Raw genomic sequence first — 113,370 nt, 5'->3', positions numbered from 1 at the left:
TCGAGCATGATCGCCTTGGCGATCTCGACCATCTGGCGCTCGCCGATCGACAGCGTCTTGACCTTGCGGCTGATATCGATGTCGATGCCGGCTGATTTCAGCTTGGCGCCAACATCGTCCAGCATCCTGGCACGGGCGATGATGCCGGCGTTGGCGGGGAAGCGGCCGAGGCTGAGGTTTTCGGCAACAGTGAGCTCGGGAACCAGCTGCAGTTCCTGGTGGATGACGATGACGCCATTGTCGAAGGCATCTCGCGTCGTTGCATAGGCTTGCATCTTGCCGTCGATGAGGATCTCGCCGTCATCGGCATGCTGGTCGCCGGACAGGATCTTGATCAGCGTGGATTTGCCGGCGCCGTTCTCGCCCATCAGGCCGTGCACGGCGCCCTTGTCGACGCCGAACGAGACGTCCGACAGCGCCTTGACGCCCGGATAGGTCTTGGTGATTTCCGAGAAGTCGAGAAAGGACATGGGGCGCCTATCCTTTTGCCATGCCAAACAGGCGGCGACTGTGAGCCGCCGCCTGTTTGTACAGGGAGGATTATTCGATGCCGAGACCCTTGCGGACCGTCTGGTAGTCGTCGCGCTTGGCCAGCGCACCGGCGGTCAGGATGAGCTTCTCGGGTTCCTTGTTGTTGGCGACCCAGTCATACATGTTGAGCGCAGTCTCGTAGCCGTGACGCTTCGGCGAGATGATCACCGTGCCGACGAAGCCGGTGGCGGTCGGCTTCTTGAACTCGTTGATCGCCGAATCCGCGCCGCCAATGCCGACGCCGATCACGTTTTCGGCCGGGATGCCGACGCTTTCGGAAGCACGAACGGCTCCGAGCACGGCTTCGTCGTTGAGGCCGAAGGAGACCCACTTCTTGATGTCGGCATGGGCGTTGAGCACCACCGTCGCCGCATTCAGCGCAGCCTCGGTGTCGGTCTTGGCCTGAGGTGCGTCGAAGATGTTCTCGGCCTTGAAGCCGTTGGCCTTGAGCACCGAGATGGCGCCTTCGACCCGGTCGACGGCGGTCGGCAACTGATCATAGGAGACGCGGATGGCGCCAACCTCGTCGGCCTTCCAGCCGCGCGCCTTCATTTCGTCGACGATCGCCTGGCCGACGGCCTCGCCGATCTTGGTCGCCGAAATGCCCATATGCGGCACGTCTTCCAGGGCCTTGCCGTCTGCGCCGACCAGACGGTCGTCAACGGTCATCAGCTTGAGATTGTTGGCGGCGGCCTTGGCGACGATGCCGGGGCCGAGTTTCACATCAGGTGTGCAGACGATGAAGCCTTGCGCGCCCTGCGCGCCGAGATTGTCGATCGCCGACATCAGCTTCTCACCGTCCTCGGCGCCGATCTTGACCAGGGTAAAACCCTTCTCCTTGGCGGCCTGGTCGGCGAACTTCCATTCGTCCTGGAACCACGGCTCCTCGGGCTGTTTGACGATAAAACCTATCTTGGTGTCCTGAGCATATGCAGCGATGGTCGTGACGGACAGCACGGCAAGCGCGCCCGCGACGAGCGCGGTCTTCAGAAGTCGCATGATTACCTCCCAGCGATGGCCGGGCGCTCAGCCCGGATGCAGAGTCTCTAATTCTTTTTATCATACTCGTCAATTGATCTGGTATGATAATTGAGCTACATGCTCTGACCAGGGATCGCTGGCGCAAATCATCCGCATCCGGTAAGGCCGGGGACGCGAGATCAGTGGTTTCGCCGCCTTGGAGGAGGGCTGAGGTGACCGAAACTTCGAAGAAGGCATCAGGCGACACCCGCCGCCCGCGCGTCATGCCCGATGTGACCAAGGCGCTTGCCTCAGACATCTTTTCCGGACGCTATCCCGCCGGCTCGTCTCTGCCGACCGAAAACGAACTCGGCGTCGAATATGGCGTCAGCCGCACCGTCATCCGCGAGGCGCTGAAGGTGCTGGCCGCCAAGGGGCTGGTGCTGTCGCGGCCGCGCATCGGCACGGTTGTATGTGAACAGGACAACTGGAACATCATCGACCCGCAGGTGCTGGCCTGGCACGCGCCGCATGCGCTGGACGACAAATTGTTCGACGCCATCCTCGAAACGCGCCGCGCCATCGAACCTCTGGTAGCTGAACTGGCGGCGACTCGTGCGACGCTGCAGGAGATCGCCGATCTCGAAGCCGCCTGGCGCGGCATGGCCAATGCCGGCGAGGATCTCGCCGCCTTCTCGCGCTCGGACATCACCTTCCACCAGATCGTCTATGCCGCGAGCCACAACCCGATCTTCCGCCAGATCGGCAATCTGATCGACACCGGGCTGAAATTCTCGCTCGAAGCAACGGCGACCATTTCGCTCGCCCGGCGCATGGAAGCGGTGGCGGCGCACCGTGAGGTGGTCGAGGCGCTGCGCATGCGCGATGCCGCGGCGGCGCGTGCGGCGGCAGGCCGGATCCTCGACCTTGCGGCGCGCGACCTGGTCAGCGCCAAGAAACTCAAGAACAACTGAGACCAGCATGAAAATCATCTCGCTCACCACCTACATCGTCCCGCCGCGCTGGCTGTTCCTGAAGATCGAGACTGATGCCGGCGTTACCGGCTGGGGCGAGCCTGTGGTCGAAGGCCGTGCGCTGACGGTCGAGGCAGCGGTCAAGGAACTTGGCGATTATCTGATCGGCAAGGACCCGCGCCTGATCGAGGACCATTGGACGGTGATGCATCGCGGCGGCTTCTACCGCGGCGGGCCGATCCTGATGAGCGCCATTGCCGGCATCGACCAGGCGCTGTGGGACATCAAGGGCAAGGCGCTCGGCGTGCCTGTGCACGAACTGCTCGGCGGCAAGCTGCGCGACAGCATCAAGGTCTATTCCTGGATCGGCGGCGACCGGCCGGCGGAAGTGGCTGATGGCGCCAGGGAAGTGGTGGCGCGCGGTTTTCAGGCGCTGAAGATGAATGGCACCGAGGAACTGCAGATCGTCGACAGCCATGACAGAATAGATGCGGCTGTCGAACGAGTCGCCATGGTGCGCGAGGCCGTTGGGTCCAACATTGGCATCGCCGTCGATTTCCACGGCCGCGTCCACCGGCCGATGGCGCGCATGCTGGTCAAGGAGTTGGAACCCTACCGGCTGATGTTCATCGAGGAGCCGGTGCTGAGCGAAAATCGCGAGGCGCTGAAGGAGATCGCAGCGCTGGGCTCGACGCCGATCGCACTCGGCGAGAGGCTCTACAGCCGCTGGGATTTCAAATCGGTGTTCGAACAAGGCGCCGTCGACATCATCCAACCAGACCTGTCGCATGCCGGCGGCATCACCGAATGCCGCAAGATCGCAGCGATGGCCGAGGCCTATGACATTGCGGTGGCGCCCCACTGCCCGCTCGGCCCGATCGCGCTCGCCGCCTGCCTGCAGCTCGATGCCGTCAGCTACAACTGCTTCATCCAGGAACAGAGCCTCGGCATCCACTACAACGCCGCAAACGATTTGCTCGACTATGCCGCCAACAAGGACGTCTTCCGCTACGAGGATGGCTATGTCGCAATCCCCGATGGTCCCGGCCTCGGCGTCGAAATCGACGAGGACTACGTCAAGGAACGCGCCAAGGAAGGCCACCGCTGGCGCAACCCGGTCTGGCGTCACAAGGACGGCTCCTTCGCCGAGTGGTAGCCCGGCCGACCTTGCGGCCAGGCCTTCAGGACCTCGGGTTCGATTTCGCGGTGGCGCCAGCGTAACGCAGGCCTCTGATGGGCCGCAGCGCCGAGCACCAGCGCATGGGAACCGTCGGCGCCGGCAAGCCGCAACTGCTGACCGCCTGGGTTGCGGCAAGCGATCGAAAGCGGTCGCTATCCTGGGACATGGCTGATGTCCTGTTCTCATCGACCTTTTCTTGGCCCGCCAGCCGCGTCACCTGCCCGCGGCGTGCCGGCCTGCGTTCCTGCCGGAGAAGATGCAGCTGCCGAGAAATGTCCCTTCCAGCGCATTGTAGCCGTGATAGCCGCCGCCACCGCCGCCGGCCACCTCGCCTGCCGCATAGAGCCCGGCAATGGGCGCGCCATTGCCATCGAGAACCTGCGAATTGAGATTGGTGTGCAGGCCGCCAAGCGTTTTGCGCGTCAGGATTTTGAGGCGCACCGCGATCAGCGGCCCGTGCCTGGGATCGAGTATCTTGTGCGGCTTGGTCACCCGGAAGATCTTGTCGCCGATGTAGTTGCGGGCGCCGCGGATGGCTGTGACCTGCGCATCCTTGGTATAGGCATGGTCGACCTCTCGATCGCGCGCCACGATCTGGGCGTTGAGCCCGTCGTAGTCGAGCAGATTGTCGCCTGACAGCGCGTTCATCCCGGCGACCAAGTCGGCCAGGTTGTCGCGGACGACGAAGTCCTCGCCCTTTTCCAGGAACGCTGCCACCGATGGTGGCGCCTTGCCGCCGCGCCGGTTCTTCAGCACGGCCCGCCAATCCTTGGCCGTAAAGTCTAGGTTTTGCTCCGAACCCGACAGCACGAACTCCTTCGAAGCGATCGTCTTGCTCAGCACGAACCAGGAATAATCGTGTCCCGTCGACAGGATACGCTTCAAGGTGCCGAGCGAATCGAAGCTCGGGAAGAACGGCGCCTCCATGCGTTGTCCCAGAGCATCGAACCATAGCGGCGACGGCGCCGACAGGATGCGAATGCCGTGGTTCGGCCAGATCGGATCCCAGTTCTTGATCCCCTCGACATAGTGCCACATGCGGTCGGCGTTGATGACGGCCCCGCCGGCGTCCTGGGTGATCGCCACCATGCGGCCGTCGACATGGTGCGGCACGCCGGCAACCATACGCTTCGGCGCTGGCCCCAGCCGCCCGACCGGCCAAACCTTGCGAACCAACTCATGATTGCCGCCGATGCCGCCCGAGGTGACGATCACGACACCGGCCGAAAGCTCGAAATCGCCGACGGCCGTGCGGCTCGACTGCTTGCCGCGCTCGACATTGGACGCCTCCAGCATTTCACCCATGACGCCGGTGACCGCACCATTGGTTTTGACCAGCCGGTTGACCTGATGGCGGAATTTCAGCGTGATCAGCCCTTTGGCGACGTGCTCGCGCACGCGCCTTTCGAACGGCGCGACCACGCCCGGCCCAGTGCCCCATGTCAGGTGGAAGCGCGGCACTGAATTGCCGTGGCCATTGGCCAGCGCGCCGCCGCGCTCGGCCCAGCCGACCACCGGCCACCAGCGCATGCCCATGGCGTAGAGCCACGGCCGCATCTCGCCGGCGGCGAAATCGACATAGGCTTCCGCCACTTTCCTTGGCCAATGGTCCTCGGGCCGGTCGAACTGGGCAGAGCCCAGCCAATCCTGCCAGGCGAGGTCGCGGCTGTCCTTGATGCGCAGGCGGCGTTGCTCGGGCGTGTTGACCAAAAACAGGCCGCCGAGCGACCAGAATGCCTGGCCGCCGAGAAAACCGCCACCCTCTTGCTCGACGATGATCACGCGCTTGCCGGCATCGCCGAGTTCCGCGGCTGCGGCCAGGCCGGCCAGCCCGCCGCCAACGATGATTGCATCCGCGTCAGCCATTGTCGTAGCTCCTGTGCCGGCTTTTGTTTTTGAGATCGGATGCTCGTTGCTAGCTGCGCAGCGCGTTCCAGATGATGCGCGGCAGCTTCATGAGGCTCGGCCGGTAGTTGAACTCGGTGATCAGGCGGCCGACCATGTGTGCCCTTTTGTGGGTCAGGAACCAGGCCGGCTTCGGCATGATGCGGAACGGCGCTTCGAGCACGCTGCGCTCCGGTCTGTCGAACAAATAGGTGTTGTGGACGACGCCGATGCCGCTCTGCACATCGTCGAGCGTGTGGCCAGGGAAAGCACCCCAGGTCGGGCGCAGCAGCGCGAACAGAACGCCGCTCCAGGAATTGATGCCGATGCCGCCATAGCGCAGTTCGGCAATGATTTCCTCGAAGCGCTGCCGGCCGATCTCGGCGATCGTCCTGGGATGGATGAGGATGTTGGCGGCAAGCGTGCCGTGCAGCTTTTCATTGGCGTAGGCGACAGCGGCGCGCAGATAGGATTCCGCATTGCCCGCCGGCAGCCGCATGACGCTGAGCGCCGGCGCGAACACCTCGGCATTTTCGAGATAGGTATCCGTGCCCGGCCGGAACGGCACCACCACGCAGGCCGGCCCGCCGGGCCGCTCGAATTTCTGTACGCTGTCGGCATGCGCCTCGAAGGCGGCGAGGCGCTCGGTCGCGCCGGGATAATAGGCCGGGCGCGACGGGGCTTTCTGCATCACCTTTTCGAGGGCCGCCAGAAGCGCGTCGGATTTGTCCCAGCCTTCGGGCAACACGAGCATTTGGCAGGCGATACAGTTGAAACCGGAATTGTTGAGCTTCTGTGTGGCGATCAGTTCGGCATGGTAGGCGATGTCGGCATTCGACCATGGGCCGGGCACCACGATGGTCGGCGCCACGCCACCAAGCTCAGAGGTGATACGCCGGCTGTTGCGCGGCGTGCCCGCCGCCTTGTTCTTGCGGCCCTCCTCGCCGGGACCCCAGACGATCGCGTCATGCGAGGCGGCGGCACCGGTGATGTGGATGTCGTCAACGAGATCGTGGTTGCACAGATACGCACCGACATCGGTGCCGCCGCGCACGATGCGCAGCGCGCCGAATTCGATCAGCGGCCGCAGCGCCGGCCGCAGGAAATCAACGAGGTAATCATTGACCGGGTTCATCTTGAGCAGGACGACCTGATGTTCGACGAGCAGCTTGTGCAGGCAGTCGAGCGGCGCGATCGAGGCGACGTTGCCGGCGCCGAGCACGAGGCCGATCTTGCCCTTGCGGCTGGTGCGCGGCGCGTCATAGGCCGAGGCGGTGTTTGCGGCGAGGTTCGCCTTGGTCACGCCGGGCTGCATCCAGATCTCGGCCTTCAGCCCGGTGAACAGCACCTTGTCCCAGAGCGAATTCGGAACCACCGTCACAGCCACCTGTCCGTTGGGCAAGGTGCGAACCGGCAGATTGTCAAGGAACTTCTTGCCCTCCATCAGGCTCAGCGTGTGGATGAACTGGTTGCAGCCATCCATCAGCGCCGCCGGGCCAGCCAGCCATTCCTCACCTTCCAGCGGCGAGCCGGTCGGGATGCCCTTCTTGCGCGTCGCGGTTTTGACCCACGCCTCGGCGACCTCGCGGATGTGATCCTTGACCTGCCGCAGCAAGGCGATCCGCTCGCCATTCGAGGTCTGCGCCCAGTCGTCCTTCCTGGCGTCGAGATCGGTGAGCGCGAGGTCGAGTTCGGCTGCCCATTCAGGCTGCACGGGCTGGGTTTTGACTGCCTTGGCAACCATCCTATCCTCCTCCACTTCGATCTCTTTGTTTGACGCAATTCCTGTGGGAAAACCGCTTCACACTTTTCCTGGAATTGCTCTACGAAAACGGCAGTGCGGCCCATTGCTCGACGAATTTCCCGCCGGAATAGACCTGGATCGAACCGAACTGCTGTAGCACGAATTCGCTCTGCGTCGGACGCAGGAAGGCGTAGTCGTCAGGCCCGACATTGACGTTGTCGGGCAGCGCCATGAATTGCTGATTGGTCGAAAAGCCGAACGTCTTGTCGGTCTTCATCCCCACGGGATGGACGGGCTTCGCCATCCATTTTCCGCCATAGAGAAAACAGCCGCGCCGCGGCAACAGCCCGAGCTTCTGCAGCAGCCAGGAGCGCTGGTCGAGGCCCGGCGCCTGGACATCGACCACTTTCAGGATCGGCGTCGCGATGAATGCGGCAGGCCGCAATTGGCTGAGGCTCGGCACATCGAAATCGGTCGGCAGCATAAAAGCCGATCCGATGGACAATTCATTGGCGCCGACCCAGCTGTCATAGAGCAATGCGGTGCTGCTGCCGCCAAGATTGAGGATCTTGCGCTGGTCGGCGGCAAGGCAAGCGACATACTGGCGAAACAGGCTGATCGCCTTGACGCGCGCCTTGGCCGGTCCTCCCAGTAGTTTGGGGATATGGCCGATATGCGCCTCGTAGGCCATGACGCCTTCGCATTTCAGCCGCGGGTAATTCGCCAACGCGAAAACTGCCCGGGCCAGTGAGTCGGGATCGCTGATACCGCCGCGATGAAGGCCGACATCGACCTCGAAGCAGACGCGCAGCTCGCGGTCGAGCTCGGCGGCAAGCGAGCCATAGGCGGCCAGCCGCTCCTCGGTATCGATCAGCCAGACGATGCGCGACGTAGCTTCGCCGAGCCCGGCGAGAACGCCCTTCGTCAGCGCGTGCCTGGCGCCGGCAACCGGCATCGGCTTGCCCAACAGGAGATCGACTTGGGGAAACACTTTCAGCATCTCGGCGCTGATCGGCAGATGAAAGGTCATCAGCCTGTCGGTCGCAAACGCCGCGCGGATATAGTCGATCAGCGGCAGGCATGGCAGCGACTTGTCGACGAGGCGCAGATCGAGGCCCGTGGCGAACTTCGCCTTGATCGCAGCGATGTTGTGATCGAGCCGGTCGAGATCGAGCACCAGGCAAGGCTGAAAGATCCCGGCTGCCCTGAGCGCGCCCGACATTTCCGCGAAATAGGTGTCGGTCAGGCTCATGCCGCGACGCCGAGCAGCCTGGCAATATAGGGCGACACGAAGCGGTTGTCCGGGTCCATCTCGCGGCGGACCGCCATCGCATCGTTCCAGCGCGGATAGAGCGCGCTCAATTCCCTTGATGTCAGGCTGTGCATCTTGCCCCAATGCGGGCGGCCGCCGCGCTTCCTGAAGATCGGCTCGGCGGCGTTGAAGAACGCCATCGGATCGCGCTCGATGCCGTGATGGATGGCGATGGAACAGGTCGGGCGCTTGTAGAAGGGGCTGAGCCAGACATTGTCGGGCGCGACGACGCGCACCTCCATCGGAAAATAGACCTCTGGAAACCGCGTCTCGAGCAGCGCAATGATTTCGCTGAGTGCGGCCGCCCCTTCCTCGAACGGCAGGTGGTATTCCATTTCGTTGAACTTGACGTTGCGCTCGGAGGTGAAGACCTTCAGCCACTCCTCGATATAATCCTCGGCCGGCACCTTGGCGAAGGCCGAGCCGATGAGACGGCGGCGCAGCCAAGGGAGCCAGCTGAGATAGTCGCGCAGTTTTCTCAGCGTCGTCACCGCATCGTCGTCTTCCGTCGGCGGACGCACAGTCGCCGGCGCCTCGGTGATGTCGCTGGCAATCAGCAGCGCCTGGCCCGAAAACGGCACGTAGTAGAACTCGGCCGAACGATGCGCCGTCATGGTGCTTTCGAATTGCGCAAGCACATCGGCGATCGGCGCCGTCCAGCGGCGGTGCCGCATCCGGTAGCTCGCCACGTTGCGGATCGTCACTTCGGTGACGGCGCCGAAAGCGCCGAGCGAAGCGCCCATGGCTTCGATCATGTCGGGGCTCTTGGCACGGTCGAACTCTTTCAGCGCGCCACGCCCGTCGACGATCTGCATCGCCTCGAGCTGGGTGTGGTACGCGCCAAGTGTGATGCCCGAGCCGTGCGTGGCGGTGCCGAGCGCCCCGCCGAACGCCTGCTTGTCGATGTCGCCCATGTTCGGCAGCGCCTGGCCGACGCCGTGCAACAGCTTTGCCAGCGCGCCGATCTTCGTGCCGGCGCCGACCCGCGCCGTCAGTTTTTCGGGATCGTGCGACCTCAGGCCCTCGAAGCGGTCGAGCGACAGGATGGTGCCGTCATTCTTGACCAGCGGCGTAAAGGAATGGCCCGTGCCGACAAATCGAACTGGTCCCGGCGAGTTGCGAATGGCACCACTCAGCTCATCGAGACTCTGCGGTTCGGCAAAAGCCTGCGGCGTGGCCGTGACATAGCCCGACCAATTGCTCCACTGGCTGATAGCCTCTCCCACGATCCCTCCCTGGGGCGCCGGCTTTGCCGGTCTTTCTCCTAGCGCTAGATAATATGATACATAGTCAGCTTTTCCGGATATGATACATTGTCAGCTTTCTGTCAACCTGGCAATCGGAGGTGTCTTGCGTCCGCCGGCCGCATTATCTACAGCGACGCACGCTGAGCCGGCGTCGGCATTGAACGCAGTTCGTTGCCCCTTCAAGCCAGCCCAAACGTTTCCACGGCCCGCATGATGCCGCGCAATTCGGCCAAGCCCTTCAGGCGGCCGATCAGCGAGTAGCCGGGATTGATCCTTGTCTTGCCGATATCGTCGGCGAGCAGGTGGCCATGGTCCGGCCGCATCGGGATTTGCCAGTCGGCGCGGCCCTCCTTGCGGCGGCGCGCCTCCTCCTGCATCAGCGCCAGGATGACATGCGCCATGTCGGTGCCGCCTTCGAGATGCTCGGCCTCGTAGAACGAGCCGTCATCCTCGATGGTGATGTTGCGCAGATGGGCGAAGTGGATGCGGTCGGCGAATTCCTTGACCATGGCGACGATGTCGTTGTCGGCGCGCGTGCCGTAGGACCCGGTGCAGAACGTCAGCCCATTGGCCTGGCTGTCGACGGCATTGAGAATGAAACGCGCATCCTCGGCGGTCGAAACGACGCGCGGCAGGCCGTAGAGCGAAAACGGCGGATCGTCGGGGTGGATACACATGCGCACCCCCTCCTCTTCCGCCACCGGAATGATCTCGCGCAGGAACCACGCGAGGTTGTCGCGCAACTCCTTCGGCCCGATTCCGTCATAGTCCGCAAGCGCCTCGCGAAAACTGTCGCGGTCATACTTGCGCTCTGTAGCCGGCAGGCCGGCGATCAGATTGCGCTCGATCTGGTCGATCTTCTCGGGCGGCAATTCCTTCAGCCGCGCTTCCGCCTGCGCAATACGCGCCGGCGTGTAGCTGTCAGCTCCGTTCTTGCGCTTCAGCACGAACAGATCGTAGGCGGCGAAATCAACGGCATCAAAACGCAGGGCGTAGCCTGTCGTCGGCAGCCGGTAGGCAAGATCGGTGCGGGTCCAGTCCACCACCGGCATGAAATTGTAGCAGATCGTGGCGATGCCGGCCTTGGCCAGCGCGCGGATCGAATCGCGGTAATAGCCGGCATAGCGCTCGCGTTCCTGCGCGCCGATCTTGATGGAATTGTGGACCGGAATGCTCTCGACGACCGACCAGGTCAGTCCTGCTTCCTGGATAATGCGCTTGCGCTCCAGCACTTCGGCCTCAGGCCACGCCCGGCCGTCATAGATATGGTGGAGCGCCGAGACCACGCCGGTGGCGCCCGCCTGCTTGACATGATCGAGCGTCACCGGATCATCGGGCCCATACCAGCGCCAGCATTGTTCCATTTTCGGCTTTCCTTCTGCGAGAGGTTGGCAACTTATTGTTGGACCCCGATGGGAGTCGATAGAAAATGGAGGAGTTTTTAGAAATGATGGATTTCGACGGCAAGGTCGCCCTGGTGACCGGGACGACCGGAATCGGCCTGGCAACCGCCACACGCCTTGCGGCCGGTGGCGCCGCAATCATCGCCTGCGGCATCGACCGCGCCGCCAACGCGTCATTGAAAGCGCAACTGGAAAGCACTGGAGCAGCAGCGCTGGTCATCGACACCGACGTCGCCGTTTCCGATCAGGTGCGCGACGCGGTCGCGGCTGGCGTCGCGAAGTTCGGCGGCCTGGATGTCATCGTCAATTCAGCCGCCGTCCATCCCTATGGCACGGCGACGACCACCGACTGGGAAACCTGGAACCGAACGATGACGGTCAATGTCGGCTCGATCTACCTGACCGCGCATTTCGGCATTCCGGAAATGATCAAGCGCGGAGGCGGCGCCATCGTCAACGTCGCCTCGGTGCAGGGCTTTGCCTGCCAGCAGAACGTCGCCGCCTATGCCACGACCAAGGGCGCCATCCACACGCTGACGCGCTCGCTGGCGCTCGACTACGCGGCATCAGGCATCCGCGTCAATTCGGTCAGCCCGGGCTCGATCCGCACGCCGATCCTGGAGAAGGCTGCGCGCGGTGACGGCGGCAGCGATGCCGATGTCGAAGAGGCCTACAAGCGGTTCGGCGCGGCGCATCCGCTCGGCCGTATCGGCGAACCGGAGGAAGTGGCGGAACTCATCGCCTTCCTGTGCTCGTCGAAGGCCGGTTTCTGCACCGGCGCGGACTACAGGATCGATGGCGGCCTGACGGCAGGTATTGGCGTGAAGTAGCGCTATGATGGCGTTCTGCGCGCTTGCAGGCAATCGGTGTCCGACCGCGCTACAGCTTCCACATCCGCTTGGCATTGCCCGACAGCAATTTCGTCCTCTCCTCAGGGCTGGCGCCCGCGATCAGCGCGTGTGTCGCCGCCACCCAGGTGGCAAGGCCACCGCCAAGCGTGCACACCGGCCAGTCGCTGCCCCACACGACGCGGTCCCAGCCGAAAATGCCGATCGTGTGCTCGACATAGGGGCGCAAGGTCTCGACGGTCCATGAGCCGGCATCGGCATAGGCGACGACGCCGGAGATCTTGCCGATGACATTGGGACGCCGCGCGATCTCGGTCAAATGCTCGCGCCACGGATGTTCCGCACTGGCCTTGATGTCGGGCACGCCGCAATGGTCGAGCACGAACTGCACATCCGGCGCCAGATCAGCGAGCGCAACCGCCCTTGGAATTTGATGCGGCAGGACGACGAGGTCGAAGGTCAGGCCTGTGCCGGCAAGCCGCTTGATGTTTTCGCGAAACAGCGCGCTGTCCGAAAGCTCGTCCGGCATGACGTGCAGCACGCGGCGGAACCCCTTGACGAAGGGATCGGCCTGCTGGCGCTCGAGATAGGCGGCGAAACCGGCCTCCTCCGGGCGGCAGGAGGCGATCGCCCCGCGCAACAGACTGCCCTTCTCCAGCGACTGCGCCTTCACATGGCTGGTCTCGGCCTGGATGTCGGCTTGATCGACATCGACCTCCATGTGCAACGCGGCCTCGATGCCGGCGCGGCGGGCCTGGATCGCGTATTCCGCATGCGGGAAATCGCGGTTGAGCGCCGGCACGCCGCCAAGCCAGGGATAGCGCAGCGCCGACAGGTCGATCAGGTGTAGATGGGTGTCGATGATCATGGCTGTCCTCCTCGGTGATTTCAGATCATCGCCAAATGCCTAAGCCCAGCGCATGACATACTTTGGCTCAGGCCCGCTTCGGGATCTCTTTGTCCTCGAGCAGCAGCGTCAGCCCCATGGCGACGAAATAGAGCGCCGCCACCCAGATGAACATCACGTTGAAGCCACTGGAGTAGTGGTCGAGCACCACCTCACGGATCGCGTCCGGCAGGCTCGATGCGAGGTGCGGGGTCAATCCATTCAGGCCCTGTGGCAACAATACGGCGGCCTCAGTGGGAAGCTCGGCTGTCTGCCGGTTCAGCGCCCAGATCATCACCGCGCCGTTCAGCGCCAGTCCGAGCGATGCTCCGAGCGTCCGCGCCTGGGTGATCAGCGACGTCACCGCGCCGATATCCTGCAGGGGTGCCGCCGCCTGGATCGCCACAATCAGCACCTGGAACTGAAGACCCATGCTGATCCCGAACACAGCCATCATCGTCGCCAGCACCCAGATCGGCGTGTGCTGGCTGGTGAGGACGAAGCCCAGCATCAGGAGCCCGCCAATGCCCATCGCCACAACCGGCATCCATTTGTAGCGTCCGGTGGCGGCAATCACCCGCCCGGCGACGATCGAGATGACCATCGATGTCAGTGACGCCGGCAGGAACAGGAAGCCGACTTCGGCCGGGCTGAGGCCCGTCAGCGTCTGCATGTAGAGGGCGAAATAGAAGAACATACCCAGCGTCACCGTTCCGGCGACCAGCGACACGCCCGAGACGATGCTGACCGTCGAATTGCCGAACAGCCGCAACGGCACGATCGGCTCTTCGGCCCGGCGCTCCACCATGATGAACAAGGTGATGGCGACTAGTGCCAGCAGCGGCAGCGCGAAGGTGATGAGGTCCGGTCCGCTGGGGTCGAGCACGTGGTAGCCCCAATAAACGATCGCCGTCGTGCCGGCGGCGAGCAGCACGCCGCCGAGATAGTCGATGCGGTGCCGCTTTTCGTTGAACCGGCTGCGCATGGCGAAGGCCAGCACCGCCAGCACGATGATCCCTATCGGCAAATTGACCAGGAACACCCAGCGCCAGCCGAACAGGCTGGTGATGTAGCCGCCGGCCAGTGGGCCGAGCACCGACGACAGCGCGAACACCGCCGAACTGTAACCCTGATATTTGGCGCGGTCGCGCGGCAAAAACAGTTCGCCGATCATGGCGAAGGCCGAAACCATCAGGCCACCCCCGCCGATACCCTGCAGCACGCGCGCGGCGATCAAGCTCTCCATCGACCATGCCATGCCGCAGACCAGCGAGCCCAGCAGGAACAGGCCGATCGCCGTCAGCACGACATTCTTGCGGCCATACATGTCGCCAAGCTTGCCGTAGAATGGCGAGACCGCGGCGGTCGAGAGCAGGTAGGCGGCACCGACCCAGCCGAACAAATGCAGATTGCCGAGTTCGCCGGCAATGGTGGGCAAGGCGGTGACGACGATCTGCATGTCGATGGTTGCCATGAACATGGCGATCAGCGCGCCGATATAGACGATCAAGGTCGTAAGGTCGGGCCTGACTTGGGCCTCCACGGGCGCTGTGTCCGGCAGCGTCTGCTCGACAGTCATCGGTGTCTCCGTAGCTTGGGGCGCGATTTATGTCCCCACAACCAAGAGGTGTCAATCAGATATGTGCGCGTAGCATATAATTGACATCAGCATATATTCTTGCTAACGCGCTATGGGATGAGCAGCAACGCATCCGGCAGTCCGGACCGATTTCCAGCCCTGTTCCAGACGCGCGGCGACCGGGATCTCGCCGATCTGGCGCGCGGCAGCGGCCTGTCCGAACCGGCGGCCGAGGCCGTGGCCGCCATCGATGCGGTAATGAGCAAGGTGCGCCGCTCGATCCAGCGCCGCGACTTCGGCCGCATGATCCTGGCGCGCGTAGACCCTTCGCTGGAAGTGAGCCATCTCGATGCGATCAGCGCCATCGCGAACAATCCGTTTTTCAGCGCTACCCAGCAGGATGAGGTGACGGTTGGCGTCATCGCCGAGCGCCTCGAGATCGATCCGTCGCGCGCCAGCCGCATCGCGGCCGACCTCGTCGAACGCGGCTATGCCTGCCGTGTCGCATCGCAACGCGATGCCCGCCGCATCTGCCTCAAACTCACCGCCAAGGGTGAGCGCCTCGTGGCGGCGGTGCGCCAGACCAAATGGCGGATTTTCGCCAGATCGCTGGCACAGTGGGATGAGCAGGACCTAGTAAGGTTCGCCACCTTGCTGGAACGCTTCGCCGGTTGGGCCATGGACGAAGCCGGGATGAAAAGATCCGCCAAGGCCGTCAAGCAGTTGATGGACGAGATGCTGCCCGAAACGAAATAGGCGGCACGGCGTGGACGCTCACCCATGTGTGCGAGCCGTTCGATAGCCCTTGACGCTCAGGTCGCCTCGGATCGTTATCGGCCGAAGAAACCGGCGTCCTCTTCCGCCAGGTATTTCTTAGCCGCTTTGGCATCGATGTCGAGGCCGAGTCCCGGAGCTTCGAGCAGGTCGACCATACTATCCCTGACGATCTGCCCCTTGGGCAGGCCGATGACGATGTCCTCCCACCACGGGTCGGAGGCGCTGGGATATTCGAAGGCGATGTAGTTGGCCGGCAGCGTGGCGCAGACATTGATCAGCGCGCCGAGGCCGAGCAGACCGTTCGCCGTGCCGTGCGGCGCCATCATGATCGAGTGCATATAGGCGTGCTCGGCCACCCATTTGAGCTCGGCGATGCCGCCGATATCGGCGGGGTCCGGACCGATGACACGGACCGCCTGGGTCTCGATCAGTTCCTTGAAGTTATGCCGCAGGTAGATCTGCTCGCCGGTGTGGATGGGGGTGGACGTCGATGTCGTGAGTTCGCGATAGGCTTGCGGGTTGACCCATGGCACGTAGTCGCCGGTCAGCATGTCCTCCAGCCACATCAGATTGTATTTTTCGACGGCCCGCGCGAAGCGGATGGCGTCGGGCAGGAACCAGCCGGGGCCGCAATCCAGCGCCAGCGAAACCTTGTCGCCGAGCACCTCCTTCATGGCGATGACGCATTCGATCATATGCGCCATGCCGCGCTCGCTGATCTGCCCCTGGTCCATCGCGCCGTGATAGGTCGGCGGCTGGCGCACGCCATAGTGGAAATCGGGAACGCTGGTCTTCATGTTGGAGTGGAAGCTGATGCCTTGCTTGACCATGAAGAAACCTTCCGGCCGCTCCATCATCCATTTGACGTCGGCCGCGTAATCCTCGGGCTTGTCGCCGGAGCGCTTCTTGCGGATGGAACCGTTATAGACCCGCACCTTGTCGCGCACCTTGCCGCCGAGCAGCTTGTAGACCGGAACGCCTGCCGCCTTGCCGGCGATGTCCCAGAGAGCATGCTCGATAGCGCTGACGGCGGCGCCGTAGGGCTTGAACGAGCCGCGCTGGCGGATTTTCAACATCACGCGTTCGACATCGGTCGGGTCCTCGCCGATCAGCGCGTCGCGGAAATGCAGCACCCAGGGTTTCAGATAAGGCTTGGTGTACTCGACCTCGCCGAGGCCATGGAGGCCTTCGTCGGTGACGATGCGCACGATGGGGTGCCTGCCGATGACGGCGCACCTGAGATCGGTGATCTTCATGATGTCCTCTATTTCACCGACGAGAAGGCGGTTGGCGCGAGAAACTGGCTGGAAATATTGGCCAGGATCGGGCCATCGCGCTCAGACTCGTCGCGGGCCTCGAGCCATGCCCGATCGGTGGTGAAGGCCTTCCATTTCACTTCGCGCTCGGCAAGGGATTCCCAGGCGATGAAATAGGTCAGTCGATTGCTGCTTTCGCCGACCACCGTGGTGAAGAACCCGGCTTGGCGGATGCCGTGCTTGTCCCACAGCGCCAAGGTATGGTCGTTGAAACGCTTGAGCAGCGCCGGCAGCTGGCCCGGCACGCAGTCGTAAATGCGAAGTTCGTAGATCATGGTTGATCCTTCTGTTTACTTCTCCCTTCGGGGAGAGGTGTAGCGTCAGCTCCAGGTGCGGTCCCAGGAGTATTCGTCGTCCCAGTGATCGGTCGGCCGCCAGATGCCGGTGACGCCGGGCTGCAGGTGCTGGCTGATCACTTCGTCGACGATGTCGTCGATGCCCAGACCGGGCTTGTCGGGTACGGTGATGAAGCCGTCCTTGACCAGCGGCTTGGGCAGGCCGGTGACGATATCGTCCCACCAGTCGACTTCGACGCTGTGATATTCGAGCGCCATGAAGTTTTCCGTCGCCACCGCGACATGCGCGGCGGCCATTGCCGCGATCGGGCTTTCCGCCATGTGAATGGCCATGGCAACGCCATGCTCCTGCGCCGCGTCGCCGATCTTCTTGGTCTCGAGAATGCCGCCGGTGGTCAGCAGATCCGGATGGATGACCGAGATGCCGGCGTTGAGCAGCGGCTCGAAGCCTTCCTTGAGGTAGATGTCCTCACCCGTGCAGATCGGCACCGACGTCGCCTGCTGCAACTGCCGATACTGCTCGGTGTATTGCCAGGGGATCACGTCTTCGAGCCAGGCCGGTGCGTATTTCTCGATCCGCCGGGCGAGACGGATGCCGTCCTGCAGCGAGATGTGGCCGACATGGTCGATGGCGAGCGGAACCTCGTAGCCGATCACCTCGCGGACCTCGTGGATATATTGGTCGAGCAGGTCGATGCCCTTTTCGGTGAAGTGGAGGCCGGTGAAGGGATGCGGCACGTTTTGCGCGTCATAGGCGGCATAATTACGCGCCCGGCGCTCGTCCAGCGTGCGTGCCGGACCGCGCGCGGCATGGCTGCGGAAACCGTCGAGCACGCCGGCCGGCGCCACCACTGCGCCCGATATGTGCGAAATCTGCGCCAGGCCGAGATCCATCTTGAGGAAGGTGAAACCGAGATCCATCCGCGCCTTGAGCCGCTTTCCGGTCTCGGTGCCGATGGGCTTGTCCGCGTCGGTGTCGCAATAGACACGCACCTTGTCGCGAAACCGTCCTCCCAGCATCTGGTAGATCGGCACGCCGTACGCCTTGCCGGCGAGGTCCCAAAGCGCGATCTCGATCGCCGAGACACCGCCACCTTGCCGCCCATGGCCGCCAAATTGTTTGATGCGGCGGAACAGCCGGTCGACGTCGCAGGGGTTCTCGCCCAGCAGCCGGCTCTTCAGCATCAGCGCATAGGTCGCGCTGGCGCCGTCGCGCACTTCGCCGAGACCAACAATGCCCTGGTTGGTGTAGATCTTGACCAGCGCGGAGGTGAACGGCGCGCCGACGATCTCGGCGACGCGCAGGTCGGTGATGCGCAGGTCGCTCGGCCTGGAGTTCGTATTTACCCGATTGAGCGCCTCGCCGGCGCTACCCGTCTTTGCCATGGCTTATCCTCGTTCTGATTGGTGGCGCCCCGCACCCCCGGCCTGCATAAGCGTTGCTAGCCAAGCTCTATCTCGTGGGCCTGCAGGTAGTCTCGGTTCATCTCGACACCGAGACCCGGCTTCGACGCCAGCTTGAGGCTGCCGTTCGAGACATCGAGTGGCTCGTCGATGAGGTGATTATATTTGTCCAGGTTCCACTCCGACGTTTCGAGCTTGTAGAAGTTGGGAACCGTCATCATCACCTGCGCTCCCGCAACCACATTGATCGGTCCCGCGGCGTCATGGGGCGAGACCGGGATGTAGTAGGCTTCGCACAGGGCGGAAATCTTCTTCAGTTCGGTAATGCCGCCGGTCCAGGTAACGTCCGGCATGATGTAGTCCGCAAGCCTGTTCTCGAGCACCGGCACGAAATCCCACTTGGTGTGGCCGCGCTCGCCCCACGAGATGGCGGCACTGACCTTCTCACGCACTTGCTTGAGAGCATTGAGGCTTTCTGGCGGGCATGGCTCCTCGAACCAGTCGATCTGGCCGGCTTCCTCGAGGCTCCGGCAGAGGCGAATGGCGGTGGGCACATCGAAGCGGCCATGCGCATCGATCAGAATGTCGACATCGGGCCCCGCCGTTTCGCGGATCAGGGCCGTGAGTTCGGCGGCCTCGCGCTCGTCCTTGCGGGTCATGCTGCCATCGAGGTAGCCGTCCCGCTGTTCGCGCGCCAAGCCATCGGCTGTGCGACCCTGATGGGGGAAAGGATCGAACTTCAGCCCGGTGTGTCCGGATTCGACGATGTCTCGAATTTCGCGAACCACAGCCTCCTTGCTGGTAAACTTGGCCTGGTTGGGGTGGGTATAGAGCGCGATTTCGTCGCGCACCGGTCCGCCCAGCAGCTCGTAGATCGGCTTGCCGAGAACTTTGCCGCGAATGTCCCAGAGCGCTATGTCGATAGCGCTCACGCATTCGACCGCGGCGCCGCGGCTGCCCATATAGGTGAAGCTGCGGAAAATCTTGTGCCAGAGATGCTCGATACGCGCCGGATCCTCGCCTGTCACGGCGACACCGATCTGCCGCAAGATCGTGCACAGGGCACGGTTGGCGAGCCTTGTGGTGGTGGTGATTTCCCCCCAGCCGCTCACCCCTTCGTCGGTCGTCACCTCGACGAACAGGAACTCTCCCCAATAGGAAGCATCGGACTTGATCAGCCACGGCCGAACGCTCGTGATTTTCATCTCTCAACTACCTCTGTCTGATGGCCGGACCAATGATTTTCTGGGCTGGAAATTCTATCCGGCCCGAGCGGCGTTGCGCGCACGCATCTGTTCGAGAACGTGCCGGCCGGAACCCTCGACATGGCGGGCAATGAGTTCGGCCGCCTCGTCGGCATTTCCGGCTTTGATATGCGCGATGAGCTCGCGGTGTTCACGCATGATGGCGGCCCGCCGCGCGAGCGTGAAATTGAAACGCCGGCTCACGGCTCGCAGCACTTCGCGATGCTTCCACCAAAGCTCGGCGGCATGGCGGTTGTAGTGGCGCTGGTACATTACAGTGTGGAAGGCGGTATCCAGTTCACTGTGCCGCAATGTGTCGGTGAAGTTGTTCTCTTCGATCAGAGCCTGGATGCGTTCGAGTTCGGCGATGTCCTCGCCGGTCGCCATGTTCACGAACCATCGCGTCAGGGCCGGCTCGATCAGGACTCCGATCTCGTAGATATCCCGGACAAAATCCTGGTCTATGGGCCGGACGCGCGCGCCACGGTTGGCGACAAAGGTGACGAAGCCCTCCCCTCGCAACAGCTGCAGCGCCTCGCGTACGGGGTTGGTCGAGGTGCCGTGACGCCGGGCGAGATCGGTGACCACAAGCCGTTCGTTGGCGGCGAGCCGTCCCTCGATGATGTCTTCCCGGATCAGCTCATAAAGCGAGGCGCCCTCGCTGGACGCCCCGATGGGATAAATCCCCACGGGTGGCTCTGCTTTGAAATCACTTGTTTCGGCCAAAGCCGCCCCCCCCGATTAGTACATCACATGCTCGATATCATACACGGGTTTTGCAAACAATGTACGATCGGGTGCGTTGACAGGCAATCCACGATCTGAAAACGTACCAGATGATCGAAGGGATACATTGAGCTGAGGACGCATCCCGCACGGTCGAACGAGCCCCTTGGCGCACGGCGGCATGGGAGAATCTGGGAGGATACTATGACGAGGATTACACTCGGCGGTGCCGTCCTGCGCGGCACTGTAGCCACTGCTTTGATGGCGTCGCTGATGTCGGGATCGGCATTGGGTTCGCCGCCGGTCGATTTGAGTAAGTGGTCGCCGGAATATGTGCGCTCCATCGCCGGAACACAGGATTTCGACACGGCCGCCGATTGCGGTAAGGTCACTCCGCTCGACTACAAGGGGCGACTGACGTTCTGGTATCAGGGTGTGTTCGAGGGCGACCCCGATCTCCTGCGCCAGTACTACAAGGATTTCTTCGAGACCTTCCGCAAGACCTATCCGAACATCCAGCTCGAGGATCAGGCCCTCACCTACAACGACCTTCTCGACAAGTTCCGCACGGCGCTGCTCGGCAATGCCGCGCCGATGGCGGTCCGCCTGCAAATCCTGGGCGGAACCGAGTTCGCCTCGAAGGGTTATCTGCAGCCGCTCAAGCCGGAAGATGTGGGCTATCCCACGGAGGATTTCTGGCCCGGCGCCATGAAGGCGGTAACCTGGGATGGCGTGACCTACGGCATTCCCACCAACAATGAGACGATGGCGTTCATCTGGAACGCCGACATCTTCAAACGCGCGGGCCTCGATCCGGACAAGGCTCCGGCTACCTGGGACGACGTCGTCAAATATTCCAAGCAGATCCATGACAAGCTCGGCATAGCCGGCTACGGCCTCGTGGCGCGCAAGAACGCCGGCAACACGCCGTACCGCTTCATGCCGCAACTATGGGCCTATGGCGGCGGTGTCTTCGACGAAGCCTCCGCGAACCCGACCTATAAGGAGGTCGAGCTCAATAGCCCGCAGAGCAAGGCGGCGTTGCAAGCCTCCTACGACATGTATGTTCGCGACAAGTCGGTTCCGGTCTCGGCGCTCACCAACCAGCAGGCCGATAACCAGCCCCTGTTCGTCGCCGGCCAACTCGGCATGATGGTCTCGCACCCGTCCGACTATAACGTCATGCTCGACCTGCAGAAGAAGGCAACGGGCGCCGACAAGGATAAGGCGCAGACCGTCATCGACAACATGCGCTATGGCCTGATTCCGACCGGCCCCGACGGCAAGCGCGCCGTCGTGTTTGGCGGCTCGAACATTCACATCCTGAAGCCCGAATATGTCGAGGGCGGCAAGGTGGACGAGCCGGCTGCAAAGGCCATCATCTGCATGTGGACGAGCCCTGAATGGTCGCTGAAGATGGCGTATGCCGGCTCGAACCCGGGCAACCTCAACGGCTTCAAGACCAAATGGATGAAGGAACGTCTGGACAACATCAAGTTCCTCGATGTCACGACCTCGATGTTGCCATACGGCATTCCGTTCCCGGCGCTGCCGCAATCCCCCGAGATCATGAATATCATCGTCCCGGACATGCTGCAGAACGCCCTGACCGGAGCGATGACTGTCGACCAGGCAGCGGATGACGCGGCCGAGAAGGTGAAGAACCTGATGGACGGACTCTAGTCCGGGCCTGACCTGCGATCCGACCGGCTGTGCTGATAGTGCGTGCAGCCGGTTTGCTCCGAAGAACAAGGGCACGCCATCGTGACGATCGTGACCGGCAAGGCCGAGGCTCGCCAAAGATTGCAACCCGGTAGCTCCGGCGTGCTGCGGAATATCTGGGAGCACCGCGCCGACTACGCATACGTGCTTCCAGCGATCGCCGTGATGCTCATCGTCATCGCCTATCCGATCTACTACACGGTCGAGCTGTCGTTCTTTAAGACGCCGCCTGGCCTGCAGCTCCGCGACAAGACCTTCATCGGATTGGACAACTACACGGCCATCCTCACCAGTCAGGTGTTCTGGAAAGTCACCTTGAACACCCTGATCTGGACGATCGCATCTACCTTCGTTGCCTTTGCCTTGGGATTTGCCGCCGCGCTGGCCCTCCACCGCGAGTTTATCGGCCGGGGTGTCCTGCGCGCTATCCTGATCATTCCTTGGGTCATCAGCGCGGTTGCCGCCTCCTATATCTGGAAGTGGATCTACCATTCGGACTTCGGCATCATCGGCGCGGTGCTGGTCGGCCTCGGATTGGCTGACCGGCCGCCGAACTTCATCGACAACGTCAGCACGGTGCTGCCCTCCTTGATCGTCGTCAATATCTGGCGCGAGTTTCCGTTTGCCATGATCATTATGATGGCCGGTTTGCAGACGGTCCCCGACCAGTTGTTGCGCGCCGCGGAAGTCGACGGGGCCAATGCATGGCAGCGTTTCTGGCACGTCACCTTCCCGCATCTGCGCAACGTCTCGACGGTGACGATCCTGCTGCTCGCAGTGGCCAATTTCAATTCCTTCATCATCCCGTGGATCATGACCGGTGGCGGGCCGTCGAACGCTTCGCACATCTGGATCACCCACATTTATGAGCTCGCCTTCGGCCGGCAGCGATGGGGCGTCGCATCGGCCTATTCGGTACTCCTGTTCCTCATGCTGATGGTGCTGGGCTACTTCTACGTCCGCGCGCTGGCCGGCAACGAGCGCAAAGAGGGGAGCGCATGAGCACGATCGTCGAGAAAGTCCCTCGACGTCCGGCCCGGCGCCGCATGCGCATCGACGGATGGCGTTGGGCCGGGCGCATCTTCCTCGTGTTCATGCTGCTTTACACCGCGTTGCCGATGATCTGGATGCTGATCACCTCGATCAAGTCCGGCTTCGCGGCGATGCAGTTCCCACCGCAATGGTGGCCGGAAGAGCCTACCCTGGCCAGCTACCAAAAGCTGCTCGATCCGCAAAACAGCGTCGGCCAGGACTTCCTGCGTTTTTTCTGGAACAGCCTCTACGTGTCGACCGTCACCACAATCCTTTCGGTGATCGTGGCCGTTCCTGCGGCCTACGCCTTTTCGCGCTTTCGTTTCCCCGGTCGAAACTTCCTGTTCTTCACCGTGCTTTTGCGCAACATGTTCCCGGCGGTGATCTTTCTCGTGCCGCTCTTCATCCTGATGCGCGCGATCGGGCTGGTGAACACGCATGGCTCGCTCATTCTCACCTATCTCACCTTCGGCCTGCCGCTGGCGATCTGGCTGCTCAAGGGCTTTTACGACAACATTCCGGTGCAGCTCGAGCAGGCGGCGCGGATCGATGGGGCGACCCGGTTCCAGGCCTTCATCCTGATCGTGATGCCTCTCTCGACGCCCGGAATCATCGCCACCGCGATCTATTCCTTCATTGGCGCCTGGAACGAGTACATCTATGCCTACACCTTCCTTTCCAAGAACGAGCAGTTGACCCTGCCGGTCGGCATACAGCGTTTCTTCTCGGAGAATACGACGGACTTTCCGGGCCTGATGGCGGCCAGCTTCATGATGAGCGTGCCCGTCGTGGTGCTGTTCCTCCTCCTGCAACGATACTTCGTACGCGCCCTTACAGAAGGCGCGGTCAAACACTAGAGCCGGATGATTTCAGGTCTGTTCGACCTGAAATCTGAATCCGCCTCTAAATCAAAGAGATAGAGCATGATGTCGTCCGAAAACCGCTTCACACTTTTCGGCATCATGCCGTAGGGAGTTGCCGATGGCCCACGTGGTCCTGAGAGATCTCGTCAAGACCTATGGCGGCTTCAAAGCTGTCAACGACGTTTCGCTGACGGTCAATGACGGCGAGTTCGTTGCGCTCGTCGGCCCTTCGGGCTGCGGCAAGACAACCACGCTCAATCTTGTCGCGGGATTGATCCCGGTCACATCGGGTGACATCGTCATCGGCGACCGCGTGGTCAACGACCTCGACCCCAAGGACCGGGACATCGCGATGGTGTTCCAGAACTACGCGCTCTACCCGCAGAAATCGGTCTACAAGAACCTGGCGTTCCCGCTGCAGATGCGCAAGCTGCCCAGGGACGAGATCGACAGGAAGGTCAAGGAAGCGGCGCGCGTGCTCGACATGACGCACCTGCTCGAGCGCAAGCCGCGCGAACTTTCAGGCGGGCAGCAGCAACGTGTCGCCTTGGGGCGCGCCCTCGTCCGCGACCCTGCCGTTTTCCTCATGGACGAGCCGCTCTCCAACCTCGACGCCAAACTGCGCGTCCAGATGCGCTCGGAGATCAAGCGCTTCCACCAGGACCTCAAGGCGACCATCATCTATGTCACGCACGACCAGCTCGAAGCCGTGACCATGGCCGACAAGATGGCGGTGATGAACGGCGGCTACCTGTTGCAATACGATTCTCCGGCGCAGGTCTTTGCCCATCCGGTGAACATGTTCGTCGCCAGCTTCATCGGCAGCCCGGCGATGAGCCTTGTTCCACTGGAGGCATCGACAGCAAACGGCAACACTGCGTTGACCGGCGCGGAGGGCTGGAGCCTTGAACTCTCGCCCCTCAACGCCCGGAAGGTTGCGGGGGCAACGTCGAGGAAAGTCGTGCTCGGCGCACGTCACTCGACCATCAGGCTCCACAAGAGCGCGGCGCCAGGCAGCGTCCCGGCCAAGGCCTATACAGTGGAGCCGACCGGAGACGTCACCTTCGTGCAGGCGTTGCTGTCAGGCGCCATCGTCAACATCAGCGTGTCCCCCAACATCTCCGTCGCACCTGACGAGCAGATCTGGCTCGAGTTCGACCAGGAGCGGCTGCATCTGTTCGATGGCGAAACTGAACTGGCCCTCAAGGCCGGCTGAGACAAGACGGGGTTCATTGGGAACGTTGGGGATGACTGAAAAGCTTAAGATCACCGCGATCAAACCCTATCCTGTATGGGTTGGAACGCGTAATCAGATGCTCGTCAAGATCGAGACCGACCAAGGCGTCTTCGGCTGGGGCGAGAGCGGCTTGAGCGGGCGCGAAAAGGCCGTTGCCGGCGCGGTCGAGCATTATCGCGAGTTTCTCATCGGCCGCGACCCGATGCAGATCGGGCGGATCTGGCAGGAGGCATATCGCAGCCAGTACTTCGAAGGCGGGCGCGTTCTGCAGGCGGCGATTTCCGCCATCGACGTCGCCCTGCACGACATCAAGGGCAAGGCGCTGGGGGTGCCTGTCTACGAACTGCTGGGCGGCAAGCAGCGCGACCGCATCCCCACCTTCGCCTCGACCGGAGACGAGACCGAGGGCGACGTCGCCATCGAACGAGCCCGGGAGCTGCGCGCACGGGGGTGGCAGGCGATCCGCTTCTTCCCCGTAGGGCAAAGCAGCAGGGACATCTTCGAACCCCGAGAGTCGATCGGCGCTACCGCGAGCATGCTGAACAAGGCGCGCGAGGCGCTGGGCGACGACGTCGTCCTCGGCATCGACTATCATCATCGGCTGTCGGTGGCAGAGGCGGCGAGCTTCTGCAACAAGCTCGGCCGCGGCGTGCTTGATTTTCTCGAGGAGCCGATCCGCGACGAGACACCTGAAGCCTACGAATCCCTGCGCAGGATGACCGACATTCCCTTTGCCATCGGCGAGGAATTTGCCAGCAAGTGGCAGTTCCTGCCCTACATCGAGCGCGGCATCCATCAGTTCAACCGTCTCGATGTCTGCAATGTCGGCGGGCTCACCGAGGCGATGAAAGTCGCCGGCTGGAGCGAGGCGCACTATGTCGACCTGATGCCGCACAATCCGCTTGGTCCGGTGTGCACGGCCGCGACCCTGCATCTCGCCGCCGCCGTACCCAACTTCGCGTGGCTCGAGACCAGGGAACCCGAGACGAAGCTGGGCTTCGACAATTCCGACTTCTTCCCCGTGCAGCCACGGCTCGACGGTCCCGACTATCCGGTCAGCGACCTGCCGGGCCTCGGCGTCGAGGTCAACGAAGCGGCGGTCCAGGCGGAGGCTTTCCGTTTCTGGGAAGCGCCTCACCTCAGGCGCCGGGACGGGTCTGTTACGAACTGGTAGTTCCATCTCAACCGGAGTCCACGATGACGCATATCCCTGACATCACGCGACCGCCCAAAGACCTCATTGACGCCCTGAGGGAAATCGGCGCCGCGACGGTCGCCGGCACGCTTGGCCATATGGGTTTCCGCAATCCTCACATGGTCGGTCCGGTGGCGCAGAACCATGGGAAGTCGATCGTCGGGCCGGCGCTGACGCTGCAGTTCCTGCCGCAGCGGCCGGACCTCTTCAGCGAGGGAGAATACGCCGACCCGGAAACGCAACTGCACCGGCACGTGCTCTATCACGCGCAGGAAGGCGATGTGGTCGTCGTCGACGCGCGCGGTGACATGAGCTCGGGCGTCTTCGGCGATATGATGTCGACCTATTTCAAGGGCAGAGGCGGCGCGGGCATCGTAATCGACGGCTGCATGCGCGACCGGCCCAATGTCGAGAAGCTCGATCTGCCCCTATGGCTGCGCGGCTGGACGCCCAACTACCATGTGCAAACCAGCATCTATCCGAACGCCGTCAACGTTCCGATCGCCTGCGGCGGTGTCACGGTGATCCCCGGCGACATCATAGTGGCGGACGACGACGGGGCGGTTGTGCTTCCCGTCGCAATGGCCGCAAAGGTGATCGAGGAATCCCAGAAGCATCACGATTGGGAAGAGTTCTCGCGAGAGAAGCTGATGCAGGGCGCACCGCTGCAGCGCTACTATCCGCTGCATGACGATGCCCGCGGCGAATATGAGGAGTGGCGCAAAGCCAGTCGTCCGGCGGATTGACGCAGGCATTCAAGACGATCCATATGTGCGGTGAAATTCGATGTGCCCCCCGGCAGACTACTGGGGGGCCGTCTCAGCCGGGACCGCGCCGCCGACGAACGTCCCGATCAAGAAAGGCGCTTTCGTCTGGCGAGGCGGCGGCTCCGACACGGAAGGCGAACGACGTGACCCGCGTCGCATTGATGTCGATACCGCACCGAAAGCTCAGATGGTACCATGTCGTTGCCGTGCGGAAAGCGGTGTCTGGGGCGTCAAGAACATTGCCGGCCTTGAGCGGAATGCTTGGGATCAGTTGGGGAGAATAAGAGGCGTCGTTCAACTCTTGCTCAAGAACGCTGGCGCAAAGTCTGGCGGCCCGTTGATCGCGAGGCACGTCGGCCATCGAGTTCGTTGCGAACACATCACCGGTAGCGCCTTGCGAAAAGAGTTTGCGAACGCCCGGAAGGCCCGAATATGGCCGCGGTGTAGCCGAGGCCACGTCGATGGAGTTTGGCTCTTCGGTGATTCCGCGTCCTGACTTCGTAGCCTTTGCGGGGCGGCGTTTCGGCACGTTTTCGGGTCTGGTCCGAGGCGCCTGAGCCGACGCGGGAAGCTCGATCTCACCGTCGTCCCCATGGGCAGCCAAAGGCATTGCGGCCGCGGATGCCTCTTTGTCAGCGGGTGGGGTCGCAGCCTCCTGTTTGTCCGCTTCCGGCTTCTCATTAATCTTGGCTGACTCTGCCGGCTCTCCGGCGTCTGGCGCTGAGGCGGGTTTACTCTCCGCATTCTTTGGCGCGACAGCCGACTGTGGCTCGTTATCCTTGGGCGGCGATGGCGCATTGTCTTGAGCGCTGCCTCCATCCAAGGATTTTTTGGGGCCAGTGTCTTTGTCGCCGAACTGAAAAACAGGCCTCAGGACCTCGATTGGCGGCAGCTTTTCCGGTGCCTGCTTTTCAACCTTCTGCTCCGAAGGATTTCCGGGTGGCGGTGGCGGCGGCGCGGGAGCGGGTTTCGGTTTTGGCTGTTCGGGCGGCGGCACGAGCGCGACGTTCACCGCTTGCTCCTCCTGCGGCTGCTGGGCAGGAACGGGCAGGCCATAGACCAGGAACGCGGTGATGAGCGCATGCAGGACCAGCGATGCGGGCAAGGCCCACAGCAAAGTCCGCCGCCGCTCGGATGTCTCGGTCTTCATCCCTCACGATGTGGAGCGAAACTGCGGCGGCATCAAGCGTGGCAACCGTATTGGCGCATTCAGCCGCAGCTCAGCAGTGAGGAGACGACGCCTGATTGCTTCTCGCCGCCGGCTCCATTCTCTGCATGCCCGCCTCCAATCTCAGCGACGCAGGCTGGCGTCGCGGGCTCGCTCGCGGAGCTCTTCGCGAGAAAGGCCCGCATCCGCCAATATGCTGTCTGGAAGCCGCCTCAAGCTCGCAAGCGTCTGGCGATAGGCAAGCCAGCGGGCGAAACGGTGTCGAAGTTCATGCAACATGATCGTCTCCTTGGCGAGCGGGATACCCACGCTCTTGGATTGGTCGAAAACGCAAAGCAATCGCGCAAAGCGTATGCACGATCGAACGGATTGCGCTGACTGCCTGGCCAACCGAGGTGCCTGTCATTGTCCCACCAGGGCAGGAATTTCCAGCGCCTCCAACGGCTGCATACTTGCGCGTGATGGCCGCTTCGCGCTACAGCCACGGTCGCAAGGAGTTTTTCATTTCTGCAAAATGGATATTGGCTGGGACGATCTGAGGTTGTTTCTCGACGTTGCGCGGCTGGGTGGCCTGAGCGCGGCTACGGCAACCACGCGCCTCAGCGCAGCCACACTCGGACGACGCGTCACCGCGCTCGAAAAGCAGATCGGCGAAGCGCTGTTCGTACGGCAGCAGACCGGCTACCGGCTAACCCCGGTCGGTGAAGAACTGCTGCGGCGCGCCGAAGACGTCGAAGCAGCAATGCAGTCGCTGACCCGCTGGCGCGAGGGAAACCTGCCCGACCGCATTGTCCGCGTCTCGGCCGGGCCTTGGACCTCGGCCTTCGTTTCGGCCCATATCGGCGAAATCTGGACGGTCGATGACGGCATCAGGGTGGAACTCGTCACCACCACCGACCGGGTCGACATCGGTCGCCGCGCCGCCGATATCGGCATCCGCAGCGAGCGTCCAACCGAACAGTGGCTGGCCGGCCGCCAGAGCGGCAAGGTCGCGTATGCCATTTATTCCGGATGCCACCTGATCAACGGCATCGCTGCCGGCTTGTTCGTCGGCGTCACCGGCGAAGGAGCAAACGTCGCCTCGGCGCGCTGGCTGCAAGCCCATCACGGCGACCGCATCGCCGTGCGAGGCAACAACACCCATTCGGTGCGAGAACTTGTGGCCGCGGGCGCCGGCCTTTCCGTGTTTCCGTGTTTCGTCGGCGACAGCGATCCGCGGCTGGTTCGCGTCGCTCAGCCTATCCCCGAACTCGAAACCGACCAGTGGATCGTCACCCATCATGAGGAACGCCACTCCCCGCCAGTACGAAAGATTGCCGACCGGATTGCCGCTCTGATGCGGGCCCATCAGCCGTTGTTTCGCGGCAAGATGCCGATCCGCTAAGCGTCAGGCGTCGATCGGCCGCCAGATTCTCAAGGTTCTCGCGCGTGAGGCGGGCGCGTGAAGCTTGAAGGGGTTGGATCCCGGATTGTGGATTTTCGCTGGCCAGAAGCCGAGCGAATTCCGGAACATTGGACTAGACCCATTCAAAAGGTCGGCTCATTCAGGCGTATATGATACAAGTCCCACATCTTGTCTTGCCGCAAAGTTCACCCTCTGATTCCCTGTGCCAAGGCGATAGAACCTGATTCTTGCACCTGGCGTGTTCAAGCGGCGCGTTCCGGGAACTTTTTTATCGATCAATTCCAAGGAGACAAGACGATGAGCACCGCGGCAAGGCCCGTCATCTCGGAAATGCGGCCGAAGATAACCGTCATCGGTGTCGGCGGTGGCGGCGGCAACGCGGTCAACAACATGATTGCCGAAAATCTGCAGGGTGCGGAGTTCATCGTCGCCAACACCGATGCCCAGGCACTGACCATGTCGAAAGCATCGCGGCTGATCCAACTGGGTGCCCATGTCACGGAAGGCCTGGGCGCCGGGTCCCTGCCGGCGATCGGCCGCGCGGCAGCCGAGGAATCGATCGACGAGATCAGGGACCACCTTGCGGGAACCCATATGTGCTTCGTGACCGCCGGCATGGGAGGCGGAACTGGAACCGGTGCCGCGCCCGTCATAGCGAACGCTGCACGGGCAGCCGGCATCCTGACGGTGGCGGTCGTCACCAAGCCGTTCACCTTCGAAGGGAAGCGCCGTATGCAAGCCGCCGAAGAGGGCATCGAGCAGCTTCGCGAATGCGCCGATACCGTGATCGTTATTCCGAACCAGAACCTCTTCAGGATCGCTGACGCAAAGACGACTTTCGCGGACGCCTTCGCCATGGCTGATCGCGTCCTTTATTCCGGCGTCGGCTGCATAACCGATCTCATCGTCAAGGAGGGGCTGATCAATCTCGACTTCGCTGACGTGAAGTCGGTGATGCGCGACATGGGCCGCGCAATGATGGGTACCGGGGAAGCCACGGGCGAGGACCGCGCCAGGAAGGCCGCCGAAGCGGCGATAGCCAACCCGCTTCTCGACGAAGCCTCGATGATCGGCGCCAAGGGCGTCCTGGTCTCGATCTCGGGCGGCATGGACATGACGCTGTTCGAAGTCGATGAGGCCGCCACCCGCATCCGCGAGGAGGTCGACGCCGACGCCGACATCATCGTCGGCGCCATATTCGACCGGGCACTCGCCGGAAAATTCAGGGTCTCAGTCGTCGCGACAGGATTGCGGCAGGGCCTGGAGATACCGCAGTAGGCAGGATCCGGGCTGCTGATTTATGAGTCTGGTGGACCGTGGTCATGGGCTTCGCCACCGAAAAGTCGGCCCGCAAGCCCGCACCATTGAACTTGCCGGTGAATTTGCGTTGCCGGCCTAGAGACCGAATTTGTTTCGAGGCAGCTGCCACGAATGCGCGAACTCGCGTCAGCGCCGCCGCGGAACCGCTCCAACTGCAACCGCGCCGCGAATGCGCTTCGACCACGATCCCCAACAGGAGGCCATACAGATTGACCACGGCAGACATTTCGCCTGCGATATGGCCAGCATCTGCTGACCACATGATCGGCACTTTCTGATCGGTGATGCGGGCTCGCTGGATATGGCACAATAAACCGGCATGGGTCAGGCGTCGGGAGCATCCAGTGGCGGCCAGCCTCGCAAGCACTATATCGAAGAAAAACTCAGGTCGACCCGACAGGAGCATACTCCATGGCTGACACGCCGATACCCGATGCTTCGTTTCTCGCGGCCCTGACGACAGAGCATTTCGTGCAGCAGACAGCGATCAGCACGTCCATAAGTGAAATGGCGTCGCGAACGACCATCTACATTATGTCTCTGTCGAGCGCTCTGGTGGCAACGGGCTTTGTTACGCAGTCCTCCGAGTTCTTCCTGCCGTTTGTCGCGGTTGTGCTGCCATCGGTCTTTTTACTGGGTGCCTTTACCGTCTTGAGGTTGGTCGACATCGCCGCTGAGAACATGCAGGCCCATATCGGCATTGCCCGGATCAGAGCCTACTATCGAAGTTTGGGCGACGAGGCTGCCTTCCAGTTTTCCAAGGAATTCGGTCGCTGGCCCGAAAATGACGCCGAACCTTCTCTTCGTACTGGGCCTCTCCTGGCGTACCTGACCACTGCAGCGACTATGATCGCATTCATAAATGCCATCGTCGCTGCGGCCGGCGTTACTCTGCTTGCGTTTCGTGTCGGTGCAGAACTATTGCTCGCGCTGTGTCTTGGTGCTGGAACAGCAATCGGCTTGATGACGATTTTCTATTTATACCAGCGCCTCCGGACGAAAGGCATGGTCCGCATTGCCAAACCCTATGGTTCTGAAAAGAGCGTGCTTTGAGCGGGTAATGAATGTGGTGTTTGTCTGAACGCCACCGGCATGGCAATTCCGGTCTCATTGACGACCAATGCTCCACGCTCCTCGCGGGCTGTTCGCAATGGCGAGCCCTTTCGGGATCGAGATATTTGCGCAAACTTTTTTGCCCGGCATGCGTTGTTCGTTCTCCGAGCACAGGAGAAAGCCATGCAGACTAAGTCGCAGACTTCAGCTGAAGCCGCCAAGCAACGCCATATCCAGCGTGGTATCGACGCCAAAGACGAGACGAAGAGCAATGGCAAAATGCAACAAGCGATGCAAGCCGGCGCCCGCAAATATCCCGAGCCGCCTTTTCCCGAGCAGCATCAACCCAAACCGGGCATGAATGGGCGATCGAGCCCGCTCCGCTCTACGATGCGCCTTACTACCTCGGATCGAAAAAACTCGACGACAAGGTAGCGCTTATCACGGGTGGTGATTCCGGCATCGGCCGTTCCGTGGCAGTCTTGTTCGCCCGCGAGGGCGCCGACATTGCGATCGTATACTTGAGTGAAGACAGGGACGCCGAAGCGACCAAAAACGCCGTCGAAAAGGAAGGCCGGCGTTGCATACTGATAAAAGCCGATGTCAGTGAACGCGAGCATTGCCGCAACGCCGTGGCGCTGACGGTCGAAAAATTCGGCAGGATCGACGTGCTGGTCAACAACGCCGCTTTTCAAATCCATTCCAGTGACTTCAACGACCTGACCGAGGAACATTTCGACACGACGCTGAAGACCAATCTTTACGGCTATTTTCATATGGCGCAGGAGAGCGTGCCGCACATGGAGCCGGGCTCCGCGATCATCAATACCGGTTCGGTGACCGGCATCGACGGTTCCAAGCAACTGGTTGACTATTCGATGACCAAGGGCGGCATTCATGCCTTCACACGAGCGCTTTCGGGCAATCTGATCGGCAAGGGCATCCGGGTAAACGCGGTCGCGCCAGGTCCGGTGTGGACGCCGCTCAACCCTTCGGACAAGGAAGCCGACGAAGTCTCGAAATTCGGCGCGGATACGCCGATGAAACGGCCAGCGCAACCGGAAGAACTTGCCCCGGCTTACGTGTTCCTCGCCTCGTCGCATTGCTCGAGTTACATCACGGGAGAGATCCTGCCGGTGGTCGGTGGCTACTGAGGTCGCGGAACGTATTTCGTTGCATTGGGCTACCGAGTAGACGGCACGCGACGACGTCGTCTCCAGGGAGACGCTTGCCGCGCTCGATCGCTTCAAGAAACGCGTGATCGGTGCCGTGCGCCGCCGCGACACGGCACCCGCCACGGCTCCGGAGCAATAGCGCTCCGTGTTGGTCGAAATCCTCGCTCGCGTTTTCAATTTTCTGAATTTCCGCTTGGAACTCTCCCGCCGGCATACCGTTCAAACATCATTGAGCCAGGAGAACGACCATGCCACGAGGCGACAAATCGAAATACAGCGACAAACAGGAACGTAAAGCCGACCACATTGCCGCAGGCTATGAGAAGCGCGGTGTTTCCGAGAAGGAATCCGAGCGCCGGGCATGGGCGACCGTCAACAAGGACGATGGCGGCGGCAAGAAAGAAGGCGGCTCGGGTCGTGGTAAACACACCGGACACCCCGCGGCCCACAAGGGTGGGAAAAGCGGCGGCAAGGCATCGGCTTCACGGTCAGCCGCAAGCCGATCGGAATCGGCAAAGAAGGCAGCGGCAACACGCAAGCGGAATGCCGAGCACCATGCCCATTAACTGCCCCGCAACAGGTTCGGAACGCCATGAAACCCAAGCTCGTCAATCAGGTCAGCGGGCAAAGAATTTTCGTCGTGGTGCTCGACCTCGGCGACGAAGGCTTCGCCGCGCTGACCGCCTTCGCAACCGACAAGAACATCGCCGACAAGAACATCGGCAGTGCCTCTTTGACTGCGATCGGAGCGTTCGGCGCCGCCTTGATCGATCTTAATGCGTGAGGTTGGCAAGCGCCTACCCGGCTCCTTGGCCATCAAGGGCGGATGTCTCTGTGGCAGGATCCGATTCAGCGCCGGGATCGAACCGAGGGTTCACTACTGCCACTGCGATATGTGCAGACGAGCGACCGGCAGCGCGTTTGCAGTTCTTGCCTGGATGCCCTGCCAAAGCCTGACCTGGAATTCCGGAACGCCAACATATCGAAGGTCTTCGCCGATCGCGCAAAGAGGCTTCTGCCCAGAATGCGGGTCGCCGCTCAGCCTTTGCTACGACGCGTCGCCGACCGAGATCGCGCTGCACGTCGGTACCTTCGATGATCCGGCTCACCTGATGCCTCGGTACAACTACGGTTCAGCGCAGCGCCTTGGTTGGGTGTGCTGCGGAATAGACCTACCGGACCGCGACACCGAGGAGCGCTGGTAGCGCCGCCTGTTGCGAATGACCAAGATTGCCGATCAGGAATGCGGCCCTTTGCGACGTGGCCAGACCGTTGACAACCCCTAAGCGCTAGCCGGTTTTGATCCTTTGGGGGGCCGCATTCTCTATCGCGAGGAAAATCGCTTCGAACAGATCCTCGTCCCGGAAGGGCTTGCCGAGCAAGGGCACGTCGGCTGGCCGATCGGCAATCTCCCGGGCATCGGCATAGCCCGTGATCATGACCGCTGGCCAGTCCGAGCGCAAATTGCGCGCGAAGCGGATCACGTCGACGCCGGATACGAGTGGCATGGCGAAGTCGGTGATAATGACGTCGAACTGGTTGGGAGTGCGCTCCATCATGGCCAGCGCCTCCGCCCCTCCTCCCGCGCAGGTCACCTCGAAACCACGCTGGCGAAGGGACTCGGCGGTCAATTGCCGCAAAACATGGCTGTCGTCGATCAGGAGGATTGATGGGTGCTCCATTCCGGCATCGGCGAACGCTCGTTCAATGCCGGGTTCCACCACAGGATCGACCGGCTGTTCGGTCGAACGTGGCAGCCAGAGTTGCATGGTAGTTCCGCGGTTGACGACGCTTTCTATGCGAAGTGTCCCACCTGACTGCTTCATGAAGCCGTAGACCGTGCTGAGGCCGAGGCCCGTTCCCTTACCGACCGGCTTGGTGGTGAAGAACGGTTCGACGACCTTGGCGACAAGATCGGGGGGTATGCCGGATCCGGTGTCCTTGACGGCGATCATGACATAGTCGCCCGGCGGAATATCCTCTGTTGGCGTCCCGATCGATCGATTCTGCGCATGCACGGTTATTGTCCCGCCAGAGGGCATGGCGTCACGCGCGTTGAAAACCAGATTCATCAAGGCCAATTCAAGTTGGCCTGCATCGACATGCACCGGCCAGATCGTGTCATCGATCTGCCAGTCGAAACGGATCAACCCCCCCAGCACGGGCGCCACCAATCCGTTCATCGTGTCGTTCAGCGCAGCAAGGCGCACCGCTTCCGGCTTCAGGGTCTGGCGCCGCGAGAATGCCAGCATTCGCGCCACAAGGTCAGCGCCTTGTTTTGCAGAACGCCGCGTCAGGTCGAGTACCTGTTGCGCCTGATCATCCAACGTGGCTCGGCGTTCAAGCAGCCCTAACCCACTGAGAATTGCGGCGAGCAGGTTGTTGAAATCATGCGCCAGGCCGCCGGTTAGCTTGCCGATAGCGTCGATGCGCTGGGATTGAAGCAGCTGATCCTCAAGACCGCGCCGCTCGGTGATGTCAAGCAATGTGCCGATGATTTCCGGTTCACGGCCATCTAAGCCGTCCGACATCACCCCCTGGTCGAGAAAAATGCGATACTCGCCATTGGCGCATTGCCAGCGGAACTCGCACGTATAGGAGCCGGTGGTTTTTGCCGCCAGCAGCGCTTCCCTCAATCGCGGCAGGTCGTCCGGATGAACGCGGCTGAGACCGAACTCTGGATCCGATGTCAGGTATTCAGGCGCAAAGCCGGTCAAGCGCTCGACGCCCTCCGTAACAAAGCGCGCCGCAAAGGGCGGCTCGGCTGCCCGAGCATGAAAGCAGACCGGCAACGAATTCAGGATGGCGTCCTGCCGTTGCTCGGCGCTGCGCAGCGCGCGTTCGGCCTGAAGCTTGTCCTTGTGCGCCTGCAACGCCTGCGCCAATAGTCCCTGCTCGACCTCCGCCTTGCGCTGGATCTCGAGCGTCTTCTCGTGGAGTTCGACGAAAACCGCGACTTTCGAACGCAGCATGATCGGATCGAATGGCTTGAACACATAGTCGACTGCGCCGGCGTCGTAGCCGCGCAGCATATGCGCATCCTCCTTGTTGATGGCGGTCAAGAAGATGATTGGGGTGCGCTTGGATTGCTCGCGCTGGCGGATAAGTGCGGCCGTTTCATACCCGTCCAACCCTGGCATGAGGACATCCAGGAGAATGACGGCGAACTCCTCTTTCAGCAGAAAGCGCAGAGCCTCTTCGCCCGATTGGGCGCAGATGACCTCTCCGATAGTCGCGAGCACTTCGCTGATCGCCAGCAGATTGCGCTCATCGTCGTCCACCGCCAGGATGCGGGCTCTTGCCGGCCCTTCGGCAAGAGCTGCCACCTCAAGTTTCCTTACCCTGTTTCTTGCCACCTTTTGCATCGAACGGCCGTCAGTTCGCTGCCAGGAGAATTTTTTCCGGGCTCTCGACACGGGATCGGGCACGCCCGATCCAGACACGAAGCAGCGCCAGCAGGAGATCCAGGTCGACGGGTTTGGCGATGTAGTCGGAAGCCCCGGCATCCAGACATTTTTGCCGATCCCCCTTCATCGCCTTTGCGGTGACGGAAATCAGCGGGATATGAGCAATCGCCGGTGTGCCGCGAATCCGCCGCATCGTCTCGTAGCCGTCCATCTCCGGCATCATGATATCGATCAATGCCACGTCGACATCGGGCGCCTGTTCAAGAAGCGCGATGCCATCACGGCCCCGCTCGGCATGCAGAACCTGTATGTCATAGGTCTCCAGAACACTGGTGAGCGAATAGATGTTGCGAATGTCGTCGTCGACGATGAGAACTTTCGCCCCGGCGAGATCGGACTTGCCGTTATGTTCAGTTCCTGCCCAGGCCTCTTGACGACCTTCTCCCGGCAGCGTTGCCGAAATATGCAGCGCCAATTGAGCGAAGTTCTCCGCCCGCGGTGCTTCCGCCAAGGCCGGGTTCAATGCCAGTACCTGTTCAAGCGCGTCCGGGTGAGGCGTAAAGAACAGCAGCTGCGGCAAGGCTTCGCCGAATTGGCCGGTGATCTCGTCCAGCGCCTTTGCGTTGTCCTTGGCGGAGCGTCCAAAGCCGAGCACGACGGCATCATAGGAGGCGAGGCCAACGTCTTCTGCATTTGCCGCAACACGACCGATCGCGGTGACCGACGTTACGCCGTCGCGGATTGCCTCGACCAGCGCCAGACGCCGCTCCGGGTCAGGGTCCACGACCAGAACGCGGCGCTGAACGCGGAGCTTCTTCGAGTGGATATCCTGAAACACCTTCATCAGCTCGTCCGAGGAAACGGGCTTGGTGGAAATGCTGGACGCCCCCTTGCGTGCGAGACTGTCGATGTCTTCGGCACCCGAGATGACATGGATGGGAATTCCCCTCGTCTTCTGGTCATGCCGCAGCAGATCGAAAAGCACCCAGCCATCGATATCCGAAAGTCCGAGATCAAGTGTGATTGCGTCGGGAACGAGCTTGCGGGCCAATGCCAGCGTGCCGGAACCTGCAGTCGACAGAACGCCTTTCAGCCCGGCCGACCGGGCGAGGCCAAGCAGCAACCCGCCAAAGGTCGGATCGTCTTCGACGATCAACACGATCCGATCGGTGGGTAGGATTGAATCGCGGTCGTCGATCAGCTCTGCCGAGGGCGGACTGCTGAGCAGAGCTGTCGCAGCAACTGCCTCCGCCGCCGGAGCCAAGGTCGACTGTACTGTCGTCACGCGGGGGCCGTCGAACGGGATGATGAGGGTAAATGTCGACCCCTTACCCGGCGTGCTTTCGACCCGCAATTCGCCGCCAAGCAAGCGAGCGATCTCGCGGCTGATCGAGAGCCCAAGGCCGGTGCCGCCATACTTGCGGCTGGTGGTGCCGTCGGCCTGCTGGAAGGCCTCGAAAATCAGCTTCTGTTTGTCTTCTGGAATGCCAATGCCCGTGTCGGTGACGGCGATCGCGAGAGCCTTCACCGGCTGCGTCGCGCCATTGCGGCGGCCGGCCTTTTCAACCCGGAAGTTCAGGCTGACCTCGCCTTCCGAGGTGAATTTGAATGCGTTGGAAAGCAGGTTGAGGACAATCTGCTGCAAGCGTTTCTCATCTGTGCGGACCGTGTCGGGAAGCGCCGGATCGACCTTGATGGTGAAGCCAAGTCCCTTGTCGGCTGCCAGCTGACGAAAAGTTCGTTCCATATGCTGGCGAAGATGCGTCACCGGCATATCGTTGATGTCGATGGAAACAGTGCCCGACTCGATCTTCGACAGATCGAGGATATCGTTGATGAGGCTGAGAAGATCGGTTCCTGCCGAATTGATGGTGCGGGCGAACTCTACCTGTTTTTCGTTGAGGTTGCCGTGCTGATTGGTCGCCAGCAGGTTTGACAAAATGAGCAGCGAATTGAGCGGCGTGCGCAGTTCGTGGCTCATATTGGCCAGGAATTCGGATTTGTATTTCGACGTGAGCGCCAGTTGCTCGGCTTTTTCCTCCAGCGCGCGTCGCGCCATCTCGATTTCGAGATTCTTGTTTTCGACCTGCTTCTTTTCGTTCTCGAGCAGCTGCGCCTTTTCCTGCAGCTCCTCGTTCGTCGCATGCAGCTCTTCCTGCTTTTTTGTCAGCTCGGTTTGACGCGCTTGCAATTCCGACGTCAGCAGTTGCGACTGCTTGAGCAGGCCCTCCGTGCGCATCGTCGCAGCGATTGTGTTGAGAACGATGCCGACGGATTCCATGAGCTGGTTGAGGAACGACTGGTGTGTGTCACGAAACTCGCCGAACGAGGCGAGCTCGATGACGGCTTTGACTTCATCCTCGAACAGAGCAGGCAGGATGATGACATTGGCTGGCGAGGCGCTGCCAAGACCAGATGTGACCCGAAGGAATTCTGGCGGCACATTGTCCAGCATGATGGCGCGCTTGTCGGCGGCACTTTGCCCAACCAGGCCCTCTCGCAGATCAAGCCGCTGCTTGATGGCAGCTTTGCTCTCGGCGCCATAGGAAGCCGCCAGCTCAAGATAGGATTCCTCCTCGTCGCGATTGGTGACGTAGAACACCCCATACTGGGCGTTCACCAGAGGAGCGAGTTCGGACATGATGAGCCGCGAGACGGTGGCAAGGTCGCGCTCGCCTTGCAGCATGCGCGAAAACCGGGCGAGATTGGTCTTCAACCAGTCCTGCTCGGCATTCTTCAGCGTCTGATCCTTCAGATTGCGGATCATTTCGTTGATGTTGTCTTTCAGCGCGGCGACCTCGCCGGAGGCTTCGACGCTGATCGAACGGGTAAGATCGCCCTTGGTCACCGCCGTCGAAACCTCGGCGATGGCACGCACCTGGGTGGTCAGATTGGCAGCGAGTTGATTGACATTGTCGGTGAGGTCGCGCCAGAGGCCGGCGGCACCTGGCACACGCGCCTGACCACCGAGCTTGCCCTCGATGCCCACCTCACGGGCGACGTTGGTCACCTGGTCGGCAAAGGTGGCAAGCGTCTCGATCATGCCGTTGATGGTGTCGGCCAGCAGGGCGATCTCTCCCTTCGCGTCGACCGTCAGTTTGCGCCTGAGATTGCCTTGCGCGACCGCCGTCACGACATCGGCGATGCCGCGCACCTGATTGGTCAAGTTCGTCGCCATCAGGTTGACGTTGTCGGTCAGGTCCTTCCAGGTCCCGGCAACACCTTCGACGCGCGCCTGGCCACCAAGCTTGCCCTCGGTGCCAACCTCACGCGCGACTCGGGTGACCTCGCCGGCGAAGGAGTTCAACTGGTCCACCATGGTGTTGATGGTCGACTTGAGCTCCAGGATTTCGCCCTTCACATCGACGGTGATCTTCTTCGACAGGTCGCCGCGCGCCACGGCGGTCGTGACTTCGGCGATGTTGCGCACCTGGCCGGTCAGATTCTCGGCCATCGAGTTCACATTGTCTGTGAGATCCTTCCACGTGCCGGCAACGCCGCGCACCTGCGCCTGGCCTCCCAACTTGCCTTCCGTGCCGACCTCGCGTGCCACGCGCGTGACTTCCGAAGCGAAGGAATTAAGCTGGTCCACCATTGTGTTGATGGTGTCCTTCAGCTCCAGGATCTCGCCGCGGACATCGACGGTGATCTTCTTCGAAAGGTCCCCGAGCGCCACGGCGGTGGTTACCTCGGCGATGTTGCGCACCTGGCCGGTCAGGTTGGCCGCCATGGCGTTGACGTTTTCGGTCAGATCCTTCCACGTGCCGCCGATGCCGCGCACCTGGGCCTGGCCGCCGAGCTTGCCATCGGAGCCGACCTCGCGCGCCACACGTGTCACTTCCGAAGCGAAGGAATTGAGCTGGTCGACCATCGTGTTGATGACGTCCTTGATCTGCAAGATCTCGCCCAGCGCGTCGACGGTGATCTTCTGGGTCAAGTCGCCGGTCGCAATGGCCGTTGCCACCTTCGACACGTCACGCAACTGCACCGTCAAATTGCCGGCCATGGCGTTGACGTTGTCGGTCAGATCCTTCCAGGTGCCACCGACGCCTTCGACATGCGCCTGGCCACCAAGCTTGCCTTCCGATCCCACTTCGCGGGCCACACGCGTGACCTCAGAGGCGAAGGAGTTCAGTTGGTCGACCATCGTGTTGACGGTGTCCTTGAGCTCCAGGATCTCGCCTTTGACGTCGACGGTGATCTTCTTCGACAGGTCGCCGCGCGCCACGGCGGTGGTGACTTCTGCGATGTTTCGAACCTGGCCAGTCAGGTTGGCGGCCATGAGATTGACGTTGTCGGTCAAATCCTTCCATGTGCCGCCGACGCCCCTCACCTCTGCCTGGCCGCCCAGCTTGCCTTCGGTGCCGACCTCGCGTGCCACGCGCGTCACTTCCGAGGCAAAGGAGTTCAGTTGGTCGACCATCGTGTTGATGGTGTCCTTGAGTTCCAGGATTTCGCCTTGCACGGCGACCGTGATCTTCTTGGACAGATCGCCCGACGCGACCGCCGTGGTCACCTCGGCGATATTGCGCACCTGACCGGTCAGGTTCTCGGCCATCGAGTTGACGTTGTCGGTGAGGTCCTTCCAGGTGCCGGCGACGCCGCGCACCTGCGCCTGGCCGCCAAGCTTGCCTTCGGTGCCAACCTCGCGTGCCACGCGCGTGACCTCGCCCGCGAATGAATTCAGCTGGTCCACCATCGTGTTTATCGTGGATTTCAGCTCGAGAATCTCGCCCTTCACGTCCACCGTAATCTTCTTCGACAGGTCGCCCAAAGCCACCGCGGTCGTCACTTCGGCGATGTTGCGCACCTGGCCAGTCAGGTTCTCGGCCATGGAATTCACATTGTCGGTCAGATCCTTCCACGTACCACCAACACCCTCAACGCGCGCCTGGCCGCCAAGCTTGCCTTCGGTGCCAACCTCGCGCGCCACGCGCGTCACTTCCGAAGCGAAGGAATTAAGCTGGTCCACCATCGTGTTGATGGTGTTCTTCAGTTCTAGGATTTCGCCCTTGACATCGACTGTGATCTTCTTCGACAGGTCGCCCGACGCGACCGCGGTCGTAACCTCCGCGATGTTGCGCACTTGCCCGGTCAGGTTCGTGGCCATCGCGTTGACGTTGTCGGTCAGATCTTTCCACGTGCCGGCGACGCCCTTGACCCGGGCTTGGCCGCCGAGCTTGCCTTCCGTACCGACCTCGCGCGCCACGCGCGTCACCTCGGAGGCGAAGGAGGCCAACTGGCCGACCATGGTGTTGACGATCTTGCCGATGCGCAGGAATTCGCCACGCAGCGGTCGGCCATCAATTTCGACCATCATGGTCTGCGACAGGTCGCCCTTGGCGACGGCGCCGATAACGCGCGCAACCTCAGCCGTTGGCTGAACCATGTCTTCTATGAGATCATTGACTGAACGGACACTGGATTCCCAACTGCCGGTGGCATTGCGAACCCGGCCGCGCTCGCCTATCCGCCCTTCCTTGCCGACGACCCGGCTCAAGCGCTCGAACTCGCGCGTCACTTGGTCGTTGAGGTCAGCGATCTCATTGAAAGTCTCAGCTATCTCGGAATCGAGGCCTTCATAAACATTGTCGATGCGGACAGAGAAATCGCCGCGCCGGAAGGCTTTCAGAGAATTCAGGATGCTTCGACGGTCCAATTGCTTCTTGGATGCCTGCACGGTCACAGCGCCACTCCCAGCCCTATGGATTTATACGGATAAAGTTGCCCCCGCGGCCAATGGTGGATCGCGCCGCAAGACCCCAAACGCGGCATCTTCAATTTTGTTCCATCGTGCCGTGAATTCCAGGCCGACGGTTGCGCCTTGGTTTGAACGCCGGATTTTCATGATGCGGTTGTGGATTTATCGTGCTTCAGCCGACCACGACACGTCATAGCCGTTTGCCATTGCCAGAGAGGCGGAATTGCGTTGCGCAACTCGGAAGGCGAGGCAGGCTTTGCGACCCATGTCCCTTGAAGGAAAATCGGATCGTGAAAACCCGAATTGGCGTAGCTTGCCGAATGGACGACAAAGGGGATGTTTCGGGCGTCAAGCAACGTAGCTATTCGTTCGAGCGCGATAAACGCCTCGTCTTCCAAAATCGCAACGGACCTATGGTGGTCCAATTATCGCAGTCCTTTGCTCTCCGAAGCGATCGGCAGCGCAGCACGCCGCCTGACCGGTTCCACCCGGTGGTCGAAGCTCACGGCAATTTTCTTGCCGGACATGGCATGGACCATAAGCCCGACCAATTCCTCGTCGTCGCAGCGACACTCAGGAAACCTTGCGCGGATTTCATCGACCGCAAACGCCGTCGAGATAATGTCGTCAGCGCGATAGCCAGAGATCACCGCGTAGACTGCGCTATAGGTTTCAAGGTCAATGACTTCTGTTTTCAGCACATCATCCTCCCTGCGGAAGGCCGACGGCAGAGGCGCCGGATGTCTCGCAAAGATTGCTAGATGCCGGCATCGAGTCTTCGGCGCTGTATCCTGTTCATTCTATGACGGTTGGCCGCGCTGTCGATAGCTCTGCAAGGCTTTGTACGCTTCCAGACACTGATTCACGCGAGCGACCAGATCAGGCAATCGTGCCGTTCATATACGTTTTCCGGTTCACTGTAGTGCCGTCCGCCAACTGAAACAGTCCGCCCGACCAGAATGACGATTGTCGGCCCTTTCACTTGAAGCCCACCAGATCAGCGAGTGAGTTGTGGCCAACACTCCAACACCTCCGCCATGCTGGCCGCCTCAATCTGCTCACTGAAGCGGGAATGGTAGACTTCCATCAGTGCGTCATGGGTCTGGTCGGCAGAGCTGCAGATGGCATCGGTGACGAGAATGACGCGAAAGCCACGATCGATGGCGCCAAGCACGGTCGCGAGAACGCAAACGTCGGTTTCGCCACCGGTGATCACGAGCGCACGCACGCCGGAGCCACTCAGCAGCGCGTCGAGCCGCCCCTCGGTCCAGGGCGAATAGACGTGTTTGTCGACCACCGTCGCCGGCGGTACAAATCGTGCGAGTTGAGGCATCAGCTCGATCAGGCGCGGATCGATGTTGGAAAGGGTTACCTCCGCCCACCGACGATAGTAGTTTGCCCACATTCCCGGCGCCTCGCCCGGGCGGGCGGCAGGAATGAAGCGCGTGAACAGGGTACGGCTGGCATGTCTGGCGACCAGTTCTTCGATCGCCGGGACCACCTTTTCAGCCCACGGCACGGGCCAAGGTCCACCCGGCGCAAACAGGCGCTGCATGTCGACGCACAGATGCAGGCCATCGTCGCCTATTGGTCCGTGAATCAATCCTTGGGCGGCCACTGGTGGATTCCGTCGGGTTTGGGTTACTGGCCTGCCTGCCGCGCTGCATCGGCCTCAGCCACATCAACAGTGTAAAGCAATTCACCGTTTTCGTTGGATACCCTCACAAGCCAGCCGGACAGAGCGTCCGTGCCAGGCTGCAGGTCGGCGAGAAGATCGATTGCGCAGCGGATAGCTTCGGACCGGGCCGCCTCAAGGCTCGCCATCCTCGACGGCGGTATGCGTCGGCTGGTTTCGCCATCGCGATACTCAAAGACATATACGTCGCCGGCGCCGTCGCTTGCAGAGGTTATCTCGACCTGGTCGAAATTGCCGTTGCTGCTCGCGTCATATTCATTGGCTGCGAGATCAAAGGTCGCTGTCTGGACCAGGATTGCCTTTGCGCGGGCAAGCACGTCATCTTCAGCTTGTATCCCGACGTTTGCCATGTCCACCGTAACGCAGTCGCCGCCCTCGCCGCAAAATATCACCCGGCGAACCGACTGCCCGTCTGGCGCCCTGGCATTCACCACTTCGGTCCGAACGACTTGCACGACACTCTCCTGCCTGTGTCTGACAATGTTCATGGTGCGCTTTCGGTTCCTGCGGATGCAGGCGCCGGCCCGGCAACTTAACGGCTTGCCCCGCCGCCAAAGGCCATTCGGAACCCAAGGCCAACAATGAAGAGGCCGGCGATCCGCTGCTGCCAAAGCCGCACACGAGGGCGCTTCAGGATCCAGGCGCCTATGCTGCCGGAGGCCACGGCATAGGTCCCCAACACCAACACGCCCGTCATTTTCTGAGTTGCTCCCAGCAGCAACAGTTGAAGCGTCACGGAACTCCCATGCGGATCAACGAACTGAGGCAGGAACGCTACCATAAACGTGATGGGCCACGGATTGAACAGATTGGCAATCATGCCTTCCCGCGCCGCGGCAACGGCCTTGATCGGGGACGTATCCGGCCGAGCCTGTGTTTCCGGCTTCGTGAAGACCAGCCCTAGCCCGAGCCATACGAGATACGCCGCCCCAAGCCATTGCAGTGCTCCAAAAGCTAGTGGGGAGGTTCGCACGAGAGACGAAACACCGAACGCTATGAGAGGAAGCTGAACCATGCCGGCGCCGGCCGTCATCCCCAATACCGTGAACAGCGCAACCCTGCGTCCCTGCCCTATGCCGCGCGCCGTCACCAGCATGCTATCCGGCCCGGGCGGCATCTGCAGCAGGACGACCGTTCCCACGAATGCTATCCAGTGGGCGGGATCGATGACTTGTTCCTCTCAACAATGATGCTCTTGTTGGACTTGGAGCGGCGATATAGCCGGTCAACGCGAAGCTGCGGCGCCGAGGCCGTTGCGCAGAAGTAGCTCATGTCTGGTTCAGAATTAACTGCAGAGCCGCGACCGCCTTGCTCCACGATCATCTCGGCAATGTACTCCTTGAGGTCCCCGACTTCGTCCTGAATGTCCTCGGGGGCGATGCCTTCCTCGTCTGCATCCGCGATGCATTCGCTTGCGAGTTCCTCTGCGGCATCGACGCCCTTCCGCATGAGAGCAGCCTTTTCGATCACATGCTCCTCAATCCATACTCCGACGAAATGGACTGTACGATTTACGATGAGGTCAGCGTCTTCCGAAAGCTGCGCCTCGGTTTTCAAATCGTCCCTCGTCGACACTTTCATGGAACTCACCTCGGCAAATGGGCTCACTTCCAACGCCGACAGGTTGCCAAAAGATGCACCGTGCCGATGAAAATCGCTGTCGAGACCGACAGGATTCCCCCCACCGGACATTCACGGTGCACCGAGCCCCCGCCGCAGGAACAATTCGAGCGGAAACGCGTTGCCCTAGCTGGAAACGGGATAAGCGCAAAATGGCCGCGCCACGTGCTGCCTGGAAGGGCTTCTTGAAGGTTGGCTCGGTTACTTGCGGCGTGAAGATTGTCGGCGCAACCAGCGAAGCGTCCAAGATCCATTTCAAGATTTTGAACCGCAAGGACGGTCTGCCGGTCAGGAGCGTCTACGCCGACGAGGAGACCGGAAAGCTGGTGGATGCAGCGGATCAGGTGAAGGGTTTCGAGATCGAAAAGGACGAATTTCTCCAGATCGAACCTGACGACATAAAGGCGTTGAAGCTGACGTCGAAGCACACGCTCGAAGTCGGCGAATTCGTATCGATTGACGATATCGATACGCGCTATCTCGAGAAGCCCTACTATCTGATCCCGGCCGACGGCGCCGCAATCGAAGCATACGGAGTGATCCGCGATGCCATGAAGAACAAGGGCGTGGCCGCTCGATCCTGCGTGGTGCTCTACCAGCGCGGCCGCGAAGTGCTGATTCAGCCCTATGGCAAGGGGATGGTGATGACCGAGCTTCGCAACCACAACGAAATGGTTTCGGAAAGCACTGTGTTCGATGGATTGGCCAAGCAGAAATACGACCCCGATCTGCTCGAAATCGCCGGCATGCTTATTGACAAAAAAGTGACGACCTTCGATCCCTCGAAATTTGAAGACACCTATGAAGACGCGCTGATCGCCATGATCGATGCAAAGCGCAAAGGCAAGAAGCTGCCGAAGCCCGCACCAAGGCCACAGGAGAATGTCATCAACCTCGCTGAGGTGCTGAAGAAGAGCCTCAAACAGGAAGGGCTGGCGAGATCCACAAAGAGAGCCTCACCGAAACGCAAGACAGCATAGTTGATAACTGCCTAGCCAGAAGGTCCGCACAGCAGCCCCAGCCGCCCCTAAATCGCTCGGAACAATTCTCGCGGTTGCCCGTTGGCCACCAAGGACGATGCCGTATGCCGAGATCAAGAACGTCGACAGGGCAGTCCTCAAAGAGTCAGAGGCAGCGGATGCCAACATTGCGCTCAAAGGAGCCGGAACGCAGGACTCTGATCGGGCGCCGACAAGCCCCAGGACCGCTGGCCATAGGTAAAAATACATGGGGTGTGAAAAGACCCTTTCGCCTCCAGACGCGGCGACGCGCGACCTGTGGCGGGCCGAACCCCACGCCCAAGCGAAACCCGGAGAATAGATGTGCCCCCCAAACCAGAGCCAACCGAAGAGCCGCCAGTGGATGCGCCGACGTGGACGCCGGACATACGCGAGCCTGAGCCGGATCTTCTTCCCGACGAAGTGCCAGTTCCTAATCCGGACGAGAACCGTGATCCGCCAAAGCGAGGCGTGGTGACAGACTGAACAACGGGTTTGGTCCGGCATCCTCCTGCAAAGGCGTTTATCTCGCCGCCGGGTTCAAGATCGCCAGTGAAATGCGACTGGATTTGGCTGCGCCGAATGCTTGACGGATTTGGTCTCCATAGTGTGGACCTGCCGACGCTTCGCCAAGCCTCATTTTCCAAGTATCTGTTCGAACGTGCATTGCTTCGGGCTTTTGTCAGGACGCCATCGCAGAAATTTGGTGCCATGACGGAAACGATCCCCGGTGACATGATCGAACCGCACCTCCGCCACCAGTTCGGGCCGCAATGGCTCCCATTGTCCGCTTCTTTCCGTGCTCCACCGACTGGGACCGCCCGGCGCTTTTCCCGTGAAGCCAGGAGCCGATCGCAAAGCTTCAAGTTGTCGCGTAAGCTTGGCCCTGTCCTCCCGGGCGATCGTCGAAGTGAACCCGACATGGTCGAGTTGCCCCTGGTCATTGTACAGGCCAAGCAACAGGGAGCCGACTTCACGCGAATTCGCCAGGTAGCGGAACCCTCCGACGACACAATCGGCCGTGCGCAGGTGCTTGACTTTGACCATGGCGCGCTCGCCGGGTCGATATTCGTCATCGAGAAGCTTGGCAACGACCCCGTCGGTCGAACCTTGTCCGGATTGGCCAAGCCATCTGCCTGCCGCCGCCAAATCACGCGTTGCCCGAGACAGTTCGAGATCCTTTCGCCCGGCCGACTTTACGAACAGTTCGAGTGCAGCGCGCCGAACCGAGAGCGGCTGCTGCATCAAGGCGCCCTCGGAGGTCGCCAACATGTCAAAGAGGATCAGCTTTGCCGGCGTCGCGACCGACAGTTTCCGGATCCTGCTTTCCGCCGGATGCAGCCGCATCTGCAAGGCGTCGAAAGAAAGAGAGCCTGCAATTTCGATGACGATCTCACCATCGACCACGAACTCTTTTGTTTTCAGTTCATGCAACATCGCGACGATTTCCGGGAAATACCGCCCTAACGGCTTGCCGGATTTTGCTCGCAACTCCACGGCCGCGCCGGCTTTAAAGGCCAGGCAGCGGAACCCGTCCCATTTGGGTTCGTATTGCCATCGGCCAGCATCGGCCGGCAACGTGTCGGCAGCCTTTGCTTCCATCGGCGCCGTGCTCAACGCCACGCCGAAAGACGATTTTACACTCGTCGGCAGATCGCGAGAGATGGCAGATTCGCCCGTCATGAAAGTTCCGTGGACAACGATGGAGATCGACTCAACGCAGCACTGGTGCCGGTTTTGGAAAAATCATGCTTCAACAGGGTTAGGTCATGATGAGATTTCAACCAGATCTCATCATGACCTGGGACGGTCTACTCGGCAGCCTGCATGTTGATCTTGCTTTCCGCCATTTCGGTGAGCTTGCGATCGGTCGCCTGCTCTTCCTTCAGGTTCTTGGCCAACACGTTGGCGCAGTCGCTGCGGCCAAGCTGCTTGGCCCAGGCGATGAGCGTGCCGTATCTGGTCATCTCATAATGTTCGACCGCCTGCGCCGAGGCTATCAGTGCCGCGTCTAGGACCTCCTTGTCGTCGACGTCGCCGCTCACATCGTCGGCTTCTTCGAGAATGCCGTCTATCGCCGGGCAGTTGACCTCCTTGGCCTTGACGCCATGCAATTCGAACACCTGTTCGACGCGCTCGATATGGCCTTTGGTCTGCTCGAGGTGTTTTTCGAATCCGGCCTTCAATTGCGGATCGGTTGCCTTGCCGATCATCTTCGGCAGCGCTTTCTCGATCTGCTTTTCGGCGTAATAGATGTCGCGCAGCGTGTGCACGAAGAGATCGTCGAGTGTCTTGATGTCCTTCGAAAAGAAGCCCATGGCCTTACCTTTCATTGTGCAGAAGTTCGGGTTCGGCGGCGGCTTGCCCGCCACCCGCGGAGGCCGGGAACTCGTCCCGGCTTGCTGGTCAACGCACCGGTGCTGGAGGAGTTCCTGATTCCGAGCCGGGCCGTTACTTCTTTTCGAGACGCTGCGATCCATCTCCAAAGGAGCTTTGACCCGATCACACGTTCCATGGTCCAGACGACGACCCCAAGGCGCACGCCGGCGCGGAAAAACTGACGGCCAGGAGAGCGGAAACGTGCTCTGCGCCGCAAGCTCTCGCAGGCGATGGCTGCCTCGACAAATGCAATGCCAGCGTCGGGCGCGCACTATTGTCGGGAGAACTCTTGGTCAAGTATGCGAAGGCCCTCTTCATATTTGGCCGCCGACGCTCCGACCTGCCTCGACTGCCAGATGTTGTCCTCCAGATCGGCGCGTTTTACGGGGAGCGCCACTGGGTTCGACGCAGCCCGCCGGACAAAGGCGAAATACTCCTCATCCGGCCTGCGCGACATGGCGTCGACCGCCTCGGTAATTGTCGGTCCGAAGCCTGCTTCGTCGAGCTTGGCGCGGGTCCAGCCTTCGCCTTTCTCCAGAACGTCATGAAGGTAGGCAACAGTCTTCTGATCGATTGTCTCGACAGCGTCGACGACACGGCGGCAATGCTCGATGTAAGGCCGCCCGGTCTTATCGCGCTGGGACGCGTGAACCTCCTCCGCAATCTTTGCCGCCTGGTAGAAAATGCTCATCGCGCCTGTCGTTACCGTGATTGTCTCTGCCTGATGAACCTATTCGACGATATGTGGCGTGTGTCGCTTGTCCTCGGCAGGGTCGACATCGATACGGGCCTTTTCCGGATCGAAAGCGCCGTGACCTGCAATAGCCAGAGCAGCCGCATCGGGCGTTTCGTAGGCCCACATGAAATCGTCGGAAGAACTGCCGACGGCGTGGACACGCCAGTAGCTTGCGGTGCCTTTGAGCGGGCACCGGGTGGTGGTGTCGGTCTTTTCGAAAAGATCGAAATAGATGTCCTCGAAGGGGATATAGAAAACGGGCTCGTGCCCGTCTTCACGCAGGACCTTCGCCCGCTCCGTAGCTGCGACGATGGCGTCGGAAAACCGCACCGTCACCGTGCCGGAAAACGGTTCTATGGCCAATCGGCCAAGGTTTTGCTGTGAAGTTGCGCCTGAAGTTTGCATCTGAATTTCTCCCTGGCGATTACCGCAAGATCGGTCATGCCTGGAGACGAAATGCGCGGCGGCGCTTCAGGTTCCGGCATGTCCGATGAACCTGAATGGCGGGCCTGACTTAAAGCGCCTCCCGCTTGCAGTATCCAGCAGTTCTCGTTGGTAAGGCGCGGTGAAATGCTCGTCCAACCCATTCGAAGACTTTAGAAGGACGACACGGTCGTCGCTTCCGTGGAGCGTCAGGGCTGGCACCGAAATGATCTTCGCCGCTACTTGCCGGCGGGCGAGTTCGTGGCTGGAGATGCTCCAGCTGTTTGGCCGTCGTCAGCTGCCGCCTCATGTACGGGCTCCGGGGCGGCCTCAGTTGCGGCCAAGTGGGCCGCAAGGTCCCTATAGACCTTGTCCCTGCCGCCATCGTGTTTAGCGATCAGGCCAAGTAAGTCATGACGGCTTAGCTTTGCAATCTTCATGAGGAATTCGAATTCGTGCTTCGGAATGGAGGCTGCTAAGCGATCGAGTTTGGCCCGCCGGGTCTCTTTGGACACATGTGCTCCTATGTATCCAGGCAGCATGCGAGGCACGTACTCGGAGGCCCGCCATTGTCTTGATGGCGGGCCTTCGGGCGGCCGAAGCCGCTAGGTCCATCGGCTACTTGTTGCAATTTTGCACGGTCGAGGTCGTTGTGCCACTTGCAGTGTTGTTATCGATGTCATTGCCTGCGGCGTCCTTGCAACGGTCGGTCATGCCGTTCGATCTTGTAGTCGAGTTTGTGGAATTCGGATCGGTTGGCACGGCCGCATTCCCGCTGCCAGTGCCATTGCCAGCGGCGCCGCCGCTGCCAACAGTTCCAGTACCAGTTCCATTACCCGTGCCAGCCGTGCCGCCAGCACCCGTTCCATTTGTCTGCGCCAAGGCGGAACCGGCCAAGGCAATAGTTAGCACCGACGCGGCTAGAATTTTCTTCAACATTGGAGTCTCCGTGTTTGAATCGCCGAATTGCGATCGCTTTCCCAACGACAGGTTTTTCTCATTGTTCCCGGCGTAATGGATTGTGATCCGCAGCAGCCTTCGTCGAGGTGGACACTCTTGACGGCGCACGAATTGTGATGAGACCTGACAAGGGCAGGATGGGCTTTGTTCAACACCAAAGCGATATGTTGGGCGCGGCTGCATGCATCCGACGCGGATCGCGATGCGGAATGTGGGCAAGACGGGTTACAACAGAAGTGGCGATCAGAGCTGCGAGCGAACCGGCCGCCTTGATGTTAATCTGACGGTTGAATCTCAAGACCATTCCGACGCAGGAGCAGAACGCATGCCGGCTCGATCCGAAGGATTTACAATCGCTCTGGCTCACAACGGGGATGCACGAACGCAGGCGGCCGCTGCGCTCTATCGACACAACATCGAACAAACCGGAATCGATGACCGGGCAGTGATCGGCGCGGAGCTTACCGACCCCTCGGGAAAGATCTGGGGTGGAATTTGGGGCAGAACGGAACTGGGGCTCCTGTTTCTCGACATGTTCTTCTTGCCTGAAAAATTGCGTGGCCGATCCTATGGATCACAGCTTCTTATGGCGATTGAGGAGGAAGCCATTAGGCGCGGATGCAAGAGAGCCGTCGTCGAGACGAGCAGTTTCCAGGCGCCTCAATTTTACCGGCTTCATGGGTTTGAGGAATTCGGCAAAGTCGAATTCGTTATTCCAGGACACGCCCGCATCTTCCTTCGCAAGAACCTGCAGTAATCTTTGCGGAGGCGCCATCTGCACGAACGGCTGTTCGCCGGCAAAACGCCGGCGCCTTAGCCCTCCCAGCCGTAGCCATCTACTCCCGAAGGTCCTTTTGCCCTTTCCATCCGGGAAGCTCGGTCATCGGGCATAGCAGCCGCGGTCGCGCCGGATCGGAGATATCGAGTTTATCCCAGGGAATGCGGTACAGGCCGTCGCGACGGCGCAGCCGAAACAGGTCGAGCATCGCGATGCCGATGGTCGAAGCCGACAGACGCTCGAACGCGGCGTAGATGCCAACGTGGAATTCAGTAACGACGAGCTCGTCGCCACGCTGTTCGGCGAGAATCTCTTCGATGTGACCGATGCTCTTTCCACGCTGCGAGAGCACGCGTCGCCCGGCAAGGTGTTCGAGGTTGACTGTCCTCATCATCACGCTCCTGGGATGCGCCCGATGACATGATCGCGCAACCAGTCCTGCCAGGCGAAAATCAACGTCTCGCCCACCTCGATGTCACATTCGATGTCGAGCCCGTTGTCCTGCACCTTTTTCCACGCAATCCTGTGTGGCTCGGCGTGGCGTTTGCCACCCACCCTCGTCGCCAGTTGCGCCATCCATTCCCCGGGCCGCGGGCCAAGGCGGCGCGCCAAAGTGATGGAGCCGAGTTCTATCGCGACAATCCTTGGTGGTTTGCCCCGCCGCAACTCGGCCACCACTCCGTCGACCTTGCCGATCTTGACCCGCCGGCGGTCGAACACCTGCTTGTCCAGGAGATCACGCATCAATTCCATCATGTGCCTCCGAATATCTGCAGCGGAATCGTCACCACGGCGAGCACGAAGGCAAGCGCGATAATGAAGATAACGGCGGCATTCGAAATGATGCCGTTGCGATGTTCGCCGACATAGCGTTCGTCATTCAGCAGGAAGAGAAATGGAACTACCGTCAGCGGAAGGCTCGCCGCCGTTACCGCCATGGAAAAGATGGTCAGCCTCAGTGGGTCGAGGCCAAGCACGATCGGAATGGCGGCCAAAAACAATGATGCCGTATAGACGGCACTGAAGCCCGGATCATCGCGCGGCTTGCGATCCTCACCCCAGGTCCAGCCAAAGCCCTGTGCCACCAGATATGCCTGTTGCAACCCGACTTCGAGTGCGGCGCCGAAACAGGCAATGGCTAGCGAGGCAACGAATAGAACGAACCCCCAGAAGCCGAATATAGGGATCAGCATCAACGGCAGTTGGTGATAGTCGTCCACCTGGTCGATGCCGTGCGTCGCGAGAACGAGAGCAGCGACGATCAACACGGCGATCGAAATGGTCCCACCGAAGGTCATGCCCAGCCCGGCGATGGCACGATTGGCCCCAAGGTGGCTTTCATCCCATTTGTCCTCGATAGCTCCCGAGGAATAGAACATGAAAAGATAAGGCGATATCGACGCGCCGAGAATGCTGGCCGCCATGAACCAGTAATTGATGGCATCGTGAGCCGGCAGCGAAGGCACGGCGCTGCCAGCGACCGCTGTCCAGTCGGGCTTTAACATCACCGCACCAACCACGAAGCACAGCGTCACGAGGCCGAGGACCGAAACGCCTTTCTCGATAAAGCCAAACGTGCCTTTCCACAGCAGCAACCATGCCAGCAACGCCACCGGCAGTGCCCACCACTGGAAGCCTATGCCGGTGGCAAGTTCGAGTGCGATGGCCACACCGCCGATCTCAGCGGACAGCACCATGAAATTGACGAGAAGGACGACGAGCAACGGCCATAGGAAGACGTTGAACCCAAACCTTTCACGAATGCCCTCTGAGATCGTGTGATGGCTCATCGCGGCGAACCGACCGGCCATTTCAACCAAAAAGATGATGCATATGGTGCCGAGAACTATGGCCCAGATCAGCTGGAATCGGAAGGCGGCACCCGCCTGCGCCGCCGTAGCCATCGACCCGACTTCGAGGAAACCTCCGACACTGGTGACGACGCCAAGCGATATTTCCAGAAGCTTCTTCACAGCTTTGGTCCGAAAGCGCTGGTGTAAGCGGCGGCGAGCGAGCGCATGGCCGCCCGAAGATCCTGTTGTGCGCTTTTCACCTCAGTGCGATTGTTCACCCGCAATCCCGCCTCGGCATGCGCCACCGCCACCGACAAACTGTTGACTGCTGCCGTCAGTCCTGCTCGCCCGGCTGGTTCAGCGGTCTCGGCCGATCGAATTTGCGCCTCGACATCGGCCAGCGTTTTTCCGACCGAGTGCAGTGCGGCCGTGGCATAGGGGGACGGTGCCGCTCCCTCCACCCAGGCATCCAGCACCATCGATACGGTCTGTGCCGCGGAGGCCGCGGTTCGTGATTGCTGCGCCACCTGATTGGAAGACGAGCATCCGGCCAACCCGGCTAGAATCAGCAGCAAGCACAGCCAGCCAACCGGAAAATGACGGTCGTTATGGGGTACAGCGCGCGTTGGATGCGCCACGCGGATTTCCTCCCCGGCCCGAACCAACTGCGTCCGGCATCAATGATCTAGAGCGCTCGGAGAGCTCGTCAAACGAAACCGACGACGAGCCTGTGAGGTCGGCTAGTCCAACGTAAAAAAACGCTCCATCCCGGACAGCCGTTAAAAGAGGGGGGCCCGCGCTTCTCTTTGGCGCGGAGAAGCGCGGGCAGATCGGGCTGAGGGGATGACCCGATCGCGCAGCATCAACATGGGAGGGCAACAACGCTGCACGGTTCGAACTTCCAACCGGGCCACTTGTTCCAACTTCAACTGATCCGTTCTGAGTACTCATCCATGCGTTTGGGGGGCCTTTTTGAAGGTAGGCCATGGCGAGTTCTCATGGCGTAGAACGGTTTTTGTCGCAACGGCCCATCCATGAATGCGCGCGACGACCGCGATGACGACCGTCGCCTGACCGTCATGACAGCGCACGATCAATCCAGCCCAAACGCCGCGGAACAATTGTGCCCACTCGTGGTTCCGATGGCACGAAGATGGAGGATATGATGACGGACGCCAAACTCGCTGTGGTGACCGGCGCCTCGAGTGGCATCGGAAGGGAACTCGCAAAGCTGTGCGCTAAAGACGGCTACGACCTGATCATCGCCGCCGACGAGCCGGCTATCCGGCAGGCGGCAGAGGCACTTGAGACCCACAATGTAACGGTCGAAGCCATTGAGGCCGATCTGGCGACCGTCGAGGGCGCCGATCGGTTGATCTCCCAAATCGGCGATCGCGATATCGACCTGTTGTTTCTCAATGCGGGACGCGGGCTCGGCAACGGCTTCGTCGACCAGGACTGGCGAAAAGTCCGCCGGATCATCGACACCAATGTCACTGGAACGGTCTATCTGGCGCATGAGCTCGGCGCCAAGATGGCCCGGCGAGGTCGCGGGCGCATCCTGTTCACCGGATCGATCGCCGGCTTCATGCCCGGCACATTCCAGGCCGTCTACAACGGCACGAAGGCGTTCATCGATTCCTTCTCGATCGCGCTCCGCCATGAGCTGAAAGATAGCGGGGTGACGGTCACCGTGCTGATGCCTGGCCCTACGCAGACGCGATTCTTCGAGCGCGCTGAAATGATGGATACCAAGATCGGCACCGATGAAAAGGACAATCCGGCCGATGTCGCCAAAACGGGTTACGAGGCGATGATGGCCGGTGATGAACAGGTCGTCAGCGGTTGGAAAAACAAGCTGCACGTTGCCGCCGCGCATGTCACGCCGGCAGCCACTTTGGCCGAACAGCACCGTAGGATGGCCGAGCCGGGGTCGGCGTCCAGCGACTGAGCTGATATTTCGCGTCATCAAACGGGCTGGCATTCGCAGAGACCGCATGTGCTGCGCGAGGCAATCTATCGCTGCCGCAAGGCGGCACCATCTCGGTTCCCGGCGTCTGTGTTGGCCTGGTCGATCACATCCCGTTTGGCGGCGATGAATGAGGGACCGGCTTTCCGGATGGGCCAGACGCATACGCAACGCTACCTGGAACCTTTATTGGCGATGGTCCAGAACGGCGAAATCGATCCCCCCTTTCTGATTACCCGCCGGCCGATCTGGAAGCAGGGCCGGTCTGTACAAGACGTTCCGCTACAATCAGGAGGTTGTGTCAAAGTGGTGATGCGGCCTCACGGCCGAGACGGGCAAGGCGAGCGACACCTCACTGCAATCACAAGGGAACATTCGCGTCGACGGCCGGTTAGGTGCCACTTCCGTAACGGTCACCTGCCGTCAAAGCGAGCCCATGATGAACCACGACCAGCATGACAATGTACCAGACGCAGCGCGTAGACTTGTCGCTGGAAGCATGGCGGGAGGAATTCTCGCCGCTTATGCTTCCACGGCGTCAGCCGATACGGGAACAGTGCCTGCTAAAGCAGGCCCTGCGAGCCCGATGCTCAAACAGAATCCGGTGACGCAATATCCCCAGCCGCCGTTCAAGCCACAGGAACAGAAGTGGCCGGGTTTGGCCAGCAAGATGGTGCCGCGCCCGGATCACGGCGAAACGACCTACAAGGGACCAGGCAGGCTTGCCGGTCGCAAAGCGCTGATAACCGGCGGCGATTCCGGAACCGGTCGTGCGGCGGCGATTGCATTCGCGCGCGAGCGTGCGGACGTTGCTTTCGGCTACCTCCCCGAAGAACAGGAAGACGCCGACGAACTGGTGGACCTAATAAAAGCGGCAGGTCAAAAGGCTTGCCGGCGATATCCGCAATGAGGCCTTTTGCAGAAAGCTGGTCGATGAAGCAGCAACGCCCCTCGGCGGTCTCGACATCCTGGTCAGCAACGCTGCCCGCCTCACTCGAGTCCACGGTCCTCAAAAAGGGCCGCCAGGCCCACCGCTCCTTAGGCGTGGTGGGCTTTCAGACTGTCTACAGGAGGAACCAATGGCTGGCGATGATATAGAAAGAAGGCGACTGCAGATGTTGATCGAACAATATCTGGAGACCCGTAAGCGACGGCACGATTTCGTGTCGATCGCGAATGCCGAACTCGCGATCAAGGCTGTCATGCCGCATTGCCCGGTGTCGAGCGCAGCGTTGGCAGAGATGATTGCCGCTGGCGCCGTCACTTACGGCCTTGGCGTCCTATTCGACGCGAGGAAAACCGAGGGCGAACTGCCCGTTGTTTGATAAGCTCACACGGCTGACCAATCGTCGCGCGGTGGCGAACTTTCGCCCAGCGCTGGAGTACGCCAGACCGCGAGCATGCCAATCGTGCCGGCCGGATCGCAGGCACTTGCCGGCGACGCCGGCTCGGGCCTGGACCCGAATGTCGTCGCATCTCTGGTGAAAAACCAGTGTCTTTGTGCAGTTATCGGGCTTCTCGTTGGGTTGGCACCGTTCCGCTGTCCTGGTGTCTTGCCAAAGCTGTCGGTTGAACACCGAGCATATTTCGCACGGCCTCGACCAGCGCGGCAGCCCACACGGGTTTTGACAGCATCTTGTGATGACGCAAATCTTGCGGGATGTCGGATGCCGTGTACCCACTGACGAAAACAAACGGAATTCCGCGTTGCGCTAGAAGAGGGACAAGGGCAGCGCTGGTCTCGCCGCCGAGACCAATGTCCAGGACCGCAGCAGATATGACTTCACTCTCGATCAGCTTTTTCGCGCGAGCAACGGACGGCACTGGCCCGGCGATGGCGAAGCCGGCCTCTTCCAGGATTGCGCGGTGCTCCTCCGCGACCAGCCATTCATCTTCGACGACAAGGATACGAGATGCAGTCACGTTTCGCTCTCCCGATGATCAAACGGAAACTCAATCCGCAAGCTCAAACCATCGGAACCGAAAGATGTTTCAAAATTTCCGCCAAGCCGATACTCAATTTCGCCCTTCACCAGCGAAAGACCAAATCCCGTCTTCTCAGGCGGACTGACAGCGGGACCGCCGCTTTCTAACCATTCGAGCTGAAAACCGTGATCCGACGCCGACCAAGTCACGGACACCACGCCGTTTGGCACGGACAAGGCGCCATATTTTCCAGCATTCGTGGCAAGTTCATGGATCACCATGCCAAGCGACAGGCCCTGCTGAGGCTTGAGCCGAAGGTCCTCGCCTGTGGTGTTGATGCGTTCCAGCCCGAACGGCTCGACTTCCTGCCGCACGATTTCCTCGACCGAGACCTCTTTCCAGCTTTCGCGCGAGAGCACTCCGTAGGCCCGCGCCATGGCGCGCAGGCGACCGATGAGCGCTTCGGCGAAAGCCTCCGAAGAGGGAGCATTTTTCAGGGTCTGACTGGCAATGCTGACCGTAACAGCCAGCATGTTCTTGACCCGATGGTTGAGTTCCGAGATCAATACCCGCTGGTGGGCTTCGGCTTCAGCCATGGTCGTCACATCGACAAAGGTCACCACCACGCCCTGGATTTTCCGCGCGCTGTCGCGGTAGGGGATCAGCCGCACGAGATAGTGGATGCCGTTGCTATCGCGCGGCAGCTGGTGCTCGATCATCTCGCCGGCCCTGAAAACCTGGGCAATATGGTCGCGCAGGTGCGGATAATCGAGCCGGCTGGCAAGATCGGTCAGCGGTCTTCCGATGTCGGTCGGCAGCAAGTTGAAGAACGAAGACGCCGCCGGCGTGAAGCTGCGGATAACCAGCTTGGTATCGAGAAAAACAGTCGCGATCTGTGTGCTCTCGAACAGGTTCTTCAGATCGCTGTTGGCACGATCGAGATCCTCGATCTTGGAAACCAGTTCGGCATTGATGGTGTTCAATTCCTCATTGAGGGACTGCATTTCTTCCTTGGAGGCCTCGAGCTCCTCATTGGAGGACTGGGCTTCTTCGTTGACCGAGACGAGTTCCTCATTGGAAGATTTCAACTCCTCCAACGCGGTCTCATATTCTTCGATCGTCGATTGCAGGCGCTCGCGCGTATCGCGGAGCTCGCGTTCGAAATCAGCAATCCCAGATGCCACCGGCTGTCGAACCTTTAGAGCCTCCAGCCGCGGCTGCGGCTGGCCCACCGGCTCGAACAGGACGAGAAACAGCGGCTCGCCGCTGCCGCGATCAGTCAAGGGCTCGATCGTCAATGTGACGAATTGGACACGATCTTCATCTTCTTCAATGGCTATCGCTTCGCGCACAACCGTGCGCCGGCCCTCGGCGGCTTCCCGCAAAGCGCCGCGCAATTCCAGACGCAGGCCGCTGCGTGCCATTGTGAGCAATTGTCTGCTCGGCACCCCTTGCGGCGGCTCGAGATATTTGCCGGTTCGGACCGAGTAATAGACGACATCTCCATCACCATTGACGACGACGTGAGCCGGAGCGAAGCGTTCGAGAACCTGCGCTTCAACGGTTTGCCTTAGGGAATAAGACAAGCCGCGGCGGGCATGTGTGTCATTGGCGCTGGAAAAGTTGGTTGCAGGCGCAGCATTCAACAAGATCGGCAGCCGCGGCGGCGCCGAATGTTCTCGTGCCTTGAAGATCCGTTGTTTCTTGTCGACCGGTGCAAACAGGTCGGCATGCTGGCTTATGCTTTCGGAGGTGCCAAGGAACAGATAGCCACCGGGCTTCAGCGAATAGTGGAAGGTCGGAATAACCTGCTTTTGCACATCGGGGCCGAAATAGATCAGGAGGTTCCGGCACGACACCATGTCCATGCGCGAGAAGGGTGGATCGCGGATGACGCTGTGCGCCGAGAAGATGCAGAGATCACGTACGCTCTTGCTCAAGATGAAACTTGTGCCGTCATTGCTGAAGAAGCGTTCGCGACGTCCAGGCGAAACGCCCGCAAGCAATGACTCCGGATAGCGCGCCGAACGTGCGATGCCCAACGCCGCGTCATCGATGTCCGTGGCGAAAATCTGGATGCGCGGCACAGCCGAAAGTGTATCCATATGCTCGCGCATCAGCATTCCGATCGAGAAGACTTCCTCGCCGGTTGCGCAGCCGGGCACCCAGACGCGGATCGTATCGTTGGCGTCCTTGCCTTCGAAAAGTTTGGGGATGACGGTTTCTTCCAGGGTCTTGAAAGCGTCCGTATCGCGGAAGAAATTTGTCACGTTGATCAGCAGGTCGCGAAACAGCGACCGCACTTCCTCCGCATTTGAACGAAGCAACTCTATATAGGCATCGATCGCGGTGTTCTGTGTTATTTGCATGCGTCGCCTGACGCGGCGCAAGAACGTCTTGGCCTTGTAGCCCGAGAAATCATGTCCCGAATGGCTGCGCAGGATCGCGTAGATTTCTTCCTGGCCCTTGCGGAGTTTCAAAGCACTGGCCTTGCCATCGTCAGCTTCAAGCTCGTCGAGCAGTTCAAAGCTGTGGGCAAATTCCATGAGTTTCGCACCCATCTCATCGGCCGGGATAGCGATATCGATCAGACCGGAACTGATCGCGCTGCGCGGCATGTCGGGATTGCTCGGACCCGACTCGTCGGAGAGTTGCGCCAGCGTCAGGCCGCCATGCTCCTTGATTGCCTTGATGCCCAACGTACCGTCGGAATCGCCGCCCGACAGGACGACGCCGACGGCGTATTCGCCCTGATCCTCGGCCAGCGCGCTGAAAAAGATATCGATGGGCTTGCGCTCCCTGGACACCGAATTCGGTTGGCGCAGCTTTAGGCTGGAATTTTCGATGGTGAGGATCGCGTTGTGCGGCATCACATAGACGGTGTCAGGATGGATATCCATTGCATCTTCAGCGACACGAACCGGAATTCCGGTGTAAAGCGCAATCACTTCGTGCAGCAGACTTTCCCGTTCCGGGCTGAGATGCGTGACGATCACGAACGCCATCCCGCTCGAAGACGGCATCCCGCGAAAAAATCCCTCCATGGCGGCAATGCCGCCCGCAGAGGCGCCAATACCGACTATGGGGAACCTCGGCAGCTTTTGCATCAATTGTCCTGCTTCAGTGAAATGCAACGCGGCAGCGCTGATTTCGATCCAATGTGTAAACCGTTCCTGGTCGAATTCCCATCCCGCACCGCCGATAGCCACGGAACCGATGGACGCGACCGCCGTTTAAAGCCCGGAGGGCTGCTATGTTATTAGGCATGCGAATTCTGCTCGTCGAGGACGAATTCTTGCTGGCAAGCGAACTTGCCTCTTATTTCAGCGATTGTGGGGCGACCGTTTTGGGGCCGGTGTCGTCAGTCAGCCGGGCTCGACGATATATCGATTCAGCGGACGGGGCGGTGCTGGACATCGATCTTAACGGTGAGACTGTTTTTCCCCTCGCCGATGAGCTGACGGACAGAGGCATCCCGTTCGTATTCTTCTCCGGAAACGATCAGATCACCCTGCCGGAGCGGTTCCGGTACACCCAAAACCTCTCCAAGCCGGCCGGGTTCAGGACGGTTGCCGGGATCCTCGCCGCGCAATCAACAGCGCTTGGTGAAGACAATGTCTTCCGCGCTCTTCCAAAACTGAGGCTGTCCGCGCGGCTGCTGCTGGGCGACCCACAGGCGGCCGATCGCCTCGTGGAACGCACATTGAAGGCGGCGCTGGAGGAGCGGTTGTCGACGCGGCATGACCTTCCCTTGAGCGAATGGCTCAATACACTCATGGAGGAGGTGCTCCGCAACGACAGGTCTGGCATCATGAATTAAGATTGTCCGATAGTTTGCCGCAGGCCGCCCTGTCGACCGCCCCCGCTACGGTACCCCTCCCCAAGAGCGCTTCGCTTCGTCTTGCAAATACGGCCGCATTCCTGCTAGAAATCCTCGTGGCCAAACCTCCGCAAACCAAACCTGACTCATTCCGCGATCCTGTTGAAGGCGACGCACTCGCAGCGCTGCTCGACGAAATCGCGGAAGAGGAAACACCTGAACGGCTGTTGAAGCTCGCCCTTGAGCTGCAGCAGCAACTGCTGTTGTCAAAGCAGCTGAAAAATCCCAACTGAACGGCCTGCAGCTAGGCATCTTGATTTGCCTCGAGTTCCACGATGGCGTCATCGCCTCGTTCGCCAGACCGATGCTGCTGCGGTAATCTTTCTGCGCTCGATGTGGGCGAAACCCCAGTCTCAATAGCTCAGCGGTTCCTGCGCCCAGAAGGCCCTGATCCCATCATGACGCCGATGAGACGACCAGGAAGATCAGGGCCAACTTGGGTCGCAGCCCAAGGTCGATCACTGCTGCCCTGGCATCTCGGTATTTTCTTGCGGGTTCTTTTTAACGCCGGGCGCGGGTGATGTCTCAGCGGGGGCATTACCGCCTTGGTTCTGTTCCGGGGTGCGCTTTACTGGCGATGTCTGCCACGATCCGCCTGAAAGGGGTATGAACACAAAGAAGGCTAGCAGGGCGACGAAGATCACAGCCGCAATGACGACGCCCCACCCGAGTACATTTCGGGTGCCACGCTGTTCTTCCTTCCGGGACACATGCTCCGTCATCACTGGACTCCTTTGTGTCATTCGACGAGGTACAAATTTATCGTGCAGATCGACCGCACGGTCTGCTCTTCCCCGACGCGTGCCGCCGGCACAGCCGAAGAAGCTGAAGCTAATCTTCTCCAGCTTTTCGGCTGCCTGGTTTGGCGGCCCGCTTTGGGGCTTTCGGCACTGCCGGTTTCCGCTCGGGTGCAGGCGGATTGATCGCCTCGTGCGCCAAACGGGCTTTGCGCAATCGCGCCGTTTTCTCTTCCCGCGCCTTGCGCTCGGCTTCCATTACGCCTTGTGCGTAGAGGGTGGCTCGTGCGTCTCTGTCGTTTGCGGATCCACTGGCCGCCATAGTCAGCCCTCCGCCTTGTAATTTCTTGCTTCCTTCTTGGCGCCGTCTTTGCCGTGCTCGGCTGCAAGCTCTTTGGCCTGCCCGGGTGACACGTCGGTGGCTTCGGCCAACTTGATTGCCTCTTGTTCAGAGAGATCTCTGTCCTTTCGCGTGGGGTTCTTTGTCATCGCAGATCTCCTATCAGAGCCCAAACGACCGGACCGGCGGTGTGTTCCCTGGAGCCTTCGATAGTCCACCGATTGAGGCGGGCTATCGCGCTTCCGTCAATGAGCGAAAAGTTTTGATGCGGACGACAAGATACACGATCAGCTTCAAGGCCTTTCGAACTGCTCCGGCCAGCCGGGTTATGGCCGGGCTATGGCCGCGTGGGACGCGTGACACACGGACGGATTCAGGCATCGATGCCAGGCGCTAGTTCTCGCCCGCGAGCGTGGCGAGAAATGACCGCCGCCATTCTGCTGCGTCATTGCGCGTGATGCGCTTGAGCAGTGCACTATGCCTTGCAATTCTTTCCTCAAGCGGCATCGCGAGCGCTTTTGCGATCGCGTCAGCAACCTCGTCGACCGCATACGGGTTCACGATCAAGGATTCGGCAAGTTCTTCGGCCGCACCCGCAAAACGCGACAATACCAGCACTCCGGGATCGGCTTCGTCCTGCGCGGCTATGTATTCCTTGGCGACGAGGTTCATTCCGTCACGCAGGGGCGTGACCAATCCGACCTGGCTAGCGCGCAACAGGCCAGCAAGCCGAGAGCGTGATACGGCACAGTGGATGTAGCGGATCGGGGTCCAAGCCAAATCCGCGTATCTTCCGTTGACCGCGCCGGCGGTTGCCTCAAGCTGGGCCCGGATGTCGGCATAGGCGCTGACCTCCTCGCGCGTCGGCGACGCAATCTGCAAATATGTTGCCGCCCGCTCGTGTTCCGGATGCCTTTCCAAAAGACGCGCGAAAGCCTGCATGCGGCCGGGGAGACCCTTGGAGTAGTCCAGCCGATCGACGCCGATGATTTGCTTGAGGCCCAGAATCTGGCGGCGCATGGAATCAATCTGCACATCCTCCGCCGCCTCATTGGCCATGCGTGCGATTGAATCGACGTCGATGCCTATCGGAAAACACCTCGATAACAACGTGCGGCCGTTCATCTCAGCCGAACCATTGATATCAAAAGTAATGGAGTTGGCCGCCTGCACTGAGCGCCGGAAATTCCCCACGTCCGTTTCGGTCTGGAATCCCACGACGTCATACTGAAGCAGATCATCGATGAGTTCTTCATGGTCGGGCGTGGCTACAAACAGGTCAGGCGGCGGGAAGGGTATGTGAAGAAAGAAACCGATCCGATTCCGGACTCCCAGCCGCCGCAACTGGGCGGCCAAGGGGATAAGGTGGTAGTCGTGAACCCACACCAGGTCGTCGTTGCCCGACAGCAGTCCTGCGAGCGCCTTCGCGAACCGCGCATTGATCTGCCGGTAGGCGTGTAGAAACTCTGCCCGGTGGTTCACCAGGTCGAGTCGGTAATGAAAAAGCGGCCACAGCGTGCTGTTGGCATAGCCATTGTAATAGAGCGAATACTCCTCATACGGCAGGGTAAGCGCAGCCGTCTCGATCTTTCCCACGCGTTCCAAGCGGATTAGCGGTTCGTCGCTCGCGGCGTAGTCCTGATACTCGGCGCTTGCTCCTAGCCACAGGCCTCCACGCTCGGCCAACGCATCCCCGATGCCTACAGCAAGTCCGCCGGCTTGCGACAGATCGCGAATGTTCCCCAGCCTGTTCGAGACGACAACCAGACGACGCGGGATGGCGCGATCGCCAGTTGGCTCCCCACCTACTGCGTCGCGCTCAAGAGGGTCACCAACCGTTTGCGAAGCCTCGTTGAGAATTTCATCCGGTCGCTGCAACAAGAGCAAATCCTGAGCGTGAAGATCGCTTGGGGAACGGTCCGCGCGTGCGATTGTTCCCGACGTAAGTGTCCAGCCGGATTCGCTGGTTCTCGGCCCGCTCGGGCGCCTTTTTCAGCGGCTCTCGCAGGATCGTCGTCGGACACACCGGTGATGAGACCCCGATCCAGCACGCCGAGCAGCCGCTTTGGCGACGGCCGGACTTACCGCTTTGGTATTCATGCTGCCGGATCCCCTGCCCTGTCATATCAACTCCCCACCTTGGCAAAAGCCCCAAGTGACCAAACCGTCAGTCCACCTCGATTACCTTGCGCGTCGGCTTTCGTTGGCGGGGCGGCTGCTTTGCGGCTACGGGCGCGGGCGGGGTCTGCGCTATCGATGCCTCCAACAACTGTCGCTGTTCTCTAAGCCGCGCCGTCTTGGCTTCCCTGGCATGCCGCTCCGCTTCCAACAGCAACTTGGCTTCTCGATCCGCCCTCTCGATCTTTTCCCTGTCGACGCGTCGTGTTTTCAAGGTCGCCTCCTTTGGTCAGACGGCGAACAAAGTGCGGACCTGAAAAAATGTTCCCAACAAATCAAGGCCTGATCTGCCTCAAATGATATTGACCAGCAGCCCGCCGGTTGCGCGCATCTGCGGCTCTGTGACGTCCAAAGGAACTGCTTGCCGTCCGCGGCGTTACGCCACCACGCTGGCCGGAAGATTACCATGGACGACAAACCCCGAACGACGATCAGAAAACCGGCCCGGATTGATCGAGGGCATTGCTTTTGCGGAGCCATCACAGCTGAATTCAGTGGCGATCCCTTTTGGATTTGTTTCGACCATGACGATGACTGCCGACGAGCGATCGGCAGCCCACTGACGATCTGGATTGGCTATCGTCCAGATCAGGTCGATTGGCTCGGCTCCAAACCAAAAACATTTTCGAAAACCAGGGGGGTCGTGCGCTCCTTCTGTTCGGAATGTGGCACCTCGATTGGGTACACCGATGAAGGCTTGCCAAATGAGTTCTACATCTCGATCGGATTCATGGACGCGCCCGAGAAGTTCCATCCCCAAGCTCAAGCCTATTGGGAAATGCGACTGCCGTTTATCAGGATGGATGACGGTTTGCCTCGCGTCGAGGGCTACACCCGAGCGCGCGACCCCACCCTGGGCAATCCCAGAGACCGGTGAGGCAGGAGGTTGGATCCGGGCGTCAGCGCCAGGGCTGGCGGATCCTGAACGGCGGCCGAACCATTGGAATGAGAGAAATGTCCAAACGGACAAATGCCCGAAACCAATTTCACCGGGGTGGGTTGAAGATGGACATGCGGGACTTGTTTTCACAGTCTGACGACAAAGAAGCGGATGTTTGAAGGATTCAAGCTAGAGACCGTGGATCTGCCCGAGTCCTCACTGAGAGTCAGGTATGGAGGTTCAGGCCCGCCGCTTCTTTTGCTGCATGGCCATCCTCGGACGCACGTTACCTGGCACCGGGTAGCCCCACTTCTCGCCGCCGACCACACAGTTGTCTGCCCCGATCTGAGGGGCTTTGGCCGGTCCTCGGTACCGGCGGACGCCGTGGACCATGCTGGATCCTCCAAGCGTGCCAAAGCCAGGGACTGCATCGCTCTCATGCGACATCTCGGCTTTGGCCGGTTTGCGATCGCAGGCCATGACCGCGGCAGCTACACAGCGTTCCGAGCAGCGATGGATCACCCGTCAGCGATCAGCCATCTGATCGTTATGGATAGCGTCCCTATCCTGGAAGCCCTCGAACGCTGCGACGCCCGCTTTGCGAAGCTCTGGTGGCACTGGTTCTTTTTTGCACAGCCGGACAAGCCCGAACGCGCAATCATGGCCGATCCTGACGCGTGGTATGGCGGCTCAGCCGAGTCCATGGGGGCTGAGGCCTATGTCGACTACAAGGACGCAATCCACGATCCGAATGTTGTTCACGGCATGCTTGAAGACTATCGGGCAGGTCTGGCCATCGATCAATTGCACGATACCGATGACAGGAAAGCTGGTCGCCGGGTCGCGTGCCCGACCTTGGCGCTCTGGTCCGCCCGCGATGATCTTGAGGCACTTTACGGCAACGTGCTGGATGTTTGGCGACCCTGGACCACCGAACTGAAGGGCCAACGGATCGATAGCGGACATCATATGGCCGAAGAAGCAGCCGACGCGGTAGCCGCAGCTGTCATGGCGTTCTTGCGCGAACCGACGTCGTCATGCGGCGAGCTTTGCTGAACCGATCCGTTTGATGGCGATGCTGATCGACCGTTCGCCATCGTCGTAGTCGGCCCAGGCGACGGTCTTTTTCAGGTGGCCCGGAACCGTGCGAACGGTGTATTTTTTCGGATCGAGATCCGCCTTCACCTGACTCCAGGTCAGCGGCATGGATACAGTCGCGCCTTCCCTGGCGCGAGGGGAGAGAGGGGCGACGGCTGTCGCCATGCGATCATTCCTGAGATAGTCGAGAAAAATCCGGGATGTCCGCAGCTTCTTGGCCATGTTGACGAGGTAGAGATCCGGGCTGTCTGCCGCCATCTGGATGCAGACGGCCTTTGCGAAGGCCTTGGCCTCGGCCCATGTCGTCTTGCTGCGGCGGGCCGCCAATGGCGTCACGACATGCAAGCCTTTGCCGCCCGTGGTTTTGCAGAAGCTCACCAAGCCCAGATCTTCGAGACGATCGCGCATTTCCTTGGCAGCCGCGACCACCTTCGCAAAAGGGACTTCCGGACCAGGGTCAAGGTCGAAGACAAGTCGGCCAGGTATTTCGGGATGACCCGGCTGGCAATTCCAGGGGTGAAGCTCAAGGCCGCCTATCTGGGCGATCGCGGCCAGACCCTCGACGCGGTCGATTTGCAGATACGGTTTGTGATCGCCGAAGACTTTCACCAGTTCCAGCAGATTGGATGTGCCTGGCATTGCGTGGCGCTGGAAAAACTGCTCGCCAGCGTAGCCATCCGGCGCGCGCACGAGTGAACAGGGACGACCTTTGATATGTCTGATCATCCAGGGGCCAACGGTCTCGAAATATTCTGCAAGATCGAGCTTGTCGACGGGCTGACCGTCGCCAGCATTCGGCCAAAGCGGCTTGTCCGGCTTGGAAATGATGACGCCCATGACAACCGGGCTTTTTCCTGTCTTGCCAGTCACCTTGGCAGGGTCGGCAATCGGCGTCTCTTGAGGATCGGCTGGACGCTCGGCCTCGACGTCTTTTGCGGGCTTGTCTTCACGCAGGCCTTTGAAGGCGGCCTGCCGGATATTGCCACCCCCGGTCCAGCCGGCGAACTCGATTTCCGCGACCAATTCCGGCTTCGTCCAGAAGACGGTTGAATTCCTTTTCGGTGCGCCATCGCCGGTAAACGGCGACGTCGCGGCTTTCATCTCCTGCAGCCTGGGCATCAGCTGCTTGACCTTTGCCTCGCTGAATCCGGTCCCCACACGGCCGATATAGGCGAAATGTTCACCGCGATTGACGCCGACGAGCAATGACCGGAATTTGCCGTTGGTCGTAGACCAGCCGCCGATGACCACCTCATGCCCGGCGCGGCATTTCGATTTTGCCCAGGTGTCGGTCCTCCCCGAAACATAGGTCGCATCGGCCTTTTTGGAGACAATCCCCTCAAGCGACAGGCGACAGGCAGAACGCAGCACCGCGTCGCCGCCATTGCTGAAGTGCTCGACATAGCGGATGAGATTTTGCGCGCCGCGATCGACTTCGCCGAGCATCTCGCTCAGACGTTCCTTCCGTTGTGAGAGAGGCATCTTTCGCAGATCGACGCCATTTGCGAAGAGCAGGTCAAAGGCAAAGTAGATCAGGTCCTTCGTCCGGCGCTCCGACAGCGCTGCCTGCAGTGCGGCAAAATCGGGCGCGCCCTTCTCGCCAAGCGCTACGATCTCGCCGTCGATGATGACGTTGGGAAGACTGGCGGCCTCCTTTGCGATGGCGCCAAATTTCTCCGTCCAGTCAAGACCCTTGCGGGTCTTAAGGGCGATGTCCTTGTCTTCCACGCGCAACTGGACGCGATAGCCGTCAAACTTGATTTCGTGAACCCAGTTCGTCCCGGCCGGCGGCCGGGAAAGCGTTGCGCAAAGCTGTGGTGGGATGAAGTCGGGCATCTTCGCCGCTGAGGCACCAGCGGCTCGCTTCGGCCGCGGAGCAGGCTTTGCCGACCTGGCGGCGCGCTTGTCGGCATGGCCGCGCTTGCTGTCCCAAACGGCATCCGCATCGGCCAACGATGAACCTTTCATCATGAACGGCTTCGGACCTGCCCCCTTCCCCGCTGCAATCCTCTCCATGCTCCGACCCGAGGCGACGGATCGATCCTGAGCCAGCACCGCATCGCCATTGCCCTCTGTCGCGTATTTGTCGCGGTGTTTTATCAGCAGCCAGTTGGTCCGCTTCCCGCCATTGCGGTCATGCTTCATGCGCACGAGGACGAAACTTCCATGCAGGCGCTTGCCCTGCAGCGTGAATTTCAGGTCGCCTTTTTCCAACGCCTTTTCGGGAGACATGGCGCCTTCCGGTTCCCAATATCCGCGATCCCACAACTGCACCGTGCCGCCACCATATTGTCCTTTGGGAATCGTGCCTTCGAAGTCGCCGTACTCCAGCGGGTGATCCTCAACCTCCACGGCAAGTCGTTTGTCGTGAGGATCCAGTGATGGACCTTTGGTCACAGCCCATGATTTGAAGACCCCGCCAAGCTCGAGGCGAAGATCATAGTGCAGCCGCGTGGCCGCGTGTTTTTGGATGACAAACCGAAGTCGATTCGAACCCGCAATCGAGCTTTCGCCGCTGGGCTCTTTCGTCTTCGCGAAATCCCTTTTGGCCCGATAGGTGGAAAGCTCGCCCGTTTTCATGGAAGTGCCCCGACTAATGACGCAACGCCGGGACTCAACGCAGTGGGTGAGATTTGGTTCGGTTCATAGCTGAGACGACGCCGATGCTGCTTTTCCGCTTCAGAGCGGCATCGGCGTCAAATGAGGCCTTCAAGGATACTACAGGTGTCGTCACCGCTGACGTTAAGGTTCCTTGGTTTGCCCAACCATTTTTGCAAGCTCTGAAAATGGTGGGATGTCCAGTTCGCCTTGCGCGTTGTTTGCGATCTGCAGAAGCCGGATCGGGAAGCAGATCGCGTCACGGTTGGCCGGTGACATGTCTTCGTAGGTCCGCTCGTCACCTGTCATGGACGCCTCTGCCTTTCGCAGGGCGGTATCGATCTCGTCAATTGACAGCAGGCCTTTGTGAACGAGCAGGTTGTTGATTGACGCGACCGCCATCATCAACCCTTCAAGCTGAAGATTGGCAACGTTCATGGCTTGACCGTGTTTCCGCCGCCCGGCCTCGCCGGGGCGTTCTGGCCATCGGATTGGTGCGTCTTGTCATCCACCTCATTGACTGGCCGCGTCAGACCGACCCCACTTTTGGGTTTCTTGTTGCCGGCCGCATCCTGAGAGAACGCATCCGAAGGATCAGGACCTGTTCTAGCCGGGTACTTCGTTGCGCCGGTCTCGCGACGGTTTTCATTATCAGGCATTTTTGATCACTCCAATCGGATGACCGATAACCATTACGAGCCCGGCGAGTTCCGGCGCCGCATGGAACATTTCTGGGCGTGGTGCAGAGACAAGCGGGCGTGTCTCGGCAGTCACGCCTCGCGCACTGGCGGCAGGTCTCGCTTTCGTTGCCCACAGCACTAGGTTCCTCGTTGAGGCAAAAGGAATTCCCCATGCGGGTGGCACGCGAAGCCTGGGTTCTTGGCAAGGAGAGCATCCTCGGATTCATCAACGACAATGCCCTCAGCCACGGTGCGGCGATGGCATTCTATGCCGTTACGTCCCTGGCCCCGATCTTGTTGATCGTTGTTGCGATTGCTGGACTTGTCTTTGGGCATGAAGCAGCTCAACTCGCTCTGTCGGCCGAAATCGCAGGCGTGATGGGATCGCAAACCGGCGACCTTCTGCGCAGCACCATCGAAAGCGCTTCTCACAGAACCGCCGGCACTGTTGCCACTTTGGTGGGCATTGTCACCCTCTTCGTGACAGCCTCAGGGGTGTTTGGCGAAATGCAGCTTTCGCTCAACACAATCTGGAAGATTGAGCCACCACCCATGTCTGTGTCGCGATTGGTGCGGGCGCGGGCGGCCAGCCTGGGTCTGGTTGCAGCGTTAGGATTTCTACTGCTTGTGTCGTTGGCGGCGAGCGCCGCCATTTCCGCACTTGGCGCTGCCATCAACGCCCATCTGCCGTTCGGCACGATCATTCTCGCGTCGATAAACGGCATTGTATCATTCGTGCTGATTTCCGCTCTGTTTGCCGCGATCTTCAAGATCCTGCCGGACCGGTCGCTCGCTTGGCGCGATGTCGCAATTGGCGCGGCAGTGACCGCTTTGCTCTTCACCATCGGCAAGTCGCTGATTGGCTGGTATATCGGAACCAGCGCGATTGCATCCTCCTATGGCGCGGCGGGTGCACTGCTAGTCGTGCTGCTTTGGGTTTACTATTCGTCTGAGATATTCCTGCTCGGCGCCGAGTTCACGCGGGCCTATTCCGTCCGTCTCGGCAGTCGGTCCGACCTTCAACCGATAGTGGAGGCAGAGAGCCCGTCGCGACAGACATCGAACCTTAGACCAACCATCCAACGCGAGGTGCAGGCCTGGATTGTGATCACGGGTTTGCTGACCTTCGTGGCGACACGGGTCTGGCCATCGCGGCGATCTTAGCTGCTTCCCACCAATTCTGTTTCTTTGGAACGCAACCCGGACACCGGAATTGCATAGGAACAGGAGGTTGCCCATGCCAAAATTCCGCTTTGAGACGACAGTATCCGGCCAGACTACCGCTCTCGAGGAAGAGCTAGCGAGTGCGGAGATGGCCAGTCCGAGAGCAATAGAGATGGCGCGCGTAGCGGTGGCGGCGGATCCTGGGTCAGGAACCAAGCAATCGGGATCGACTATCAAGGTCTACGATGAAGCCGGATACCTGGTCGCCACAGTCAATTTTTCCGACGTGTTGCCGAGTGATCCGGACGCCGGACAGCATGGGATTGGCGACGCGGTTGTCGAAGAACCGGGTGTGATGCGGTCTGGCTGACCCGTGGTAGATCAGGGTTTCACGTTTCGCTCACGCGATCCCCGGCAGGGCAATTCGCTGAGATCGCGAGGTCCTCGGCCATCATCAGATGCTAGAGCTGAGATTCGATCGGGAGGTGACGGACGAAGACCGCCAGGATACGGCGAAAAAATCCGGCTTCTGGTTCATGCGTATAGTCCTGAATCTTGCCTTCGCCGCATCCATGCCAATGCAGAACATTGTGCTTCAGTTCGAGCCGATAGCTTGTTTCCGGAGATATTTCCGATTGGAATCGATGCCGCAGCTCGGCGACCAATTTCGGATCCTCAAACAGCACGCCCATTTCCGAGTTCAAGGACACTGACCGTGGATCGAAATTGAAGGAACCGACGAAGCCGATATTGTCGTCGACGGTGAAAGCTTTCGTATGCAGACTGGCGCCCTTCGAGCCAAACACCGAGATTGCGGAGCGCCGGTTGAACGGCTGAAGCTCGAAAATATTGACGCCATTCCTCAGCAGCCGCTTGCGATAGTTTGCGTAAGCGCCATGGACTGCGGCGACGTCCGTGGCGGCCAGGGAATTGGTCAGAACCGAAACGTCAACACCGGCGCCGACAAGGTCCAGCAAGATCGCTGTGCCCCTTTTGCCGGGGATGAAATAGGGCGACACAATTTCCAGACACCCGCGCGTGGATTGGATGATCGGACGCAGCTCTTTCATAAGCCAGCTGCGACGTCTCCAACCACGAACCTTCTCCGGCGGATCGGAAATGACCCGCACGCCATCCACCCAATGAACGTCGTTGCTGGCCGCAATAAACTCTGTGATCGAGCCCCGGTTGCCGATGCCGTTCAGGAATTTGGGATCGGGGCCGGTATCGCTTCCTTCAAGCCATTTGGCATGCTCATGCTCAGCCACTGATCCCAGGGTTTTGATTGGCTTGGCTTCATTGCAAGCCCAGAAGGCATCGAATATCGCCGCGGTTTGCCGTACCGCAGGCCCCAGGAGCAGCAGATCGAGGTCCCGGAAATTGGTTTCTGCCGCATCGAAATAGGCATCGCCAACATTCCGACCGCCGACAATGGCAAATTTGTCGTCGACGATCCAAGCCTTGTTGTGCATCCGTCGCGTCAATGCAAAGAGCCGCAACAGCACTTCCACACCACGCATGATCCGGCCGCGCCTGATACCGCTCGGATTGAACAACTTCAATTCGATGTTTGGATGGTTGTTCAGCGCCAGATATGCCGCATCATTTTTACGCGGATTGACGTCGTCAAGGAGCATGCGCACCCGAACACCGCGCTCAGCAGCTCGAAAAACCTCGCGAAGCAGCAAGCGGCCGGTGTGATCATCATGCCAAAGGTAGTACATCAGGTCGAGGCTGCGCTCAGCGCTCCTTGCGGCCAGCACGCGCAGAGCGAAAGCGTCATAATTGTCCGAGACAAGCAGCAAGCCGCTCTTGCCGGTTTTGATGTTGTCGTCTGCGGTTCGCGAAAGTGATACGTCCATAAAAATTGCCACCTTTGGACGGCGCTCGCTGCCATCCCGCTCAAATCATAGCTAGAACCATTCTGAGGTATTCTGGTTGCATACGCAGCGTCCAATCACCCAATTCCTGGATGCAAGCAGGGCCAGCAATCAAGCGGCTGCAGAGCGGTCAGGAGGCTTGAGAGGCGTTGCCCCGACTGCTTCTGCTGCCGCTGCGGTACTTGCGTCTCCTGCAGTCCCAGGCCCTCAGACCGCACGACCGTTGGCGGGAGCCCGATGGCGTGCGCCCCGCCGCGGCTCTTCGACGAGAATGACGTGGTCGTTGTTCTCAGTGAAGCGCAGGACCCTTTAAATTTAGATATCTCCATTATCCCGGAACCGGGTTCGGGTTTCCGAGTTAAGAAAATGCTCGCGACGGGCAATTTTCAACAGAGGAGACGGCACAATGCCCACTGCCAAGAAAGCCAATGGCAACAACAAGGACCTGGAGGACCTTTTCCTCGATGGCCTCAAAGACATCTACTATGCCGAGAAGAAAATTCTGAAAGCCTTGCCGAAGATGGCCAAAGGCGCATCCGAACAGCAAGTTGCGGCAGCATTCGAGAAGCACCTCGCTGAAACCGAGGGGCAGGTCGAACGTCTGGAGGAGGTCTTCGAGATTCTCGGCGCGGCCGCGCGCGGCAAAACCTGCCCGGCGATCGACGGCATCCTGGAGGAAGGATCTGAAATCCTTCAGGAGTACAAGGGTTCGACTTCGCTCGATGCAGGGCTCGTCGGTGCCGCGCAAGCCGTGGAGCACTATGAGATTGCCAGGTATGGAACCCTGATTGCCTGGGCTACGACGCTCGGCAAGGATGACGTGGTTGCGCTCCTCAATGCGACACTTGAGGAGGAGAAGGCCACCGACGAGGCGCTGACTGCCCTCGGTGAAGCCGGCGTCAACGAACGAGCGGCAGAACGGAAAGCGGCTTGATTGATCGCCTACCCAACCGCCTCGGCGACCCATGTGCCGAGGCGGTCGCGGGAGATGAAGGACATGGTCACGCATATCTACAAAGGACTGGAATGTTTCCTGCTTGAGTGTTCGGCCGCGCTGGTCAGGCGCCGCGCCCTTGGTGGTTCGCGCAGCGATCCTCGGCAGTTGCGAGAACAGCGCAGAGATGAGTTCAGGGCCCGCAAAGTCGCCGAATGAGCGCCAAGATGGAGAGTCGGATGGGCTTCTTTGGAAAATATTTCTCAGGACTGTTGAGCAAGAAATCGACTGACGGCAAGGGGAGCGGCGATATGCGTAAAGCTACCGGCGCGGGTCCGGCGATTGCCGCGCATTCCAAAGATGCAAAGACATCCGCTGCTTCCGGTCAAAGCACCAATGCTTCGAGCAAAAATGCAGATGGACGATGACAAAAGGCAAGATTTGGCTACCGACCCTATGTCGCATCGAAGCGGCGCAAAGACGTTAAATCGTCGAGATGACCCGCATCGCAACCTTCAACGTCAATGGCGTCAACGGCCGACTGCCAGTGCTTCTCAAGTGGCTTGGCGAAACCGGCTATGACATCGTCTGCCTTCAAGAACTGAAGACCTCTGACGAAAAATTTCCCGTCGATGCGATTAGAAACGCCGGCTATGGCGCAATCTGGCACGGACAGAAGTCCTACAATGGCGTGGCAATCCTCGCTCGCGGGATTGAGCCGCTGGAACGTCGTCGAGGTCTGCCGGGCGATCCCGACGATTCGCACAGCCGCTACATCGAGGCAGATGTGAATGGGCTTGTTGTCGGCTGCCTGTATTTGCCCAATGGCAATCCAGCGCCGGGGCCGAAGTTCGACTACAAACTTCGCTGGTTCCGACGTTTGATCACCTATGGCCAGGTGCTGCTCGGCGATAGCTCACCGACCATCCTGTGCGGCGACTATAACGTCGTTCCAGGCCCGATCGACGCGGCGGTGCCGGGGCGCTGGGTTGGCGATGCCGTTTACTTCCCCGAGAGCCGGAGCGCGTACGCCGAAATGCTTGCTCAGGGCTGGATCGATGCGGTTCGTCGCATTCATCCAGAAAAGGGAATTTACACCTATTGGAACTTCTCCTACCGCGGCGGGTACGATCGGAGTTCCGGGCTCCGGATGGACCATCTCTTGCTGAGTTCATCCCTATTGGATCGCCTGAAGAATGCCGGAGTAGATGCCGAAACGCGTGCATGGGACAAGCCGAGCGATCATGCGCCAGCCTGGATAGAACTTGATTGAGCTTCCTCGGCAAGGAGCCTGAAGACCTGGTGGCGCTCCTTCGTGATTACATTTGGCCGCATGTCTATCGCCAACAATGAGGACTGCCGGCGCCAAGCGATTCAAAGGACGCAATGATGAAAAACACTCAAAAGGAAGCTGAACTGACTGCGCGCCTTGCACGCCAGCATGGCGTCACTGATGGCGCTGTCATGGCTGTCCTTGAGGCGTTGCGGCGTGGTGGTGGAACCATGGCCCAGTTCAGCCACGTCGACTTCGGAGGAATGTCACAATGGTCCTCCGGCATGACGATGGTCGGCGACATGTTCAATGACAGCCTCAAGGCGAAGCTCAACGCTATCGCGGCGGAGCTCTCGTCTCACCTGCTCGATCATCCCGCCATGGCCCACGGCGGCTCATGGTGGCCTGAGGAGTTTGGGAGCCCGTCTGCCGCTGGTTCTCAAAACAATATGCGCTACGCAGCGTTTCCTGAGCGAAGCCGCCTGGTCATCGACGATCATGGAAAGATGGAGATTTATGACACAGGCGACCATCGCATATCCGGTGTTTCGCAGAGCCAGAGCACGGACTCCACCCTGACCTTTGTCAGCCAGCACGGCGTGGTCCGCGTATCTGATCTCAAGCGCGTATCTGCGACGTAGGGCAGGCCGCTTCCATGCAGACAGTCACGCTCATCGGCTATCTCGCGACCGTCTGCTCGATGAGCAGTTTCACGCCGCAAGCCTGGAAAATCATCAGGACACGAGAGACAAGCGGCATCTCCGCACCGACGTATGCCATCACTGTGTTGGGGTTCGCCTTGTGGCTGGCCTTCGGCATCATGAAGGCAGAGTGGCCGATCATAATCACGAATGGCGTTTGTCTCCTGCTGTCAGCGTTCATTCTCACAATGACAGTCCTGCCGCAGGCTGAGAAAGAGGCGGTCGCCAAGGCTTTCGACCCCGACGACTAAATTAACGCTTCCAACTTTTCAGAAGCGGACCTTGGCTACCATATGCAGGATCCTTGCGCGGACGCCCCACCTTGGGGATGGTTGCGAGCGCATCGCTATGCTGATCCTTGCTCCTACATTCGTCATAAGTCCCAAACGGAGGATACGCGCCGACAACCAAAAAATCATCGGATGCCAAGAGGCATTGGTGCCCGGTGCCTGCCGGGAGGACCGCGACGTCACCGGCCTTCAGCGACAGCGTTCGTCCTTTCTTGCCGCCAAACCGGACTTCAGCGTTTCCGCGCGTAATGCCCAGAACCTCGTGTATTTGCGAATGATAGTGAACATAATCATAGATGCCGTTTCGCCAGCTATCGCCCCATCCGTTTGCCTCGAAAAGCACCTCCATGACGGCTGCTGGATCAAGTCCTTCGGGCAATTCGACGGCGCCTCGATAAACGACGAGCGGCCATGCTGGATGATTGGGTACAAGTCCATCATCCTTGAACCAGAACTCATTCGACTTTCGCTGCCTCACAAATCCGGCGACAGCTTGCTTGCGCGGTCTTGCGAAACCGGTGACGTTCTCGATCACTTTCTTGCTGGTTTCCAAAATGCTCATCGACGCTGCCTCTAAAGCAGAGGTTAGTTTAGCCGCTCGCTCAGAGCTCGACCTTTGCGTTGTCGCCCACATTCGGCTTGGCGCCGGTAACGGCCGCAAACACCATCGTTGCGGTAGCCATGATTAGCCCCGGGCTGTCCCACAATTCGCCTTCGTCGGGTTTGACCGTTATCAGACGAATCTCGGGATCATCGGCATTATCCCACCAGGCTGAGTCAGTTTTCTCCCAGAGCTCGGCGATCTTTTCCCTGTCATTTGTCACTGTGGCCGGGCCTGACATCGTGACGTATTTGTAGTGGCTGTTGTCACTCCAGGCCAATGTGACCTTTGGATAGGTCGACAGTTGCTTGCTCTTGGCGCTGTCGTCATTGACGAGGAAGTATATGGCGTTTTCCTCACGGACCACACGCGCAGATAGCGGACGGGCTCGATTGTACTCGCCGTCCCAGGTCACAAACATGCAGACGTCGATGTCCTCGGCGAGTTCCCAGATGCGGTCTGTTGCCTCGGCGGGCGTGAGGTCCGTCTGCTCTCGGCGGTTAGCCATAAGCGTCCTCCTGCGGGTGAATATCCTCGCTTACAACTCACGTCCCGCCACGACGTTCCAACTCACTGGGTTCTTCGGCTTGCTAAAGCGGTGGAACTTTCGAAATTGCCGGAAGTTTGGATGGCAAACGCGAGGCCATGATGGCGGACAAGACGCTTCGAACATCAAGACGGACACCCGAGCAGGACGCTAAGGGTCAGTCGGAAAAGGACCACAAGGGCGGCGGAAACGATGGCGTCGCCAGCGCCGATCCGCGGGTGATCTCCGGCAAAAAAGACGGCGACGCGACATTCCCTGTCAAGGGACCGAAGAAATAGCTATGAGCCCATTAGTCGGGCATCTGGCGGTGTCATCGATGCGCGGAGACAATTGACGAACGGGCTGACATCATTTCGCGATGACACTTTGCTACCGTCACCGACGCGGATCACCTTCAACCCTCCGGAGTTCCATGGCCGCATGACGCGCATCCGCCTCAAGGCGCTAATGGCAGCCTGGAATCACGCGACCTTTGAAAAGAGAGCGACGTCGCATCTGGCCAAACCATAGCGCCATCGGTGATCGGTTGTGGCAACCCGGCTCTGGTAGAACAGTGAAAGCTGACTGCCATCGATCATCACTGTCGAGTGGCCGTTCTCGCCCGGTTGACCTGGCTCCAACACCGGGCCGATCGAAACGTAAGGGCCGCTGACCTCGTCGGCGATGGCAAAAAACACCCGTTGCCGGTTTCCCCGAAGGCCATTCGGAAGAAAGCAAGTGGCGTTGAGAAGCACCCGGCCGTCCGGCAGCTCGATCAGTTGCGCGCCCTCAATGCCCCATTCGTAGTCGGGATCATCTCTGGTGTTATGGTGGGGAACATCGTTGTGGTCGAGGATTTTGCCGATCCGCTTCCACGGACCGAACCACGAGTCGGACTGGCTACGTGCCAGATAGATGTCGGGCTGAGGCACCCTGGTGAATTTTGGCATAGCCGAATAAACGAGGTAGCGCCCACCGCCAATGACTGCTGGATGCGGATCGTAAATGCCGTCCTCTTCCGTGTCCGGGATGGCCAGAATGGCCGGACTGAGGACTACCCAATGGAACCCGTCGTTGGAAACCGCATGCTCGCAACGGCCACCCGACTTCATGAATTCTGTCTGGATGAACATGTGGAAGACGCCGCACTCGTGGGTCACACCGGGAGCCGCAACACCAGTACCGTTGATTGGAAGTTCGATCGGCTCATGCTCGGCCCACGGCCCATAAAGATCGGGCGCCGTGGCATGCAAGATTCTCCACGTCTCGGTGGTGACCGTGCCGCTTGACCCGAAGACGTGCCAGACACGGCCATCGAAGACAGGACACGGGTCCTTGAGATCATCCACGCTTTGCGGATGAAACAGTGGAAAAACGTTGGTTTCAAAGTTGATGTTCATGTCAGCCCCGGAATTCGCCTCGGCAGTCGGAGACGCGCAGAGATACAGGCGAATCATTGATGTTAGGCACATTCTATAGCCAACGAGTTCAACGCAAATACGGCAATGCCGCTGTCCACCAGCATTCCTCGTTCAACCACGCTTTCAGTGGCGGCCGGGTTCCGACAGCCGCCCTCGCCTCCGCACCCAGATCCCGCTTCGTGCGTGGACCAAGCGGGCGACCGGGCCTTCTTCATTTCAGTTGGAACAACTCACCTGATCGAAAGTTAGGAGCTGGAACTAAGTAGTTCTCTCCATTCGCGATTAACAAATGTTAATCGTAACATAAATAGTGTCACAGAGGGAGTATGTCAATGGAAGCGGCCTTTGGCGGGGTAACCGGCAGTCAATATGTTCGTCGCGAAAATATACTGGTTTGCTTCTCCCACTTACGATGGAATTTTGTTCACCAGCGTCCGCAGCATCTCCTCACCCTCGCATCCGCTCAGCAGCGAGTGGTCTATTTTGAAGAACCCGTTTTCGAAGAATTGCCGCAGCCGCTGATGCGGACGAGCGTGGCATCGGAAAACATTCTGATTGTCACACCAGTGCTGCCGCTTGGCACGTCGGCCGCGAAAGCAGATGCCGTCCAGCGGAGATTTGTGCAGCAGACCATCGCTTCTATGCCGCATAGCCGGCTGATCGCCTGGTACTACACCCCAATGGCTCTTCGCTTTACGGAATTCCTCGACCCAGACATATGCGTCTATGACTGCATGGACGAACTCTCTGCGTTCAGGAATGCGCCCCCCGAGCTGGGCCAGATGGAAAAGGCGCTTCTTCGCCGCGCGGATCTCGTTTTCACCGGTGGTCTAAGCTTGTTCGAGACCAAGCGTCACCTCCATCCCGCCATCTTTCCATTTCCGAGCAGCATCGATGTGAGGCACTTTCACACCGCAAGACAGCCAGGAAGGGACCCAGCCGACCAGGCGGGCATTCCTTCCCCGAGGGTTGGATATTTCGGCGTCATCGACGAGCGGCTGGACGTCGATCTCGTGGCGCTAGCGGCAAAGACAATGCCGGACGTGCATTTCGTCATGCTCGGTCCGGTTGTCAAGATCGACCCTGCAAGCCTGCCGCAAGCCGAAAACCTTCATTGGCTTGGGCCGAAAGCCTACTGCGATCTGCCCGACTATTTGCGCCATTGGGACGCCGGATGGATGCCGTTTGCCCTCAACGAGGCGACGCGTTTCATCAGCCCGACCAAGACGCCGGAATTTCTCGCGGCGGGTCTGCCGGTGATCTCGACGGCAATCGTCGACGTGGTTCGCAGTTACGGTGCTGCCGGGCTGGTGGAAATCGCCGACTGTGACGATCTGGAAATCAAGCTGCGCTCCGTCCTTTCGCGACCGCGTCAGATGCTCCTGCAGCAAGTCGATGCCTATCTTGCGGACATGTCCTGGGAACGGACATGGAATGCCATGGCAGCTCACATTGAGCGCGCCTATCAACGCAAGAAGGTCGTGCCCCTTCGCAGGAGTGCATAGCCATGTTCGATTGGCTGATCGTCGGCGCGGGTTTCGCCGGCAGCGTGCTTGCCGAAAGGATAGCGTCGCAGCGTCAGGAAAGCGTTTTGCTGATCGATCGCCGCAGCCATGTCGGAGGCAACGCCTATGACTGCTACAATGAAGCCGGCATCCTCATCCATCGCTACGGCCCGCACATCTTCCACACCAACAGCCAAGCCATAGTGGACTACCTTTCGCAGTTCACGCAATGGCGGCCGTACGAGCACAGGGTGTTGGCGGCCGTAGACGGGCAACTGGTTCCCATCCCGATCAATCTCGACACCATCAACCGGCTTTACGGGCTGGACCTGACCTCGGCACAGCTGGAGGATTTCTTCGCGTCGCGACGCGAAACGGTGGAGGACGTCCGAACGGCTGAGGACGTCGTCGTCAGCACCGTGGGGCGCGAGCTCTATGAAAAATTCTTCCGCGGCTACACTAGAAAGCAATGGGGCGTCGATCCCAGTCAGCTGAGCAAATCCGTCACGGCACGAGTGCCGACCAGGACCAACCGTGACGACCGCTATTTCAGCGACAGCTTCCAGAAAATGCCGGCCGGCGGGTACACGCGGATGTTCGAACGCATGCTCGATCATCCAAACATCAAGATCATGCTGCAGACCGACTTCCGTGAAATTCGTGAGAAGATACCGTTCAGGCGCATGGTTTATACCGGCCCGATCGATGAATATTTCGGCTGGCAGCTCGGGCACCTTCCGTACCGTTCGCTTCGTTTCGAGCACGTTACACTGGATTGCGAGCAATTTCAGCCGGTTGCCGTGGTCAATTATCCCCAGACGGAAGATTACACGCGCATTACCGAGTACAAACATCTGACCGGCCAGCAGAGTTCGCGGACCAGCCTGACCTATGAATACCCCACGGACATCGGGGACCCGTACTATCCCGTGCCCCGGCCCGAAAACGAAGTGCTCTATAAGCGCTATGAAGCGCTCGCGGCAAGCTGCCCAGACGTGTGGTTTGTCGGTCGGCTTGCAACTTACCGCTATTACAACATGGACCAGGTAGTCGGACAGGCTCTGGCCACTTTCGCGCGCATCCAAAAAAGCCTCCCGGCCTGGGCACGCACGGAGGAGCCGTTGTTGGCCGAGCCGAGAAGATAGTTTCTTCCAAGACGGAAGATCGGGCGGGTATCAGAAGGAGAAACTCGATGGATACAAACTTCAACTCGGAAAGCCGTGAGATATTTATCGTCGGCTTGCGCAACGCGCACGCCATGGAAAATCAAGCGCTGTCGATCATGAAGCCTCAGGTCGAGCGTATAGAGAACTATCCGGAGGTGGCCGATCGCTTGCGCCGGCACATTCAGGAAACCGAAGGCCAGATCACGAGACTCGAGTCCGTCCTGGAGGGCCTTGGTGAGGAGCACTCCACCCTCAAGGACACTGCCTTGTCGATGGTTGGCAGCGTGGCCGCCATTGGACATTCGATGGCCGGCGACGAGATCATCAAGAACAGCCTGGCGAATTTCGCATTCGAGAACTACGAGATCGCTGCCTACAATTCGCTGCTGGTACTGGCCGACGCCGGGGGCTTCCAGGATGCTGAAAGGGCCCTCAAGCAGAACCTGAACGAAGAGGAAGCCATGGCCAACTGGCTCAAGGAAAATCTGAGCGACGTTACCATGCGATATGCCAGGCTGCGCGAGGCTGGGGCGACTGCAAAAAGCTGATGCACCGCACCGGCGCGGGCGGCGTTTCGAACCAGCCGCCCCCCCGCCCCTCCCCCGTTTGTAGGCCCTTCAAGGCGTCGTGTCCGCCAGGAGAAGAGCTTGCTGACGGGCCAGTTCATCTGCTGTGGGTTTGCGCAGGTGTCGCCTGCCATCAGCCTGGATGACGGAAAACAAACCGACCTCGGCATGTCGCGAATTGTCCCAGCCCGGGTAGGCCGTTATCGGGTACAGGCAAATACCCTCGATCGGCGCTCCGAGACTGATTGCGGAACGCACCTCGTCGCAGACATAGTGGAGCCAAGCCGGCCCGCCGGATCCCTCGGAACCGGTCTCCGCAATGAACATCGGCTTGCCGTACCGGTGAGCAACTTCTAGCAACATTTCCGACAGGGCGCGGTACTCGTGGTGTCCCATCGGAATCGTCGGCCCGTTTACGTACCATTGATTGTGCGGATAAAAATTCAAGCCCACGACATCGACAACATCTTCGCTCCCGCCCAACTCAGGTTCGACGCGGCCCAGCAACATGTCGTAAGCTTCGAACTGCCCCTGTCGGGCGTTTTCGGCCCGGCGCCGTTCGCTGCGGGTCCGGTCACGAGGGGCGATATGGATAAGCGGCTCGGCCCAGACAAATCTGCAGGCGGGATCGATCTCCCGCATTGCACGAACACCCGCGATGGCGGCCTTCACGAGGTGCCGCTTGAACCATCCACGTTTGTTCGGCCCCACGCGCGGGAAATAGCCGACCTCAACAGCCCATGCGAAAAAGGAGATTTCGTTGATGGGACACAACAGAGGCGATGTTCCGGTGATCGAACGGTGTACCTTGACGGCTTCTGCCGCGAACGAGGCATAGGCGTCGATGAAATGCAGCGAGCCCTGATCGACATGGTCCGGAGATCCGTAGTGAAAGATGTCCCAGATTACCTGAACACCTGCCGATCGGGCTGCCTCCACCATTGGCGCCCAACTTGACCAGTCATAGGTTCCGGGAGCGGTTTCGATCAAATGCCAACGCAGGCCGTCGCGGATGGTGCGAAGGCCGAGTTCGGCGCAGCCGCGGTAGTCGCCCAGGGCATGCAAATTATGCGAGGTCGCACGAATAAGATCGAGGCGAACGCCGTCCTTGCGCCGGTGCGAGGAGCATTCAAAGCCTGCCATGAAAAAACTGGCGAAGCGCGAAGCTTCCGGAACCGAGGCCTCCGTCTGGCGTCCCACTTCGCTCATTTTTCGAAGTCTCCTTTGGGCAATCGGCTTCGAACTCGGCCGCCTTGTCCGGACCGGGAACCGCGTTGGCGAAATACCGAATTCAGTCGGGCGCGCCCCATGTTCGTTGCTCAGTCCAGCTCGTCCTTGCGTGGCCGGGTAGTGCCGAACCCATTGGTAGAGCCTTTGTTCCGGTGGTGAACTGTCCGGGAGCCGCGTGGCAAATGAGGAACAAGGAGGCCCGTCCCAAGTTCGGGTCGATGTACCGCCGCCATCATCCACTCGAGCGGCTGCTCAGCAACAACAGAGGCATGGGATCACATGACCGTTCAGATTCGACTTTCCGAGATCGACCACGCCAGGCGCGAGGATCGTGGCGACGGCGCTTGGAGCATCGCACCGGACCTGGGTTACTTGCGGCTAGCAATCGTGAATGTCGTGTTCTTCGGCGCACCGGGCAGCGGAGATCGGAACTGGGTGCTGATCGATACCGGGTTGCCGACGTCTCGCAGCAGCATTCTAGCGGTCGCGGAAAAGCGGTTCGGCGACAACGCACGGCCGGCTGCAATCATCCTGACCCATGGCCATTTCGACCATGTGGGAACCGTTCTAGAACTCGCGAATGGCTGGGACGTGCCTGTCTTCGCCCATCCGCTCGAGCACCCCTATTTGGACGGAACCGCATCCTATCCGCCACCGGATCCCTGGGTTGGGGGTGGACTGATGGCGCTGCTGTCACCGCTCTTCCCACGCGGGCCAATCGATCTTGGCACCCGTTTGGAACCCTTGCCCGCCGACGGATCGATCCCCGGAATGCCCGGATGGCAATGGCTGCACACACCCGGACATGCCCCTGGGCATATCTCGCTCTGGCGCGAGCAAGACCGCTCGCTCATCGTAGGAGACGCTTTCATCACCACCGGTCAGGAGTCGGTCTATGAAGTCGCCATTCAGGATCTCGAGATGCACGGTCCGCCGCGCTATTTCACGCCAGACTGGGATGCAGCGGAAAGGTCCGTGAAGCATCTGGCTGCCTTGGGCCCCCAGATGGTCATCAGTGGACACGGTGCGGCTGCTGCGGGAGTGGGCATGCGGCAGGCTCTCGATAACCTGGCTGAGCGATTCAGGGTATTGGCCGTCCCGCCGAAATTGAAATTCGTGCGCGAGCCAGCGTCGCCGATAGCTAGGCCAATCGAGCCGCCATCGTTCTGAAATTATGGTCGGATTGGCCAACGCGGGACCATCGGACAGAGTAACTCGGTCCAGCGGAACAAACCCGGCCGGCGACAGTTGGGGCACTCGCTCAGGGGGCGACACCCCGCGAAGTGCCGTGAGGTTCCGCGCCATGGGGAGGCTCAGATGGAAACCCGATGAACGCATGCCTCTAACGCGCGTTCCCGCAAAGAGAGATTGCAGAACCGGTGTTGTTGCCATCCAGCCCTAAGTTGACACGCCAACTGCTCTGGATCCTCGGAGGCGCATTCTTGCACGGTTGCGCGGGGGGAGTGCTCGATCCCCAAGGACCAATTGGCGTCGGCAATCGCACGATCCTTTTGAACTCGCTGGCGGTGATGCTGGTGATCGTTGTTCCCACGCTTGTTGCACTTCTGGCATTCGCCTGGAAGTTCCGCGCCTCGAACAGCAACGCCCGCTATAACCCGGAGTTCACCTATTCGGGACGCGTGGAGTTGATCGTCTGGTCGATCCCGACGCTCACCATCCTGTTCATTGGCGGGCTGATCTACTACGGATCGTATCAGCTCGATCCGCGCAAACCGATCCCTTCTAGCCAGCCGCCGCTCGACATTCAGGTGGTGGCGCTCGACTGGAAATGGCTGTTCCTCTATCCCGAGCAGGGCGTGGGTGCTGTCAATCAACTGGTTATCCCCGCCGGTGTTCCAGTGCGTTTCAAATTGACCTCGGCCAGCGTGATGAACACGTTCTTCGTGCCCCAGCTTGGCAGCATGGTCTACGTCATGAACGGCATGCAGACCGAATTGCATCTGCAGGCCGACCGCGAGGGCAGCTTTTTCGGCCAGTCGGCGCACTTCAGCGGCGACGGCTTCTCGGATATGAATTTCAGTGTGAGCGCGGTTTCAGCCGATGCCTTCACCCGCTGGGCGTCATCGCTGCGTGGCGGGGGCGGCGTGCTGAATGCCAATGCCTATCGCGAACTCGCCCGGCAAAGTACAAATGTGGCGCCGGCTTCCTTCGGTCATGTCCAGCCTGGGCTGTTCGAAGCGGTCGTTCAGCAGACGCTCCCACCGGGTCCGGGGCCTGCTGAGAGCGCAGCCAGCGGCGAGCCACAGGTGAGCCCAAGGGCATTCCCCGCGGCGGCGGCAACGATGACAAGGGGCAGAATGACGATGCTGGGCAAGCTCGACTGGTCGGCCGTTCCTTTCGATCAACCCATCCCCCTCGGCGCAGCCCTTGGCGTCTTTCTGGCAGCAGCCGCCGTGCTTGGCTGGATAACGGTGAAGGGCTACTGGCCATATCTGTGGAGCGAGTGGATAAGCTCGGTCGACCACAAGCGCATCGGCGTGATGTACATTGTGCTGGCGATGCTCATGCTTCTTCGTGGTTTTATCGATGCTATCATGATGCGCACACAACAGGTGCTGGCGATTCACGGGCCGGGCTACCTCCCGCCGGAGCATTACGACCAGATCTTTTCCGCGCACGGCACGATCATGATCTTCTTCGCCGCGATGCCGTTCATGATCGGCCTGATGAATTTCGTCGTGCCGCTGCAGCTTGGCGTACGCGATGTCGCTTTTCCGACGCTCAATTCCGTCAGCTTCTGGCTGACGGCTTCCGGAGCCCTGCTGGTCAACATCTCGCTTGTGGTCGGCGAGTTCGCGCGCACCGGCTGGCTGCCCTATGCCCCTTTGTCGGAAACCACCTACTCGCCGGGCGTCGGTGTCGATTATTATCTGTGGGCGATCCAGATCTCCGGCGTCGGCACGCTGCTCACCGGTGTCAACCTGGTGACGACTATCCTCAAGATGCGGGCGCCGGGAATGGGCTATCTGCGAATGCCGATGTTCTGCTGGACCTCGCTCGCGTCCAACCTGCTCATTGTCGCAGCCTTCCCGATCCTTACTGCCACGCTCGCAATGCTGACGCTGGACCGGTACCTCGGCTTCCACTTCTTCACCAACGAAGCCGGTGGAAATCAGATGATGTTCGTCAACCTGATCTGGGCGTGGGGCCATCCCGAAGTATACATCCTGGTGCTTCCCGCCTTCGGAATCTTTTCCGAGATTTTCTCGACTTTTTCATCGAAGCCGCTGTTCGGATACCGTTCGATGGTCGCGGCCACGATGTTCATCTGCATCGTCTCGTTCATGGTCTGGCTGCATCACTTCTTCACCATGGGTGCCGGAGCGGACGTTAATGCCGCCTTCGGCATCGCCACGTCGGTCATTGCCGTGGGAACCGGTGTGAAAATCTACAACTGGCTCTTCACCATGTATGGCGGGCGCGTTCGTTTCGACACGCCGATGCTTTGGGCACTGGCTTTCGTGACCACCTTCACCGTCGGCGGCATGACTGGCGTCCTGCTTGCCGTCCCGCCGGCCGACTTCGTGCTACACAATTCCCTTTTCCTCGTCGCGCATTTCCATAACGTCATCATCTCGGGCGTGTTGTTTGGAGCATTCGCCGGCTTCACCTACTGGTTCCCCAAGGCGTTCGGCTTCCGTTTGCACGAAGGCTGGGGAAAAGCGGCATTTTGGGTCACCTTGGCCGGCTACATGCTGGTCTTCGTACCGCTCTATATTGTCGGTCTGCTCGGCATGACGCGGCGCCTGCAACATATCGATATGGACCTTTGGGCACCGTGGCTGGTGGTGGCCGCTTTCGGCGTGGTGGTGATGATCGCCGGCGCGGCGCTGCAGATCACACAGCTTTTCGTTTCGATCCGGCATCGCGATAAGTTTCGCGACGAAACCGGCGACCCGTGGGACGGGCGTTCGCTGGAGTGGTCGACATCTTCCCCTCCTCCTGTCTTCAATTATGCACGGCTGCCTCACGTGGAAGACGAAGAACCCTACTGGAGCATCAAGCAACGAGGGATCGAACAGAGCGCGGACGAGGAAAAGGCATATGAGCCGATCGAGATGCCTCGCAACAGCCCGACTGGCTTCGTCACCGCCTTCTTCAGCACACTGATCGGCTTCGCGCTGATCTGGCATATATGGTGGCTGGCGATCGTCGGTTTCATCGGCGCATACGCAACCTTCGTCGTATTTGCCTGGCGCGATCATGGAGACTACGAGATCCCTGTCGACGAGGTCGCCCGCATCGACCATGACCACAAGGCAGCCCAGTTTGCCCGGCTGCGCGGGTGGGAGCGCCCGGCATGAGCGATCATGCATTCTCCAGCGTCGGCACCCAGGCACGGGACCCGTATCGGCTCAATCACACGGGTCGGCACGCGGTGCGCTCTGCGACCGGCCACGGAGAAGGCGGCCCGGCCTCAAAGTTCGTCACAGTCACTTACGGCTTCTGGATCTTTCTCCTGTCCGACATCATCATGTTCTCGGCATTTTTCGCCGCCTACGCCGTGCTCGCCAAGGCAACCGCCGGCGGACCGACAGGCAAGGATCTGTTCGAACCGACGCGCGTTGCGGTCCAGACGGGCCTTCTGCTCACTTCGAGCTTCACCGGCGGCGTGGCAACACTCGCCACCCTTCGCAGATCAATGGCTGCCACGCAGTTCTGGCTTCTCGTCACGGGGTTGCTCGGGGCAGCGTTCCTGTTCCTGGAACTGCAGGAGTTCGCGGCAATGATCGGCGGGCAGGCAGGCCCCTCGCGCAGCGCATTTCTTTCTGCCTTCTTTGCGCTCGTTGGCTGCCACGGTGCCCATGTCGGTCTCGGCCTGCTCTGGCTGGGAACGATGATGGCGCAGCTGTGGGTCAAGGGCTTTCGGCCCGACATTTTGCGGCGGCTCCACTGCTTCGGGCTCTTCTGGCACGCCCTCGACATCATCTGGGTTGCCATCTTCACCCTGGTCTATCTGCTGGGAGCATCGTCATGACCGAGATCGAGAGCAAGACCGGCGAGTTGCAGGACCGCCGCGATTCAGCGCCGGGCGAGGAACACATAAGCGAGCACGAAACGGCTGGGGGCCTCTCGGGCTATGTGCTCGGCTTCGGCCTGGCCATCCTGCTCACAATCGCGACATTCCTGGCGGCGCGAACCGATCTGATTTACCAGCCCGCGGTCATCTCGGCCCTGGTGGTGCTCGCCGTTGCGCAGATGGGGGTGCATCTTGTCTTCTTTCTCCACCTGACCACCGGGCCGGACAACACCAACAACATCCTGGCGCTGGCCTTCGGCGTGCTGATCGTCGCGCTGGTGGTTCTGGGCTCTATCTGGATCATGGCCCATCTGAATGAAAACATGGCTGCCATGACACCCCATCAAGCCGGAACCATGCCTTGAACGCTCCCCTGCGAACGCACGGCCGCCCGCAGCGCCATTCGCACCGATGGCCCAGGAGACAAAAGGGTCGTTAGATCTCGTGCTTTGGCTGGGCTGCACGTAGGGCATCAAGCGCTAAGCGAACTGCATCGATGCCTGAGACGCTGGGCTGGATCGGCCTGAAAATCAGGCGGCCGTTCCGGCAGTCCAGGCCCAACGCCTTGCTGTTCCGCCGTTGGGACGCCGACCGCTTGTTCCGAGGGGTGATCGCGATAGCCTCGGGACCCACATCGACTTTGCCGACGCCCAATTCCCACGCTGCTATTCGCAACCTGGTAAATTCCAGCAAAAGGGCTACTTCGCCAGGCATGTCTCCAAAGCGGTCCTCGAGCTCTTCGCTGAATGTATCGAGGTCCGGCTCCGAACGGATGCGGGAGAGCCGCGCATAGAGGCCAACGCGCACCGTAGGCTCGTCGACATAGCTCTCGGGAAAAGCCCCCTTTCCCGAGCCATTGATCTCGGCAAGTTGCTTGCCGAAGTCGGCCCCTCCGCCAGCCGCCGAGACCGCCCGCTCCAGCAAGTGCTCGTACAAGCCCACTCCGATCAGCTTCATATGCCCGGCCTGGTCTTCGCCGAAAAGATCTCCGGCGCCACGCAGGTCGAGGTCTCTTTGACTGATTGCCAGGCCGGAGCCGAGCCGATCGAGCGCAAGCATCGTCGAAAGCCGGGCCTTGGTGCCTTCGGCCAGTTCAACGCCAGGTTGGGTCAGAAGAAACGCTACGGCCTGCACCGCCCCCCTTCCGACCCGGCCCCGCAGCTGGTGCAACTGCGCCAGACCGAACCGGTCGGGGCGCCAAACGATGATGGTGTTGGCCCGCGGCACATCGAGGCCGCTCTCGACGATGTCGGTGCTCAACAAAATGTCGCCATCACCGTCGGCGAATCCGACCATGACTTCGTCCAGCTGTCTCCCCTTCATTTCACCATGCGCCGTCTTGACCCCGAGTTCCGGCACCAGTCTGTTCAGTTGGTCACAGGCCTGGGCAATATCCTCGATCCGCGGGACCACGAAAAAGCTCTGTCCACCCCGGTGAAATTCACGCAGGAGGGCCGCGCGCACCGATGCTGGATCGAACGCTGCCAAGATCGTGCGAACGGGACGTCTTTTGGCGGGCGGAGAGTTTAGAACGCTGACGTCCTGGATGCCTGACAACGCCGATTGCAACGTCCGGGGTATCGGTGTGGCGGTCATGCTCAGCGTATGGAGGCGAGGCGCCATGGTCCGCAGCGCGCGCTTCAACTTGACCCCGAACCGGTGCTCCTCGTCGATCACCAGCAGTCCAAGATTGGCGAAGGTGACGCTCTTGGACGCCAGGGCCTGAGTACCCACAACGACCGTAACCTGGCCGCTTCGCAGACCCTCTTTTGCCGCTCTCGCGTCCGCTGCCCCGACCATCCTTGAAAGGTGGGCGACCTGCAGGCCAGTTCCTGCGAAGCGGCGGCTGAACGTCTCATAGTGCTGCCGTGCCAACACCGTTGTCGGCGCTATGATAGCAACCTGTTTCCCGCAGAGAGCGGCGGCGGCGCAAGCACGCAGGGCGACCTCTGTCTTGCCGAAGCCGACATCGCCGCAGACGAGCCGGTTCATTGTTCTTCCCGACGAAAGGTCATCGAGCACAGCGCGGATGGCGGCCGCTTGGTCGGGCGTCTCCGTATAGGGAAATTTCGCCGCAAAACGAGCCAAGTCCGTGCGGGAGGGCTTCATGATCTCGGCAGGCTGGCTGGACCTGATTTTGGCAAGACTCAAGAGGCGCTTGGCCAGCCTGTCGATCTGGCGCAACGCAGCTTCGCGTCGCTTCGGCCAGCCCTCGCCGTTGAGGCGATCAAGCGACACTGCCTCCGGTTCCGAGCCGTAGCGCCATATTCGTCCAAAGTCGTCGACCGGAACCAGCAAGGAAGCCCCGCCATGATATTCCAGTCTGACGACATCCTGTTGCTGGCCAGCCAACTCGACCTGTTCGACCGCGGCGAGCACGCCCAGGCCATGGTCTTCATGGACGACGACATCGCCAATGCGCAACTCGGGTTCGAGTATGCCCGTGGTCGCGCTCCCGTTCGCCTTCAACGCGGGACCAAACAGGTCGGATGCGGCCACCACGGCGATATTGGATTGCGCGTCGACAAACCCTTCGTCGAGGACGAATTCAGCCTTGAGAAGAGAGCCCCTTGCGGCCGAAAGGATTTGCGGCAAGTCGGCCGCTTCCTCTGCCCGCCGGCCTAGTCTCCTATCGAGCAGGCGATCTGCTCGCTGCAATTCAGAGGCATCGCCGGTGAACACTACTCTGACTCCGGCGCTCGTCTGCCTTGTGACGAATTCCGCGAAATCATGCCCGGGTCGGGCCTGGCGGAAGAATTTGGGAACTCCCACGGCAGAAACGGCAAGTCTCACGCAGCAGCGGTTAAGCAGAGCAGCGTCCCACTCTTCACGGGATAGGTAAAATCGTCCCGGCAAAGGTTTTTTCGTTCCGGCTGCCTCCTGCCTGGCACGACGTGCATCCTCGACCAGATCCAGAACTCTGCCGAGCGGCTGCCCGTCGGTCCCTTCAAGGAAGGAGATCGAGGCGCTGGAAGCCGCATCGAAGACGGACGGCATAGCGCCATACGATGCGACCAGGCGCTCCTCCATCGACGTCGCGCGCATCGCTGTCAACTCAGGATGCTCACCAGCTTTAAAGATCAGCTCGGATGCCGGTCCGACCGTAATCGAGTCTCGAACCTGATTGCTGAGCTGACTGAGCGGGTCGTAGGTCTTGAGCTGGCGGATGCAGGCATCGGGACCAACGATGATGCGAACGGGGCCGTCCGCGCCAGCAGGAAAAATATCGATGGGATCGCCCCGAAAGGCTATCTCACCCGGTTCGTCGACCCTCTCGTCGACGACATAGCCAATGGCTTCGGACCTGGTTCTGAAATCGTCACGGTCGAGCTTTTGTCCCACCTCCAGAATTGTGAAACCGCCAGCGATGACCGGAGCAGGCGGCACCCGCTGCAGAATGGCTTCGAGCGACATCACAGCGATGCGCGGGCGATCCGGCTTCGTTGCGATCTCACGCAACGCGCGAAGCCTTCGCCCCATATTGGCGCGTGTGGGCCATACCCTGTCGTAGGGCAGACAATCCCAGGACGGCAGCAAGATGATATCCGCGTCAGGCAGGAACTGACGCAAGGCGCCGGCGATCTCCTCGGCACTGCGTTCCGAGGGAGCTATATGGATGATGTGTTTGTCCCGACTGGTCTCCAGGCCACGGGCCAGCGCTACCGCGATTGCTGAGGATGGCGGTCCGCCGTGCCCTATCGCAAACCCGCTGTCATCCGTGTGATCGATTTGTTCGACATCCGTCCGCGAAATATGCCTGTTCACTGAAATCTCACCTTGCCACTGAGACAACGTCAGCGGAGCCACCCCGTTCCTGGTGGCGCATCAAAGAGTTCCAGGACGGCTGCGGGTGCAGCCCTTGAAATGGGCGGAGCGACAGGGTCAAAGCTGAGCCGTGATCGGCGAACTGCTGGGGCTGGCTGCCCAGCGGGACAATTTCTAGCCGAGCCTATGTCATAGGTTAATGCATTGCTGCCTTGCTCACCTATGGCTGTCCTAAAAAACTGGTGCTTCGATCATTCCGGGATCTTCAACCACCCTCGACGCTGGCAAAAACGCTCCAGGCACGGGACCATGCCGCACGGCGGCACCTTCTGCCGCCGCGCATATGTCCCCATGCCAATCGGAACTTTTGGCGCGGATAATAGTTCGATCACCAACATCAGCCAGGTAGTCAATTTGTTCCCCACCTCATCCTCGGATGTACTCATTCGCAAGCTTCAGACCATCTCGGATCTTCGAGAGGCCGACATCGGCGTTCTGAAAGGCATTCCGATCCAGGAGAAGGAATATTCGGCCAACCACGATCTGGTGCGTGAGGGCGACCGTCCTGTTTACTCGTTTATCGTTCTTGATGGCTTGGTCGGTTCCACCAAACATACGGGCGAAGGAAAGCGACAAATCACATCATTCTTCGTCGCCGGCGACATTCCTGATCTGCATGGGCTGCATCTGTCGGTCATGGATTGTAACTTCTCGACCCTTACGCCGGCCCGAATAGGTTTCATGCGGCATGACACTCTGCGCGCCGTTTGCGACCAGCACCCTCGCATCGCCACCGCTTTTTGGCGGTCGACGTTGATAGATGCCGCGATTTACAGGGAGTGGGTCATCAATGTGGGAAGACGCGAGGCATACACCCGCATGGCTCACATCCTGTGCGAACTGATTTTTCGCTTGCGCTCCATGGGGCGCATTGAGGATCACGTGGCAGATATTCCCATTACCCAGGCGGCCCTTGGCGATGCACTGGGTTTGTCCACGGTCCACGTCAACCGGATGCTCCAGGAACTACGACGCAGAGGCCTCATTGCCACCTCGGGATCAAAAGTTCACGCACTGGACTGGGCTGGCCTCACTCACGCAGGAGATTTCGACACGACCTACCTGCACCAAAGGAACCCCGCAGATTAGCAGTGACGGAAGCTCTCCGATGGCACGATTTTTCTTCGACAGCGGCGATGGCGATCTCATCTTCGAGGACGAAATAGGTGTCGAATGCGCTGGCCTCGAGGAGGTCCGCCGCGCGGGATTCGAGGGCCTTGTCGACCTCACGAGAGAGTCACTGAAGAGCGTCGACGGGCAGCAATTGTTTATCGAAGTGCGCGATGAAAATGGCGCCAAGATTTTGCGGCTGAGCCTCTCGCTTCGGGTAAAATCGAACGTATAAATTTGCACTCTACGCGCAGCGTTAGGCGAGCGGACTGGGACTGCAAACATCCACTGGCATGTCGTGTCTCAAAACCAGGGCCACTTTTGAGCGGCATGCATTAACCCATAGATTGTGCCTCGATTTGTGTACAGGACGGGGAACCATCAAAGAGCCGCCGAGTTCGTCCAACGGACAAGCTCGGAATCTAACATGGAAGAAATCGGCAAGGCACAACAAAAGGTCATAGCCCGCCTCATACGGGAGTGGATTTCATCGGACGCCAATCGTCGCCAGCTTCGCCAGTTGCTGGATCTGCCGACAGACGCGGACATGCCCAGCGAGCATCGGTCATTGCTTGACGAACTCGACCGAAAGCTCAACCAATGAGCGCCCCTGCTTTCGGGAGGGCTCCCGAGTGGATGCGAGCCGGTGGCGAGGGGAAAGGAGCTGAGGTCGACATCTGGTTGAGGCCGCCGACATTTGACCCAGGCAGACGCGAACGCTTTACGCCGGACGGCGCCGATTGGCCGATTGAATGTTCCGTGGTTTTCGTGGAGCCGCGGTCCGATTCCTAGAGGTGAGTTTCTGCACCTTGCTGCGCGTTTAAAAGTTGAGAAACGGCAGTTATGATCTGCGGCAGAAAAAAGGGCTTGGTGATCATTATGCTGTTGGGCACACCTTCCGCTCCCCAGTGTACCGCGCTGTCGCCACTGATATAGACAACCGGGATGGTCGAGTTGGACCTTCGCAAGTGCCGAGCGACCTCCCACCCCGACTGTCCTGGTCCCAGACGGATGTCCGTGAGCACGGCCTTGAACTTGGTCGGATCGGGGTCGAAAGCCGCCAGCGCCTCGGCGGCACTCCGAGTGCCGACGACCTGGAAGCCGGCCTCCTCCAAAGCTGACTCGAGGTCGAGCAGGATCATTGTCTCATCTTCGACGATCAGAACAGCACCTTCGCTCATCCGGAATCTCCCCAAGCCGCCACCGCTAATACGAGTTCGGCGTCAACTTGGTTCCATCTGACGCGCAGCAGCCTGTTGGTTATCGAAGCTCTACGCTGCCTCGATTGCGCGGCGGACTTGTGACGTCGGGAAGCCACCCTGGAAAAGGCCGACACCGGCTTAGCTGCTTCGACAGCCTTGGACAATGAGGCTGAATTACAGGTTGTAGCCGACGCTTAACCGTTGCCGACGAGGTCGCTTTGATCAAGCGTTCTCCTGATCTCCAGAAGCTTGCTGGATCTGCGTCATCACCTTTTGGGGATCCACATTCTCGGCGAGTTCCGGCAGCTCTTTGTCGGCCGGGGTCGAGATATTCAGACGCGCCGTCAAGGCAGCCACCATCTCGATCAGCCGCGTGGTTTCATGTTCGTTTAGAAGGCTGATCTGCAAATCCAGTTCGGCTCGGCGCTCGCTGTGGGCGGCCATTCTGTTCTGATTGATCAGCACGAAAGTAGACAGGAAGATTGCCTCAACCGAGGCGACCATGGCCAGGATCACGAAAGTCGGGTCCCAGGCTGGGACGGCTGGTATCGCGCCAAGGTTCGCGAGGACCCAGACGACAAGAATTGCAAGGTGCAGATAGACGAAAGTCATGCTTCCCGCGAAGCGCGAAACAGCGCCGGCGACCCACGCTTGAACGCCTTGGTGCTCCTCTTGCTGCCGCCTGTGCTCGACCAGGGCCTGTATGTTCTGGTGGAGCACCGACTGCATGTCGGCTGGACGTTGGTCGCTCATTTGAAAGCCCCGTTTGGAGATCATTCCGTGCAAGCGGCGTCGCTTATCGCCGGTGGCTCCCGCGAGGCCGGATCTGCCTTGAACTCGTCGGCACACGACTTGGGTCGCTGCCGACGGCCCGCTTGGAACAAGGCGTGCCGTCCTGCAATAGTGTGCACCATGCCGACCACTGCCTGCGGGGCGCTCTGATGAACCATATGGCCGGCGCCCGGAACCACCTCGAGGAGAGACCCACCGACTTCCGCGTGCAAGCGTCGTGCATCGCGTTGCGCGTCGAACAACCGGTCCCCGGATCCCGCCATGATGCCGGTGGGCACGGCAATGTCCCTATAGTTGGCTTTTCCCAAGAGGGACGCGGCCAGCATCGATGCTGTCTCCAGAGAAACCGCCCGCAGTTGGGAAGGGCGGCTGGCGACATCTTTGGCAAGTGCGGCGAACTCGCCGGCGACGACGGCGGGTTTAAAGATCTTCTCCATTGCCCAATGCCAAGCAAGCCTTACAAGCGGCGGCAGCAAGGTGTGACGAAACGCGGTGCCGATCACAGGCAGTGCAGGGAGTGCGGCCAGTGCAAGATCCAGCCGCGGTGGCGGATAGTAATAGCCCGAGACCAGCACGATGCCCACGACCGATTGAGAATGCCTGCGCGCCAATTCGAGGGCGATCCAAGCTCCCCAGGAATGTCCAAGCACGAGGTATTTCTCTATACCCAGCCCGCAGGCCGCGGCATGTATGAGGTCGGCTTGGTCGCGAGCGGACCAACGCCGGCCGCGCGGCCGTGAGCTTCGCCCAAAACCGGGACGATCAAATGCAAGCACCCGGTAGGTCTTTGCCGCCTCATCGAAGATGCCGCTCGACTTGAAATCCTCCGCCATGGATCCATTGCCATGCAAGAGAAGGAGCGGCATGCCGGTTCCGGCTTCGATAAAATGCAGGCGCACACCATAGATCTCCATCACACGTCCGCACGCCCGGCCGGCAATCGCACGTTTGGCGTGGATGGCGTTGTATGCCGCCAGCGCCGCCAACGAGGCCGCGAGCAACCCGGTCGCGAGTTTCGGTCCATCTCTGTCGAACGCCATGCCCGTGCCTGTTGGAAACTATCTGCCGACCCCAACTCTCGGGGCGAAAGCTTGTTCCGCCAGACAAGACAACGCTGTACAACCGGCTCAAGCGGCTAAAGTAGGCCTTCTCCATGGAGTTGGGACCGTTAAGCCTGGGCAGCGCTGCTGCCTCCCATTTTCCAATCACCCAGCCAACGTGCGCGCACGGCAATCATCAGCATGGCCGCTTCCGTCATCCCGGTCTGGAAAAGTCTGACCAGCTCTCTCGCGATGGATTCTGCCGCGGTAGTGTCCGACGTAATCTCAAATTCCTGACACAGCGCGTCGAAGACCGACCGAAGCGTTTTCAGGTCGTCTGGATAGAGAGCGTCCGTATTCGTAAGAATGGGTCGGTCAAGCATCAAACGTCTCCAAACGAGTGAAGTGCGGTTCGGGCACCCAGCCAGCGGGAGCTCGTCAAGTGCCCGCTGGTTTCCCCTTTATCCGCCACAGCGCGCCAAGCTGTCATTAACCTATGACCGGTGCGGCGTGTTCGGCTGACCGGCCCGCCAAAGAAACTGCCGTCCTGCGGGGAACTCTTGGCCGCAGACTGCATTTAAGTCCGGGCAAAACGGGGGCGAAATGGGGGCCACTTCAAGCAATCCGCGATCTGAACTGCAGCGCTTCGAGCTTTTGGCAGCGCTGGGCGACCGTATTCGCGAGATTACGGATCCCGCAGAACTGGCCTACGCAGCCGCGGAACTGCTGGGGAACCATTTTGGCATCAGCCGAGCCGGATACGGCACGATCGATCTAGAGAAAGAAACGATCACCATCGACAGGGACTGGAACGCGCCAGGCATCAAAAGCCTGGCTGGGACGCTGAATTTCAGGAACTACGGCTCGTATATCGAGGATTTGAAGCGAGGCGAAACCGTTGTCTTTGAAAACGCCGAGACAGATCCGCGAACCATCAGCCATGCGGAGGCACTCAAAGCCATCAGCGCCCAATCCGTCATCAACATGCCCGTTACCGAGCATGGCGGGCTGGTGGCGCTGTTATACCTGAACCACTCCGCGCCCAGACGCTGGGCGACGGAGGAAGTAGCCCTCATTTCGGCAGTCGCGGACCGGACGCGTACGGCGATAGAACGCCTTCGCGCCGAACTGGCCCTGCGTGAGAACGCCGAACGCCTTGCTTTTCTCGACCGCCTCGGCAGGGAGATAGCCCTCGCGGCCGACGCCGATGCTGTCATGCAGATCACCACTCGGCTCCTCGGCGAACATCTTGGCGTCTCGATTTGCGCCTATGCCGACATGGAGCAGGACCAAGACCATTTCACCATCCGCGGCGATTGGAGCGCACCTGGCTCGCCCAGCATCAGGGGATATTACAGTCTTGCCGATTTCGGTCGCCTGGCTGTCACCAACCTCAGCGCCAACAAGCCGCTTATCATCAACAACAACCTTGAGGAAATTGCTCCCGAGGAAGCGAAGACCTTTCAGGATATCGGGATAACGGCAACCATCTGTATGCCTTTGGTCAAACAAGGCCGACTGACTGCCCTGATGGCCATCCACGACAAGCAGCGCCGCGTCTGGTCGCAACGCGAACTGTCCTTGCTGACCGAGGTGACGGAGCGGTCCTGGGCTCACATCGAGCGCGTTCGCTCGGAACAGGCGGCACGGGCCAGCGAGGAGAGGCTGAGGCTTGCCACCGACGCGGCCGCTATTGGCACCTGGGATTACGATCCCATCAGCGGAGTGCTGCGTTGGGACGACCGGTGCAAAGCCCTTTTTGGTTTGCCGCCGGACGCGGAGGTGACATATGAAAGCGCGTTCCTGGCGGGCCTCCATCCGGAAGATCGCGCACGGGCCGACGAGGCCGTACGCCAGTCGCTTGCGCCGGGCCCCCCCTCCCGCTACGACATCGAATACCGGACGATCGGCCTTCGGGATGGCAAGGAGCGCTGGATTGCCGCAACGGGGGAAGCGCTTTTCCAGTCCGGCCGTGCGATCCGCTTCATCGGCACCGTGGTCGATGTCACCGCGCGAAAGCGGGTGGAGCATCAGCTTCAGTTGATGAACGCCACTGCGGCAGCCGTGGCGGCCGAGCTTGACGTAGAGCGAATTGTCCAGACGGTAACCGATGCCGGCGTGGTGCTGTCGGGCGCACAATTCGGAGCTTTCTTCTACAATGTGATCGACGACAAGGGCGACAGCTATGTGCTCTACGCCCTGTCGGGGGCACCTCGTTCTGCTTTCGAAAACTTTCCGATGCCGCGCAACACCGCGGTGTTCGAGCCCACTTTCCGCGGAACAAGCGTGGTGCGTTCCGATGATATCCTCACGGATCCCCGTTACGGAAAGAACTGGCCCCGCAAGGGAATGCCGGAGGGCCATCTGCCGGTGCGTTCCTATCTCGCCGTGCCGGTCGTCTCGCGTTCGGGCGAGGTCCTGGGCGGCCTCTTCCTTGGTCATTCAGAGACCGGCGTGTTCGCCGAACAGCAAGAAGCGGCCTTGCTGGGGCTTGCCGGCCATGCCGCGACGGCCATCGACAACTCCCGGCTGTTCAAGGCGCTGCAGACACTCAACGGCACGCTCGAACAACGTGTCAAAGATGAAGTTGCGGAACGCGCCAGAGCAGAAGAGCACCTGCGCCAAGCCCAGAAGATGGAAGCTGTCGGACAGCTCACCGGTGGCATCGCGCACGACTTCAACAATATGCTGGCCGTCATCATCGGCGGCCTGAACCTTGTGCAGCGCAAGCTCAGAAACGGCGATACCAACGTCCACCAATTCGTAACCGGCGCGATCGATGGAGCACAACGTGCCGCAGAACTTACCAGACGACTGCTCGCCTTTTCCCGCCAGCAACCACTGGCGCCGAAGCGGCTGAATCCAAATCGCCTCGTCTCCGGTATGAGCGAATTGCTGAACCGGACGCTTGGCGAGACCATCCAGATCGAGACCGTGCTCGCTGCGGGCCTATGGCATGTCGAGGCCGACGCAGGGCAATTGGAAAGCGCGCTGCTCAACCTCTGCGTCAACGCAAGGGATGCCATGCCTGCTGGCGGCAAGCTGACGATCGAGACATCAAACGCCCACGTCGACGATCGCTATGCCAGGGAGAACGCGATCCCCTCCGGCCAGTATGTGATGATAGCGGTCACCGATACAGGAACGGGCATGACTGCTGATGTTGTCGCAAGAGCCTTCGATCCGTTCTTCACCACCAAGGGGGTCGGCAAAGGCACCGGGCTGGGACTCAGCCAAGTCTATGGGTTTGTTCGCCAGTCCTGCGGCAGTGTGAAGATCTATTCCGAGCAGGGCATCGGAACCACCTTGAAAATATATTTGCCGCGCTCGCACCATGGCGTGCTCGACAGCCAAATCGACGTCGTGGCAGGCGAGCACCCCGGCTGTGCAGACGAGATCATCATGGTTGTCGAGGATGAAGATCGCGTCCGGCTGATGGCCGCGGAAGCGCTGCGGGAACTGGGCTACTCCGTGCTGGAAATGCAAGGTCCACGCGAAGCGCTGGTGGCCGTCGAAAGCGGGCAAGTGCCGTCGCTTCTGTTCACCGACGTGGTGATGCCGGAGATGTCGGGCCGGGAGCTGGTGGATCAGGTCAAGACAATGCACCCGTCGCTAAAAGTGCTCTACACCACCGGCTACACACGAAATGCGATTGTCCACAACGGCACGCTCGATTTCGGAACCGAACTTTTGACCAAGCCCTACACGATCGACGAATTGGCAGAGAAAGTCCGGAAGGTGCTGGATCGAAAGTGAACGGGCAACAGCCCGCGACGCTCGCCCCGTGACCGAACGCGCCGTTTGCCGCGTGGGTGTGCAGCGAAAAGGGCCGAAGGTGTCGACACCGACATCGTATTAATATGGCCCGGCTTCACTTTTCCGAGCCAGTATCCCTCCAGATTTTGTCTACCTCTTGCCCATCCGCGGCCTTGCTCATTGCCGTGATGGCGCAGCACGATCGAAATCTCGTTGCCGCCGGTCACCGGTCGGAGAAATAAATGCCGCCTCTGGCTCCCTGCGATGCTCAACACTGAAGCTGCCGTAAAAATGCTCGCTGGCCGATGGCCGGATGGAACAATCAACTTGCCGGGATGTTCGGATGATCTAACCGGAGAGATGTCCATGTTCATGCACAACAAGCGCCTGCAATACACCGTTCGCGTCTCGGAGCCGAATCCTCGCCTGGCCTGCATGATCATGGAACAGTTCGGCGGCGCCGATGGCGAGCTTGCAGCGGCCATGCGCTATTTCACGCAAGGGCTTGGCGAGGACGATCTTGGCCGTCGCGACATGTTGCTCGATATTGCGACCGAAGAACTCAGCCATCTCGAAGTGGTGGGATCAATCGTCACCATGCTCAACAAGGGGCTTAAGGCACAGCTGGCCGAGGGCCAAATGAAGGAAGCGGACCTTTACCTGATGATCGGCGCCAGCGGCACAACAGCCAAGGAATCAATTCTGTTCGGCGGCGCTCCCGCGCTGTGCGACTCAGCCGGCGTTCCCTGGACCGCGGCCTATGTCGATTCGCGCGGTGAACCTACGGTGGATTTGCGATCGAATATCGCCGCCGAAGCTCGCGCCAAGATCGTTTACGAACGCCTCATCAACATCACCGACGACCCGGGAATCAAGGACGCGCTCGGCTTCCTGATGACCCGCGAGATCGCGCACCAGAAGTCGTTTGAGAAAGCACTCTACGCGATCGAAAACAATTTCCCTTCCGGCAAGCTCCCAGGCGTAGAGAAGTACGCCAGCATGTATGTCAACACCTCTCAAGGCGACGGCGATGTCGCTGGCCCATGGAATTCCGGCGAAGAGTGGGATCGGATCGATGACCTTGAAGAGGTGATGCCCGTCGACGGCGGAGACGGCCTGGCAACTGTCAAGCTGGGGGCCAAAGACATGAAGGTGGTGGCTAGGATGGCCGACCGTACGCTTTCCGATCCGGCTTCCGATCCGACAACAGGCGCTGATCTAGGAGCAGGCCCGGGAGCTGGCCGTACCAAGAACGCCGATTTCGGCGGCGCGGCAAGCATTCAGGAGGCCCCGGCCGTGGCAGAGGCTGCTGTCAAACGCGCACGTAGGCGTTAGTACAGAGCCGACATCATTGCGGGCATCTATGTTCCGCGATGCGGCCGGAAGCTAACACCGACGAAGGCAGGGCGCCCGACCAGCAACGGACTGGCCGGAGCGCTCGCATCGACATCTGTGCTGAATGTGGGTGAAGCAACCATGGCCACCGCCGCACCACGATCAGATTCGGAGCGTGCGGGCCAGCCGGACAAGGTCCGTCCCGACGGTTGCAAGAACCGGTGCATCGTGACAATCGGAGCATCGGCCGGCGGCGTCGACGCGCTGAAGAGACTTGTCCGCGATCTTTCGCCGGACATCCCGGCGGCTCTCCTCGTCGTACAGCACGTTGGTCCCACGAGTTACCTCGGCGACATTCTCGGTCGCGCTGCCAACATGCCCGTTGCAAATGCCTCCAACGGCATGAAGGTTAAAAACGGGCACATCTTCGTTGCACCGCCCGGAGCTCACCTTCTGTTACATGACGATCATATGCTGCTGCGGCGCGGGCCGCGCGAGAACCTGGCGCGCCCCGCCATCGACCCCCTGTTTCGATCGGCGGCCTGCAGCTTTGGCGGCAGCGTGATCGGCGTCGTGCTCACAGGCAGCCTCTCCGACGGCACCGCCGGCCTGCACGCAATCAAGATGTGCGGAGGCGTCAGCGTAGTCCAGGACCCCGGCGACGCCGCAGTACCCGATATGCCGCTGAGCGCCTTGCAGAATGTGGAAATCGACCATTGCGTCCCTCTGTCCGAAATGGCTGGCCTGTTGCACAGGCTTGCTTCCGAAATCGCAGGGCCGACACCAGAAATCCCGTCCGGCATCCGCCTTGAGGCAGCGATTGCAGCTCAGGAGCACAGCACAATGGAATTGACCGAAGGCCAGCTTGGCGCCCCCTCGACATTTGTCTGCCCCGAATGTCATGGCCCCCTATGGGAGATCGAAGACGGGCCGATTACCCGTTACCGCTGCCACACCGGACATGCGTTCGGAGCGGACGTTTTGATGCAGGCCCAGGCTGACGATGCGGAACAGGCTCTTTGGAGCCTTTTAAGAGCGCACCAGCAGCGGGCTGAGTTGGCGAAACGTACGGCAAAACGCGAAGCCGCGCGGGAAAGACACAGCCTGGCCAGCCAAATGGCTGCGCGGGCCGCGGAATACGAAGCCGACGCGAAACTTATTGAAGAGATCATCCATCGTCGAACGCCGTGACAAGGCAACAGCGTTTGTCAGGGCGGGTGCGTCTGCGCCATCCCGATCGCATTTTCCTGGATCAGCCGCGTTGCCTCACCGCTTGGCCTGTGGCCACGGGTATCCAGGTCCCATGCTTTGATTGAACACCTGCACCCAAATCCAACTGCACGAATTTTATGCAAAGCAGGAACATAGAAGCATTACGCGAGTTAGGCACTGACCCATTGGACGTATCCTCGCATTCTGCGGTCTGCCTGGGTGGTCCTTGTTTTGTAAACGAATGCCAGGACAATGTATCGCTCGCAGCTTTTCGTACCTCTTTTTGGCCTGCTGTTGCTGATGGGTGGCCTGTTCCACGGGCACGAGGCCATGGCGCAGGAACCCTGTCCGGCCGATCACGATAAGCTGCTTGCAGCCCTCAAAGCCAACGTGAAGGCAAGCGGCGGACCAGCCAATGGCGGCTTTGAAACCAACGAATGGGCAGCCATCGTTGCCCGTGACGGCACTGTCTGCGCGATTGCGTTCAGCGGCCCCACCCCCGACTCGCAATGGCCGGGAAGTCGGCTCATAGCAGCGGAGAAAGCCAACACGGCCAACGGTCTCAGCCTGGCTCAGATGGCCCTCTCGACGGCCAATCTCTATGCGGGGGTGCAGCCCGGCGGACCGCTATTTGGCCTGCAGGAGACCAATCCCGTCAACCAGGCCGCGGCCTATACGGGCGATCCCAAAACGTTCGGAAGCGCCGGCGACCCGCTCGTCGGCAAGCCGATCGGAGACGTCGTGGTGTTTGGCGGCGGGCTTGCCCTCTACGACGGCAAGAGCATTGTCGGCGGCCTCGGCGTTTCAGGCGATTCCTCATGCGCCGATCACAATGTCGCCTGGCGTATCCGCGCGGCGCTCGGCTTCGACAAGGTCCCGGCAGGCGTCAATCCAAATCGCAAGGATGCCATTGTCTACGATCTGGACCCCGGCGGCAAAAGCGCTTCGGGCTGGGGCCATCCGCTTTGTGCCGGAACGGAGGCCGACATCGCGGCCGAACTCGGCGCCGGCGTGGGAGGCTCGATCAATAAATGAAAGCTATGCCGCAGTTGGCATTAACGCGCGTTGACGTAGAACGACGTACCCGCAAATTGGCAGCCGGGAATTCCTTTGGCGCTATCCTTCTGGTGACGCTGCTCGCCTGCGTGCTGCTTCTGGGCGCTGCGTCCGAGCCTCCTAAAACACCAGCGATCGTACCGCCAGCCGCAGCCTCGCCACCCGATGACGGCCAATGGACGATGCCGGCCAAGAACTACGCGTCGACGCGCTTCAGCGAACTCTCCGAGATCAATGAAGGCAACGTCAAGAACCTGCAGGTCGCGTTCACGTTCTCGACAGGCGTGAACAAGGGCCAGGAAGCAGCGCCGCTGGTCGTCGGCAACACCATGTATATCGTGACGCCCTTTCCCAACTTCGTCTATGCGCTCGATCTCTCCAAGCCCGGCGCCCCGATGAAGTGGAAGTACGAACCCAATCCCGAGCCGGCGGCACAGGGAGTGGCCTGCTGCGACGTCGTCAACCGCGGGGTGGCATTCGCCGACGGGCGCATTTTTTTCAATACGCTGGACGGCCACACGATTGCCCTTGATGCGAACACGGGCAAGCCGATCTGGAACACTCATGTCGGCAACATCAACATCGGCGAGACCATCACCATGGCGCCGCTTGTGGTGAAGGGCAAAGTGCTGGTCGGCAATTCCGGAGGCGAGATGGGCGTTCGCGGCTGGGTAAAGGCGCTCGACGCCGGCGACGGTCATGTCGTCTGGATCGCCTATAGCACCGGGCCGGACAAGGACGTGCTGATCGGATCGGACTTCAAGCCGCACTACGACATGGACAAAGGCAAGGATCTTGGCGTCACGACGTGGCCGCCGGAAGCCTGGAAGATCGGCGGCGGCAACATGTGGGGCTGGATTTCCTATGATCCCGATCTGAACCTGATTTTCCACGGCACCGGCAATCCCGGACCATGGAATCCGGATTTGCGGCCGGGCGACAACAAGTGGACGTCTGGCATTTTCGCGCGCGATCCAGACACCGGCGCGGCGAAATGGTTCTATCAGTGGAGCCCGCACGACCTCCACGACTATGACGGCATCAACGAGCAGATCCTGCTCGACATGACCTGGCAGGGCAAGCCGCGCAAGGTGCTGATCCGGCCGGAGCGCAACGGCTATCTCTACATCCTCGACCGGACAACCGGCGAGGTGCTGTCGGCAAAACCCTTTGGTCCCGTAAACTCCAGCAAAGGTGTGGACCTGAAAACCGGTCGACTGATCGTAAATCCGGACAAGAAGACCGGCACCGGCAAGGTCGTTCGCGATATCTGTCCGACGGCGTCTGGCCTCAAGGACTGGCAGCCTTCCGCGTTCTCGCCGAAGACCGGCCTGCTCTACATCCCGCACAACAATCTGTGCATGGATGAAGAAGGCGTCGAGGTGAACTACATCGCCGGCACGCCCTATGTGGGCATGAACGTCCGCATGATACCAGGGCCCGGCGGTAATCGCGGCGCCTTCACCGCCTGGGACATCGCCGCGGAGAAACCCGCCTGGAGCCTCAAGGAGAATTTCCCGGTATGGAGCGGCGCGGTGGTGACCGCCGGCGACGTTGTCTTCTATGGCACGATGGAAGGCTGGTTCAAGGCGGTCAGCGCCAAGACCGGAGACCTGCTTTGGCAGTTCAAGACCTCGTCCGGGATCATCGGCCAGCCTATCACCTATCGCGGTCCCGACGGGCACCAATATGTCGCCATCCTCTCAGGCGTCGGCGGCTGGGCCGGCGCAATTGTATCGGGCGATCTTGATCCGCGTGACGCCACCGCCGCGCTCGGTTTCGTCAATGCCATGAAGGATCTGAAGAACGCGACAACCTCGGGAGGCACGCTTTATGTGTTCCGGCTGCCTTGATGAATTGTACTTGACCGTAGGTCCGGCGCGAAAGGCGTGTCAACGACTGGCGATCGGCATGGCCGCCATCGCCTTCGTGTTCTTGACGGCCACAGCCGACGCACGTGAGTTGAGGGTCTGCGCCGATCCGAACAACATGCCGTTCTCCAACGCGGCCGGTCAGGGCTTCGAGAACAGGATCGCCGAAATCGTTGCGTCCGATCTCGGCGCGAAGCTGACCTATACCTGGTGGGCGCAGCGCCGCGGCTTCATCCGCAACACGCTGAAGGCGGGCCTGTGCGATCTCGTGCCGGGCACGCCGAGCAACCTCGAAATGCTGCGCACCACCACGCCCTACTACCGATCGTCCTATGTCTTCGTCACCCGCAGGGACGGCCCCGACGTAGCATCGTTCAATGATCCGCGGCTGCGCGACATGCGGATCGGTGTTCAGCTCATCGGCGACGATGGCGCCAATTCGCCTCCGGTCCAGGCGCTTGGCCGCCGCGGTATCGTCGGGCACCTCGTTGGCTATCCGGTCTATGGCGATTATTCCGCCCCCAACCCGCCGGCGCGCATCGTCGAAGCGGTGGCGAGTGGCGAGATCGACCTTGCCGTGGTCTGGGGCCCCCTCGCCGGCTACTTCGCCGCAAGGCAGAAGGTGCCGCTCCGCATCACGCCGGTTGCGCCCCGCATCGATGGACCGCAACTGCCGATGATCTACGACATCTCGATGGGCGTCCGCCGCGAAGACGATGCGCTGCGCGGCGATGTCAATGGCGCCCTGTCCAGGCACAAGGTCGAGATAGATGCCTTGCTGTCACAGTATGGCGTGCCGCGCCTCGATGCCTCGGGGAGCCCGGTGCGATGAGAGCCGTTGTGGCCATGCTCCTGTTTCCAGTCCTGGCGCTCGCTGCCTGCCAGCGCGAGGAACGTGACACGCGCCCGCAATCGGCGCTCGGATCGGGCGAGCAGCCGACGCCTGTGACCACGCTGGAGCCCGGCGGACAGCGCCCCCCCGCCAGCGATAACAAGGCGGCGAGCTTCGAGGCCAACGCCTTCCACATGAGCGAAGGGAAACGGCTTTTCGGCTGGTTCAACTGTTCGGGATGCCACGCCAATGGCGGCGGCGGCATGGGGCCGGCCCTGATGGACCAGAAGTGGCTCTATGGCAGCTCGATCGAAAGCATCCATGCCACGATCCGCGACGGTCGGCCAAACGGCATGCCGAGCTTCCGCGACAAAATTCCCGACGACCAGATCTGGGAGCTTGCGGCTTTCGTGCGCTCGCTGAGCGGCAACGCGCCGTCTTCCGCCGCGCCGCAACGCAATGACGACATGATGGCGCATCCTTCGGAAAACCGCATGCCCGACGCGGCCACGCTGGGGAAGTCGCCGTGAAACGTCTCGTCTCGATGGCGTTCGCCACCGCCGGGGCTCTGTTGCTCCAGGGATGCGCGGGCTGGCAATCCGCCCTCGACCCGAAAGGTCCCGCGGCGAGCGAACTGGCGTGGCTGATCTGGTTCTTCACCGCGCTCTGCGCCGTGGTGTGGGTGCTGGTGATGATCGCCCTCGTCGTGCCCTTGATGATGCGGTCGCGCGCGCAGGCGGAGCCGCTCGCGATCGAGGCCGGCGCCGACGACCGGAAGCTGCGCGCGGTGATGACCGCCGTCGGGTTGACCGCCATTGTCCTGATCGGACTGACCTTGCTGAGCTTCTTCGCCAACAGGACGCTCGCCGCGATCGGCTCGGATGCCGCACTGACCATTCGGGTCACCGGCCATCAATGGTGGTGGGAGGTGCGCTATGAGGATGCCACGCCAAGCCGCATCCTGACCACGGCGAACGAGATCCATATCCCAGCCGGGGAGCCGGTGCGGCTTCTTCTGACCTCGACCGACGTCATCCATTCCTTCTGGATCCCGAGCCTTTCGGGCAAGCTCGACCTCATTCCCGGCCACATGAACGTGCTCGACCTCAAGGCAGACAAGCCTGGTGTGTACCGAGGTCAATGCGCCGAGTTCTGCGGGGCGCAGCACGCAAACATGGGCACCTTCATCATCGCCGAGCCGCGTGCGAAGTTCGACGCCTGGTGGAACGACCAGTTGCAGCCGGCCGCTACTCCGACGGGGGACGAGGCCAAGGCCGGCCAGGATCTGTTTCTGAAGCGCCCTTGCGTGATGTGTCACAGAATAGGCGGCACGCCTGCCGGAGGAACGGTCGCCCCCGACCTCACCCATATAGCCAGCCGGCAGACGCTTGCCGCCGGGACATTGACAATGAGCCGCGGCAATCTCGCCGCCTGGATAGCCGACCCACAGGGCATCAAGCCCGGATCCCACATGCCGGTGGTGGAGCTCAGCGGCGACGAACTCAACGCCATGGTCGCCTACCTCGAGGCGCTTAAATGAGCAGCGCAGACCTCACAAGCGAACGCGACCTGCCGCCGGTGCGTGAAACCTCTACCGCGGGAGACGTCGCACCCGAGCATGACGGACCGCGCGACACCGGCATGGACGATGCCAGCCTGGATCGCTGGCTGGCGCGGACATGGCGCACGCCCCCCGGCATCATCGGCGCGCTGTCGAGCGTCGACCACAAGGTCGTCGCACGGCGCTATCTGATCACCGCCTTCGTGTTTCTGTGCCTGGGCGGGCTCAACGCTGTCGCCATGCGCATCCAGCTCTCAGGGCCGCAGCGCGGTCTGATCGGCCCGGACCTCTACAACCAGCTGTTCACGATGCATGGTGTGACCATGATGTTCCTGTTCGCCGTGCCCATCGTGCAGGCGACAGGCATCTATCTCGTCCCGCTGATGGTCGGCAGCCGCAACATCGCCTTTCCCCGCCTGAACGCGTTCAGCTACTGGATCTATGTTTCGGGCGGCATATTCGCCTGGGTGTCTTTCGCGCTCAACATGGCGCCCGACGTCGGCTGGTTTGCCTATGTGCCGCTGTCAGGCCCCGAATTCGCGCCGGGCAAGCGGGCCGACGTGTGGGCCCAGATGATCACTTATACAGAAGTTTCCTCACTGGCCGTCGCGGTGGCAACCATCGTCACCGTGTTCAAGCAGCGAGCCCCCGGCATGTCGCTGGACAGGATTCCGCTCTACGTCTGGGCAATGCTGGTTACCTCCTTCGTCGTCGTCTTCGCCATGCCCGCGGTGATGATCACCTCGACCTTCCTGATCCTCGACCGGCTGGTCGGCACACATATCTTCAACCCCGCCGAGGGCGGCGACGCACTGCTCTTCCAGCATCTGTTCTGGTTCTTTGGCCATCCCGAGGTCTACATCATCTTCCTGCCGGCGACGGGCATGGTCTCCGCGATCATCCCGGTCTTCGCCCGGCGTCCCGTGTTCGGGCATCTCGGGCTGGTCTTGTCGCTGATCGCCGTCGGTTTCCTTTCGTTCGGCCTCTGGGTCCATCACATGTTCGCGACGGGGCTACCCAAGCTCGGCGCCAGCTTCTTCACCGCGTCGAGCATGCTGATCGCCATCCCCAATGGCGTTCAGATCTTCTGCTGGCTGGCGACCTTGTGGGACGGCAGGCCGGTGATCCGCACGCCGCTGCTGTTCGTGTTCGGCTTCTTTTTCATCTTCGTCATCGGCGGCCTCACCGGCGTCATGCTCGCTTCGGTGCCGCTGGACCTCCAGGTGCACGACACCTATTTCGTCGTCGCCCATTTCCATTACGTGCTGATCGGCGGTTCGGTCTTCCCGCTGCTGGGCGCTGCCTATTTCTGGTTCCCCAAGATCAGCGGCCGCATGATGAGCGAGCGTCTCGGGCGCTGGCATTTCTGGCTGGCTTTCATCGGCTTCAACGCGGCTTTTTTCCCAATGCATCTCGTCGGGCTCTGGGGCATGCCACGAAGGGTCTACACCTATCCGGCCGAGCTTGGCTGGGGCAACATCAACCTGTTCATCAGCGCCGGCGCGGTGCTCTTTTTCCTCAGCTTCGTACTGTTCACGTTCAATCTTGTACACGGCGCGTTGAAGGGCGCACTGGCCGGAAACAATCCCTGGGATGCCGGTACGCTCGAATGGGCGACGTCTTCGCCGCCGCCAAGCTATAATTTCGCGCGGATACCGATTGTCACACACGTCGAGCCGCTCTGGGCCGAACGGGAGGCGCCGCCTGTGGCGACCGGACTCCGCGTCGATGTCCGTGAGCTGTTGATCTCAACCGTGGCGGAAGCCCACCCCGACATTCGCGAGAAATCGGCGACACCGTCGATCTGGCCGCTGCTGGCGGCAATCGCTGTCGGCGGTACGTTTGTCTATTCGATCTTCACGCCCTGGGCGATCGTCTGGGGCGCCGCGCCGATCGCCATCACCTTGATCGGCTGGTTCTGGCCCAAGGACGACCCGGAGGATGAGGGATGAGTGAGCGTCCCAGCTTGGATCTTTCGGACCTCCCGACCTTTGGACATGGTCCGCGCAGCCCGACCTGGTGGGGAACGCTCGGCTTCATGGCACTGGAGGGGATGGGCTTCGCGCTGGCCGCGGGCGCTTATCTCTATCTCGCGACCTTGTGGCCCAATTGGCGTCTAAGCGCCCCGGAACCCAACCATTGGCCCGGAACGATCGTCACCATCCTGTTTATCATCAGCGTGGTGCCGAACCACATGCTCCACGGCTACGCCAAGCAATGCGCGATCGTGCCGGTGCGGATCGGGCTGGTGGTGATGTCGCTGCTCGGTCTGGCCCCGCTTGTCGTGCGCTGGTTCGAATTCCCGGCGCTGAACATCTACTGGGACACGAACGCCTATGGTTCGATGCTCTGGGTGCTGCTCGGGCTGCATACCACACACCTGATCACCGATGTCGGCGACACCATCGTTTTGACGGTGCTGATGTTCACACGCCATGGCTATAGCGGCCGGCGCTTCGGCGATGTCGGCGACAATGTCTTCTATTGGGATTTCGTGGTGCTGACCTGGATCCCGATCTATCTGCTCATCTACTGGATGCCGAGGCTAGGCTGATGCGTGCGTTGAAAATGGGAACGTCCTGGGGTGGTCTTCTGTCGGGGCCGATGGCTTGGGCAATCTCGACGCAGCTGAACTACGCACTCGTGCCATGGCAGTGCAACCGCCAGGTGCCGGTGGTGCTTCCCGTGGCACTGGTGCTCGCCGTGCTTTCGCTGCTCGGCGGTGCCTTGTCATGGCGGGCGAAGCGGCAGGGCGGCGCCGCCTTCAAGCCTGAGCGCACGCGCAGCACCGAGCAGTTCGTCGCCGATCTCGGCATGCTTGCGGCATTGCTGTTTGCCCTCGTCATCATCATGCAAGGCAGCGCGGCTCTCATTCTCGACGAGTGCCTGCGATGAGCTTCGACGCGTTCTTCTCGACCTCGATCTGCTACGGCGCCGGCGCGCCCGAGGCCGGATGGACGCTCGCATTTCCCATCACGTTTCCGCTGGCCGCGATTGCCTTCCTTTATGCCATCGGAGCGACTCGGTTGTGGCGCCGCAGCAGCCGAGGCCGTCCCGAGCGGATGCGGCAGGCGTTGTTGTTCGCCGCCGGTTGGGGCGTGCTGACGGCAGCACTGGTCAGCCCCATCCATGCGCTCGGCGAGCGGGTGTTTGCCGCCCATATGATCGAGCATGAACTGCTGATGGCGGTGGCGGCGCCTCTCCTTGTCGCCGCGCGCCCAGGCGCAGTCCTGCTCTGGTCCTTGCCGGCCTCACTTCGCCGCGGGACGGGCAAGTTCACGCGCGCAAAGACGCTGCAATCGGTTTGGGCCCTGGTGATCCGCCCCCTCAACGCGACGATCATTCACGGCGTCGCCATCTGGATCTGGCACATTCCGGCGTTGTTCCAGGCAGCGCTCCAGCAGGGCTTTCTCCATTATGCCCAGCATGCGAGCTTCCTCGGCACAGCCTTGCTGTTCTGGTGGGCGCTCCTACCGCGCCCCGGTCGACAGCAAACCTATGGCAACTCCGTCATGCATCTTTTCTTCACCTCGCTTCATACCGGCCTGCTCGGTGTCCTGCTGCTGATGTCGCCCAAACTCTGGTATCCGGAGAATGGCGCCGGCGCGGCATTGTGGGGAATGACCGCGATCGAGGACCAGCAGCTCGCCGGATTGGTAATGTGGGTTCCGGCAGGCTTGACCTATGGCGGCGCCGCCTTGCTGCTCGCCGGCCTCTGGATAAGCAGCAGCGCAACCAGGGAGGCAACACATGCGCTCCGATCTGGGTAGGCTGATCGGGGGCGCCCTTGCCGCAATCCTGCTGCTGGCTGCGGCTGTCGCAGCGGCGACTTTGTGGTCCGACAGGCGCGAGCGCGTCCGGCACGAGTCGGATGCGGCGACCGGCGGCGTAGGCGCCCGCGCCATTCCAATCATGACGGCGAATGGCTGCTCCGGCTGCCATACGATACCCGGCGTGCCGGGTGCGCAAGGCCAGGTCGGACCCCGCCTGGACGGTGGCCTTGCCGACAGGGTCTTTATCGGTGGCCTGCTGGCAAACAATCCGGAGAACATGATCCGCTGGATACGCTCGGCGAGGGAAGTCAATCCGCACACGGCCATGCCGTCGACGAGGATCACCGAGCAACAGGCGCGGGACATCGCCGCTTATCTCTATGCTTTGAGGTAAATCAGCCCTCGCCGCCGCGCCGGGACCACAAGCCGCGGCCGGGGTCATAGCCGATGACCGCCGCGAGGAAGAAGGCGATGAGGCAGCCAAGGACCACAACCGCCGCGACAGGATCGAACCGCAGATAGAGCGCGAAGCGTATCAGCTCGACCGCCGAGCTGAACGGGTTCCAGGCGGCGATTGTTGCCAGCACCGGTCCCGCCTCGGCAAGCCGCCACAGCGGATAGAGCGCCGTCGAGGCAAAGAACACCGGAAAGATGACGAAATTCATGACACCGGCAAAGTTCTCCATCTGTGTCGAAACCGAGGAGACAAGCAGGCCGAACGCGCCAAGCATCAGGCCCGCCAGCACGAGCGCCGGAAATACCGCGACGTAGCCGAGAACGGGCGGCCGCACATCCCAGAAACGCGCGATCAACAGAAACAAGTAGACCAGCGGCACGCCGACGATCACGCTGGCCAGCAGGCGCGCCGCAAGCAGGTACCAGCGCGGCAATGGTGCGGTCAACAACAGGCGCATGCTGCCCATCTCGCGATCGTAGACCATGGCCAGCGAACTCGCCATGGCATGGAAGAGCAGCATCATGGCCGCTAGCCCAGGCACCACATATACGTCATAGAGAACATAGGTCTGGTAGGGTGGCGTTATCGACAGACCGAGAACGGAGCGGAAGCCAGCGGCAAAGATTGCCAGCCAGACCAGCGGCCGCACCATCGCCGAGAGCAGCCGGCCGCGTTGCCGCAACGTGCGCAGCATCTCCCTGCGCAGGATGCCGTTGAGCGCGCGCACTGCGTGAGACGTTTTCATTCGGACTCCGTCAGCGACGCGAAGGCCTCGCCCGTGCTCGCCACACCGAGATCGGCAGCCAGCCGATCGGCGCGGCCGGCCCACCGGATTGTGCCTCGATGCAGCACCACCACATCGTCATCCGCCGTTAGTTCTTCCAGAAAATGTGTTGCCCACAGAACGGCAATGCCGCGCTGGCGGCAAAGCTCCCGCACGTGCCGCTCGAGCGCGCGGCGGCCCGGCACGTCGAGCCCGGTGGTCGGCTCATCCAGCAGCAAAAGGCGTGGGCTATGCATCAGAGCACGTGCGATCTCGACACGGCGACGCTGCCCCCCGGAAAGCGCTCGGGCAGGATCGTCGATCCTGTCCAGCACGTCCAGCCGGCCGAGTTCGTGGATGGAGCGCTCCTTGCTCAAGGCCTGGCTAAGCCCATGCAAGGCCGCGTGGTAACGCAGGTTCTCGCCGGCCGTCAGATCGAGGTCGAGGGTCGGCAACTGGAAG

General features: G+C 60.7%; 109 protein-coding genes and 3 pseudogenes (2 of these 112 running past the window's edge). 59 read left to right on the top strand and 53 right to left on the bottom strand.

Translation table 11 applies throughout. The features are described from left to right. Both araG and NKH35_RS07770 read right to left on the bottom strand, forming a co-directional pair. Positions 1 to 470: the 5' end (the start) of an L-arabinose ABC transporter ATP-binding protein AraG gene (gene araG, locus NKH35_RS07775; RefSeq protein WP_023733171.1), read on the bottom strand. The gene continues 1,042 nt to the left of window position 1, outside the view; 470 of the gene's 1,512 nt are visible here — the first part of the coding sequence; its start codon is at positions 468 to 470; its stop codon lies off the left edge, out of view. A 70-nt stretch (positions 471 to 540) separates the two neighbouring features. Continuing rightward, positions 541 to 1,530, bottom strand: coding sequence for an arabinose ABC transporter substrate-binding protein (locus NKH35_RS07770; RefSeq protein WP_023668118.1), 990 nt, complete (start codon positions 1,528 to 1,530; stop codon positions 541 to 543). Between the two features lie 245 nt (positions 1,531 to 1,775). Between NKH35_RS07770 and NKH35_RS07765 the strand changes: the two genes are divergently transcribed. Both NKH35_RS07765 and dgoD read left to right on the top strand, forming a co-directional pair. Continuing rightward, complete coding sequence (locus NKH35_RS07765; protein ID WP_245259915.1) at positions 1,776 to 2,465, top strand: FadR/GntR family transcriptional regulator; 690 nt, start codon at positions 1,776 to 1,778, stop codon at positions 2,463 to 2,465. 7 nt (positions 2,466 to 2,472) lie between these two features. Next, positions 2,473 to 3,621, top strand: a complete 1,149-nt coding sequence (gene dgoD / locus NKH35_RS07760) for a galactonate dehydratase (RefSeq protein ID WP_023714596.1) — start codon at positions 2,473 to 2,475, stop codon at positions 3,619 to 3,621. Between the two features lie 237 nt (positions 3,622 to 3,858). Here dgoD and NKH35_RS07755 read toward each other — a convergent pair whose 3' ends face one another. The 5 genes from NKH35_RS07755 to uxuA all read right to left on the bottom strand — a co-directional run bounded on the left by NKH35_RS07755 (position 3,859) and on the right by uxuA (position 11,196). Then, positions 3,859 to 5,511, bottom strand: a complete 1,653-nt coding sequence (locus tag NKH35_RS07755; RefSeq protein WP_023733172.1) for an FAD-binding dehydrogenase — start codon at positions 5,509 to 5,511, stop codon at positions 3,859 to 3,861. A gap of 49 nt (positions 5,512 to 5,560) precedes the next feature. Then, positions 5,561 to 7,273, bottom strand: a complete 1,713-nt coding sequence (locus NKH35_RS07750; RefSeq protein ID WP_023733173.1) for an aldehyde dehydrogenase family protein — start codon at positions 7,271 to 7,273, stop codon at positions 5,561 to 5,563. A 79-nt stretch (positions 7,274 to 7,352) separates the two neighbouring features. Next, positions 7,353 to 8,525 (bottom strand): alanine racemase, encoded by a 1,173-nt coding sequence (locus tag NKH35_RS07745; protein ID WP_031262054.1) that lies wholly within the window; start codon positions 8,523 to 8,525, stop codon positions 7,353 to 7,355. Further along, positions 8,522 to 9,811 (bottom strand): D-arabinono-1,4-lactone oxidase, encoded by a 1,290-nt coding sequence (locus NKH35_RS07740; RefSeq protein ID WP_023668112.1) that lies wholly within the window; start codon positions 9,809 to 9,811, stop codon positions 8,522 to 8,524. Before NKH35_RS07740 ends, NKH35_RS07745 begins: the two co-directional genes overlap by 4 nt. A gap of 200 nt (positions 9,812 to 10,011) precedes the next feature. Beyond that, positions 10,012 to 11,196 carry a mannonate dehydratase gene (gene uxuA / locus NKH35_RS07735; protein ID WP_023668111.1) on the bottom strand — a complete coding sequence of 395 codons (1,185 nt, stop codon included), beginning with the start codon at positions 11,194 to 11,196 and terminating at the stop codon, positions 10,012 to 10,014. An 83-nt stretch (positions 11,197 to 11,279) separates the two neighbouring features. On the opposite strand from uxuA, the gene NKH35_RS07730 reads away from it, so the two are divergent. After that, positions 11,280 to 12,065: an SDR family NAD(P)-dependent oxidoreductase gene (locus tag NKH35_RS07730; protein ID WP_023668110.1), complete on the top strand. Its 786-nt coding sequence runs from the start codon at positions 11,280 to 11,282 to the stop codon at positions 12,063 to 12,065. Positions 12,066 to 12,114: 49 nt separating this feature from the next. Here the strand turns inward: NKH35_RS07730 and NKH35_RS07725 are convergent, their stop codons facing one another. Then, positions 12,115 to 12,951, bottom strand: coding sequence for an amidohydrolase family protein (locus NKH35_RS07725; RefSeq protein ID WP_023668109.1), 837 nt, complete (start codon positions 12,949 to 12,951; stop codon positions 12,115 to 12,117). 67 nt (positions 12,952 to 13,018) lie between these two features. Then, positions 13,019 to 14,548, bottom strand: a complete 1,530-nt coding sequence (locus NKH35_RS07720) for an MDR family MFS transporter (protein ID WP_352914023.1) — start codon at positions 14,546 to 14,548, stop codon at positions 13,019 to 13,021. Positions 14,549 to 14,665: 117 nt separating this feature from the next. On the opposite strand from NKH35_RS07720, the gene NKH35_RS07715 reads away from it, so the two are divergent. Further along, positions 14,666 to 15,304, top strand: a complete 639-nt coding sequence (locus NKH35_RS07715; protein WP_023733176.1) for a MarR family winged helix-turn-helix transcriptional regulator — start codon at positions 14,666 to 14,668, stop codon at positions 15,302 to 15,304. Between the two features lie 74 nt (positions 15,305 to 15,378). Here NKH35_RS07715 and NKH35_RS07710 read toward each other — a convergent pair whose 3' ends face one another. From NKH35_RS07710 to NKH35_RS07690, 5 genes are read right to left on the bottom strand one after another with little or no spacing between them, the layout of a single operon-like run. Further along, positions 15,379 to 16,581 carry a mandelate racemase/muconate lactonizing enzyme family protein gene (locus NKH35_RS07710; RefSeq protein WP_023681197.1) on the bottom strand — a complete coding sequence of 401 codons (1,203 nt, stop codon included), beginning with the start codon at positions 16,579 to 16,581 and terminating at the stop codon, positions 15,379 to 15,381. An 8-nt stretch (positions 16,582 to 16,589) separates the two neighbouring features. Further along, complete coding sequence (locus NKH35_RS07705; protein ID WP_023702115.1) at positions 16,590 to 16,916, bottom strand: NIPSNAP family protein; 327 nt, start codon at positions 16,914 to 16,916, stop codon at positions 16,590 to 16,592. A gap of 45 nt (positions 16,917 to 16,961) precedes the next feature. Beyond that, a complete protein-coding gene (locus NKH35_RS07700; RefSeq protein ID WP_352914021.1) occupies positions 16,962 to 18,323 on the bottom strand; it encodes a mandelate racemase/muconate lactonizing enzyme family protein in 1,362 nt (453 codons plus the stop codon). 56 nt (positions 18,324 to 18,379) lie between these two features. Next, a complete protein-coding gene (locus tag NKH35_RS07695) occupies positions 18,380 to 19,546 on the bottom strand; it encodes a mandelate racemase/muconate lactonizing enzyme family protein (RefSeq protein ID WP_023729476.1) in 1,167 nt (388 codons plus the stop codon). Positions 19,547 to 19,600: 54 nt separating this feature from the next. Further along, positions 19,601 to 20,311: a GntR family transcriptional regulator gene (locus NKH35_RS07690; protein WP_352914019.1), complete on the bottom strand. Its 711-nt coding sequence runs from the start codon at positions 20,309 to 20,311 to the stop codon at positions 19,601 to 19,603. Between the two features lie 204 nt (positions 20,312 to 20,515). Between NKH35_RS07690 and NKH35_RS07685 the strand changes: the two genes are divergently transcribed. The 6 genes from NKH35_RS07685 (at position 20,516) to NKH35_RS07660 (ending at position 27,106) form a co-directional block, all read left to right on the top strand. Continuing rightward, the gene (locus tag NKH35_RS07685) at positions 20,516 to 21,994 is read left to right on the top strand and encodes an ABC transporter substrate-binding protein (RefSeq protein ID WP_023668101.1); all 1,479 of its coding nucleotides are present in this window, start codon (positions 20,516 to 20,518) and stop codon (positions 21,992 to 21,994) included. Between the two features lie 81 nt (positions 21,995 to 22,075). Next, complete coding sequence (locus NKH35_RS07680) at positions 22,076 to 23,035, top strand: carbohydrate ABC transporter permease (protein WP_352914016.1); 960 nt, start codon at positions 22,076 to 22,078, stop codon at positions 23,033 to 23,035. Then, complete coding sequence (locus tag NKH35_RS07675; protein ID WP_352914013.1) at positions 23,032 to 23,922, top strand: carbohydrate ABC transporter permease; 891 nt, start codon at positions 23,032 to 23,034, stop codon at positions 23,920 to 23,922. Before NKH35_RS07680 ends, NKH35_RS07675 begins: the two co-directional genes overlap by 4 nt. Before the next feature lie 124 nt (positions 23,923 to 24,046). Next, positions 24,047 to 25,144, top strand: coding sequence for an ABC transporter ATP-binding protein (locus NKH35_RS07670; protein WP_023702109.1), 1,098 nt, complete (start codon positions 24,047 to 24,049; stop codon positions 25,142 to 25,144). A gap of 31 nt (positions 25,145 to 25,175) precedes the next feature. After that, positions 25,176 to 26,339: a mandelate racemase/muconate lactonizing enzyme family protein gene (locus NKH35_RS07665; RefSeq protein WP_023696298.1), complete on the top strand. Its 1,164-nt coding sequence runs from the start codon at positions 25,176 to 25,178 to the stop codon at positions 26,337 to 26,339. 23 nt (positions 26,340 to 26,362) lie between these two features. Continuing rightward, complete coding sequence (locus NKH35_RS07660; protein ID WP_023696299.1) at positions 26,363 to 27,106, top strand: ribonuclease activity regulator RraA; 744 nt, start codon at positions 26,363 to 26,365, stop codon at positions 27,104 to 27,106. A 73-nt stretch (positions 27,107 to 27,179) separates the two neighbouring features. On the opposite strand, the gene NKH35_RS07655 is transcribed toward NKH35_RS07660, so the two are convergent. Then, on the bottom strand, positions 27,180 to 28,277 hold the full coding sequence (locus NKH35_RS07655; protein ID WP_023696300.1) for a DUF930 domain-containing protein: 1,098 nt from the start codon (positions 28,275 to 28,277) through the stop codon (positions 27,180 to 27,182). 141 nt (positions 28,278 to 28,418) lie between these two features. Then, positions 28,419 to 28,574, bottom strand: a complete 156-nt coding sequence (locus NKH35_RS07650; RefSeq protein ID WP_023681184.1) for a YjiS-like domain-containing protein — start codon at positions 28,572 to 28,574, stop codon at positions 28,419 to 28,421. A 235-nt stretch (positions 28,575 to 28,809) separates the two neighbouring features. Between NKH35_RS07650 and NKH35_RS07645 the strand changes: the two genes are divergently transcribed. The 7 genes and pseudogenes from NKH35_RS07645 (at position 28,810) to NKH35_RS07615 (ending at position 34,453) form a co-directional block, all read left to right on the top strand. Then, positions 28,810 to 29,679, top strand: a complete 870-nt coding sequence (locus tag NKH35_RS07645; RefSeq protein ID WP_023714617.1) for a LysR family transcriptional regulator — start codon at positions 28,810 to 28,812, stop codon at positions 29,677 to 29,679. 318 nt (positions 29,680 to 29,997) lie between these two features. Then, positions 29,998 to 30,978: a cell division protein FtsZ gene (gene ftsZ, locus NKH35_RS07640; protein ID WP_023696303.1), complete on the top strand. Its 981-nt coding sequence runs from the start codon at positions 29,998 to 30,000 to the stop codon at positions 30,976 to 30,978. Positions 30,979 to 31,431: 453 nt separating this feature from the next. Next, positions 31,432 to 32,073 carry a hypothetical protein gene (locus NKH35_RS07635; protein WP_352914009.1) on the top strand — a complete coding sequence of 214 codons (642 nt, stop codon included), beginning with the start codon at positions 31,432 to 31,434 and terminating at the stop codon, positions 32,071 to 32,073. Positions 32,074 to 32,256: 183 nt separating this feature from the next. After that, positions 32,257 to 33,227 (top strand): annotated as a pseudogene (locus NKH35_RS07630) (SDR family oxidoreductase). 269 nt (positions 33,228 to 33,496) lie between these two features. Further along, positions 33,497 to 33,814, top strand: coding sequence for a hypothetical protein (locus NKH35_RS07625; protein ID WP_023687854.1), 318 nt, complete (start codon positions 33,497 to 33,499; stop codon positions 33,812 to 33,814). 26 nt (positions 33,815 to 33,840) lie between these two features. Continuing rightward, positions 33,841 to 34,032 carry a PPC domain-containing DNA-binding protein gene (locus NKH35_RS07620; RefSeq protein ID WP_023815879.1) on the top strand — a complete coding sequence of 64 codons (192 nt, stop codon included), beginning with the start codon at positions 33,841 to 33,843 and terminating at the stop codon, positions 34,030 to 34,032. Continuing rightward, on the top strand, positions 34,025 to 34,453 hold the full coding sequence (locus NKH35_RS07615) for a GFA family protein (protein WP_081726065.1): 429 nt from the start codon (positions 34,025 to 34,027) through the stop codon (positions 34,451 to 34,453). The genes NKH35_RS07620 and NKH35_RS07615 overlap by 8 nt, the downstream gene beginning before the upstream one ends. A gap of 84 nt (positions 34,454 to 34,537) precedes the next feature. Here NKH35_RS07615 and NKH35_RS07610 read toward each other — a convergent pair whose 3' ends face one another. From NKH35_RS07610 to NKH35_RS07580, 7 genes are all read right to left on the bottom strand, one after another. Then, a complete protein-coding gene (locus NKH35_RS07610) occupies positions 34,538 to 36,574 on the bottom strand; it encodes a PAS domain-containing hybrid sensor histidine kinase/response regulator (protein ID WP_245274134.1) in 2,037 nt (678 codons plus the stop codon). Positions 36,575 to 36,623: 49 nt separating this feature from the next. Next, positions 36,624 to 42,335 (bottom strand): HAMP domain-containing protein, encoded by a 5,712-nt coding sequence (locus NKH35_RS07605; protein ID WP_031198412.1) that lies wholly within the window; start codon positions 42,333 to 42,335, stop codon positions 36,624 to 36,626. Between the two features lie 446 nt (positions 42,336 to 42,781). Beyond that, positions 42,782 to 43,057: a hypothetical protein gene (locus tag NKH35_RS07600; RefSeq protein ID WP_023725485.1), complete on the bottom strand. Its 276-nt coding sequence runs from the start codon at positions 43,055 to 43,057 to the stop codon at positions 42,782 to 42,784. 296 nt (positions 43,058 to 43,353) lie between these two features. Continuing rightward, positions 43,354 to 43,974, bottom strand: coding sequence for a cysteine hydrolase family protein (locus NKH35_RS07595; RefSeq protein ID WP_023687850.1), 621 nt, complete (start codon positions 43,972 to 43,974; stop codon positions 43,354 to 43,356). Positions 43,975 to 43,997: 23 nt separating this feature from the next. Continuing rightward, complete coding sequence (locus NKH35_RS07590; RefSeq protein WP_156933725.1) at positions 43,998 to 44,483, bottom strand: DUF6894 family protein; 486 nt, start codon at positions 44,481 to 44,483, stop codon at positions 43,998 to 44,000. A 101-nt stretch (positions 44,484 to 44,584) separates the two neighbouring features. Then, entirely contained in the window at positions 44,585 to 45,193 is a 609-nt protein-coding gene (locus tag NKH35_RS07585) for a LysE family translocator (RefSeq protein ID WP_245260762.1), read from the bottom strand. 5 nt (positions 45,194 to 45,198) lie between these two features. Next, positions 45,199 to 45,633, bottom strand: a complete 435-nt coding sequence (locus NKH35_RS07580; protein ID WP_198029688.1) for a DUF768 domain-containing protein — start codon at positions 45,631 to 45,633, stop codon at positions 45,199 to 45,201. A 53-nt stretch (positions 45,634 to 45,686) separates the two neighbouring features. Here NKH35_RS07580 and ku point away from each other — a divergent pair, with 53 nt between their 5' ends. Next, positions 45,687 to 46,652, top strand: coding sequence for a non-homologous end joining protein Ku (gene ku / locus NKH35_RS07575; RefSeq protein WP_502906975.1), 966 nt, complete (start codon positions 45,687 to 45,689; stop codon positions 46,650 to 46,652). A gap of 654 nt (positions 46,653 to 47,306) precedes the next feature. On the opposite strand, the gene NKH35_RS07570 is transcribed toward ku, so the two are convergent. The 5 genes from NKH35_RS07570 to NKH35_RS07550 all read right to left on the bottom strand — a co-directional run bounded on the left by NKH35_RS07570 (position 47,307) and on the right by NKH35_RS07550 (position 51,147). Then, complete coding sequence (locus NKH35_RS07570) at positions 47,307 to 48,353, bottom strand: ATP-dependent DNA ligase (protein WP_352914004.1); 1,047 nt, start codon at positions 48,351 to 48,353, stop codon at positions 47,307 to 47,309. 128 nt (positions 48,354 to 48,481) lie between these two features. Further along, a complete protein-coding gene (locus NKH35_RS07565) occupies positions 48,482 to 48,988 on the bottom strand; it encodes a YciE/YciF ferroxidase family protein (RefSeq protein WP_023668075.1) in 507 nt (168 codons plus the stop codon). Between the two features lie 332 nt (positions 48,989 to 49,320). Continuing rightward, positions 49,321 to 49,740 (bottom strand): HD domain-containing protein, encoded by a 420-nt coding sequence (locus tag NKH35_RS07560; protein ID WP_352914001.1) that lies wholly within the window; start codon positions 49,738 to 49,740, stop codon positions 49,321 to 49,323. A 39-nt stretch (positions 49,741 to 49,779) separates the two neighbouring features. Next, positions 49,780 to 50,190 (bottom strand): DUF427 domain-containing protein, encoded by a 411-nt coding sequence (locus NKH35_RS07555; RefSeq protein WP_023704637.1) that lies wholly within the window; start codon positions 50,188 to 50,190, stop codon positions 49,780 to 49,782. Positions 50,191 to 50,826: 636 nt separating this feature from the next. Next, complete coding sequence (locus NKH35_RS07550; RefSeq protein ID WP_352913999.1) at positions 50,827 to 51,147, bottom strand: hypothetical protein; 321 nt, start codon at positions 51,145 to 51,147, stop codon at positions 50,827 to 50,829. A 202-nt stretch (positions 51,148 to 51,349) separates the two neighbouring features. On the opposite strand from NKH35_RS07550, the gene NKH35_RS07545 reads away from it, so the two are divergent. Continuing rightward, a complete protein-coding gene (locus tag NKH35_RS07545) occupies positions 51,350 to 51,925 on the top strand; it encodes a GNAT family N-acetyltransferase (RefSeq protein WP_352913997.1) in 576 nt (191 codons plus the stop codon). A 79-nt stretch (positions 51,926 to 52,004) separates the two neighbouring features. Here NKH35_RS07545 and NKH35_RS07540 read toward each other — a convergent pair whose 3' ends face one another. Genes NKH35_RS07540 through NKH35_RS07525 form a run of 4 tightly spaced genes read right to left on the bottom strand, consistent with a single transcriptional unit; the run spans position 52,005 to position 54,377 of the window. After that, positions 52,005 to 52,337, bottom strand: coding sequence for a hypothetical protein (locus NKH35_RS07540; RefSeq protein ID WP_023681169.1), 333 nt, complete (start codon positions 52,335 to 52,337; stop codon positions 52,005 to 52,007). 2 nt (positions 52,338 to 52,339) lie between these two features. After that, positions 52,340 to 52,702, bottom strand: a complete 363-nt coding sequence (locus NKH35_RS07535) for a hypothetical protein (protein WP_352913995.1) — start codon at positions 52,700 to 52,702, stop codon at positions 52,340 to 52,342. After that, on the bottom strand, positions 52,699 to 53,919 hold the full coding sequence (locus NKH35_RS07530) for an NRAMP family divalent metal transporter (protein WP_352913993.1): 1,221 nt from the start codon (positions 53,917 to 53,919) through the stop codon (positions 52,699 to 52,701). The genes NKH35_RS07535 and NKH35_RS07530 overlap by 4 nt, the downstream gene beginning before the upstream one ends. Beyond that, the gene (locus NKH35_RS07525; RefSeq protein WP_352913990.1) at positions 53,916 to 54,377 is read right to left on the bottom strand and encodes a hypothetical protein; all 462 of its coding nucleotides are present in this window, start codon (positions 54,375 to 54,377) and stop codon (positions 53,916 to 53,918) included. Before NKH35_RS07525 ends, NKH35_RS07530 begins: the two co-directional genes overlap by 4 nt. 527 nt (positions 54,378 to 54,904) lie before the next feature. On the opposite strand from NKH35_RS07525, the gene NKH35_RS07520 reads away from it, so the two are divergent. The 3 genes and pseudogenes from NKH35_RS07520 (at position 54,905) to NKH35_RS07510 (ending at position 57,033) form a co-directional block, all read left to right on the top strand. Continuing rightward, positions 54,905 to 55,690, top strand: coding sequence for an SDR family NAD(P)-dependent oxidoreductase (locus NKH35_RS07520; protein ID WP_352913988.1), 786 nt, complete (start codon positions 54,905 to 54,907; stop codon positions 55,688 to 55,690). A gap of 604 nt (positions 55,691 to 56,294) precedes the next feature. Further along, positions 56,295 to 56,697 (top strand): annotated as a pseudogene (locus NKH35_RS07515) (SDR family NAD(P)-dependent oxidoreductase); the annotation flags it as partial. A 90-nt stretch (positions 56,698 to 56,787) separates the two neighbouring features. Further along, positions 56,788 to 57,033 (top strand): hypothetical protein, encoded by a 246-nt coding sequence (locus NKH35_RS07510; protein WP_023725497.1) that lies wholly within the window; start codon positions 56,788 to 56,790, stop codon positions 57,031 to 57,033. A 181-nt stretch (positions 57,034 to 57,214) separates the two neighbouring features. Here NKH35_RS07510 and NKH35_RS07505 read toward each other — a convergent pair whose 3' ends face one another. After that, entirely contained in the window at positions 57,215 to 57,631 is a 417-nt protein-coding gene (locus NKH35_RS07505) for a response regulator (protein WP_023700039.1), read from the bottom strand. After that, complete coding sequence (locus NKH35_RS07500) at positions 57,628 to 60,741, bottom strand: CheR family methyltransferase (protein WP_352914034.1); 3,114 nt, start codon at positions 60,739 to 60,741, stop codon at positions 57,628 to 57,630. The genes NKH35_RS07505 and NKH35_RS07500 overlap by 4 nt, the downstream gene beginning before the upstream one ends. A 158-nt stretch (positions 60,742 to 60,899) precedes the next feature. Here NKH35_RS07500 and NKH35_RS07495 point away from each other — a divergent pair, with 158 nt between their 5' ends. After that, the gene (locus NKH35_RS07495) at positions 60,900 to 61,454 is read left to right on the top strand and encodes a response regulator (RefSeq protein WP_050588792.1); all 555 of its coding nucleotides are present in this window, start codon (positions 60,900 to 60,902) and stop codon (positions 61,452 to 61,454) included. Between the two features lie 2 nt (positions 61,455 to 61,456). Next, positions 61,457 to 61,747, top strand: a complete 291-nt coding sequence (locus tag NKH35_RS07490) for a hypothetical protein (RefSeq protein ID WP_031197822.1) — start codon at positions 61,457 to 61,459, stop codon at positions 61,745 to 61,747. A gap of 225 nt (positions 61,748 to 61,972) precedes the next feature. On the opposite strand, the gene NKH35_RS07485 is transcribed toward NKH35_RS07490, so the two are convergent. The 4 genes from NKH35_RS07485 to NKH35_RS07470 all read right to left on the bottom strand — a co-directional run bounded on the left by NKH35_RS07485 (position 61,973) and on the right by NKH35_RS07470 (position 64,983). Further along, positions 61,973 to 62,236 carry a hypothetical protein gene (locus NKH35_RS07485; RefSeq protein WP_023681159.1) on the bottom strand — a complete coding sequence of 88 codons (264 nt, stop codon included), beginning with the start codon at positions 62,234 to 62,236 and terminating at the stop codon, positions 61,973 to 61,975. Between the two features lie 339 nt (positions 62,237 to 62,575). Continuing rightward, positions 62,576 to 62,740: a hypothetical protein gene (locus NKH35_RS07480; RefSeq protein WP_023681158.1), complete on the bottom strand. Its 165-nt coding sequence runs from the start codon at positions 62,738 to 62,740 to the stop codon at positions 62,576 to 62,578. A 244-nt stretch (positions 62,741 to 62,984) separates the two neighbouring features. Next, positions 62,985 to 64,472 (bottom strand): alpha,alpha-trehalose-phosphate synthase (UDP-forming), encoded by a 1,488-nt coding sequence (locus NKH35_RS07475; protein WP_352913987.1) that lies wholly within the window; start codon positions 64,470 to 64,472, stop codon positions 62,985 to 62,987. Positions 64,473 to 64,758: 286 nt separating this feature from the next. Next, entirely contained in the window at positions 64,759 to 64,983 is a 225-nt protein-coding gene (locus NKH35_RS07470) for a hypothetical protein (RefSeq protein WP_023681156.1), read from the bottom strand. Between the two features lie 192 nt (positions 64,984 to 65,175). On the opposite strand from NKH35_RS07470, the gene NKH35_RS07465 reads away from it, so the two are divergent. Beyond that, positions 65,176 to 65,646 carry a GFA family protein gene (locus NKH35_RS07465; RefSeq protein WP_050588111.1) on the top strand — a complete coding sequence of 157 codons (471 nt, stop codon included), beginning with the start codon at positions 65,176 to 65,178 and terminating at the stop codon, positions 65,644 to 65,646. A 174-nt stretch (positions 65,647 to 65,820) separates the two neighbouring features. After that, the gene (locus NKH35_RS07460; protein WP_023748072.1) at positions 65,821 to 66,705 is read left to right on the top strand and encodes an alpha/beta fold hydrolase; all 885 of its coding nucleotides are present in this window, start codon (positions 65,821 to 65,823) and stop codon (positions 66,703 to 66,705) included. Here NKH35_RS07460 and ligD read toward each other — a convergent pair. The 3 genes from ligD to NKH35_RS07445 all read right to left on the bottom strand — a co-directional run bounded on the left by ligD (position 66,685) and on the right by NKH35_RS07445 (position 70,004). Continuing rightward, positions 66,685 to 69,327 (bottom strand): DNA ligase D, encoded by a 2,643-nt coding sequence (gene ligD, locus NKH35_RS07455; RefSeq protein WP_352913985.1) that lies wholly within the window; start codon positions 69,325 to 69,327, stop codon positions 66,685 to 66,687. The two genes, NKH35_RS07460 and ligD, sit on opposite strands and share 21 nt — an antisense overlap. A 162-nt stretch (positions 69,328 to 69,489) precedes the next feature. After that, the gene (locus NKH35_RS07450) at positions 69,490 to 69,783 is read right to left on the bottom strand and encodes a hypothetical protein (RefSeq protein ID WP_023687836.1); all 294 of its coding nucleotides are present in this window, start codon (positions 69,781 to 69,783) and stop codon (positions 69,490 to 69,492) included. Beyond that, a complete protein-coding gene (locus NKH35_RS07445; protein ID WP_155921617.1) occupies positions 69,780 to 70,004 on the bottom strand; it encodes a hypothetical protein in 225 nt (74 codons plus the stop codon). The genes NKH35_RS07450 and NKH35_RS07445 overlap by 4 nt, the downstream gene beginning before the upstream one ends. A gap of 192 nt (positions 70,005 to 70,196) precedes the next feature. On the opposite strand from NKH35_RS07445, the gene NKH35_RS07440 reads away from it, so the two are divergent. Both NKH35_RS07440 and NKH35_RS07435 read left to right on the top strand, forming a co-directional pair. After that, entirely contained in the window at positions 70,197 to 71,189 is a 993-nt protein-coding gene (locus NKH35_RS07440) for a YihY/virulence factor BrkB family protein (protein WP_352512486.1), read from the top strand. Positions 71,190 to 71,262: 73 nt separating this feature from the next. Continuing rightward, positions 71,263 to 71,559, top strand: coding sequence for a hypothetical protein (locus NKH35_RS07435; RefSeq protein WP_023668045.1), 297 nt, complete (start codon positions 71,263 to 71,265; stop codon positions 71,557 to 71,559). Between the two features lie 91 nt (positions 71,560 to 71,650). On the opposite strand, the gene NKH35_RS07430 is transcribed toward NKH35_RS07435, so the two are convergent. After that, the gene (locus NKH35_RS07430; RefSeq protein ID WP_023725501.1) at positions 71,651 to 73,051 is read right to left on the bottom strand and encodes a phospholipase D family protein; all 1,401 of its coding nucleotides are present in this window, start codon (positions 73,049 to 73,051) and stop codon (positions 71,651 to 71,653) included. Between the two features lie 424 nt (positions 73,052 to 73,475). Here NKH35_RS07430 and NKH35_RS07425 point away from each other — a divergent pair, with 424 nt between their 5' ends. From NKH35_RS07425 to NKH35_RS07400, 6 genes are all read left to right on the top strand, one after another. Then, complete coding sequence (locus NKH35_RS07425; RefSeq protein ID WP_023704627.1) at positions 73,476 to 74,003, top strand: YciE/YciF ferroxidase family protein; 528 nt, start codon at positions 73,476 to 73,478, stop codon at positions 74,001 to 74,003. Between the two features lie 63 nt (positions 74,004 to 74,066). After that, positions 74,067 to 74,222, top strand: coding sequence for a hypothetical protein (locus NKH35_RS07420; RefSeq protein WP_155923545.1), 156 nt, complete (start codon positions 74,067 to 74,069; stop codon positions 74,220 to 74,222). Further along, positions 74,219 to 74,431 (top strand): hypothetical protein, encoded by a 213-nt coding sequence (locus NKH35_RS07415; RefSeq protein ID WP_245259911.1) that lies wholly within the window; start codon positions 74,219 to 74,221, stop codon positions 74,429 to 74,431. The genes NKH35_RS07420 and NKH35_RS07415 overlap by 4 nt, the downstream gene beginning before the upstream one ends. 68 nt (positions 74,432 to 74,499) lie before the next feature. Next, on the top strand, positions 74,500 to 75,276 hold the full coding sequence (gene xth / locus NKH35_RS07410; protein ID WP_352597031.1) for an exodeoxyribonuclease III: 777 nt from the start codon (positions 74,500 to 74,502) through the stop codon (positions 75,274 to 75,276). 113 nt (positions 75,277 to 75,389) lie between these two features. Continuing rightward, positions 75,390 to 75,917, top strand: a complete 528-nt coding sequence (locus NKH35_RS07405; protein WP_352913983.1) for a hypothetical protein — start codon at positions 75,390 to 75,392, stop codon at positions 75,915 to 75,917. A gap of 14 nt (positions 75,918 to 75,931) precedes the next feature. Then, complete coding sequence (locus NKH35_RS07400; RefSeq protein WP_023712197.1) at positions 75,932 to 76,228, top strand: SemiSWEET family sugar transporter; 297 nt, start codon at positions 75,932 to 75,934, stop codon at positions 76,226 to 76,228. Between the two features lies 1 nt (position 76,229). Here the strand turns inward: NKH35_RS07400 and NKH35_RS07395 are convergent, their stop codons facing one another. Then, positions 76,230 to 76,829 carry a cupin gene (locus NKH35_RS07395; RefSeq protein WP_352913980.1) on the bottom strand — a complete coding sequence of 200 codons (600 nt, stop codon included), beginning with the start codon at positions 76,827 to 76,829 and terminating at the stop codon, positions 76,230 to 76,232. 40 nt (positions 76,830 to 76,869) lie between these two features. Then, a complete protein-coding gene (locus tag NKH35_RS07390; RefSeq protein WP_352913977.1) occupies positions 76,870 to 77,376 on the bottom strand; it encodes a pyridoxamine 5'-phosphate oxidase family protein in 507 nt (168 codons plus the stop codon). A 137-nt stretch (positions 77,377 to 77,513) separates the two neighbouring features. On the opposite strand from NKH35_RS07390, the gene NKH35_RS07385 reads away from it, so the two are divergent. Next, on the top strand, positions 77,514 to 77,693 hold the full coding sequence (locus NKH35_RS07385) for a hypothetical protein (RefSeq protein WP_023712199.1): 180 nt from the start codon (positions 77,514 to 77,516) through the stop codon (positions 77,691 to 77,693). 183 nt (positions 77,694 to 77,876) lie between these two features. Here NKH35_RS07385 and NKH35_RS07380 read toward each other — a convergent pair whose 3' ends face one another. Next, positions 77,877 to 78,794 (bottom strand): glycoside hydrolase family protein, encoded by a 918-nt coding sequence (locus tag NKH35_RS07380; RefSeq protein ID WP_023700021.1) that lies wholly within the window; start codon positions 78,792 to 78,794, stop codon positions 77,877 to 77,879. 353 nt (positions 78,795 to 79,147) lie between these two features. Here NKH35_RS07380 and NKH35_RS07375 point away from each other — a divergent pair, with 353 nt between their 5' ends. Genes NKH35_RS07375 through NKH35_RS07365 form a run of 3 tightly spaced genes read left to right on the top strand, consistent with a single transcriptional unit; the run spans position 79,148 to position 82,034 of the window. After that, complete coding sequence (locus NKH35_RS07375; RefSeq protein WP_023729506.1) at positions 79,148 to 80,320, top strand: glycosyltransferase family protein; 1,173 nt, start codon at positions 79,148 to 79,150, stop codon at positions 80,318 to 80,320. A gap of 2 nt (positions 80,321 to 80,322) precedes the next feature. Continuing rightward, positions 80,323 to 81,465 (top strand): UDP-galactopyranose mutase, encoded by a 1,143-nt coding sequence (gene glf, locus NKH35_RS07370; RefSeq protein WP_023733195.1) that lies wholly within the window; start codon positions 80,323 to 80,325, stop codon positions 81,463 to 81,465. A 47-nt stretch (positions 81,466 to 81,512) separates the two neighbouring features. Continuing rightward, complete coding sequence (locus tag NKH35_RS07365) at positions 81,513 to 82,034, top strand: ferritin-like domain-containing protein (protein ID WP_023687824.1); 522 nt, start codon at positions 81,513 to 81,515, stop codon at positions 82,032 to 82,034. Between the two features lie 69 nt (positions 82,035 to 82,103). Here the strand turns inward: NKH35_RS07365 and NKH35_RS07360 are convergent, their stop codons facing one another. Beyond that, the gene (locus tag NKH35_RS07360) at positions 82,104 to 83,261 is read right to left on the bottom strand and encodes a hypothetical protein (protein ID WP_023733197.1); all 1,158 of its coding nucleotides are present in this window, start codon (positions 83,259 to 83,261) and stop codon (positions 82,104 to 82,106) included. A gap of 300 nt (positions 83,262 to 83,561) precedes the next feature. Between NKH35_RS07360 and NKH35_RS07355 the strand changes: the two genes are divergently transcribed. The 5 genes and pseudogenes from NKH35_RS07355 (at position 83,562) to cyoD (ending at position 88,688) form a co-directional block, all read left to right on the top strand. Beyond that, on the top strand, positions 83,562 to 84,452 hold the full coding sequence (locus NKH35_RS07355; RefSeq protein ID WP_023733198.1) for an MBL fold metallo-hydrolase: 891 nt from the start codon (positions 83,562 to 83,564) through the stop codon (positions 84,450 to 84,452). A 209-nt stretch (positions 84,453 to 84,661) separates the two neighbouring features. Beyond that, positions 84,662 to 85,483, top strand: a pseudogene (gene cyoA / locus NKH35_RS07350) (ubiquinol oxidase subunit II); the annotation flags it as partial. A gap of 123 nt (positions 85,484 to 85,606) precedes the next feature. Further along, on the top strand, positions 85,607 to 87,607 hold the full coding sequence (gene cyoB / locus NKH35_RS07345) for a cytochrome o ubiquinol oxidase subunit I (RefSeq protein WP_023733200.1): 2,001 nt from the start codon (positions 85,607 to 85,609) through the stop codon (positions 87,605 to 87,607). Next, entirely contained in the window at positions 87,604 to 88,281 is a 678-nt protein-coding gene (locus NKH35_RS07340; RefSeq protein WP_023733201.1) for a cytochrome (ubi)quinol oxidase subunit III, read from the top strand. The genes cyoB and NKH35_RS07340 overlap by 4 nt, the downstream gene beginning before the upstream one ends. After that, on the top strand, positions 88,278 to 88,688 hold the full coding sequence (cyoD, locus tag NKH35_RS07335; RefSeq protein ID WP_023681133.1) for a cytochrome o ubiquinol oxidase subunit IV: 411 nt from the start codon (positions 88,278 to 88,280) through the stop codon (positions 88,686 to 88,688). The genes NKH35_RS07340 and cyoD overlap by 4 nt, the downstream gene beginning before the upstream one ends. A gap of 70 nt (positions 88,689 to 88,758) precedes the next feature. On the opposite strand, the gene NKH35_RS07330 is transcribed toward cyoD, so the two are convergent. Then, positions 88,759 to 92,088, bottom strand: a complete 3,330-nt coding sequence (locus tag NKH35_RS07330; RefSeq protein WP_352913973.1) for a DEAD/DEAH box helicase — start codon at positions 92,086 to 92,088, stop codon at positions 88,759 to 88,761. A 309-nt stretch (positions 92,089 to 92,397) separates the two neighbouring features. Here NKH35_RS07330 and NKH35_RS07325 point away from each other — a divergent pair, with 309 nt between their 5' ends. The 3 genes from NKH35_RS07325 (at position 92,398) to NKH35_RS07315 (ending at position 93,862) form a co-directional block, all read left to right on the top strand. After that, positions 92,398 to 93,237, top strand: coding sequence for a Crp/Fnr family transcriptional regulator (locus tag NKH35_RS07325; RefSeq protein WP_352913971.1), 840 nt, complete (start codon positions 92,398 to 92,400; stop codon positions 93,235 to 93,237). A gap of 19 nt (positions 93,238 to 93,256) precedes the next feature. Next, positions 93,257 to 93,493 carry a DUF6894 family protein gene (locus NKH35_RS07320; protein WP_023668023.1) on the top strand — a complete coding sequence of 79 codons (237 nt, stop codon included), beginning with the start codon at positions 93,257 to 93,259 and terminating at the stop codon, positions 93,491 to 93,493. A 192-nt stretch (positions 93,494 to 93,685) separates the two neighbouring features. Next, positions 93,686 to 93,862: a hypothetical protein gene (locus tag NKH35_RS07315; RefSeq protein WP_023687819.1), complete on the top strand. Its 177-nt coding sequence runs from the start codon at positions 93,686 to 93,688 to the stop codon at positions 93,860 to 93,862. A gap of 184 nt (positions 93,863 to 94,046) precedes the next feature. Here the strand turns inward: NKH35_RS07315 and NKH35_RS07310 are convergent, their stop codons facing one another. The 4 genes from NKH35_RS07310 to NKH35_RS07295 form a co-directional block, all read right to left on the bottom strand. Beyond that, a complete protein-coding gene (locus tag NKH35_RS07310) occupies positions 94,047 to 94,439 on the bottom strand; it encodes a response regulator (RefSeq protein WP_023668021.1) in 393 nt (130 codons plus the stop codon). Positions 94,440 to 94,682: 243 nt separating this feature from the next. Next, the gene (locus NKH35_RS07305; protein ID WP_023681128.1) at positions 94,683 to 95,213 is read right to left on the bottom strand and encodes a DUF1003 domain-containing protein; all 531 of its coding nucleotides are present in this window, start codon (positions 95,211 to 95,213) and stop codon (positions 94,683 to 94,685) included. A gap of 20 nt (positions 95,214 to 95,233) precedes the next feature. Further along, positions 95,234 to 96,292 carry an alpha/beta fold hydrolase gene (locus tag NKH35_RS07300; protein WP_352513836.1) on the bottom strand — a complete coding sequence of 353 codons (1,059 nt, stop codon included), beginning with the start codon at positions 96,290 to 96,292 and terminating at the stop codon, positions 95,234 to 95,236. Positions 96,293 to 96,420: 128 nt separating this feature from the next. Beyond that, positions 96,421 to 96,675 carry a hypothetical protein gene (locus NKH35_RS07295; RefSeq protein WP_352513837.1) on the bottom strand — a complete coding sequence of 85 codons (255 nt, stop codon included), beginning with the start codon at positions 96,673 to 96,675 and terminating at the stop codon, positions 96,421 to 96,423. A gap of 220 nt (positions 96,676 to 96,895) precedes the next feature. Here NKH35_RS07295 and NKH35_RS07290 point away from each other — a divergent pair, with 220 nt between their 5' ends. The 13 genes from NKH35_RS07290 (at position 96,896) to NKH35_RS07230 (ending at position 112,082) form a co-directional block, all read left to right on the top strand. Further along, positions 96,896 to 100,048: a GAF domain-containing protein gene (locus NKH35_RS07290; protein ID WP_352913967.1), complete on the top strand. Its 3,153-nt coding sequence runs from the start codon at positions 96,896 to 96,898 to the stop codon at positions 100,046 to 100,048. Between the two features lie 366 nt (positions 100,049 to 100,414). After that, complete coding sequence (locus tag NKH35_RS07285) at positions 100,415 to 101,383, top strand: manganese catalase family protein (RefSeq protein ID WP_023681124.1); 969 nt, start codon at positions 100,415 to 100,417, stop codon at positions 101,381 to 101,383. Positions 101,384 to 101,524: 141 nt separating this feature from the next. After that, a complete protein-coding gene (locus NKH35_RS07280; protein ID WP_023700011.1) occupies positions 101,525 to 102,574 on the top strand; it encodes a chemotaxis protein CheB in 1,050 nt (349 codons plus the stop codon). A gap of 273 nt (positions 102,575 to 102,847) precedes the next feature. Continuing rightward, entirely contained in the window at positions 102,848 to 103,630 is a 783-nt protein-coding gene (locus NKH35_RS07275) for a GlcG/HbpS family heme-binding protein (protein WP_352913964.1), read from the top strand. After that, positions 103,627 to 105,504: a methanol/ethanol family PQQ-dependent dehydrogenase gene (locus NKH35_RS07270; RefSeq protein WP_023691428.1), complete on the top strand. Its 1,878-nt coding sequence runs from the start codon at positions 103,627 to 103,629 to the stop codon at positions 105,502 to 105,504. The genes NKH35_RS07275 and NKH35_RS07270 overlap by 4 nt, the downstream gene beginning before the upstream one ends. A gap of 58 nt (positions 105,505 to 105,562) precedes the next feature. Beyond that, positions 105,563 to 106,354, top strand: a complete 792-nt coding sequence (locus NKH35_RS07265) for a substrate-binding domain-containing protein (protein ID WP_023815901.1) — start codon at positions 105,563 to 105,565, stop codon at positions 106,352 to 106,354. After that, entirely contained in the window at positions 106,351 to 106,884 is a 534-nt protein-coding gene (locus NKH35_RS07260) for a c-type cytochrome (protein ID WP_023668011.1), read from the top strand. The genes NKH35_RS07265 and NKH35_RS07260 overlap by 4 nt, the downstream gene beginning before the upstream one ends. Next, a complete protein-coding gene (gene coxB / locus NKH35_RS07255; RefSeq protein ID WP_023729516.1) occupies positions 106,881 to 107,894 on the top strand; it encodes a cytochrome c oxidase subunit II in 1,014 nt (337 codons plus the stop codon). The genes NKH35_RS07260 and coxB overlap by 4 nt, the downstream gene beginning before the upstream one ends. Beyond that, a complete protein-coding gene (ctaD, locus tag NKH35_RS07250) occupies positions 107,891 to 109,867 on the top strand; it encodes a cytochrome c oxidase subunit I (protein ID WP_023733208.1) in 1,977 nt (658 codons plus the stop codon). Before coxB ends, ctaD begins: the two co-directional genes overlap by 4 nt. Next, on the top strand, positions 109,864 to 110,469 hold the full coding sequence (locus tag NKH35_RS07245; RefSeq protein ID WP_023733209.1) for a cytochrome c oxidase subunit 3: 606 nt from the start codon (positions 109,864 to 109,866) through the stop codon (positions 110,467 to 110,469). The genes ctaD and NKH35_RS07245 overlap by 4 nt, the downstream gene beginning before the upstream one ends. Then, positions 110,469 to 110,810: a hypothetical protein gene (locus NKH35_RS07240; protein ID WP_023681115.1), complete on the top strand. Its 342-nt coding sequence runs from the start codon at positions 110,469 to 110,471 to the stop codon at positions 110,808 to 110,810. The genes NKH35_RS07245 and NKH35_RS07240 overlap by 1 nt, the downstream gene beginning before the upstream one ends. After that, on the top strand, positions 110,807 to 111,685 hold the full coding sequence (locus NKH35_RS07235; RefSeq protein ID WP_023733210.1) for a cytochrome c oxidase assembly protein: 879 nt from the start codon (positions 110,807 to 110,809) through the stop codon (positions 111,683 to 111,685). The genes NKH35_RS07240 and NKH35_RS07235 overlap by 4 nt, the downstream gene beginning before the upstream one ends. Further along, positions 111,666 to 112,082 carry a c-type cytochrome gene (locus NKH35_RS07230; protein WP_023681113.1) on the top strand — a complete coding sequence of 139 codons (417 nt, stop codon included), beginning with the start codon at positions 111,666 to 111,668 and terminating at the stop codon, positions 112,080 to 112,082. Before NKH35_RS07235 ends, NKH35_RS07230 begins: the two co-directional genes overlap by 20 nt. 1 nt (position 112,083) lies before the next feature. Here the strand turns inward: NKH35_RS07230 and NKH35_RS07225 are convergent, their stop codons facing one another. Together NKH35_RS07225 and NKH35_RS07220 are read right to left on the bottom strand one after the other, a co-directional pair. Beyond that, entirely contained in the window at positions 112,084 to 112,890 is an 807-nt protein-coding gene (locus tag NKH35_RS07225; protein ID WP_023713344.1) for a lanthanide ABC transporter permease protein PedC, read from the bottom strand. After that, positions 112,887 to 113,370 carry the 3' portion of a lanthanide ABC transporter ATP-binding protein PedB/LutE gene (locus tag NKH35_RS07220; RefSeq protein WP_023733211.1) on the bottom strand. The gene runs 242 nt beyond the window's last position, so only the last 484 of its 726 coding nucleotides appear in the window; its start codon lies beyond the right edge, outside the window; it ends in the stop codon at positions 112,887 to 112,889. The genes NKH35_RS07225 and NKH35_RS07220 overlap by 4 nt, the downstream gene beginning before the upstream one ends.

The organism is Mesorhizobium sp. M1143 (assembly GCF_040318435.1).
Classification (GTDB): Bacteria; Pseudomonadota; Alphaproteobacteria; order Rhizobiales; family Rhizobiaceae; genus Mesorhizobium.
Note: the sequence above shows the minus strand (reverse complement) of the source record. Positions and strands in the feature narration are given on the sequence as shown.

Bases quoted from the DNA above. Each gene is read 5' to 3' on its own strand.
- NKH35_RS07320 (WP_023668023.1), top strand. From the start codon at position 93,257: ATGGCACGATTTTTCTTCGACAGCGGCGATGGCGATCTCATCTTCGAG.
- NKH35_RS07265 (WP_023815901.1), top strand. From the start codon at position 105,563: ATGGCCGCCATCGCCTTCGTGTTCTTGACGGCCACAGCCGACGCACGT.
- NKH35_RS07430 (WP_023725501.1), bottom strand. From the start codon at position 73,051: ATGGACGTATCACTTTCGCGAACCGCAGACGACAACATCAAAACCGGC.
- NKH35_RS07450 (WP_023687836.1), bottom strand. From the start codon at position 69,783: ATGAACGTTGCCAATCTTCAGCTTGAAGGGTTGATGATGGCGGTCGCG.
- ftsZ (WP_023696303.1), top strand. From the start codon at position 29,998: ATGAGCACCGCGGCAAGGCCCGTCATCTCGGAAATGCGGCCGAAGATA.
- NKH35_RS07540 (WP_023681169.1), bottom strand. From the start codon at position 52,337: ATGAGGACAGTCAACCTCGAACACCTTGCCGGGCGACGCGTGCTCTCG.
- NKH35_RS07650 (WP_023681184.1), bottom strand. From the start codon at position 28,574: ATGTTGCATGAACTTCGACACCGTTTCGCCCGCTGGCTTGCCTATCGC.
- NKH35_RS07655 (WP_023696300.1), bottom strand. From the start codon at position 28,277: ATGAAGACCGAGACATCCGAGCGGCGGCGGACTTTGCTGTGGGCCTTG.
- NKH35_RS07355 (WP_023733198.1), top strand. From the start codon at position 83,562: ATGACCGTTCAGATTCGACTTTCCGAGATCGACCACGCCAGGCGCGAG.
- NKH35_RS07750 (WP_023733173.1), bottom strand. From the start codon at position 7,273: ATGGTTGCCAAGGCAGTCAAAACCCAGCCCGTGCAGCCTGAATGGGCA.
- NKH35_RS07385 (WP_023712199.1), top strand. From the start codon at position 77,514: ATGATGGCGGACAAGACGCTTCGAACATCAAGACGGACACCCGAGCAG.
- NKH35_RS07520 (WP_352913988.1), top strand. From the start codon at position 54,905: ATGACGGACGCCAAACTCGCTGTGGTGACCGGCGCCTCGAGTGGCATC.
- NKH35_RS07745 (WP_031262054.1), bottom strand. From the start codon at position 8,525: ATGAGCCTGACCGACACCTATTTCGCGGAAATGTCGGGCGCGCTCAGG.
- uxuA (WP_023668111.1), bottom strand. From the start codon at position 11,196: ATGGAACAATGCTGGCGCTGGTATGGGCCCGATGATCCGGTGACGCTC.
- NKH35_RS07685 (WP_023668101.1), top strand. From the start codon at position 20,516: ATGACGAGGATTACACTCGGCGGTGCCGTCCTGCGCGGCACTGTAGCC.
- NKH35_RS07395 (WP_352913980.1), bottom strand. From the start codon at position 76,829: ATGAGCATTTTGGAAACCAGCAAGAAAGTGATCGAGAACGTCACCGGT.
- NKH35_RS07715 (WP_023733176.1), top strand. From the start codon at position 14,666: ATGAGCAGCAACGCATCCGGCAGTCCGGACCGATTTCCAGCCCTGTTC.
- NKH35_RS07710 (WP_023681197.1), bottom strand. From the start codon at position 16,581: ATGAAGATCACCGATCTCAGGTGCGCCGTCATCGGCAGGCACCCCATC.
- NKH35_RS07425 (WP_023704627.1), top strand. From the start codon at position 73,476: ATGCCCACTGCCAAGAAAGCCAATGGCAACAACAAGGACCTGGAGGAC.
- NKH35_RS07390 (WP_352913977.1), bottom strand. From the start codon at position 77,376: ATGGCTAACCGCCGAGAGCAGACGGACCTCACGCCCGCCGAGGCAACA.
- NKH35_RS07770 (WP_023668118.1), bottom strand. From the start codon at position 1,530: ATGCGACTTCTGAAGACCGCGCTCGTCGCGGGCGCGCTTGCCGTGCTG.
- NKH35_RS07325 (WP_352913971.1), top strand. From the start codon at position 92,398: ATGCCGCACGGCGGCACCTTCTGCCGCCGCGCATATGTCCCCATGCCA.
- ligD (WP_352913985.1), bottom strand. From the start codon at position 69,327: ATGAAAACGGGCGAGCTTTCCACCTATCGGGCCAAAAGGGATTTCGCG.
- NKH35_RS07670 (WP_023702109.1), top strand. From the start codon at position 24,047: ATGGCCCACGTGGTCCTGAGAGATCTCGTCAAGACCTATGGCGGCTTC.
- NKH35_RS07365 (WP_023687824.1), top strand. From the start codon at position 81,513: ATGGATACAAACTTCAACTCGGAAAGCCGTGAGATATTTATCGTCGGC.
- NKH35_RS07535 (WP_352913995.1), bottom strand. From the start codon at position 52,702: ATGATGGAATTGATGCGTGATCTCCTGGACAAGCAGGTGTTCGACCGC.
- NKH35_RS07625 (WP_023687854.1), top strand. From the start codon at position 33,497: ATGCCACGAGGCGACAAATCGAAATACAGCGACAAACAGGAACGTAAA.
- NKH35_RS07310 (WP_023668021.1), bottom strand. From the start codon at position 94,439: ATGAGCGAAGGTGCTGTTCTGATCGTCGAAGATGAGACAATGATCCTG.
- NKH35_RS07340 (WP_023733201.1), top strand. From the start codon at position 87,604: ATGAGCGATCATGCATTCTCCAGCGTCGGCACCCAGGCACGGGACCCG.
- NKH35_RS07765 (WP_245259915.1), top strand. From the start codon at position 1,776: ATGCCCGATGTGACCAAGGCGCTTGCCTCAGACATCTTTTCCGGACGC.
- NKH35_RS07400 (WP_023712197.1), top strand. From the start codon at position 75,932: ATGCAGACAGTCACGCTCATCGGCTATCTCGCGACCGTCTGCTCGATG.
- NKH35_RS07725 (WP_023668109.1), bottom strand. From the start codon at position 12,951: ATGATCATCGACACCCATCTACACCTGATCGACCTGTCGGCGCTGCGC.
- NKH35_RS07500 (WP_352914034.1), bottom strand. From the start codon at position 60,741: ATGCAAAAGCTGCCGAGGTTCCCCATAGTCGGTATTGGCGCCTCTGCG.
- NKH35_RS07285 (WP_023681124.1), top strand. From the start codon at position 100,415: ATGTTCATGCACAACAAGCGCCTGCAATACACCGTTCGCGTCTCGGAG.
- NKH35_RS07555 (WP_023704637.1), bottom strand. From the start codon at position 50,190: ATGCAAACTTCAGGCGCAACTTCACAGCAAAACCTTGGCCGATTGGCC.
- NKH35_RS07380 (WP_023700021.1), bottom strand. From the start codon at position 78,794: ATGAACATCAACTTTGAAACCAACGTTTTTCCACTGTTTCATCCGCAA.
- NKH35_RS07645 (WP_023714617.1), top strand. From the start codon at position 28,810: ATGGATATTGGCTGGGACGATCTGAGGTTGTTTCTCGACGTTGCGCGG.
- xth (WP_352597031.1), top strand. From the start codon at position 74,500: ATGACCCGCATCGCAACCTTCAACGTCAATGGCGTCAACGGCCGACTG.
- NKH35_RS07435 (WP_023668045.1), top strand. From the start codon at position 71,263: ATGCCAAAATTCCGCTTTGAGACGACAGTATCCGGCCAGACTACCGCT.
- NKH35_RS07420 (WP_155923545.1), top strand. From the start codon at position 74,067: ATGGTCACGCATATCTACAAAGGACTGGAATGTTTCCTGCTTGAGTGT.
- NKH35_RS07570 (WP_352914004.1), bottom strand. From the start codon at position 48,353: ATGACGGGCGAATCTGCCATCTCTCGCGATCTGCCGACGAGTGTAAAA.
- NKH35_RS07235 (WP_023733210.1), top strand. From the start codon at position 110,807: ATGAGCTTCGACGCGTTCTTCTCGACCTCGATCTGCTACGGCGCCGGC.
- NKH35_RS07260 (WP_023668011.1), top strand. From the start codon at position 106,351: ATGAGAGCCGTTGTGGCCATGCTCCTGTTTCCAGTCCTGGCGCTCGCT.
- NKH35_RS07565 (WP_023668075.1), bottom strand. From the start codon at position 48,988: ATGGGCTTCTTTTCGAAGGACATCAAGACACTCGACGATCTCTTCGTG.
- ctaD (WP_023733208.1), top strand. From the start codon at position 107,891: ATGAGCAGCGCAGACCTCACAAGCGAACGCGACCTGCCGCCGGTGCGT.
- NKH35_RS07270 (WP_023691428.1), top strand. From the start codon at position 103,627: ATGAAAGCTATGCCGCAGTTGGCATTAACGCGCGTTGACGTAGAACGA.
- NKH35_RS07510 (WP_023725497.1), top strand. From the start codon at position 56,788: ATGGCTGGCGATGATATAGAAAGAAGGCGACTGCAGATGTTGATCGAA.
- NKH35_RS07705 (WP_023702115.1), bottom strand. From the start codon at position 16,916: ATGATCTACGAACTTCGCATTTACGACTGCGTGCCGGGCCAGCTGCCG.
- NKH35_RS07315 (WP_023687819.1), top strand. From the start codon at position 93,686: ATGGAAGAAATCGGCAAGGCACAACAAAAGGTCATAGCCCGCCTCATA.
- dgoD (WP_023714596.1), top strand. From the start codon at position 2,473: ATGAAAATCATCTCGCTCACCACCTACATCGTCCCGCCGCGCTGGCTG.
- NKH35_RS07375 (WP_023729506.1), top strand. From the start codon at position 79,148: ATGGAAGCGGCCTTTGGCGGGGTAACCGGCAGTCAATATGTTCGTCGC.
- NKH35_RS07545 (WP_352913997.1), top strand. From the start codon at position 51,350: ATGCATCCGACGCGGATCGCGATGCGGAATGTGGGCAAGACGGGTTAC.
- NKH35_RS07440 (WP_352512486.1), top strand. From the start codon at position 70,197: ATGCGGGTGGCACGCGAAGCCTGGGTTCTTGGCAAGGAGAGCATCCTC.
- ku (WP_502906975.1), top strand. From the start codon at position 45,687: ATGCACCGTGCCGATGAAAATCGCTGTCGAGACCGACAGGATTCCCCC.
- NKH35_RS07225 (WP_023713344.1), bottom strand. From the start codon at position 112,890: ATGAAAACGTCTCACGCAGTGCGCGCGCTCAACGGCATCCTGCGCAGG.
- NKH35_RS07660 (WP_023696299.1), top strand. From the start codon at position 26,363: ATGACGCATATCCCTGACATCACGCGACCGCCCAAAGACCTCATTGAC.
- NKH35_RS07415 (WP_245259911.1), top strand. From the start codon at position 74,219: ATGAGCGCCAAGATGGAGAGTCGGATGGGCTTCTTTGGAAAATATTTC.
- NKH35_RS07695 (WP_023729476.1), bottom strand. From the start codon at position 19,546: ATGAAAATCACGAGCGTTCGGCCGTGGCTGATCAAGTCCGATGCTTCC.
- cyoB (WP_023733200.1), top strand. From the start codon at position 85,607: ATGCTGGGCAAGCTCGACTGGTCGGCCGTTCCTTTCGATCAACCCATC.
- NKH35_RS07445 (WP_155921617.1), bottom strand. From the start codon at position 70,004: ATGCCTGATAATGAAAACCGTCGCGAGACCGGCGCAACGAAGTACCCG.
- NKH35_RS07465 (WP_050588111.1), top strand. From the start codon at position 65,176: ATGGACGACAAACCCCGAACGACGATCAGAAAACCGGCCCGGATTGAT.
- NKH35_RS07635 (WP_352914009.1), top strand. From the start codon at position 31,432: ATGGCTGACACGCCGATACCCGATGCTTCGTTTCTCGCGGCCCTGACG.
- NKH35_RS07755 (WP_023733172.1), bottom strand. From the start codon at position 5,511: ATGGCTGACGCGGATGCAATCATCGTTGGCGGCGGGCTGGCCGGCCTG.
- NKH35_RS07615 (WP_081726065.1), top strand. From the start codon at position 34,025: ATGCGTGAGGTTGGCAAGCGCCTACCCGGCTCCTTGGCCATCAAGGGC.
- NKH35_RS07405 (WP_352913983.1), top strand. From the start codon at position 75,390: ATGATGAAAAACACTCAAAAGGAAGCTGAACTGACTGCGCGCCTTGCA.
- cyoD (WP_023681133.1), top strand. From the start codon at position 88,278: ATGACCGAGATCGAGAGCAAGACCGGCGAGTTGCAGGACCGCCGCGAT.
- NKH35_RS07275 (WP_352913964.1), top strand. From the start codon at position 102,848: ATGTATCGCTCGCAGCTTTTCGTACCTCTTTTTGGCCTGCTGTTGCTG.
- NKH35_RS07675 (WP_352914013.1), top strand. From the start codon at position 23,032: ATGAGCACGATCGTCGAGAAAGTCCCTCGACGTCCGGCCCGGCGCCGC.
- NKH35_RS07290 (WP_352913967.1), top strand. From the start codon at position 96,896: ATGGGGGCCACTTCAAGCAATCCGCGATCTGAACTGCAGCGCTTCGAG.
- NKH35_RS07245 (WP_023733209.1), top strand. From the start codon at position 109,864: ATGAGTGAGCGTCCCAGCTTGGATCTTTCGGACCTCCCGACCTTTGGA.
- NKH35_RS07720 (WP_352914023.1), bottom strand. From the start codon at position 14,548: ATGACTGTCGAGCAGACGCTGCCGGACACAGCGCCCGTGGAGGCCCAA.
- NKH35_RS07730 (WP_023668110.1), top strand. From the start codon at position 11,280: ATGATGGATTTCGACGGCAAGGTCGCCCTGGTGACCGGGACGACCGGA.
- NKH35_RS07485 (WP_023681159.1), bottom strand. From the start codon at position 62,236: ATGACGGAGCATGTGTCCCGGAAGGAAGAACAGCGTGGCACCCGAAAT.
- NKH35_RS07495 (WP_050588792.1), top strand. From the start codon at position 60,900: ATGCGAATTCTGCTCGTCGAGGACGAATTCTTGCTGGCAAGCGAACTT.
- NKH35_RS07295 (WP_352513837.1), bottom strand. From the start codon at position 96,675: ATGCTTGACCGACCCATTCTTACGAATACGGACGCTCTCTATCCAGAC.
- NKH35_RS07560 (WP_352914001.1), bottom strand. From the start codon at position 49,740: ATGAGCATTTTCTACCAGGCGGCAAAGATTGCGGAGGAGGTTCACGCG.
- glf (WP_023733195.1), top strand. From the start codon at position 80,323: ATGTTCGATTGGCTGATCGTCGGCGCGGGTTTCGCCGGCAGCGTGCTT.
- NKH35_RS07360 (WP_023733197.1), bottom strand. From the start codon at position 83,261: ATGAGCGAAGTGGGACGCCAGACGGAGGCCTCGGTTCCGGAAGCTTCG.
- NKH35_RS07480 (WP_023681158.1), bottom strand. From the start codon at position 62,740: ATGACAAAGAACCCCACGCGAAAGGACAGAGATCTCTCTGAACAAGAG.
- NKH35_RS07620 (WP_023815879.1), top strand. From the start codon at position 33,841: ATGAAACCCAAGCTCGTCAATCAGGTCAGCGGGCAAAGAATTTTCGTC.
- NKH35_RS07305 (WP_023681128.1), bottom strand. From the start codon at position 95,213: ATGAGCGACCAACGTCCAGCCGACATGCAGTCGGTGCTCCACCAGAAC.
- NKH35_RS07230 (WP_023681113.1), top strand. From the start codon at position 111,666: ATGCGCTCCGATCTGGGTAGGCTGATCGGGGGCGCCCTTGCCGCAATC.
- NKH35_RS07280 (WP_023700011.1), top strand. From the start codon at position 101,525: ATGGCCACCGCCGCACCACGATCAGATTCGGAGCGTGCGGGCCAGCCG.
- NKH35_RS07665 (WP_023696298.1), top strand. From the start codon at position 25,176: ATGACTGAAAAGCTTAAGATCACCGCGATCAAACCCTATCCTGTATGG.
- NKH35_RS07460 (WP_023748072.1), top strand. From the start codon at position 65,821: ATGTTTGAAGGATTCAAGCTAGAGACCGTGGATCTGCCCGAGTCCTCA.
- NKH35_RS07300 (WP_352513836.1), bottom strand. From the start codon at position 96,292: ATGGCGTTCGACAGAGATGGACCGAAACTCGCGACCGGGTTGCTCGCG.
- NKH35_RS07240 (WP_023681115.1), top strand. From the start codon at position 110,469: ATGCGTGCGTTGAAAATGGGAACGTCCTGGGGTGGTCTTCTGTCGGGG.
- NKH35_RS07580 (WP_198029688.1), bottom strand. From the start codon at position 45,633: ATGAAAGTGTCGACGAGGGACGATTTGAAAACCGAGGCGCAGCTTTCG.
- NKH35_RS07550 (WP_352913999.1), bottom strand. From the start codon at position 51,147: ATGTTGAAGAAAATTCTAGCCGCGTCGGTGCTAACTATTGCCTTGGCC.
- NKH35_RS07700 (WP_352914021.1), bottom strand. From the start codon at position 18,323: ATGGCAAAGACGGGTAGCGCCGGCGAGGCGCTCAATCGGGTAAATACG.